This is a genomic window from Sulfitobacter sp. SK012 (genome assembly GCF_003352085.1).
Lineage (GTDB): Bacteria > Pseudomonadota > Alphaproteobacteria > Rhodobacterales > Rhodobacteraceae > Sulfitobacter.
In genome coordinates this window covers 2,290,064-2,402,784 of record NZ_CP025804.1, presented here as the reverse complement: position 1 = coordinate 2,402,784, position 112,721 = coordinate 2,290,064, and the positions used below count along the sequence as shown (strand labels likewise).

Sequence of the window (112,721 nt, the reverse complement as noted above, 5' to 3'; positions counted from 1 at the left end):
AAAACGGCACGCTTGCCGCACTTGAAGCTGAGTGGATGCAGGACACCACCGGTGTTCCCCTGATCAAATAACATGGCAAATCGGGATGTGGCGGGCATGACCCGCCGCGAACGCTACGAGCAGCAGCAGCGGCGACGCGCGTCGCTGATTGCTGCCGCAAGTTCGACAATTGTCGTGGTGGCTTTGGTGGTACTTGTGCCCATGGCACCCGGTTGGGAGAAAGTTCAAAAGAGCTTTTTCAACGGAGCGGTCTTGGCCAAGTCCTTTCCTAAGTTGCTGGACGCGTTTCGGATAAACATTATGATTTTTGCGTGGTCAGCCCCCACCATCGCAGTCCTTGGGTTGTTGATCGCCTTGGCTCGCGATGTGAAATCTCCTGCGTTGTTTCCACTGCGCATCTTCGGGGCCGCATTTACCGACGTGTTTCGCGGTGTTCCGGTGATTTTGACCGTCTACCTGATTGGGTTTGGCATCCCGGGGCTGGGGCTGCCACGTCCGTGGAACTCTCCCTATATCTGGGGCTCGCTGGCTCTGATCCTGACCTATTCGGCGTACGTGGCTGAGATCTTTCGCGCTGGCATTGACAGCGTGCATCACAGTCAACGCTCCGCGGCCTTGTCGCTTGGCCTGTCGGAACGCCAAGCGATGCGAGACGTGATCTTGCCGCAAGCGATCCGCAACGTGGTGCCAAGCCAGATGAACATGCTTATTGCCCTGCAAAAGGACGTATCGCTTCTGAGCTTCATCGGTCCAGTTGAAATCTTCCGACAGGCGGGGGTGTTCAAATCCCTGCTGGCCAATTTCACACCTTACGTGGGGGCCGCAATCATTTTTCTGATCGTCACAATCCCCGCCACTCGCTACGCCGACTATTTGATGGCGCGCCAAACACGAAAGCGGCGCTGATGGCAAAACTAGAATTGCGTTCTGTCGTCAAACGTTTCGGCGATGTCACCGTTTGCAATGGCATCGACTTGGATGTTGAAGAGGGACAGATGGTTTGCCTGATCGGCGCATCGGGTGCCGGAAAATCAACGCTCTTGCGCTGTATCAACCTGCTGGAATCTATCGAGGAAGGTGAGATTTTCCTGGATGGGAGTGACATTGCGATCCCTGGACTTGATCCGCAAACAGTTCGATCGCGGATTGGTATGGTATTTCAGAACTTTAACCTGTTTCCGCACATGACAGCGCTGGAAAATGCAATGCTAGCACCACGGCGCGTACGAGGCTTGTCGCGCGCCCAGATACAGCCAGAGGTTGAGGCCTTGTTCGAACGGTTCGATTTGGCAGACCGTATGCAGAACTACCCCGATCAATTGTCAGGCGGCCAACAGCAACGCGTTGCAATCGTACGTGCGCTGGCGATGCGGCCTGAAGTGATGCTGTTTGACGAAATCACCTCTGCGCTGGATCCACAATTGGTGGGAGAGGTTTTAGATGTTCTCTTGTTATTGAAACAGGAGGGTATGACCATGGTATTGGCAACACATGAGATGGGTTTCGCGCGACAAGCCGCAGACAAAGTGTGCTTTCTTAAGGATGGGCGGGTCATCGAAGAGGGGCCACCGGCTGCGCTATTTGACACGCCCCAGATGGATGCAACCAAGGCGTTCCTGTCACGCGCGTTAAAGTAACATCGGCTGGTGAGCCGTTTAGGTCTCCCTAGCAAAATCTTTGCTTAAGCGGGCAGGGGCATTCACCTTGATTGGCGGCCCGGTACATCAGCTTAGCATCAAACGTGCAAAGTTCGCGTTACCGATCCCATTTCTCAACCTTCAGAGCCTTATCAACAGCGAACCTGAACAGCCTAATTTCCAGCGGCTTTTTTCTGGATATTTTCCAGAACAACCGACGATGCGGGATGGAGCGGTGCACTAAGGCCCTGCGTCGCCATGTTTTTCCAGCTTAGTCCGGAAAGCTGTGATATTTGGGCCTTTAGGCTATCGAGGTTTTCCAATGTGCTCTCGATGACGATCGCAACTTCGGAAGACGCCATATCGGCCCGGGTGACCAACGTTGCATAGACCGCGTAGGTATCAATTTCACCAAGTTGGTTTGTGTATGTATCTGCTGGGATCGTTATTGGGACGAAGCCTTTAGATTCTGAAAATACGCGGGTCAAAACAGGGCCAGATGGCGCAATTATTCTGGCGCCACATTCTGACAGCGCCCGCTCAACAAGTTCTGACGGATGTCCCAAAACAAGGAATGAAGCATCGATTGTGCCGTCGCAAAGTCCTCGAATTGATTGCTCTACTGTCAGCTCGTAAAATCCGCGATAGCCAGCTACATTCATTCCTGCTCGACGCAGTACCTCTTTGGCGGTCGCATGTCGCCCGGAGGATGCCAAGCCAATGTCAATTTTCTTGCCCGGAATGTCCTGCGATCGAAAAATTTCACTGTCTCGACCTGCAAGCATTGTAACGGCCTCTGGATAGAGCGACATCACACTGCGCAAATTCGACATTTTCTCGCCTTCAAACAACCCAGTGCCTTTGTATGCCGCAAGTTGCCAGTCAGACTGGACAAAAGCGAAATCAAGCTCTCGTGCTTGTAGCATCCGCAAATTATAGACGGACCCACTTGTGGGTTCCGGGCTGCACCTGACACTTCCACTGTTTTCGCTGTTTATTGAAGAGCACAATGCTTTGGCCGTTTGATAATAACCACCATCAAGGCTACCTGAACCTATGTTTATGAAGGTCAAATTCTCGGCATTGGCCGAAGTCGCCCATGAAGCCACAACAAGAGCTGATAAGAAGAATTTCATTCCCAATACTAACCTTAGAATTCCAATTCGGACTGGGAGAGGTTAGTTTGGAAATGACACCTCGTCCACGGTCAAAAAACCCCTTTCCGACAAATTGAAATTGTTTCAAACTACCATGGACAAATTAGTGTCAAAGAGTTGCCACAAGGCGGATTGACGGAAACATGCCCGATTTTATATTTGATGTTCCGCTCAAGACACTTGCGATCTGGTGCTCGGTTATAGCTATTTGCGCAATGGTCTTCGGATTGTTGATCGTGAAGCCTCTCTTTCGGCTGTTGATCGGGACGGGGCCTGACTTTAACAACTCCGTTAATCACGCGACCTCAACCTTCAGCCTCTTTTACGGCCTTCTGCTCGGACTTTTGACCGTTGCAGCTTACCAAAACTCCGAACATGTGCGCGAAAGCATCAACAACGAGGCGACGTCTCTTGCTGGCCTTTATGCCCAAATGGGTGCCTATCCAGAGCCAACGCGGTCAGACGTTAAATGGCTCATGCGCGACTACACACTTTTTACAATCCACAAGGAATTTCCCGCGCACCGCAAAGGCGAAGTCCTAAACGGCGGATTCAATAGGGCCGATGCAATCCGGCGTTCATTGTCGCAATTTGAGCCGGGATCAGACGGCCAACGCATTAACCACCAGCAAGCCATGTCCGCTTTTCAGGAATTCGCAACAGAACGCCAAAAGCGGTTAACGGGGGTCACTACAGAAATCCCAGATGTACTTTGGTACGCGGTGCTTGTGGGGGCCGTGATCAATATCCTGCTTTTGGTTCTTTTGAAAATGCGCCAGCTCGCTCATTTTGTACTCGGTACGATAACGGCATCTTTTCTGGGTGTGATCCTTTTTGTCATCGTGACGCTCGACCGACCCTTGCGAGGGGAGGCCGGCCTTGCACCTGTTGCTTATCAACTGGTTTGGGATCGGCTTATGGTCTGGGACGAACCCCTAGTTCAGAGGGGCGAATAATGGCGACATTTCGCATACGAGAAGTCGAAGGCATGCGGCAGGTCTGCATAGACGTCAAAAATGAAACTGTCCGTGCCGCGCATGGCGCTTTGTCCAATATGAACGGAAACATTTCCTTTACACCAAAGCTCCCCAACTTTGGAGATTTGTTCCGCTCTATCTTCACACGAGAGTCCCGTATTCGACCGTATTACAATGGTACGGGTACGATTAACCTTCAGCCGTCGCTGCGCGGTTACCACGTTTTTGATGTGCAGCCTGGTGAACGCTGGATACTTGAGCCGGGCGTTTATTGGGCAAGTGAGGGTGGCGTGAATTTAGGGCTGACAAAGGAACCATTTTGGTCAAGCTTTTGGGCAGGAGACGGCTTGTTTGCTTGGAAAACAACCATGGCTGGACAGGGGCAAACTGCGGTAAACGCGCCGGGGCCAGTGGAAGTTATTGACGTCAAAGATGGTGAGATCAAGGTTCAGGGTCGTCTGGTACTGGGACGCTCAGGCGATTTGGCGTTCAAATCCAAACGAGCTGCGCCTTTTCCACGTAGCATTATTTCAGGGCAGGACCGGCTAAGAATTTATCAAGGCACTGGCAAAGTACTGGTATCGTGGACGCCGTATTGGAACCAACATTTATACCAAAGAATGACCGACGCCGATGACGTGGACGGGTCATTGTTTCAGTAGAACATGTTCAAACGGGTAGCTATCTCGAGCGTGTATTCCATTGAGTTCAGCTTTGTTCTGCAACTCGGCCATAAAAGTCAAAAGCTCTCTCTGGGTGCACCAAGTTCCGTTCAAACGGGTTTGCGCCGACAATGCTCAACGCGGCATTCAGCGGTAGCAGACTAAAGCTAGCGTTCCGAAAGGTAATCGGCGGAGACATAACCCTTGATCGCTGGTGCGTCCGCGAGCGAGACTTCGCACCAGAGCTGACCCTCCTCTGTTACGCAGTTGCGACGATTGAGCCTAGTCCCGTCAGGCAAGCCCAAGACTACGCTATAATCAAGCCCAGGACCGGCCCTCAGTTTCAGCAATTCGTCCGGACCAGTCCGCTCGACCACTGTACGATCAGCAACCAAGTCGCTGCAGCTCGCGACGAGCATAAGCATTAAGATGACGGTAAGCGCGCTGCGGTGCATGATTTGACCTCGTTAATTTTCCTATGAATAGATCGACATCGAGGCAAAGCCTAGACTGCTTTTGCCGACGGTAGCTGTTAGTTGCATCAATTGCAGCAATGTGGACAAAGCCGGTTCCTGCCAATCCGCTATAAATGTCAGAGTTCGAGGCCGCTTTGCTTTCCGGCTACAGTTTCGAACTGCACTGCCACCTTAAACCGAACATTGACAAGACGATCCGTCGTGTCATTGCCGTTTCCGCACTGCTGCAGTTTGTTCATCGTGCTGCATTAGGTCGGATTTTGGCTCAGTCTAGTCGTCACCATTCAGCTCAATACTTGAAATCATTAGATGTCCTTAGGCACCGCCGGGAAAACCGGAACGAAATTTAAGATCCGCAAATTTCATTCACAGCCAGCTGACAAGTCTCGATAGTTTCGGCAGAGAGCTTTTAGATGACTTGCCGCCAAAGGGAAAACTATCATCTTATTACTCTCAAATGGCCTGTGTTCGCTCTACGGTTCAAAGAATCCGCAGTAATGCAAAGAAGGATGTGTTCAAGACCCAAGGTGAAGTAGGTTGCAGCAACCTATAGAAAGCTACGTTAGCACTGAAGGATTGCGGAGCGGTTCTGCGGCATTACACGGCGTGTTTCGGTCCCGCCACGGAGGTAGATGACACTCATCCATACATCGGTTTGAACCCTTTCCAGACCTTCAATACTGATCTGCGCATTCGCCAGCCCACCTGTACAGACGATCTCGTGTCGTTCTTCGCGCCGAATGCTGTCGTGGACCCTGTCAGGAAGCCCAACAGCCTCGCAGGTATCGGGAAACCGGTGTGTATTGAGGCGCAAGCCTATTCGCCCCGCGCAGGCACGCGCCACATTGTCTCAAATCGGTCGGGTGGCTTCTCATGAAGATGCAAGAGGCCGAGCCGTACCTCATGAGCCTCAGCCAATAGCGGCAAAAACACCAGACAAACCAAACCAAAAAATTGCACCCGGGATCCGCCTGATCATTGGGTTGGATCATCAAGCTCAATCACATAGTGCTGCTCTAATCTCTCGACCAAGGCCTCAGTTGCCTTGCGCTGCTGATCATATCGGTAGTTTCGGGTAACCGCGTCGCGCGCCATTTCAAATGTTACCCGCGGTGCATGCTGGATTTCATCCCTAGTTACCAAATGCAGGCCAAAACCCGACGGCACGGGCCCAACCCAACTATTGATGGGAAGGTCCAACAATAGTTGGTCAAAACCGCTGCCGAACAGTCCCTCAATTCCAACCGCCAAGGCCGTTAAAACACGCTGAGGTAGCATCGAGCGTTTGCCGAGGCTTTGCGTGTCTGGTTCCGGCTTGGCGTTCAATGTGGGCAGCAATGCATCGGCATTTCCGGCGGTGGTGGCCCCTTAGACAAGATAAAACGGGCGCCGGGACACACGGTCAGATCAGCTGTTTTGCGTCAGATCATTTTCAAAAACGCCACGAGGTCACCTTCTTCGGGTGGTGTCTGTGCAAGTCAATCCTGAGGAAGAAACTCTATTTCCTGGCGTTTGCGTCGCCGGATCACAACGCCATCCTCTCCAAGGTCGCGTTTTCATGCCTCCCGGTAAGACACCTCTTCAATTAAAAAGTCGTCGATCAACCCTTGTTGTTCAGATGCAGTGGGCGGGCGTTTTCACACCGTCTCAAATCTCTAAACAAGCCTGTCGACCCTTGGCGCATCCACGACAATGCGTTCCTTTTGGGATTCTGTCTGTGGTACAAACCCTGTTTAGATCGCAAACAACAAACCACCCAAAAAGGGGAATTGAGCCAAAGGCTCTTTCCAAAATAGTGCTATTTGACTCCAAATCAGCTAGTTGGGTGAATACCAGATTGGAGAAGTCCAAGCGCGCTCTTGAATCGTCGCGGGAACTTCGGGCAAGAGCGGCAAGCCATTCCTGACAGCATCGTAGGTTGTCCAGCGCGGCGTCGGAATTTCCAACGCTCTGGCGTAGTAAAACGCATGTTGATCAGGGTCGAAATCAGGATCTGACCAGCTTCCGACAAGAGTGGCTGAGCCGATGTCGTTGGTATAGAGCGCCGTTGTCAGATCGACCGTGTTGCCGATCGGTGGGAGCGCACCGTTGTCGTTTCGCGCACGATCACCTGCCCAGACGACATCAATGATCTTTTCTTGTGTTTCACCCGAGGCTGTTACCCAGCCTTTAATGACCTGAATGCGATCAAGGTTCGCGCCATCAGCGTCTTTCTCGGCGTAGAGGGTAAAGGTCGGTGCGTTATCGCTTTTCTCGAGCATGCCGCCCATAGGCACGCCCTTTGAATACCCGTCTTCGACCATCGCCACCGGATCATCTACCGTTGGGTTCAGGTCAGCGCCGCCAAACATACGCACTTTGAGCCGAGGGCCGGACGTTGCAAAAGTCTCGCGCCGTTTCATCGCATCCCAGATCGCCGCGCGGGTATTTTCGGTTGCCCAGACGCCGGCGATTGACCCGATGGAAAGGTCCACCCCATCAATCCAACCACCAACACCAGCTTTGCGGCGACGCTCAACGCTTCCGTCTTCGGGCCCGTGGCCGCCGATGAAGTCATCCTCGGCAACATCAGACGTCAGACCGTTGTGATTGTCTGTTCCACCGATAAAGCCCAACTGAAATGGATTGGTGCCCAGTTCTTGCTCGTAGGCTAGGCCAATCTTCAACCCTTCGCGAACAAAATCACGCTTTGAGAACCAACGGTCGGAGTTTTTCTGAATGGTGTCTCCATTCTCAAAATCGGCAAATTCATCCGCTGTCCAAAAGCTGCGATGAACTTCGGAATTCGCCTTGATCTGCATCATCTCGATCAGCGGTTCCCAGGTATTGCGGGCGGTCGCGTATTCCAGGTCAATCGCGTTCCCGTAGCTGTCTACTTCGGGGAACATCTGTCCCTTTGACGCATTTGAGTTATGAGGGATCGCCAAAAGTGTCGCGCCATCTTCATCAGTGGTTTTTTGCATCCACTGCCAAAGCTCTTCGACTTTGTTAGTGTCGTAGCTGGACAGCGGGAGGGCAGGGACCTTGTTGTCGCGGAAAATGACATTGCGGTGCATATTCCCGCCACCGGGGGCTGCGGACCATTCAAAACCGATCAACGCGGTAAAGGCTCCGGGATCGTTATGTTCCTCGGCGGCATCAATAATGATCTGCCATCCTGACGCAGTGGTTTCAGGGCCCATGTAGAACGGCGGATGGCTTGGGTTATCACCGCGATTGTTGGAAACGACGTATTTGAAAAACCACTGCTGTTTTTCCTCAAGGCTTTGCAGGCCGCGCAGCTTTATGAGGTCATCCTGCTGGTGTCCGGGCGCATCGGGAAAGATCGTTGAATACATCTCGCCGAGATATTCGACGTGATCGGTCACGGCGGCAAAATCCAAAGGCCGGCGCAATTGCTTGTGCTGGCCGTTTACCAGAACCGACTCGCCCTTGGCGAAACGCAGACTGTCGGAAGGCATTAACCGGGCTCCGCCGATATAGGCATCAAGCGACAAGGCTGTGTGCATGTGTGTCTCGCCGAAATATGCATTTCGAAGCGGATTGGATCCTTCCTGCGCGTGGGCGGCAAAGGTGGCCGCCACGAGTGCTGAAGCTGTCAAGAATGCAATTTTCATCATCGTTATCCCCGTCGGTCAGGTTAAAATGTCATTGTGGCGTTGAACCACAAGACGTCGCTCTCAAAACGGCGTTTTACGCCAAACTCTTTGTAGTATTTTAGCTTGAAGGAAACTGGGCGGCCAAACATTTCATCACTGTATGTGATGATTGGGCCCAGCCCAAATGCACGTGAACGCAGGCTGTCGACACCCAATGCTGCGCGGGTATTGTCGGCACCGGTGCCACTGTCGTCTTTCAACTGCTCATACCAATATCCCGAGCCGCCAAAGGCCCACCCTGATGGCAAATGCTGCATCGCTGTGGCTTCGAGGGTAAAAGCCGGTGCTGTCTGGTAGTCGGTCGCTTCATTATTTTCACTGAACAGGAAAGAAGTCGCCCCCGAGAATTCTCGCCCAGTTTTTGGATTGAAATGGGTCATCGATAGAACGGGCTGTATGCTCCAGATGTTTTTGCCGTTGCTGAGCGCATCAATACTCCGCCCTGGTATGTCGACAGACGCCGTGCTGTAGCTTCCGGTTGGGACAAAAATAGACAGCCCGGCGCTGTAGTGCAGCATGCCACTGTGCCACCCCACCATCGGTGTTATCGTGATGTCGCCGATCCCGCTTGTTTCATCGGAAATATCATCGCCTGCCAAAGGACCTGAGATGGCCTGAAAGCCAATGTCGGCGTCCAAAATCGGAATATTGAGGTTAAGCGCTGGCGTACCACCCCAGAGGGTGGATCCAAAAACATGGGTGAAACTCAGTTTGATGAGGTTCACATCGACGTCCGTGTCTGCAGCAATTGGCAAACCACCGAGGGACAACCCAGCAATACTGCCCGAAAAGGTAATAAAATCCATACCCACATAGGTCCCAGCTCCCGGCACAATCCCGGCAAAGCTATCACGCGAGCCAAGCAGATAGGCCGACGTACCACCCTCTAAGGCGTGCGCCTGAGGAGCTGAGATTGAAAGGCATGCTGCCATACAGAATGCGCCCAATTTGTAGTTTGTCGATTGTTGCATCTTAAGCCGCCTACTGAATCTAATAAATAATAATAATACGAATATTACCCGACTGCGCCAGTCATTCAGGTGTGTACCAGATTGGCGAAGTATAGGCCCGTTCTTGACCTTTGAGGGGGATAGTGTCCGGCAGGTCCAAGTTGTATTTGACCCGGTCATACGCCGTCCAACGCGGTGTCGGAATTTCAATCACACGGGCATAATAGAACGCCCGGTGATCAGGATTGAAATCAGGATCAGTCCAAACGCCTCCAAGTTCGGACGCGCCTATGGTGTTCGTCCAAGCCGGAACCGATAGGTCCACGGTATCGCCGACATGGGGCAATTTGCCATCCGCACCGGGCGTTCGCCCATCAGACCACGCCACGTCATAGACCCGTTCACCCGGTGTTCCATCATTATTGACCCAGCCCTTAACAATTTGAACCCGGTCAAGGTTTGCCCCCATCGGATCACGCAACGCATACATCAAAAAACTCGGGGATCCGACATTGCCGGTGTCTGGCATCAAGTCAGCGCCCATTGGCACGCCCTTTGAATACCCAACCAGGGCCAGATCGCGGCGATGCGAATCTGCTGTATCAAATTCCCAACCGCCGAACAGGCGCACGCGCATTCTGGCGCCCGTCGTTGCATAAACTTCGCGCCGCTCCATCGCATCAAAGAGTGCACCGCGTGTGTTTTCAGTCGACCAAACAGCTGTCAGACCGGATGTGATGTACTGATAGGTGTTCAAAGCGACCGTTCCATCCGCGAATTTTCTGCTGATGTGCGTTGCGCGCTCCGGGCTGGGCTCATAGGCGGTAAATTTGTTGAAGAAATTGTCGTTATCGGGCGTCGAAAGACCGGTATGCGTATCTGCAGCGCCCACCAGCCCGAATTTGAACGGGTTAGTCCCCAGCGCTTCTTGCAGCATCAAACCGCGTTGCAGTCCGGAACGCACGTATTCGCCCGGCAGCATGTCAACGGTCTTTCTCTCGCTTGCGTCGAGGTTACCATAGTCCCACGTTTCGAAATCCGCGAATTCATCCTCTGGGGACAACAAAGGATGCGCTTCGCCATCGCCCTTCATTTGGTTGGATTCGTAAAGACGTTCCCACTTTTCTCGGGCCTCCGCATAAGCTGCATCAAAAGGTGCACCGTCTGCAAAATCGTCCTGCAGGGCAAACATCATCCCGTTGGACACATTTCCATTGTGTGGAATGGCCAACACGTCACCCCCGGTTACGTCTTCATAATTCTGCAGCCACGTCCAAAGATCTCGCGGATTTGGTGAACCAATAGGCGGTGTGGTTGTATAGGGAACAATTTGGCCGGCCCGTTCTGGCCCGTCGCGATAGATCACGTTGCGGTGCAAGTTGTTGCCCCTCACCAACGACGTCCATTCGTATGCAATGAATGTCGTGAATTTACCGGGATCGTTAAACTCTTCCGCAGCAGCGACGATATCATCCCAGACGCGTTTGTAGGCGGGGTTGCCCGGTTGGTAATTCAACGCCGGCGATAGGGTGCCTTGACCAAAGAGGCCAACCAGCTCTTGCGCCGCTTTGAGTGCTTCATCTCCGCCCTTGTTGAAAGCTTCATTGAACTTTCTTCCCTGAGGGTCGGCCAGAATGTTAGGCGCGCCGCCGATAATGTCAGTAATCGCTCCCATGCCGTCTGAATGATCAGTGATCATGTAGAAATCAAACGGCCGAGACAGGCGCACTGGCTGGCCGGTATTGGATGTGACTTGCTCGCCTCGTGCAAAGCGGTAAGCGTCGCGCGGCAAAAGACGCGTGCCGCCCCCACCTGCGTCCGCTGAAAGGGCGGTGTGGACGTGGGTATCGCCAAAATAGACATTCGTGGGAAAACTGCGATCAGCATAAGGAGAATATGGCCGTTCCTGAAATGGATTTTTCAGGCCGTCAAGTGAAGGCGTATTCTGTGCAGAAACGCCTGCGCTCGCAAACGAAGCCCATGTGAGGGTACAGGCAAACACATTTAATAGCCGCATGGCTTCATCTCCTTCATTGCAGTTCTGTTTATCGAAGCTGCAACCTGACGGATTGCTTGCGTAATGATTATCAGAAACTCTCACACAATCGGAGATTGGGTCAAGGTAGCGTTGAAAAAACCCGTTTTTGAAACTGCAAGGATCATCAATTCTGTGCGAAATAAATGTAGATGCGATTCAAGAATTTGATATCTAAGCCTGAACCTTGTTCTGGAAGGACCACTCCAAATTGTGAACCATCAACAAGAAACGTTCTTGTCGTGCTCACGATACAAGATCAGGTTCAATTGGGGTGAAGGGTGCCTGCGCTGCGTCGGCACAACGCAATAGTTAACCAATTGAATTGCATACGCCTTGTTAGTCGCTAGCACCCTGAAGGATATGCCCTTGATGAACAGTGTCTATCGTTTTGCCCATCCTGATCCGCCCCTAAGCGGCCAAATGCATTTGATTACCTTTTCGAACAGACAAGTCACGGAGATGGCGCATGCCAGTTTCGAATCCGGTCAGGGCACAATTCTGGAACTTGCTCGCTGCAAAGACCGTAACCGTTCAAACTGGATTTATGGATCAGGTTACGGTAATCTCAAAAAAGACTAGGGAATTAATCCTGCAATTCCATGAAATTGCATCCCCTATCTGTCTTTGTGAAATGGAGCGGGTAACGAGAATCGAACTCGTAACTAAAGCTTGGGAAGCTGCCGTGATACCTTTTCACCATACCCGCGCACTCGGGTTCTGGGGTAGTCGGGGCGCTGGCCAGCGTCAAGTCGATTTGGCAAAAAGGAGCGAGACATGCGCTATAAGCCTGAAGGGTATACCAGCCTCGCACCTTATCTGATCGTGCCAAATGCCGAAGCAGTTTTGAACTTTGTCGAAGCTGTTTTCAACGCCAAGCTATTGCGGATCATTCACCGGCCTGACGGCGGCATCATGCATGCAGAAGCGCGCATCGATGACACCGTTTTGATGGTCGGTGAAATGCCAGACGGCCCTCAAACCCATTTGCATGTGTATGTCTCGGACCCCAAAGCCTGTTTTAGCCGCGCTATTGAGGCTGGTGCCACGGTGGTACAACCCCTCGACGGTCAAACCGAAGATGACCTGCGCGGCGGCTTGCGTGACAGCTTTGGCACCGTGTGGTGGATCGCCAAAGAGGCCGGCTAACGCGCGTCTGCCGTGTAAAAGTGAATCTCAGCCGGAAATCCACTTGCCTCAAAGGGCAGTAACGCCTCTGTCAGGGCCTTTTCCAATTCTGCGCGGGCAGCCGCATCCGCTCCGTGATGCACTAACGCCCGTTCCGCAGGGCCAATCGAGCAATACAGGTGCGCCATGGTCTGCGCATCTCCCGGCATCGGCAAATGCAGCGACTGAGTATCCGTTCGGATATTCGTCAGACTGGCTGCGTGCAAGATGCTCTCAACCCGCTCTGGATCGCGAAACGCAAAGGGGCCGGGGGCGTCGGGGTCTGTCTTGGGCACCGGTCCGAGCACGTCTTTTGCAATTCCTGCGGGCATGGTGAAATATGGATTACCCCAGATTTGCCCCCAGCATCCCATAGAAAGCTGTGCGCCGGGTTTCATCGCCTTTGCAACGTTGGAAAACGCTGCTGAGGAATCGTCAAAAAACATCACGCCGAACCGCGAAATCACGCGGTCGAACTGTCCGGCGTTAAAGTTGTGGGTTGACACATCTGCGGCAATGAAATCGATCTGCGATTTCCCTGCGGCTCGAGTTCGTGCCAATTCCAACATTCTGGGTGAAATATCAGCGCCCAATACATGTCCCGTTTTGCCTACCAGATCAGCGGCCGCAAGGGCGCTGATCCCAGTGCCACAGCCGATATCCAGGACCTGATGGCCCTCTTCTAGGTCCGCGCGGGTCAACACGGCATCCAACACAGGGGCAAGTAAGGTGTCCATCACATCTGCATGCTGCACCCATTCGCGCCCAGCCACATCGCCCCAAAACTCCGCCTGATCTGCGTTATCGTTCAACTGCGCCTCCTCCGACGTCCGCCACCTTTGTCGCCACCGCCAGTATTGAACGTAGCGGTTGGCAAATCAACTAACGCACGCAGGATCGGAAACGGCTCCACCGCATTTGGCATGGCAGAGGCATTCACAAAATGCTCCTGAAAGCGTGGCTCAATTGCGGTCTCAATCTTGTGAATTTCACGCACGGTTTGCTCGATTTCGGCGCGAGACTCAGTGTTCAGCAATGCAATCCGCGCGCCAGTTCCCGCCGCATTGCCCGCTGAAGTAACCTTGTCCAACGGCGCATCAGGGATCATCCCAATGACCATGGCGTGTTTAGGGCTGATATGGGCTCCAAAGGCACCGGCCAGCACGACGCGGTCGACATTATCCACACCAAATTTATCCATCAGCAATCGCGCCCCAGAATACAGGGCCGCCTTTGCCATCTGAATTTCGCGAATGTCGCGGTTGGTTACCGTGATGTCCGGCCCCCCCGACGCGGTGCCATCATAGACCCGGTAGGAGTTGGTACGCCCATCGGCAAAAACTGCTGCCGATCCGGTTTGTTCCGCGGTTCCGATCAATCCCGGCGCGTCGACGATGCCATGAATGCGCATTTCGGCGACCATCTCGATGATCCCAGAGCCGCAAATGCCCGTGACGCCCGTTGTTGCAATGGCGTCGTCAAACCCGTCTTCGTTGGACCACAGATCGCAGCCAATCACCTTAAAGCGCGCGATTTTGGTGACGGCATCAATCTCAACCCGCTCAATCGCACCGGGGGCAGCGCGCTGCCCGGAGGAGATCTGCGCGCCTTCAAAAGCCGGGCCAGTGGGCGAAGAGCACGCCAGCACTTTTTCGCGGTTACCCAGCAATATCTCAGCGTTGGTTCCCACATCGACAACCAAAACGAGATCGTCCGATTTATCTGGCGCTTCAGCCAAGGCAACAGCTGCAGCATCTGCGCCGACGTGCCCTGCAATGCACGGCAAAATGTAGACCCGTGCAGAAGGGTGGATGTTCAAATCCAGATCATCAGCCCGCAGGCGCAGCGCATTCGACGTTGTCAGCGCAAAAGGGGCCTGACCCAGCTCAAACGGATCAATCCCAAGAAACAGATGGTGCATGACCGGATTGCAGACAAACACCGTATCGACGATCAGGTTCTTGTCGATTTGGCCTTCGGTCGCGATCTGGGTGAACAGAGCATTCATCCCTTCGCGTACCGCAACTGTCATCTCTTCGGCGCCACGGGCGTTCATCATCGAATAACTCACCCGGCTCATGAGGTCCTCGCCAAAGCGGATCTGCGGGTTCATCACCCCCGAAGACGCAATCACTTCGCCCGTTTGCAGATCGCACAGATGCGCCGCAATCGTGGTAGAGCCGAGATCAACGGCGAGCCCATAAATGGTCCCGTCATAGAAACCGGGCCAGATGTGCATGATCCGCGGCGAATTTTCGTGGTCGCCCAAGTGCACAGCAACCGTCACCTTCCAGCCGCCCTTGCGCAGGACCGGCTGCATTGTCTGCAGTATGTGCAAATCGGCGACGACGTCATCAAGTTCCCACTGCTCGAGAAGGGCAGCCCGTAGCCGTTCCAAATCGCCCGACGGGTCATGCATGTCCGGCTCGACCACCTCGACGTAATAAAGTTTGGTCGATGGGTTCAAAATAATGTCGCGTGCTTCGGCACGTTTGCGCACGACTTGTTTATGCACCTGGCTTTCGGGCGGCACGTCAATGACTACATCGCGCTGCACCGTTGCTTGGCATCCAAGGCGGCGACCATCAATCAGCCCCCGCTTGTCTTTATAGCGCTGCTCGACGCTGTTCCATTCAGACAGGGCATCGCTGGCAACCGTGACCCCATGCTTGGAAAACTCACCAAATCCTGGTGAAATCTGGCACTTCGAGCAAATCCCCCGACCGCCACATACGGAATCGAGGTCCACACCCAATTGCCGCGCAGCTGTTAGGATTGGCGTGCCAGTGGGGAAATGACCCCGTTTGCCAGACGGCGTGAAGATGACCAGCGGATCGTTACTCATTCAGGACATTCCCTCTCAATTCAAAGGCACCATAGCGATAAGGCCCGCAGGGAAAAGCCGACAAGCGTCAATAAACACATCGCTTGCGTCATTTAGAGCGTCCGCGTTTTCGTTGAGGTCCATGCTGAACCACGGCTGCACCTGAGCGCGACCTTTGATTTGGCCTCATTCCCTCTTTTCTTTCTCACCTTTCCATGAGATAGCAAACCGCCAAATGAACCCCGTAAAAACCCCCAAATATTGAGGTATGTGATGGAGATTCGTGAGGCCCTGACCTTTGATGATGTGCTGTTGGTTCCGGGAGCATCTTCGGTGCTACCGTCGACGGCGGATACCCGCACACGGGTAACGAAAAGCATCGCGCTCAACATTCCACTTCTGAGCTCTGCAATGGACACCGTAACCGAAGGCCGTATGGCCATCGCCATGGCGCAGGCTGGTGGCATGGGCGTTGTGCACCGCAATTTGACCATCGAAGAACAAGCCCGTGAAATCCGCCGCGTCAAACGTTTTGAAAGTGGGATTGTTTACAATCCGATCACTTTGCATGCCAACCAGACACTCGCGGATGCCAAAGCGCTGCAAGAGCGGTACCGGGTTACCGGTTTTCCTGTCGTTGATGAAGCTGGCCGGGTCGTGGGCATCGTCACCAACCGTGACATGCGTTTTGCCACTGACGATTCCACACCTGTACGTGTGATGATGTCGTCAAACGATCTGGCCATCCTGCACGAACCCGCAGACCGCGACGAAGCAATCAGCCTGATGAAGGCGCGCCGGATTGAGAAATTGCTGATTACCGATGGCAAGGGCAAGCTGACGGGGCTTTTGACCCTCAAGGACACAGAACAGGCCGTGTTGAACCCGACCGCTTGCAAAGACGATCTTGGGCGGTTGCGCGTCGCGGCTGCGACGACCGTGGGCGATGCCGGTTTTGAGCGCAGCCAAGCGCTGATAGAGGCCGGGGTTGATATGATCGTGATCGATACCGCGCATGGTCACTCCGAAGGTGTGGCGCGTGCGGTTGAACGTGTCAAAAAACTGAGCAATGAAATTCAAGTTGTCGCTGGCAATGTGGCCACTGGCGAAGCCACGCGTGCGTTGATCGACTCAGGTGCCGACGCGGTCAAAGTCGGCATTGGTCCAGGTTCTATCTGCACAACACGTATGGTTGCCGGCGTAGGCGTCCCACAGCTGACCGCAATTATGGATTGCGCGCAGGCCGGAGGTGACATTCCTGTTATTGCAGATGGCGGCATCAAGTTTTCAGGCGACTTTGCCAAAGCGATCGCGGCCGGGGCGTCATGCGCGATGGTTGGCTCAATGATCGCGGGAACTGACGAGTCCCCCGGTGAAGTCATTCTTTATCAAGGCCGTAGCTTCAAGTCTTACCGCGGCATGGGATCGCTTGGTGCGATGGCGCGTGGCTCTGCAGATCGGTATTTTCAAGCAGACGCTGCCAGCGACAAACTGGTCCCCGAGGGCATCGAAGGGCAGGTCCCATACAAGGGCTCTGCAGGCGCGGTCGTTCACCAGTTGGTCGGCGGTTTGCGCGCCGCGATGGGCTATACCGGATGCGCCACTGTTGAAGAGATGCGAAGCAACTGCAACTTTGTGAAAATCACTGGCGCGGGTTTACGTGAAAGCCACGTCCACGATGTTCAAATCACCCGCGAGTCCCCCAACTATAGGGTTGGTTAAGTTTTTAAAATCAGCGTCTTACGGATAAATATTGAAGTGGAATTTGCACTATGACACCGGCAGCCAGAATTTCCGCCGCCATTGAAATCCTTGACCAGATGAACGACGGACTGGCCGCTGAACAAGCCTTGACTCGGTGGTCTCGCAACAGCCGGTTTGCGGGATCAAAAGACCGTGCCGCGGTGCGGGACCACGTATTTGATGTTCTGAGGCAACGTCGCTCTGTGGCCCATTTTGGCGGAGCGGAAACCGGGCGTGGCTTGATGTTGGGGTTGCTGCGTACCCAAAATGTTGACCCAGATGAGTTCTTCACCGGGATTGCCCACGCACCTGCGCCTTTGGCTGATTATGAACGCGCGTATCTTCCTGAGACTGCAGCGCCCGACGTTGCGTGGGACTTGCAGGATTGGTTGATCCCAGATTTCGAAGCCTCTCTTGGTCCACAGGCCAGAGATACGGCGCTGGCACTTCAGCATCGTGCCCCCATTTGTTTGCGGATAAATACAGCGAAAACAGATTCTTCTGCGGCACAGCTCTCGTTGATCGAAGACGGTGTAGAAACGGTTCCCAACCCAACCGCGCCACATGCTCTTAGTATCACGGGCGGCCCACGCCGCCTGCGCGCCAGCCGCGCATACCTTGCTGGAGAGGTTGAATTACAAGACGCCGCGAGCCAATCAGTTGTGGCCGAACTGCCCCCAGGTGCCCGCGTGCTGGATTATTGCGCAGGAGGTGGCGGCAAATCGCTGGCTTTGGCAATGGCACCAAATCGTACCGTTTTTGCGCATGATATCGATCCGCGCCGGATGTCGGATTTGGATACGCGTGCGGAAAGGGCAGGCGCGAACATCACGCAACTGGCTACGCAGTCCCTTGCAGATCACGCCCCTTTTGATCTGGTGCTGTGTGATGCACCTTGTTCAGGCAGCGGATCATGGCGCCGTGCTGCCGAAGCGAAATGGACGCTAACGCCTGCGCGCTTGACCGAGATACAAGGTATTCAGGACACTATTCTTGAGGCTGCGTCCGCACTTGTGAGCGCTGATGGCATCCTCGCTTACGTGACGTGCTCAGTCTTTCAAGTGGAGAACGAGGCCCGGATCGATGCATTTTTGGCGCGGCATCCGGAATGGGTTTGCACCTACCAACGCCGTTATACCATTGATGAAAATGGCGATGGGTTCTTTGCGGCACACTTGACGCGATCATAAGCTACACAATACACAACCATAACGAGTGCTACTTCCGTGGTTAAGCGGCGGTTAACATTTCGCGCGCATAGTTAGAATTCAGATTCGCGCAATATGGGGGAAAATGTGGTAGAGCTAGCGGTCCGCGAAACAGCAAAACCCCGATTTTCCAAAGACGTCCTATCGCGGTTAAGGGGGGTCGTTCTAGCAGCGGTCGTCTTTGGTGTGTTGGCGTTGGTGGCTCCAAGCGGGACGGCGCAACTGGCGCTATCAGCGGCTTGCGCGACATTGTTGGCGATCTCGGGAACCCTCATTTTGTTGGTCCGGCGCAAGAATGCAGTGGAAAAAAGTGGCTATGCAGCTGTTGCCATTTTTATCGAAAGAGACGGCAGCCCAAGTTTTGTAACATCGTCTGATGGCCACATACACGTCCGTAACCCCGCGGCCGAAAGACAGTTCAAGAACACGCCAAGCGATACGTTGGTCGGCACATTGGCAGACAGTTTTGCGAATCCCGGCGGCATTGTCTTTCGCCTGCAGTCTCGCGCTGAGGTCACAGGGTCTGCACGTGAAGACATCGTCACGCGCACCGGTCATGTCCGACTTTCAGTCCATGACATGTGGCCCAGCGGGTTTGTCTGGCGTGTTGAGCAGGTCGCAGAACGCCCCGCACCAAAAGGCAGCCACGAAGGCGGTAATTTACCAATGGTCATGATCGGGCGCACGGGTGCTATCCTTTTCATGAACGACGCCGCGCGCAGTTTGACCGGCGCGCGGGTCAAAGCATTGGACCATCTGTTTACGCAATTGCCGATTTTGCCAGGCACCGTGATGGATCTGTCCACAACAAATGGCGTGGCCAAGGTTTTGGTGGCCCAGGTCGCTGCAGGTGCTGGGCGTCAAGCGCTCTATTTTCTCCCCGCCCCTGAAGCTCATGGCACTGAACAGCATGGCAAGTCGCAGAAATGGCAGATGTTCCAAGATCTGCCTGTGCCAATGATCAAAGTCGCCCCCTCTGGCGACGTACAATCGTTCAACCGAATGGCAGCTGAACTCTTTGGGGTTTCGCTGAAAGAAGGAGCGCACCTTTCTGCGCTAATGGAGGGGTTAGGTCGGTCCATCAACGATTGGCTGCGCGACACGCTTGCCGGGCGTATGGTGCAAAAATCTGAATTTCTGCGGCTTACACGCGGTGACCGCGAAGTTTTTGTCCAGGTTACGCTTAACCGGGTCACGGAAAACGGAGAACCGGCGCTTATTGCTGTATTGAATGATGCAACTGAGCTCAAATCGCTGGAGGCACAGTTTGTCCAAAGTCAAAAAATGCAGGCGATTGGGCAACTCGCAGGCGGTGTAGCGCATGATTTCAATAATTTGCTCACCGCAATCTCTGGCCACTGCGATCTGCTGCTATTGCGCCATGATCAAGGTGATCCGGATTACAGCGATTTGGTTCAAATTAACCAGAATGCAAACCGCGCGGCAGCCCTTGTTGGGCAGCTTTTGGCGTTTTCGCGCAAACAAACCTTGCGGCCAGAAACCATCGACATGCGCGACACATTAGCGGACCTAACCCATCTGCTGAATCGCCTGGTCGGAGAAAAGATCACTCTCACGCTCAGCCATGATCCGGTTTTGCAGCCGATCCGCGCTGATAAACGGCAACTTGAACAAGTGCTGATGAACCTGGTTGTGAACGCGCGCGATGCAATGCCTGCAGGCGGTGAAATCAGGATTGTGACCGAATGCATGTCATTGGCCGACCCGTTGATGCGCGATCAAGTCACAGTACCTGTAGGCCAATATGTGACGGTCCAGGTCAGTGATGACGGCACCGGTATCCAGCAAGATAAGTTGCAAAAAGTGTTTGAGCCTTTCTTTACAACCAAACGAACTGGCGAAGGAACAGGTCTTGGCCTTTCCACGGCATACGGGATCATCAAGCAGACCGGTGGCTATATTTTTGTCGATAGCACCGTGGGGCAGGGTACCTGCTTTACGCTATATTTCCCGGTTTTAGAAATTCCCATGGAAGCGATACCGAAACCTGCTGTTGCGGCACCACGTCCCGCAGCCAAGCACGGTGACGGTGTGATCCTTTTGGTCGAGGACGAAGCACCAGTGCGTGCTTTTGCCAGCCGCGCCTTGCGCATGCGTGGCTATACAGTACTCGAGGCGGATTCTGCAGAAGCCGCGTTGCGCACACTTGAGGACGGCGATCTGAATATCGACGTCTTTGTTACTGATGTTGTGATGCCCGGCATGGACGGCCCCAGTTGGGTGCGCGAAGCCTTAAAAGAGAGGCCAGGTGTGCGGGTTGTATTTGTCTCGGGCTATGCCGAAGACAGTTTCGGTGAAGCTCAGATGAAAATCCCGAATTCCGTGTTTTTGCCAAAGCCGTTCTCGCTTAGCGATTTGACGGAAACGGTCCACAACCAACTAAATTGATTTTCAGCCAATCGAATCATAAAGTTCGAATTCATCTGCAAACTTACGCTGAAACCGCGTGAGCACATCCTCAGACAGGGGCGTCTCCATTTTGGGTGAAACATTTTCGCGCGCCAAATCCAGTTTAACACCCAACCGGTCGGTCAGAAACTTCTGCAACCGGGGCTGATCTTCATAGCGAAACAGATGCGTAACACCGGTTCCGTTCGGTTGGCTTTCGAGGAATTTGAACTGACTTCCAACGTCCGCAAAGCTTGGACGTTGACCTTTCATATAGGCCAGCACAAATTCATCGAAACTAACGCCGTGGGTGCTGTTGGCCTTGCCCTCAATGAATGGGCGTCGGCGGTAGCGATACCAACTGCTCAGCCAACTGACAGGCTCACGCATGACCGCCATTAACTCAAGCTCGGCATCGCAAACTTTGAGAAACATTGGGCGAATGAAACGATTGTAGCGGTAAACGGGCGCATGCTTGAGCAAGGGCGGATCGGAGATCACCACGTCCGCACGCGGTGCCAAGGCGGCTTCATAAGCGGTCGTTCCTGTTTTTGGAACTGACAGAAATGCAAGACGTTCCTTAAAGAAAACAAGCATCTAGAAGTTATTCCTTCGCAATTTTACACTCTTCCATCCTTCTAAACCACTTTTTAACCAATGGGGATAGAAGATAGGTCCTACAGATTTATATTGAAGTGTTCTCTTTTTGGTCCCATAAGGAACGTTAGCAGAACAAACAACAACAGGTCAGGCCGCGATTGCCGCCGCCCGATCCCTGTGACAGTAAGGGAAGAACCCAAATGGCAACGGCAGATCTTTTGACAATGGACAGCAAAAAACAAGCTAACAAGCAAAAAGCGCTCGATAGTGCTCTGGCTCAGATTGAGCGGCAATTCGGCAAAGGCTCGATCATGAAGTTGGGGGCCGAAGGGGCTATCCAAGACATCAAATCAAGCTCCACCGGCTCACTTGGGCTGGACATTGCGCTAGGTATTGGCGGCTTGCCAATGGGCCGGATCGTAGAGATTTACGGACCTGAAAGCTCGGGCAAGACCACGCTGACGCTGCATTGTGTTGCGGAACAGCAAAAAATGGGTGGGGTCTGCGCCTTTGTCGACGCAGAACATGCGCTTGATCCTCAATATGCAAAGAAGGTTGGCGTTGATATCAACGAGCTGCTGATTTCGCAGCCCGACACTGGCGAACAGGCGCTTGAGATTGTTGATACGCTGGTTCGTTCAGGCGCTGTGAACATGGTTGTGGTCGATTCTGTGGCCGCACTGACGCCGAAATCGGAACTTGAGGGCGAAATGGGCGACAGCTCAGTTGGTGTTCAGGCCCGTTTGATGAGCAAGGCGATGCGCAAGCTCACCGGTTCAATCAGTAAGTCCAACTGCATGGTCATCTTCATCAACCAGATTCGGATGAAAATCGGCGTTATGTTCGGCTCACCCGAAACGACGACGGGCGGTAATGCTCTCAAGTTCTATTCTTCTGTGCGCCTCGACATCCGCCGTATCGGCGCGATCAAGGACCGCGACGAGGTTGTTGGGAACGCCACCAAGGTTAAGGTCGTTAAAAATAAGGTTGCAGCCCCGTTCAAGCAAGTCGAATTCGATATCATGTATGGCGAAGGCATTTCCAAGATGGGTGAAGTCCTCGACCTCGGCGTGAAGGCCGGTGTTGTTGATAAATCTGGTGCATGGTTCAGCTACGGCGATGAACGCATTGGACAGGGACGTGAGAACGCCAAACAGTTCCTGCGCGACAACGAAGCCATGGCGTTGGAGATCGAAGATAAAATTCGTGCAGCGCACGGGCTTGATTTTGATGGGGCTCCGCTTGGATCAGACGATCCAGAGGTTTTTGAAGCCTGATCTACAACCTATTTTGTAAAGAAATGGGGCGCAGCCAGCAGGCCGCGCCCTTTTTCATTGCGGCCTGTGGACAAGACCACCTGACGAGCGGTATTTGAAATGTAACAGATTTCCCGCCCGGAAGGCCGCACCATGCAAACGCTTAATGATATTCGCTCGACCTTTTTGTCCTACTTCGACAAGCAGGGCCATTCGGTTCAGCCGTCTAGCCCGCTGGTACCGCGCAATGACCCCACTTTGATGTTCGCCAATTCGGGCATGGTTCAGTTCAAGAACCTCTTTACCGGCCTTGAGACGCGCCCTTACAGTCGCGCGACAACTGCGCAAAAATGTGTGCGCGCGGGCGGCAAACACAATGACCTCGACAATGTCGGCTATACTGCGCGGCACCATACTTTCTTTGAAATGATGGGTAATTTTAGCTTTGGTGACTACTTCAAGGCCGATGCGATCGCCTTTGCTTGGGAGCTGATCACCAAGGAACTCGGAATTCCCGCTGAGCGTCTATACGTGACGGTTTATCACACAGATGACGAGGCCGCCGAGATCTGGAAAAAGGTCGCAGGGCTGCCCGAAGAACGCATCATTCGTATCGCGACAGATGATAATTTCTGGATGATGGGCGCAACAGGCCCTTGCGGCCCATGTTCCGAGATTTTCTATGACCACGGTGATCACATCTGGGGCGGCCCTCCGGGATCACCGGACGAAGATGGCGACCGTTTTGTGGAGATATGGAACCTCGTATTTATGCAATACGAGCAATTTGAGGACGGTACACGCCGCGAATTGGCTGCGCAGTCGATTGACACCGGTATGGGAATCGAACGTGTGGCCGCGCTTTTGCAAGGCACCAACGATAACTATGCAACCGACCTTATGCGCAACTTGATCGAAGCATCCGCGCATGCCTCAAGCACGGATCCAGACGGGCCGGGCAAGACCCATCACCGGGTGATCGCAGACCACTTGCGCTCGACCTCATTTCTGATTGCCGATGGCGTGATGCCAAGCAATGACGGCCGTGGCTATGTGCTGCGGCGGATCATGCGCCGTGCGATGCGTCACGCGCATTTGCTGGGAGCCAAGGATCCCCTGATGTACCAATTGGTGCCTGCGCTTGTCAGCCAAATGGGCGCTGCTTATCCCGAGTTGGGGCAAGCCCAATCCTTGATCACAGAAACGCTGCATCAAGAAGAAACCCGGTTCAAACAGACGCTGGAACGCGGGCTCAAGCTGCTCGACGACGAAGTTGGCAATTTGAGTGCGGGTGCTAACCTGCCTGGCGAAGCAGCCTTCAAGCTCTATGACACGTTCGGGTTTCCGCTTGATTTGACCCAAGATGCTCTGCGTGAAAAGGGCCTAGCCGTGGATACCGACGGCTTTGACGCCGCGATGGCCGAACAAAAAGCCAAGGCGCGCGCTGCGTGGTCTGGCTCCGGCGAGGCTGCGGATGCTACGATTTGGTTCGACGTGGCCGATAAGCATGGCACCACTGATTTTCTCGGGTACGAAACTGAAACGGCCGAAGGTCAGATTGTTGCCTTGATCGAAGGCGGTGCAATGGTGCCAAGCTCCAAAGACGGCAATGATGTTCAGATCGCCCTCAACCAAAGCCCGTTTTACGCTGAAAGCGGCGGGCAGGTGGGCGATACTGGGATTATCCGCACGGATACCGGCGTGGCCCGCATTTCTGATACGCGCAAGACGGCAGGCGTGTTCATTCACTTCGGCAAAGTGACCGAAGGTGAGATCACCGAAGGGCAGGCTGCTGTGCTGGAGGTGGACCACAACCGACGCACATCTATTCGCGCCAACCACTCCGCCACGCATCTGTTGCACGAGGCTTTGCGCGCCGCGCTTGGTGATCATGTTGCACAGCGTGGTTCGCTGAATGCTGCCGATCGTCTGCGCTTTGACTTTAGCCATGGCAAGGCACTTAGCCCCGAAGAGCTGTCTCAGGTTGAGCGCGAGGTGAACACCTATATCCGTCAGAACGCCGCCGTCGAAACCCGGATCATGACACCTGATGATGCCCGTGCGATTGGTGCACAGGCGCTCTTTGGCGAAAAATACGGCGACGAAGTTCGCGTGGTTTCAATGGGCCATCAAGAAGGCTCGGGCAAAGGCAGCGACAAGACTACTTATTCATTGGAGCTTTGTGGCGGTACGCATGTGCGCCAAACCGGTGACATTGGCGCTTTCGCTTTGCTTGGTGACAGCGCGAGCAGCGCAGGCGTGCGCCGCATCGAAGCTCTCACCGGTGATGAAGCCTTAAGCTGGCTGCGCGGGCAGCAATCTGCACTTGCCGGGGTGGCTGATGTGCTCAAGACGTCGGCGGCCGACGTGCCTGACCGTGTGCGCGCGCTGATGGATGAGCGCCGCAGCCTTGCCAATGAAGTCGCGCAGCTGCGCCGCGATCTTGCCATGTCTGGCGGCGGCGGCGATGCCTCCGAAGCGATCGAGGTCAACGGCATCAAATTTCTCGCTCAGGTTCTGACCGGGATCACAGGCAAAGATCTTCCTGGTTTGGTTGATGAACATAAGTCGCGCCTTGGCTCAGGTGCCGTCCTGCTGATCGCAGACACAGGCGGTAAGGCTGCGATTGCAGCCGGCGTTACTGACGACCTAAAAGGCAAACTCTCCGCTGTAGACATCTTGCGCGCGGCTGTCGCCGAACTTGGCGGCAAGGGCGGAGGTGGCCGACCCGATATGGCGCAGGGCGGTGGACCCAGCGCAGACAATGCAGACGCAGCCATCGCCGCTGCCACAGCTATCTTGAAAGGATAACACATGCCCGCACTTTGGATTGCCCATGTCACCGTCACCGACGAGGACGCGTATAAGAAATATGCAGCAGGTGCGACCGTGGCCATTGCTGATCATGGAGGTGTCTTTATCGCACGTGGTGGCCGCTACGTTCAGCTCGAAGGCACAGATCGCCCCCGTAACGTCGTGGCCCGTTTTCCAGATGTCGAAACGGCAGAAAAATGTTACCATTCAGATACTTATCAGGCGGCGTTGGCATATGCCAAAGGCGCATCTGAGCGTGAATTGCTTATTGTCGAAATAACAGAATAAAGCCCCAGCGCAGTCACTGCACCGGGGCCTCATTAGTTCGAATATTTTGCGGAAAGGCTTGAGGGAATAATCCCCCTCAAGCCAATTTCTTAACTGGCTTTGGACATCCGCTTACGCTCATGCGGGTCCAAGAAGCGCTTGCGCAGCCGGATTGAATTGGGCGTCACTTCAACCAATTCATCATCGTCGATATAGGCAATCGCCTGCTCGAGCGACAACGTGATTGGCGTTGTTAGACGTACCGCTTCGTCCGTACCCGAGGCCCGAACGTTGGTTAGCTGCTTGCCCTTCAAAGGGTTCACTTCGAGATCATTGTCACGGCTGTGCTCACCGATGATCATACCGGTATAGACATCCGTCTGTGCGCCAATAAAGAACTTGCCGCGATCTTCCAGCTTCCACAGTGCATAAGACACAGCAGTGCCGTTTTCCATGGAGATCAAAACACCAGCACGGCGTCCAGGGATCGAACCTTTGTGCGGTGCCCAACCGTGAAACACGCGGTTCAACACGCCTGTGCCGCGGGTGTCTGTCAAGAATTCGCCGTGATACCCAATCAGGCCGCGTGACGGGATATGCGCGATGATGCGGGTTTTACCAGCACCGGCAGGCTTCATCTCGACCAGCTCGCCTTTACGCACGCCGGTGATCTTTTCGATCACGGCACCGGAGTATTCGTCGTCTACGTCAATTGTCGCTTCTTCGATGGGCTCGTGGCGCACACCGTCGATGTCTTGGAACAAAACCTGTGGGCGCGAAATGCTTAGCTCAAAACCTTCGCGGCGCATGTTTTCGATCAAAACACCCATCTGCAATTCGCCACGTCCCGCAACTTCGAAGGCTTCGCCACCGGGCGAATCCGAAATCTTGATCGCAACGTTGCTTTCGGCTTCTTTCATCAAGCGCTCACGGATCACACGAGACTGCACTTTTTTGCCGTCCCGACCTGCAAGAGGTGAATCGTTAATGCCGAATGTCACTGTGATTGTGGGCGGATCGATTGGCTGGGCCGGGATCGCGTCCACAACGGATTGTTCAGCCAACGTATCGGCCACAGTAGCTTTTGACATGCCTGCAATGGACACGATGTCGCCAGCTTCGGCCAGATCAATGCCCGTTTGGTCCAAGCCGCGGTAGGCGAGGATTTTTGTGCAGCGGAAGTTTTCGATCAACGTGCCATCTCGTGACATCGCTTTGATCGTCTGGCCAGCTTTCAATGTCCCGGATTCAACGCGACCTGTCAGCAACCGGCCCAAGAAGGGATCGCCGCCCAAGGTCGTGGCCAGCATGGTGAATGGCTTGTCGATATCGGCAACCTGCTTAGGCGCCGGTACATGCTCAAGGATCAGGTCGAACAACGCATCAAGACCTTTACGTGGGCCATCCAATGAGTGATCCGCCCAACCAGCACGACCAGAGGCGTACATCGCTGGGAAATCCAGCTGATCATCGGTCGCATCAAGGTTGGCAAATAGGTCGAAAACTTCGTCCAGCGCACGATCAGGTTCGCCGTCAGTCTTGTCGACTTTGTTGATCACAACGATAGGGCGCAGACCAAGCTTCAGCGCCTTAGACGTCACAAACTTGGTTTGCGGCATTGGGCCTTCTGCGGCATCAACCAGCAGAACAACGCCATCAACCATGGACAAGATCCGCTCAACTTCGCCACCGAAATCTGCGTGGCCCGGCGTGTCAACGATGTTGAGCCGCGTGCCTTTCCATTCGACTGACGTGGGCTTGGCAAAAATCGTGATGCCGCGCTCGCGTTCCAGATCGTTGCTGTCCATCGCGCGTTCAGTCGTAGCCTGATTTTCGCGGTAGGTGCCAGATTGCTTCAGTAGTTCGTCCACGAGCGTCGTTTTGCCGTGGTCAACGTGTGCGATGATTGCGATATTGCGCAGTTCCATGGGGTCAGCCTTTGTCAGGGAGTTGCCGCGCCATACCGTCGTGCGCGCCCAAAGGCCAGCAGAAAACGGACCTAACCTGCTGACGTGGCGTTTTCAGGCCCAAACTGGGCATGTTTCAACGGTTCGATGGTGGCCACCAAGCCCCAAAGGGCCAAGGTTTTGATTGGCCGTGAAACTATTTGCGCATTTGCAAAGTAGTTGACCGCGTGCCTGGCACCCTAATATGCCTAGATTTCACTACGCGCTAACATGACCTAAACTCATCAATGCGGAGTGGCGGACGAGAAAAGGTGGATCACTGCGATGCCCGAAATGATCAAGCCAAGACCAAGAACGGCAGGTAGGTCCAATTTTTGATTGAAGACCACGAACCCGATACCCGCGATCAAGATAATCCCCAAGCCGGACCAGAGTGCATAAACCACACCAACGGGCATAGCTTTGAGGGTTATGGACAACAGATAGAACGATACCGCGTAGGCCACGACCACCAAAACCGACGGCCAAGGTTTGGTAAACTGCTGGCTGGCTTGCAGCGCTGTGGTGCCAATGGTTTCGGCCAGCACGGCCAAGGCAAGGATCAGGTAAACGGGCATGGGCAGTCCTTTCATCGTACGCGCGTAGATTATCGATAGGCACATTCAAACACGTTGTCACGAAAGACCAAGCTAAAGGGGCAGGGCGGTCGTTTCTTTAATTTCTTCCATCACAAAGCTCGCAGAGACATCCGACAATTCCACCTTGCGGATCAGGCGTTGATAGAGCGCATCATATCCAGCCATATCAGCAACCCGCGCCCGAATGAGGTAATCCAAATCGCCAGTCATGCGGTAAACGCCCATGATTTCGGGCATATTCTTGGTCGCCTTTGAGAAATTTTGCAGCCAATCAGGTGCATGGGCATTGGTTCGCACCATCATAAATACGGTCAGGTTCAAGCCCAACTTAGTCGCGTCCAGTAGTGTGACCCGTTTTTTGATCACACCAGCCGTCTCAAGCGCGCGAATTCGACGCCAGCAAGCATTGCGCGAAAGGCCAACCTGTTCGCCCATTGATTCGAGTGATTGTGATGCGTCACGTTGCAAAGCACTCAGTATTCGTCTATCTAATTCATCAAATGTCACCATAAATATGATATTGCCGTGCATCCATCCCAAAATCAAGCGTAACTTCGGTGAATTTGGGAAGTGATCCCGTCGTGGTGCTGGTATCTTGATTAAGACTTAGAACAGGAGCAGTCCCCATGATCTCGCGCATCTTTCTTGACCACCCCGCACAAGTTGAAGAAACTTTTCTGGAGCATATGGCCTTTGCGCTGAAATTTGCAGGCCTGCTGTTTGCAGCCGCATTCGCAGCACTGATCCATGCTGTGATCCCGTGCCTGTTTGAGAAAACCGCCAGTGGCATCATCGCACGGCTCTATGAGCGCACCCATAACCGTGGCCACTGACCTATGTGCCGCTGGGCCGCGTGGCATGGTAAGCCGCTGTTTTTGAGCCAAATACTGACTGATCCTGCGCATTCTTTGATCCACCAGTCTCGCGAAGCATCCAAGTGCAAAACGGCCATCAACGCCGACGGCTTTGGGCTGGCATGGTACGACCAAAAGCCTGAGCCGGGGCAATACCGCGATGTGCATCCTGCGTGGTCAGACCCGAATTTACAGGCGCTGGCCGACCAGGTGAGCGCAGGTTTGTTCTTGGCGCATGTGCGCGCCTCCACCGGGACAGCGACCAGCCGCAACAACTGCCATCCGTTTGTACAAGGGCGTTGGTCTTTCATGCATAACGGGCAGATTGGCGGCTTTGATCAGATCAGGCGCAAGGCCGAAGCGTTGATTTCCGACGCGCTTTATCCACATCGAAAAGGTGCCACAGACAGCGAGGTCTTGTTTTTGATCGCAGCTGGGTTGGGGTTGGATGACGACCCACAAAGCGCAATGACCGCCGCCGTGGCTGCGCTTGAAACGCTGTCGCGCGAGAACGGCACCGGACCGCATATGCGCATCGCAGCGGCCTTTACCCGGGGCGAAACGCTCTATGCTGTACGTTATGCCTCCGATGCCCTCGCGCCGTCGTTGTTTTATCAGTGGAACGAGGATTGGCAGGGATGGGCGGTGGTGTCTGAGCCCTACGACACAGCACTTGGAAATTGGACCGAAGTGCCGAAGGGGAGCTTTTGCACGTTTACCAAAGACACCTGCCGGGTGGAGCCGTTTCTGCCCATGCAATCAAAACTAGCCGCCTAAGGGTGCATCCTATTGGCTAATTTAAGTTTAGCCGGCAACGCGGTGCGTTACTAACGCGCCGCACATAAAAAAGGCCGCCTCATGGGGCGGCCTTTCGTTTGTCTGTTGCAACGGGATCAGCCCTTGAGCGCATTGCCAAGGTTCTGGTCGACCTTTTCGAGGAAACCCATCGTGGTCAGCCATTTTTGATCGGGGCCTACCAACAGTGCTAGATCCTTGGTCATGTCGCCGGCTTCAACCGTATCAACAACAACCTTCTCCAAGGTTTCAGCAAAGTTGATCAACGCCGTGTTGTCATCGAGCTTGCCACGGTGCTTAAGACCACCGGTCCACGCATAGATCGATGCGATGGAGTTCGTCGATGTTTCTTCGCCCTTTTGGTGCTGGCGGTAGTGACGCGTCACTGTGCCGTGCGCCGCTTCGGCTTCAACTGTTTGCCCATCAGGCGTCATCAGAACGGATGTCATCAGGCCAAGCGACCCAAAGCCCTGCGCAACGGTATCGGACTGCACATCGCCATCGTAGTTCTTACAAGCCCAAACGTACCCGCCGTTCCATTTCATCGCACAAGCGACCATGTCGTCGATCAGGCGGTGCTCATATGTAATACCAGCTTCTTTGAATTTGTCTGCAAATTCAGTCTCGTAGATGTGCTGGAATAGTTCAAGGAAACGGCCGTCATATTGCTTGAGGATCGTGTTCTTGGTCGACAGATATACCGGCCAACCTTTGTTAAGGCCATAGTTCATGGACGCGCGTGCAAAATCGATGATCGATTTGTCGAGGTTGTACATGGCCATAACCACACCGGAATCAGGCGCGTCAAACACTTCATGTTCGATCTCGGTGCCGTCTTCACCAACAAATTTGATCGTCAACTTGCCCGCACCGGGGAATTTGAAATCGGTGGCGCGGTATTGGTCGCCAAAAGCGTGACGTCCCACAACAATTGGCTTGGTCCAGCCAGGCACAAGGCGCGGTACGTTCTTACAAATGATCGGTTGGCGGAAGATAACGCCGCCCAGAATGTTGCGGATTGTCCCGTTGGGGGACCGCCACATTTTCTTGAGGCCAAATTCTTCAACGCGTGCTTCATCAGGTGTGATGGTCGCGCATTTGACACCAACGCCGTATTTCTTGATGGCATGCGCGGAATCAATGGTGATTTGGTCATCCGTGTCATCACGCGCTTGAATGCCCAGATCGTAGTACTTCAAATCGACGTCGAGATACGGCAGGATCAGCTTTTTCTTGATGAACTCCCAGATGATGCGGGTCATTTCATCACCGTCGAGCTCGACGATGGGGTTTTCTACCTTAATCTTTGACATGAGGCATTCCTTTGCGTGGATTGGCATTGCGAGCGCATTTACCCCATTCGAACACAAAGGGAAAGACGGTATACAATAGCATACCGTTCATTTTCATTTCTTTGGTTTTGGGGGCACAGAGAGGCTGGCGTGAACGCAAATTTATTTCATTGCTCTCGCCGTTCGGTCTGAAATTGAACCCTGCGTGTCCAAGGGAAACAAATTTTCAACGCTGCGTTTTAGGTTTTCGCCCGCGCTTCAAAGAACGCGGTAATCTTGCCTTTGGCGTAGTCCCAAAGGGTTGGTGCGCCGATGGCGATCTTGCTGCCCACACGGTCCGCGATCATCTTTTCTGTGACGTCATAGTCGACCCAACTGCCGCCCCCTGATTGCAGGTTCTGCATTGGCGGTTGAAAACGGTCGAGCGATTTTGCGAACTGGGCAGTGGGGGTCGCGGCCGCCTCAAACTCTTCCCAAATTACACGAAGATCGTCTCGCAAGTCGTTGGGGAGAATTCCAAAAATTCGATCTGCGGCAACTTTCTCTTGGGCTTGCACCGCGGCCACATCAACGTCGCCAAAGATTGGATTATCACCGGCGTCGATCTCGACCAGATCATGCAAGATCAGCATTTTGATTACGCGGTCAATCTCAACACCAGGACCGGCCTGATCAGCAAGCACCAACGCATAAAGCGTTAAGTGCCAGCTGTGTTCAGCGGAATTTTCATACCGGGAGTTATCGCAAAGCTCCGTAGCACGGGTGACAGATTTTAGCTTGTCGGCCTCGTTTAGAAACGCGATCTGACGGTCAAGCCGTTCTCTCATACGCCCTTGGTCGCGCGGTGCGCCTTGAGCTTTTGGGACAAAAACGCACGGCCTTTTAGCTCAGCCATACGTGTCCGGATCGCTGTCAGGAATGCTTCTTCGAGGGTCTGGGACGACGTGCCAAGCACATCGCCCACTTCCATAAACAAGCGGTCTTCGCCAGTTTCCGCTTGCACGGCTAAGCATTCCTCGGCCAGCTTGTTGGCCATTGAAATGACTGCATCATCAGCCATTAGCGCGTTGTCTCGGTCAGGCGGCGCTTCACATAGTCGGTGGTGGAACCGATCAGCGTATCCATGTGCGGCCCTTCAAAGAAGTGACCGGCACCTTCGACCTCTTGGTGGGTGATCGTAATACCCTTTTGCTCGTGCAATTTATTCACCAACGACACGGTGTCTGCAGGTGGTGCAACACGGTCAGCAGTCCCGTTGATCATCAAACCCGACGCAGGGCAGGGTGCGAGGAACGAAAAGTCATACATATTCGCGGGCGGTGATACGGAGATAAAGCCCGTGATCTCTGGCCGGCGCATCAAAAGTTGCATGCCAATCCAAGCACCAAAGGAAAAACCAGCAACCCAGCAATGCTTGGAATTGTTGTTCATCGACTGCAAATAATCCAGCGCGGAGGCTGCATCTGACAGCTCACCAATGCCTTGATCATATTCGCCTTGGCTGCGCCCCACGCCGCGGAAGTTAAACCGCAGCACAGTAAAGCCCATATTATAAAAGGCGTAGTGCATGTTGTAGACGACCTTGTGGTTCATCGTTCCGCCGAACTGAGGGTGCGGATGTAGGATGATCGCAATGGGTGCGTCACGTTCTTTTTGAGGGTGGTAGCGGCCTTCGAGGCGGCCTTCGGGTCCAGGAAAAATGACCTCGGGCATGGGCGTCCCTTACTGTGGGCTCTTAAGGGCCGGGCTATTCTTGACGAATTAGCTCAGTCACTTTAGAACGGTTCTAATTAATGGAGTCGCGGCTGTGCCACGACAGTCAGGCTCCGCACTTAGGCATTTCATGCGCTCACGTCAATCGTATGCGGGCATCTGACAGGCTGTAATAGGGGATAAGCACAATGAAGCTATCGACAAAAGGACGCTATGCGATGGTTGCCTTGGCCGATATTGCGCTGCAACCGAAAGGTAATCTTGTCTCGCTTGGTGAAATAGCCGAGCGTCAATCGATCTCCTTGCCGTATCTCGAGCAACTTTTTGTCAAACTACGCCGCGCTGAATTGGTGTCGTCCGTACGTGGCCCCGGCGGCGGTTACCGGTTGGCGCGCACAACCTCTCAGATCCGCGTCGTTGATATTTTGGCGGCCGTCGATGAAACCGTAGATGCGATGCACAAAGGGGCAGGGGTCTCTGGCGGGCAATCGGGTAGTCGTGCCCAGTCTTTGACCAACCGTCTTTGGGAAGGCTTGAGTGCAAACGTTTACGTATTTTTGCACCAAACCCGACTGTCTGACGTCATCGACAATGAGTTGGTGCCATGTCCCGCTGTGCCGCATCTTTTTGATTTGGTGGACGAATGAGCCGCATCTATTTGGATCATAATGCGACCACACCGCTGCGTGCCGAAGCCCGCGCGGCGATGGTGTCGGCGATGGATGTCGCGGGCAACCCGTCAAGCGTCCATGCAGAGGGCCGCGCGGCCAAGGCGTTGGTGGAACGTGCGCGGATGCAAGTGGCGGAGCTTGTTGGGTGCGATCCGGGTGACGTAGTGTTTACGTCCGGTGCAACCGAAGCAGCCAGCCTAGCAATCCCTGAGTTTGCCACTGTGTCTTCAGCTGGCATTGAACATGACGCGGTCTTGTCTTGGGTCCAGAAAAAAGGCGTTGATCTGACACGGCTGTTGGATGTTGACGGCAATGGTGTGCTGACGGGAACCGCGCACGGTGCTGATTTCGCTGACGGAATTTTCGATGACGTCGTCGCGATCCAAGCTGCCAACAGCGAAACGGGTGTGATGCAAGACACGATGAAGCATGCCCAAGCCCTTTGGGCGCTCAAACGGTCGGTCTTGATCTTGGTCGATGCGGTGCAGGCGCTTGGGAAAACGCAATTTTCTATGGCCAAGTCTGGCGCTGATTTCATTCTGTCCTCTGCGCATAAGTTGGGCGGGCCCAAGGGCATTGGGGCGCTGATCGTCAAAGGCGGCACCGACGTAAAGCCGCGCTTGCTGGGCGGCGGGCAGGAAATGGGCCGCCGATCTGGGACTGAAAACATCGTCGGGATCGCCGGTTTTGGCGCAGCCGCTGAGGCAGCGGCGCGTGACGTTGCGAATGGCCGTTGGGAAGAGGTTGCACGCCTGCGTGATTTACTGGAAGAGGTCCTTGAGGATGCAGCAAAGACGACTATTTTGGTAGGGAAAGATGCGGACCGCCTGCCCAACACCAGTTGCCTGATGACACCAGGCTGGAAGGGCGAGACGCAAGTGATGCAGATGGATCTTGCCGGAATTGCGATTTCCGCGGGGTCGGCCTGTTCGTCGGGCAAACTGCGGGCGAGTTCGGTACTGACTGCCATGGGATATGACGCGAATGAGGCCGCAAGTGCGATCCGCGTTTCATTGGGACTTGAGACGACGCCTGAGGATGTGATGCGCTTTACCGAGACTTGGACCGCGCAACTGAAGAAACACGAGAAGAGAGCGGCCTGATGGGCGTTCCGGGAGAAGGACAATGAGCTTGGACAACACGATTGTAAAAGACGGCGTCGACCAGGAAACCGTGGATGCTGTGCGCGAAGTCGGCGGTGCCTACAAGCATGGTTGGTCCACCGATATCGAGATGGAATATGCGCCCAAGGGCCTGACCCCTGATATCGTGCGCCTGATCTCTGAGAAAAACGAAGAACCGCAGTGGATGACCGACTGGCGGCTTGAGGCGTATGACCGCTGGTTGACCAAGAAAGAGCCAGATTGGGCCATGGTTGACTACCCTGAGATCGATTTTCAGGACCAGTATTACTATGCGCGCCCCAAAAGCATGGCCATCAAGCCGAAATCACTGGATGAGGTCGATCCCAAGCTGCTGGCCACCTATGCCAAACTGGGTATCCCTTTGAAAGAGCAGGCCATTTTGGCTGGCGTCGAAGGTGCTGAAGAGATGAGCGATGCGCCGCGCAAAGTGGCTGTAGATGCTGTCTTTGACAGTGTGTCCTTGGGCACGACGTTCCAAAAAGAGCTTTTGGCCGCTGGCGTGATTTTTTGCTCGATCTCTGAGGCGATCCGCGAACATCCTGAATTGGTCCGCAAATACCTGGGCTCAGTCGTGCCTGTGTCGGATAATTTTTATGCAACGTTGAACTCGGCTGTCTTTTCGGACGGATCATTTGTTTACGTGCCGCCAGGCGTGCGTTGCCCGATGGAATTGTCGACGTATTTTCGCATTAACGCGGAGAATACCGGCCAGTTCGAGCGCACATTGATCATCGCCGACAAAGGCAGCTACGTGAGCTACCTTGAGGGCTGTACAGCCCCTCAGCGTGATGAAAGCCAGCTGCACGCCGCCGTGGTCGAAATCATCATCGAAGAAGACGCGGAAGTGAAATACTCCACCGTACAAAACTGGTATCCGGGCGATGAAAACGGCAAGGGTGGCATCTATAACTTCGTCACCAAACGCGCCGATTGCCGCGGTGACCGGGCCAAAGTGATGTGGACCCAAGTTGAAACGGGCTCGGCTGTTACGTGGAAATACCCAAGCTGCATCCTGCGCGGCGACGACAGCCAAGGCGAATTTTACTCCATCGCTATCGCCAACAACATGCAGCAGGCCGACACCGGCACCAAAATGATCCATCTGGGAAAGCGTACCAAGTCGCGCATCGTCTCAAAGGGTATTTCGGCGGGCAAGGCTCAGAACACCTACCGCGGCCTTGTGTCTATGCACCCTAAGGCCAAGGAATCGCGCAACTATACGCAATGCGACAGTCTGTTGATCGGCGATAAATGCGGGGCGCACACGGTGCCCTATATCGAGGTTAAAAATAACTCGAGCCGGGTTGAGCATGAAGCGACCACATCCAAGGTCGACGATGATCAGCTGTTCTATTGCCGGTCGCGCGGCATGGACGAAGAAGAGGCCGTTGCCCTTGTTGTAAACGGGTTCTGCAAGGACGTGCTGCAAGCACTGCCGATGGAATTCGCGATGGAGGCACAGGCTTTGGTGGCGATCTCGCTCGAAGGATCTGTGGGCTAATGTTGAAACTGGCAAAGGAAGTCGCAATAGCCACCACGGTCTACGGCATCCTGAGCTATGTCTTCCGCTTTTCATTGGAAGAGGGCGACGGGATACCCGAAGTGATCATGGGGTCCCTCGTTTTCGGCGCGATCTATCTGGTCGTGGGCTTGCTGTTCAAATTGATACGAAGGAAATCGGAATGACCCGGCCTGTTGCCTTTGCGGTCACCTCTCGCACCTGCTCGAGCGTTCAAATCGGAGCGGTGTTGGGCTGATGGCTGATACGGCACCTCTGCGCCTCCATTGGTGGAAGGCTGTCCCGAATTTCGGGGACGCGATCAATCCGTTGATCGTGAGCCATATGTCTGGCCGTGCCGTAAAGCACGCCGGCCCCAAGCGCGCAGAGCTGTTTGCCATCGGGTCGCTCTTGCAAGTTGTCCGACGTGCCTTTGTGGAGCCACGTGAGGGTGCGCGCCTGTCTGTTTGGGGTACTGGTTTGTTGCATGCCGTGAATTCTCGCGGATTTCTGGATCACATCGATATCGCACTTGTGCGCGGTCCGATTACAGCCGCGCTCTTGGGGTTGGAACACACGCAATTCGGCGACGCGGGGCTGTTGATCGACCAAGCATTGCCCTTTGACGGAACCCGCACGGATCGCATCGGCATTGTGCCGCATCATACGCTGGTGGATGATCCAGAACTGCTGGCATTCGTCGCCTCTGATCCAGCTTATGCGCTGATCGACCCTCAAGGAGACGCCGCATCGGTCTGTCAACAGATCGCGGGCTGTGCGCATGTCTTTGCGTCTTCGTTGCATGGTCTGATCGTTGCGGATGCCTACGGCGTGGCGAACACCTGGATTACACCAAAGGGCCAGTCTCGGCTCAAATATCATGACTACGCTGCATCCGTTGGGCGCAGTGATATGGCGGCACCTATGGGGCTGCCTGACGTCCCCAAGGCCCCGAAATCATCCGCCATCACCTATGCCGACGGGATCGCCCGTTGCCGCGCAGCTCTTTGCGCAAGTTTCCCATCTCATCTGAGGGCCGCATGACCAAATGTATCCCTCTGTTCATCCAACTTAAATTCTGCCACTGCGGCGCAACCGTCAAATCCAGGAGCATTCCATGCTGAGCATCAAAGGCCTAAAGGTCCAACTTGAAGAAGAAGACAAGCAGATCCTCAAAGGTGTCGACCTGGAGATCAAAGCTGGCAGCGTTCACGCGATTATGGGGCCAAACGGCTCTGGTAAATCGACATTGTCCTACGTCCTTTCGGGTAAGGGCGGCTATGAGGTTACGGACGGATCCGCAACTCTCGAAGGCGTCGACTTGCTTGATATGGATCCAGAAGAACGCGCCGCTTCGGGCCTGTTTTTGGCATTTCAGTATCCTGTTGAAATCCCCGGTGTGGGCAACATGACATTCTTGCGCACCGCCGTGAACGCCCAACGCAAAGCGCGCGGCGAAGATGAGATGTCGGCGGCAGAATTTCTCAAAATCGTGCGCGCTCGTGCCAAAGAGCTCAAGATTGACGCGGATATGTTGAAACGCCCTGTCAACGTTGGCTTCTCGGGTGGTGAGAAAAAGCGCAATGAAATCCTGCAAATGGCAATGCTTGAGCCAAAAATGTGCATTTTGGACGAGACGGATTCCGGCCTTGATGTTGATGCGATGAAACTGGTGGCCGAAGGCGTGAACGCGCTGCGTAACGAAGGCCGCGGGTTTTTGGTGATCACGCATTACCAGCGTTTGCTCGATCACATCAAACCGGATGTGGTTCACATCATGGCAGACGGTCGGATTATCAAAACCGGCGGACCTGAGCTGGCGCTTGAAGTCGAAAACAACGGCTATGCCGATATTCTGGCAGAGGTGGCGTAATGGCCGACGCTGTACTTGAAAAAACGGCAGAGGGCTGGATCGCCTCGCTCAGCTTGCCTGACGCGACGTGGGACCAACCCGCACGCGAAGAAGCATTGTCACGCCTGCACACGATGGGCCTGCCAACACGGCGCGATGAGTATTGGAAATTCACCCGCCCTGATACACTGACCCAAGAAACCGCGCCCAAAGCTGCTGTGTACCCTACAGACGAAGCGCCAATTTTTGGCGAATTCGACAGCATTAAGCTGGTGTTTGTAGACGGTGAATTTGACGTTGATGCCTCTGATGACTTGGCCCTGGAGGGCATTCGCATTGAAAGGCTCGCTCAGGCGCGCAGTGATTTGCATTGGGCGACAGCGCTTTACGGAGTGCTCGAAACGCGCGGCCAAACGCCTGTTCCGCGCCCGCTTGCCGCACTCAACACCGCGATGGCAGCCGACGGTATTCTGATCCATGTCACAGGCAAGCCAAGCAAACCTGTGAACTTAATTTATAAACATAAATCAGATAGTTCTGATGCGATCTTACACCATTGCATTAAGTTGGATGCCAAAGCTTCCATGACGTTGCTAGAAAACGGCCCCGGCGCTGCGCGTCTAAATACTGTCATGGAAGTAGAAGTGGCTGATGGTGCTTCTTTTCATCATGTCCGTGCCCAAGGGCGCGACCCAGAACGCCGCGCTGCAACCCATGTCTTTGCCCGCATTGGTGCCGAGGCTAATTTCAAATCCTTCACCGTCACGGTCAACGGCATGCTGACGCGCAATGAATGCGTGATTGAGATGGTCGGCGACGATTCCCACGCAACTGTCGCTGGGGCATGCGTTGGCGATGGTGATTTTGTGCATGACGACACCGTTTTCGTGACCCACGATTCACTGAATTGTCAAAGCCGGCAGGTTTTCAAGAAGGTCCTGCGCAACGGTGCCACAGGTGTTTTCCAGGGTAAGATTTTGGTTAAGGCCGGCGCGCAAAAAACCGATGGTTATCAGATCAGCCAGTCGCTGCTGTTGGACGAGGATAGTCAGTTTCTCGCCAAGCCAGAGCTTGAAATCTACGCAGATGATGTTGCCTGTTCGCACGGATCAACTTCAGGTGCGATTGATGAGGATGCGATGTTCTACATGCGTTCGCGTGGGGTTCCAGCAACTGAAGCCACAAATCTGCTGACCCTCGCGTTCCTCGCTGAGGCCGTCGAGGAAATCGAGGCCGAAGACCTGCGTGATCAGATCAATGCACGCCTGGCAGGCTGGCTGGAACGGCACAAAAGCTGATGGCGCTCACAAGCGACATTCTGGCGACGTACCGTGGCCCGGGCCGCGTCATGGCGCGTTTTATTTCGCAAGGGCGCAACGAGGTCCGCGCCTTAATTTTCCTGCTATTGGCTGGATTGTTGATCTTTATCGCCTCTGCGCCATATCAAGCCCGTGAGGCACAGCTGGACCCCGAAGGTCCACTTGCCGTGCGTCTGTATTGGAGTGCGTTCTTGTGGATTTTTTTGATGCCGTTGATACTTTATGCCTTCGCAGCGATGATCTGGGCGTTGTCAAAAATCGCACGCCGCCAGATCACCGGGTATGAAATCCGCATGACATTGTTCTGGTCGCTTTTGGCATCGACGCCGGTGCTCTTACTCCTTGGTATTGTTGCCGGATTTATTGGTCCAAGCATTCAACTGCAAGCCGTTGGTATTGTATGGCTTTGCGTTTTTGGTTGGTTCTGGGCAAGTGGCCTTTTGGCCGCAGAGGGTAACGTATGAGCCTCAAACAATCTCTCATGGACCTTGCTGTCCTGACCTTGCGCGACCCGCAAGCTGCGGCGCGTCATATCATCTCGTTCGGGTTTGACCGCAATACGCTGTGGTCGGGCCTGGCGCTGGTTGCTGTGGCGAACACATTCATCTTCACGATACAGCTCAGAGTCGCTGGTGATACCGCTGAAATTCCTCAACTTTTCCTGAATCCCTTGGCATTCTTCGTCATCCTTTCTGGTGTGTTAGTGCTAAGTGTCCATGCGTTTTATTGGACCGGGCTCGCGATTGGCGGAAAAGGCGACTTGGGAGATTTGTTGGTCCTGATGGTCTGGCTGCAGGCGCTGCGTGCCGCCGCACAGATCGTTTTGTTGGTCTTACTCCCGTTGTCGCCGCTGTTGGGTTTGGCGTTCTCGGTCCTAGTTGGGTTTTTAGGCCTTTGGATACTGATCAATTTCATCGCCACGGCGTTGCAACTTTCTTCGATGCTGCAAGGGGTTGTTGTGTTGGTCTTAGCCGCAATTGGCATGGTGATCGGTTTGTTGATTTTGGCGATGGTGGTCGGACTGACCGCAATGGGAGTGCCTACAAATGTTTGATGTAACAGCAGTGCGCCGCGACTTTCCAATTCTCGCGCGGGAGGTAAACGGCAAGCCGTTGGTCTATCTCGATAACGGGGCTTCGGCGCAAAAACCGCAGGTGGTTATCGATGCCATCACGCAAGCCTATTCGATGGAATATGCCAATGTTCACAGAGGCTTGCACTACCTTTCTAATCTTGCAACTGACAAGTATGAGGCCGTACGTGGCACGATTGCGCGTTTCTTGGGCGCACCCTCCGAGGATGAGATCGTCATCAATTCCGGAACAACCGAAGGGATCAATCTGGTCGCTTATGGGTGGGCAATGCCGCGCATGGAAGCCGGGGATGAGATCATCCTCAGTGTGATGGAGCATCATGCCAACATCGTACCTTGGAACTTTTTACGCGAACGCCAAGGTGTTGTCCTTAAGTGGGTCGATGTGGATGCGACGGGTGCTCTTGATCCGCAAGCGGTGATCGATGCGATAACGCCACGAACGAAGCTGATCGCAATTACGCATCTTTCCAATGTCTTAGGAACGCTTGTTGATGTGAAATCCATCACAACTGCTGCACATGCGCATGGCGTTCCGGTGTTGGTTGATGGCTCACAAGCGGCAGTGCATTTGCCCGTCGATGTCGCCGACATCGGGTGCGATTTTTATGCCGTGACAGGCCACAAGCTTTACGGTCCTTCGGGATCTGGCGCGACCTATATCAAACGCGTACGGATGGATGAGATGCGCCCGTTTATTGGCGGCGGTGATATGATCCGCGAAGTGACCAAAGAAGGTGTCACATACAACGATCCCCCCATGAAATTTGAAGCAGGCACGCCCGGTATCGTCCAGACCATCGGATTGGGCGTGGCGCTTGAGTATATGATGGGGCTCGGCATGGACAACATCGCCGCCCACGAAGCAAAGCTACGCGATTACGCGACCGCAAAGCTTGGGGGGCTGAATTGGCTACAGGTTCAAGGCACGACGCCGGATAAGGCTGCAATTTTTAGCTTTACGCTAGATGGTGCCGCACATGCCCATGACATCTCCACGATCCTCGACAAAAAGGGCGTTGCTGTGCGTGCAGGGCAACATTGCGCAGGACCTTTGATGGCGCATTTGGGCCTCAGCGCTACCTGCCGGGCGTCCTTTGGCCTTTATAATACTGAAAGCGAAGTCGACACGCTGATCGACGCCCTTGAGTTGGCACATGACCTTTTTGCCTAATCGCTGAACCGATTTTCCAATTGCAGGGGCCTAGGAGGCTGGCTATACCAAGCGGTGTTGGACCCATAGCTCAGCTGGATAGAGTGTCGCCCTCCGAAGGCGAAGGTCGTAGGTTCGAATCCTACTGGGTTCACCATTTTTCCTTACAAGCCATGGCCTTATCTGCCGCAGTGGATGTGACTCAAAGAGGGTCCATGATCGCTTACTGCTGGGGCTTGCCCTGTTTTCCAGCTTTTCCATCCTGGTATCATTGGGGTTACGGCCAAAGAGATTCGTCTTGAATGATCTTGGCAACTCTTGGGCAGGCGCAGCATCTAACTGTTTCGCTAGATACCGTCGGGTTCCATGTAGGCCGTGGCGAGCTGTTTCGTTGTGCTGATGAAGCGCGCGTTTCGTCCGGACGTCCCATCCTCAGTCATCCTCGTGATGTTCCATCCGACATAGGTGGCGGATCTGAGTAAGATAAACAGGTCGAGCACTGCGAGGTCGATCGGCCGCACAGAGGTATAGCCCTCGATCAGGCCCGTTCGCAGAGTTGAAAAATCGGGCGCGTCGAGGTGTTTCAACAAGGCGGTGGCGATGTCAAAGAGCCTGAAACCAAATCCACCATCGTCAAAGTCGATAAGCTGTATCTGATCGCCGTCGACCATGACATTCGCGCTGACCAAATCTGCATGGATCAGTCCATAATCTAGTTTAGCTTCCAGTTTGGCCAACTCGGCATACGCCTTGTCGCGCATCGCTAGAAAGAGGTCGCGGTCATGAGACGTGAGGGCAGGGTTGTCCCAAAACCGACCCCAAAGCGGTGCCTCGCCGAGCAGCCCATCGCGGTCCCATGCACAGCGTGCAAACCGGGCTGGCTGTTCCCATGCATCTGATACGTCATGCAGGCATGCCATTTCCTGCCCGACGCGGTAAAATAATACCGCGCGCGCAGTGGGTAGCAGCCCCTCAAGGGCTGCGTCCAATGTCACGCCGGAAAGCCAAGTCAAAACATCGACCTGAACATCATCGAGCACATGCAACATGTCGCCAGACAAAGATGGAAGGGGGGCCGGCACCCGAATTCCGCCCGATGCAGCGGCTTCCATCCATTGTAATTCAGACTGCAACTCGATGTCTGTACGGTAGCCTTGACGGTGCAGCCTAAGGGCAAACATGTGGTGCTCGGTGGTGATTTTGTAGACCGCGTTTTCGCGAGTGGCGACAAGGATATATTCAGCCCCCTCCAACCCCCACAATACCAGTGCTTGCTCTACAATGGCGTTCATTTGATCATCGGAGTTTGCCCAAGAACGTCGTCCAATGTGTCGAACAACAGGTCCGCATTCTCAATTGAAAACGGCATCGGTGGGCGGATCTTGAGGGTGTTTTTGTGCCGACCTAGCTTGGAATGGATGATCCCACGGTGGCGCATGGCATTGATGATGCGGTCGGTGAAATCGCTAGCGGGGGATTTAGTGTCGGGATCTGTCACCAGTTCGGCCCCAAAAACAAGGCCTGAGCCACGCACATCACCGATCACGTCGTATTTCTGGGCGAGGGCATTCAGACGCTTGCGGGCATGTTCGCCCACGGTCTTGGCGTTTGCCATCAAGTTCTGGTCTTCCATCTCTTCCAGCACAGCCATCGCAGCAGCGCAGGATACTGGATTACCACCGAAAGTATTGAAATAGCGATAGCCAGACCTGAAAGCTTTGACGATATCGCGGTTGGCGACCACGCCGCCAACAGGATGCCCATTGGCCATAGGTTTACCCAACACAACGACATCGGGGACCACGCCCATCTTCTCGTGGGCCCAAAGGTGAGTACCAGTGCGCCCAAAGCCTGATTGCACTTCGTCGCAAATCAGCACTCCACCAGCCTTGCGCACCACTTCAGCAGTAGGTTTCAGCCAGCCAGCAGGATTGTCGGGAAAGCCTTCATTCAGAAAATACGGACACACGACCAAGGCCGCAAAGCCAGTACCATCTTCCTCAAGTGCTGCGATTTGGTCAGCGACAGAGGCCGCGAACATCAAGCCATCAGGGTCGTGGTTTCGGTAGCTGTCTGGCGCATCGACGAAACGGAAATACTGATCTAGCCCAAAGCCCACCTTGGGGACGTTGGATTTGCTCAGCTGGCTGACCAGCGCTGTGTTGCCGTGATAGGTCGCGTCGGTTGCAATGATGCCGCGCTTGCCGGTCACCGCTTTGGCCATGCGCAGGGCGATGTCGTTGGCCTCTGAACCCGTGCAGGTCAGGATCGCGGTGTCCAACGTTGCATCCATCGTCGAGGTCAGCTTTTCGATGTAATCTAGGATGCCGTCATGCAGATAGCGCGTGTGTATGTTCAGCGTACTGGCTTGCCGGCAGATCGCATCGACAACACGCGGGTTACAGTGCCCGACGTGAGGCACGTTGTTATAACAATCGAGGTATTTACGGCCCTCCGCATCCCATAACCACACACCTTGAGCTTTCACGAAATGGACCGGATCGTCATAGAACGTCGACACATTCGGCCCCAGAAGTCGCGCGCGGTCTGCCAGTAATTGTGCTGTGGTGCGTGTCATTTAAATTAGCCCCGCCAGCGTCTTAGCCAGCGCAGACTTTTCTAATTTGGGCCTAATAAAGATACCGTGGTTGTCAGTCATGTCGGTGCCTCATGCTGCTGTGAAACCCGCATCGAGCGCCGATAAAATCGTCGCAACATCCGTTTCGGTCAACACCAACGGCGGTGACAAGATGATGTTGGGACCAGAGACGCGGATCATCGCACCCGATTTATAAGTGACATTTTGCACTGTTGTGGCCCTGACTGCGTCGATCGGTTTTTTTGTTGCGCAGTCGCTGACCATTTCGATGGCAGTCATCAAGCCTTGCCCGCCACGGACGTCGCCAATGATATCGTGCTTTTCCATCAGTGCTTTGCAGCCCGCGAACAGCTGATCGCCCCGCGCGGCTGCGTTTTCCACGACGTTCAATCGTTTGGTTTCCGCCAGGCATGCCAGTGCAGCGGCAGCGCCCACAGGGTGCCCAGAGTATGTGTAGCCATGACCAATTTTGGCATTGGGGTTGTTTTCGAACGCCTCGATCATCTTGTCACCCAGCATCACGGCCCCAAATGGGAAATACCCGTTGGTGATGGCTTTGGCGGTGCACATCATATCAGGCTTAATGCCCCAAAGCCGGGCACCGGACCACGCACCGGTGCGGCCATACGCGGTCACAACTTCATCCGTGATCAACAAAATACCATTTCGTTCACAAATATCGCGGACCATTGGCGCAAAGGACTTATGCGGCACGATCACGCCACCAGCACCCAAGATCGGCTCGATGATCATCGCGGCAATGGTGTTGGCACCTTGGAAGGCAATTTCATCCTCCAACGCTGCGGCGCATAGTTGCGCCAGCTTTTCGGGGTCAGTTTCATTGAAAGGGTTGCGGTACGTATAGGGCGCAGGGATGTGATAGCAGCCCGGCAGCAGCGGTTCATACGCATTGCGGAAATTCGCATTTCCGTTGACGCTCGCGCCGCCAATATGGGTGCCATGGTAACCCTTTTTAAGGCTAAGGAATTTGACCCTTCCCGCATCGCCGCGCAGCTTGTGGTATTGCCGCGCAAGACGCAGCGCCGTTTCCACAGAATCTGAGCCGCCCGAAGTAAAGAACGCGCGGCTAAGGCCGTCAGGCGCAAAAAACTCACTCAATTCGTACGACAACTCAATCGCGGCTTCGTTCGAAGTGCCTCGGAAGGTCGAATAATACGGGAGTTTTTCAAGCTGAGCTGCCATTGCGTCTTTTACAGGTTGGCAAGAATATCCAAGGTTAACGTTCCACATGCCACCGACGGCATCCACGACCGTGTGCCCGTCAATGTCGGTAATGTTAACGCCGCTGGCTTCGGAAATGATGGTCGGCGGATGATCAATGGTGTCTTGGGGCGACGTCATTGGGTGCCACATCAGTCGACCGTTGTGTTCTTTCAGGAAGTTTGAGTCTTTCATGATGCGGTTTCCGATGCGTGCGATGGTGAAAGGGATTTGGCCCAGGCGGCCTCGATGTCGGCAGGGGGCGTTCCACCCCAATTGTGGGAAATTTCACGACTGGCGCTAACCAGATTACTCTTAATAATGCGCTCAAGATCCTGCGAAAACCGCGTGGCGACGCTCGCAACAGATACAGCACCTGCAAAGAGGCCGGTTTGATCGAAAACCGGAACAGATAAGCTGTGGATTTCATTTTCATAACTGCGATCAGAACGCCCAAAGCCGGTGTCGCGCGCAGATTGGACAGCTTGTTCGAGGTCTGCAGCGGTTTGTACGGTCTTTGCTGTGTAGGCTTGAAGGTTTTCGGTAGCCACATCCATCAATTTGGAAGGACCAAATGCCAGCGCGCACAGGCCTGATGCTGTCGCATGCAAAGGGAAGGTCTGAATGTCGATGATCGCCCGCGTGCCGTGTTTCGGCGATTCGCAAGATGCGAGTGGATAGACAGTCGTGCCTGATAATACTGATACATGAGACGTCTCACCGGTAGCGTCAGCCAAGCGTGACAACGCAGCTTCGGCTCCTGCTTTTCGCGGGACGGTTTCCTCACGGGTCTGCGCGAGCTGCAGCACAATTGGGCCTAGGCGGTAGTGTTTGGTTGCCGGATTTTGCTCCACAAACCCCGCATCCTCAAGGGCTTGGAGGTGGCGGTAGGTGGTTGCCTTGTCACGGCGCGCCAGACGGCACAACGTCGATAACCCAATCTCGGGCCGGGCCGACGAAAAATGCGCCAATAACTCAAGGGTTTTTGCGGCTGATGACATGCAGGCTTCGCTTTCCATCCAATTCAGAAAAAGTTTGACACATGCAATTTAACAAGGCAACCTTTTTTACATAACAGCGGTTCAGTATATGAACCAACACCAGGGAGAGAGAAATGACTAAATTTATGACGTCAGTGACAGCCATGGCACTTGCCATGGCAGCCGTCACAGGGGCCGCACAAGCGGAATACCCAGAAAAGCCAGTTGAGTTTGTTGTGCCTTGGCCTCCGGGTGACCTTGAAGACGTGCTGACACGCATGATTGCAGAAGATTTCTCCGAGGCCTACGGCGTCGCGACGGCTGTTGTTAACAAGCCTGGTGGGGGCGGTGGCCCGTTCCCGGGTGCCATCGAAGTGGCGAATGCGCCTGCTGATGGTTACACTGTCGGTTCGTTTATCATCGCCATTCCCGTTGTTGGCCCGCAGATCGGCATTCCTGAGCTGAACCCCGATCCCTTCGTGCCGCTTGGGAACTTCCTGACATATCCGTTCGTCATCGCGACCAGCGGCGATGCACCTTATGACGACATGGCGGGCTTGGCTGAATATGCGGGCAGCAACGATGTTGTTCTGGGTCACTTCGGTGCGCCACTCGTGCCAACACAAGTCACCTTCGGTCTTGCCAAAGAGATGGGCTTTGCCTTCGCATCTGACGCGGCATTTGATGCGCTGGATTGCAACACGCTAGCCTCTGGCGACGTCGACGTCATCAACACGACGCTGCAGCAAATCTTCCCTTGCTTGGATGATGTCAAAGTTCTCGCCTCCATTGGATCCGAGCGCATTCCATTGACGCCTGACACCCCGACAGTAGCCGAGCTTGCGCCCAATCTGGACGTCGCTTTGTGGAACGGTCTGTTTGTTCATGCCGACACACCACAAGATGTTCAGGACAAGATCATCGCCGTCGCGCAAAAGACGATGATGTCTGAGCGTGCACTCAAACTGGCCGCTGACACGGGCGCGCTAGTGTACTGGCAGACCGCAGATGAGGTCAAAGCCCAGATCATTACGGACATTGAGACGATGGCCCGTATTGAAGGCATGCTAGCTCAGTAATCACGACAAAAAATTGGTCGGGCAATATCTTTGCCCGGCCATTTCTGCACCGAGAATACCGGGGGCTACACCATGTCGCGCGTCAAAACGCTTCAATCTTTGTTCAGGCGGTACCGCCGACCCGGTGATATTGTTTTTGCGTGGATTGTTCTGATCTTTTCGGTCTTTTTGCTCACTCAACTGATCGATCAAACGGCATATAAGAACGGATCAAAGCTGTTTGCTCAGCCAAGGTTTTGGCCAGCAGTATCTCTTGTGGGCATGACCTTCTTTGCCGTGCTGCACTTGTTGGGTTCTTTGTTTTCCGAACGTATTGAGGGCCGCTGGCGCGAAGTGTTGATGTGGTTTTCCGCCTTTGAATACGCAGGCTGGTTCATCGCCTACGCCGCCGCTGTGCCCTATACCGGATACCTTCCGACGACCGTTATCTTTGCTGTGGCCCTTGCGTTGCGCGTCGGGTACCGCAGCGCCCGCGTCTTGGGTGCCGCGGCGATAAGCGCTCTGATCATCGTCCTGTTGTTTAAGACCTTGCTGAAGGTCAACTTGCCTTCAGGCCTTATCTACGAAGTGCTTCCAGACGGGTTGCGCCAAATCATGCTGAATTATTTCTGATTGGACCAAACCATGGAGAACCTGATTGCTGGGGCCGAAATGTTGGCCCGTTGGGATGTTATGCTGGCGCTTTTGGTGGGGTCCATCGGGGGCGTTATCATCGGGGCGATCCCCGGCGTTGGCCCGGCGGTCGCCATTGCGATTTTGCTGCCCGCGACCTTTTCACTCGATCCTATTGTCGGCCTAACGATGCTGCTTGGTATCTATGGCTCGTCGATGTACGGCGGAGCGATCCCGGCGGTGTTGATCAACACACCAGGGACGGCGGTGAATGCTCTGACGTCCTATGACGGCTATCCAATGACAGAACGAGGTGAGGCGCACAGGGCCGTATCGCTCGCCTATAGTGCGTCGTTTTGGGGTGGCATTTTTGGCATCGTTTGTCTGATATTACTATCGCCGGTGCTGGCTCTCATTGCGCCAATGTTCGGATCGCGAGAGATCTTTCTTGCCGCATTGCTGGGTATTATACTGGTTATTCTCGCCCATCGAGGGCAGATTTTTGCTGCTGGATTGCTGGCGATGTTTGGGATTTTCCTCCAGACGATCGGCTTGGACGCGGTCACCTACACGCAACGCTACACATTCGGCTATTCGTTCCTAAGCTCGGGCATTAACCTGATTGTCGTGGTGCTGGGATTGTTTGCGCTTAGCCAAGCGTTCTTCTTGCTTACCGCGCCAGATTCCAGCCCAGATGCAAAACCCGTATCGGGCAAAATGACAGCGGGCATCAAAGAGCTCATGAAGCACAAGCGGGTGGCTACGGTCGCTGCGAGCTTTGGTGTGGTCCTTGGTATGATCCCCGGAACAGGCGAATTCACAGCCCAATTCATGAGCTATACCTACGCACAAAAGACATCCAAGAACCCTGAGCTTTTTGGTAAAGGATCCCCTGAGGGCCTGATCGCATCCGAGGCCGCCAACAATGCCGTGCCTGCCGCCGCAATGATTCCGCTTTTGGCGCTTGGTATCCCGGGCGAAGCGCTAACTGCGATGATGTTGTCGGTGTTTTATGTGCACAACGTCATCCCCGGTCCGCAGCTTTTCCAGAACAACATTGATCTGGTCTATGGGCTCTATTTCGCGCTGATCTTGCTCAATGTGATCGTGATGATCTTCTTGCTATTCTCTACAAATCTACTGACGAAGATCATTCGTGTGCCGACGCGGTTCTTGGGGGTGATGATCCTTATCCTGTCATTTGTTGGGGTTTATTCACTACGCAATTCGCTGACCGATTGCATGATCTCTGCTGGGTTCGGGGTGTTAGGCCTTGTTCTGAAGCGGCTTAACTTGCCAATCGTGCCGATCATTCTTGGCATGGTTTTAGGCGGGATCATGGAGGTCAAACTGCGCTCTGCGTTGCCACGCCTCAAAACGCCATTCGACATGATTGATCGTCCGATTTCGTTCATTCTCTTTGCGATCATCCTTATGGTTTTGGCGCTGCATATCCGCACCTTGATCAAGGAATATCGCGCGCATCAACCAGAAGAAGACCACGACTTGCACGACAGTCAGACACGGTAGGACCCATGGACCAAAGCAAAATTGAAGCGCTTCGGGCGCAACCAGTAGCTGCCTTTTCGCATCTGATTGAGGGCAAACATGTGCCTGCATCTGATGGCGGCATGATGGATATTCTATCCCCGATAGACGGGCAGGTTCTGACCCAGGTCGCAAAGGGCACGGCCGCGGATATGAACGCTGCGATTGCTTCAGCGCGCGCGGCATTTGAGGATAAACGTTGGGCCGGTCAATCGCCCGCTGCGCGCAAGAAAGTCTTGTTGAAATGGGCGGATTTGATCGACGCCAACGCCTTGGAATTGGCCGTTTTGGGGGTGCGCGATAACGGCACTGAGATCGGCATGGCGATCAAAGCTGAACCGGGATCCGCGGCTGGAACAATCCGCTATTACGCAGAAGCACTTGATAAGATCTACGGAGAGATCGCGCCCACGTCTTCTGATATTTTGGGCATGATCCACAAAGAACCTGTGGGCGTTGTCGGCGCGATCATACCTTGGAATTTTCCATTGATGATTGGGGCGTGGAAATTGGGCCCCGCGCTGGCGATGGGAAATTCGGTGGTGTTGAAGCCGTCTGAAACGGCATCTTTGTCATTGATGCGCATGGCGGACCTTGCACTTGAGGCTGGATTGCCGCCTGGCGTTTTGAACGCCGTCACCGGCCAAGGGGCCGTTGTGGGCGAGGCGCTGGGGCTGTCGATGGACGTGGATGTTCTGGCCTTTACAGGATCAGGCAGCACAGGCCGGCGGCTGATGGAATATGCGGCGCGGTCGAACATGAAACGCGTATATCTGGAATTGGGCGGTAAATCCCCAAACATCATCTTTGCGGATGCGCCCGATCTGGATGAGGCCGCCAAAGTCGCGGCGGGAGGCATCTTTCGCAATTCAGGACAGGTGTGCGTTGCCGGGTCACGGTTGCTAGTCGAAGCCTCCATTCACGACAGCTTTGTGGACGCGGTCACAAAAGCCGCTGAAAACATGCGTGTCGGTGATCCGTTGGACATGACTACAGCGATAGGTGCTGTAAATTCTGAGGCGCAGCTAAAGCAGAACCTCGGGTTTGTAGGCACTGCGGTCAAAGAAGGCGGCAAGATCGTCACTGGCGGCGCGCGTATATTGGAAAACACCGGCGGCTATTACATGGAACCTACGATTGTTACGGGCGTGACCGAGGATGCGACATTGGCGCAAAGGGAAGTTTTTGGCCCTGTGTTGGGTGTGACCCCGTTTGAAGACGACGACGGCGCCGTGCACATCGCAAACTCAACCGTTTATGGGCTGGCAGGTGCAGTTTGGACATCAAACCTTAGCCGCGCGCACCGCATGGTTCGAGATGTACGGACGGGCGTGATGCATGTGAACACCTATGGAGGCGCGGACGGGACGGTGCCTTTGGGCGGCGTGGGGCAATCGGGCAATGGGTCTGACAAGTCGCTGCATGCAATTGAGAAATATATCAATCTAAAGACAGCGTGGATCAAGCTGTAGCAGGGGGGCATGCGATGACAGATAAAACCATATTGGTGATCGGCACATACGACACCAAGGACGACGAGCTGGGTTTTCTGGCAGGTGTGATCCGCGACCAGGGCGGCCGCGTCATCACGATGGATGTGTCCGTTTTGGGCGATCCATCCCAGCCCACAGATTACTCCAAACATGATGTGGCAGAGGAGGGTGGCAGCTCAATCGCTGCGGCCGTTGCCTCGGGTGAAGAAAACGTTGCGATGCAGATCATGGCGAAGGGGGCCGCGCTTTTGACGGCGCGGCTCTACCTCGAAGGAAAATTCGACGGAATGATCGTGCTGGGCGGCACAATGGGGACTGATCTTGCGCTGGATGTGACGGCAGCTTTGCCACTTGGTGTGCCTAAATACATTGTGTCGACCGTTGCCTATTCGCCGTTGGTGCCAGGGGCACGGATGGCCGCAGACGTTCAAATGATCCTTTGGGCCGGGGGCCTTTATGGAATGAATTCAGTCTGCAAGGCGACGCTTAGTCAAGCGGCGGGGGCTGTCTTGGGAGCCGCGCGGGCGGTGATCAAACCTGAATTCAACAAGCCCCTTATCGGGATGACGTCACTGGGCACATCAGCGTTGAAATACATGATCACGCTAAAGCCAGCACTTGAGGCGCGCGGCTATGAGGTGGTCGTTTTCCATGCCACGGGCATGGGCGGGCGCGCGTTTGAAAACCTGGCTGCGCAGGGCATGTTTGCCTGCGTGTTCGACTTTTGCACCCAAGAACTGGGCAATCATATCAACGGATCAAGCGTTTCTGCAGGGCCTGACCGGCTGACCAATGCGGGCCTAAGTGGCACGCCGCAGATTGTGGCTCCGGGATGCTATGATCTTGTCGATCTTGTGGGTTGGGAACCCGTGCCGGAAAAGTGGCATAATCACCCTCAAAGACCGCATAACCGACTGCTGTTGAATGTTATTTTAAACCAAGACGAGCGCAAGATGGTAGCGCACGCCCATGCAAAACAACTGGCTACGGCCAAAGGTCCGACAGTGCTTTTGTTGCCAGAACACGGCCTTGGTGAATGGGACCGCGAAGGTGCTGATCTGCATGACCCAGAGGCATTGGCGCAGTTTTTGACGGACCTTGAGGCCGCGCTACCGCAAAATGTGCAGGCGCACCGTATCGGGTGCCACATCAACGATGCTACGTTTGTTGAAAAGGCGTTGGAGGTGTTTGATGGCTGGCGTGCGGATGGCTTAGTCGGGTGATCCCGGATCAAGAAGCGCCAAAAGATCGAGCAATGTTTCGTAGTTTTCCGCGCCCAGCGTGGCCTGAAAACCAACAACAATCTGCGCGGTCTGCGCGGCACGGTCGTCGATGATCTTTTGCCCGGCAGCGGTGATTTCAATTAACTGACGCCGCTTGTCGACTTCATCGCGGGTTTGCGTGATCAACCCGTTGTTGCGCATCGATTGAGCCATTCGTGTAAGGCTCGGAAAGAGGAGGCTGGCCCGATCTGCAAGAGTAGACGCATCTTGCGGTCCGTGCTCAGATAACACCCTCAAAACGCGCCACTGTTGCTCTGATATACCTGTCCCAGCAAGCATGTCGCGGATGGGGAGCATCACACCTTCACGGGCGCGGATCAATGCAATGGGCAAGGATCGCGCCGTAGGAGGCATCGCATTTTTCTTTTGGGTCACCATGTAATGTCCGATCAACGAAGTCAGTCCGTGTTGGCGAATATCGCTTGACATCGCAAGTAATATTTACTTAACAAGGTAAGTAATAATGCCGTAAGGAATGTCCCATGCCACATTTTCAAATCGACTACTCTGGCAACCTAGAGGCTATCGTCGACCTGTCGGGTCTGTGCGAGAGAATCCGCGCCACGGCAGCTGACCTTGAGACCTTTCCAATGCCGGGCATACGCGTGCGGGCCGTTCGGGTGGACCACTATGCAATTGCGGATGGCGATCCCAAGCACGGCTTTATCGACATATCGATCCGCCTTCGGGCAGGCCGCGCAGCCGACGTCAAAGCGGACGCTACGGCCAAGATTTTCGAGGCGGCCAAGGACTATCTTGCCCCGATAATGCAGACCCATTCCATCGCGCTTTCACTTGAGATGCGGGATATCGACCCTGGTTTATCTCTTAAAACCGGGACCATTCGCGACCATCTGGAGGCGCATTCATGAGCACGTTGGACCAAAACCTTGCCAAGCTATCGGGCTATCTAGAACGCTTTCGCGAAACAGGCATTCCCAACCGCATCGGCGGAAAGGACGTCATGGGGCAGGGTGGTGTGTTTGATACGATCTCGCCTGTCGATAAATCCAAGATTTGTGAAGTGGCTCACGGCACCGCAGAAGACATCGACGCGGCTGCCATGGCTGCGGCGGCTTCTTTCCCAGCGTGGCGCGACATGCCCGCAATCGAGCGGCGCAAAATCTTGATCGATGTTGCCGAAGCCATTGAGGCGCGGGCGGAAGAAATCGCTTTGTGTGAATGTTGGGACACCGGCCAGACGATCCGCTTTATGTCAAAGGCCGCATTGCGCGGCGCTGAGAACTTTCGCTATTTCGCTGATCAGGTTGTGCAGGCTCGAGATGGACAGCATATCAAATCGCCCACTCTCATGAACATCACAACACGCTTGCCCATTGGCCCTGTGGGGGTGATCACGCCTTGGAACACGCCTTTCATGCTCTCGACGTGGAAGATCGCGCCAGCGCTCGCCTCTGGATGTACTGTTGTGCACAAACCTGCCGAAGCATCACCGCTGAGCGCCCGTTTGCTGGTCGAGATCGCCGAAGAAGCTGGATTGCCGCCCGGCGTGCTGAACACAGTCAACGGCTTTGGTGAAGGCGCGGGCAAAGCGCTGACCGAGCATAAGGCCATCAAGGCCATCGCGTTTGTTGGAGAAAGCCGCACAGGCTCTACCATCACCAAACAGGGTGCCGACACCCTCAAGCGCATGCATCTGGAGTTGGGTGGTAAAAACCCAGTTATTGTCTTTGACGACAGCGATCTGGACCGTGCGCTGGATGCAGCGATCTTTATGATTTACTCGATCAACGGCGAACGTTGCACGTCCTCCTCGCGTCTGTTGGTCCAAGACACCATCCGCGCAGAGTTCGAGGAGAAGCTGATTGCACGGGTTAACAACATCAAGGTCGGACATCCGCTTGATCCGGCTACAGAAATCGGCCCACTGATCAGCCAAGAACATTACGATAAGGTCGCGAGCTATTTTGACATCGCTAAACAAGACGGTGCCACGGTTGCCGCTGGTGGCGTGACTGTCGGCGACGCTGGTTTCTTTGTCCGCCCAACATTGTTTACAGATGCAAACAATCAGATGCGCATTGCCCAAGAAGAGATCTTTGGCCCGGTGCTGACCTCGATCCCTTTTAGCACCGAAGAAGAAGCGCTCGAGATCGCAAATGACATCGACTACGGCCTGACTGCCTATGTCTGGACCAATGATCTGACCCGCGCGTTGCGTTTTACTGACAAGCTTGAAGCCGGGATGATTTGGGTCAACTCTGAGAACGTACGTCACCTGCCGACGCCCTTTGGTGGGGTCAAATCCAGCGGCATTGGCCGTGACGGCGGCGACTGGTCCTTTGAGTTCTACATGGAACAAAAACACATCGGCTTTGCCACCGGTCAGCACAAGATCATGCAGCTGGGAAAATAGCCTCACGTTCAAGTACAGGAGAGACCGATGCCAATTCCAACACCAAATAAATACCCTGATTTCAATACCATCCGGTTAAGCCATGTTTGCCTGAACGTGTCGGACCTGAACGCCTCGCGTCAGTTTTATGTCGACACGCTTGGCATGCAAGTCACCGATGAAAGCGTCAGTCACATCTATTTGCGCGCCATGGAGGAACGTGGGCATCACTGTGTGATCTTGCAACAATCTGATCAGCCCGGCACCGTCGAAGTCATGGGTTTCAAAACTTTCGATGATGCCGATCTGGACCGTGCTGAGACCTATTTTCAGGGCAAAGGGCGCCCAACGTCATGGGTCGAGCGGCCTTATCAAGGTCGTACACTGCTGACGTCCGACAACATGGGTATCCCGCTGGAATTTTATCATAAAATGGACCGACTTGAACCGATCCATCAGAAATATGCGCTTTACCGTGGGGTTAAACCTCTGCGGATCGACCACTTTAATGTGTTTTCAAATGACGTGGATGCGTCGGTGGAATTCTACAGTGACTTTGGGTTCCGCGTCACCGAATACACCGAAGACGAGGATAGCAAAAAACTCTGGGCGGCATGGATGCACCGCAAAGGTGGCGTGCATGATATGGCCTTTACCAACGGCACTGGCCCGCGCATGCACCATTTGGCATTTTGGGTGCCGACCCCGTTGAATATAATTGATTTGTTGGACCTCATGGCGACCACGGGCTATGTCAAAAACATCGAACGCGGCCCCGGACGGCACGGTATTTCCAACGCTTTCTTTTTGTATATTCTTGACCCTGATGGTCACCGAATTGAGATTTACTGCTCAGACTACCAAACACTCGATCCTGACCATGAGGCGATCAAGTGGGATCTTCAGGACCCGCAACGCCAGACCCTTTGGGGAGCTGCTGCACCGCGCAGTTGGTTTGAACATGGGACCGAATTCGTGGGCGTTAAGCCTAAAAAAAGCCAGATCGCCGCAAGTCCGATCATCGCGCCATAGCATAGAAAGACCGTAACAGATGGATTGGGATGAATTCGCCCATTGGGGCAAGCATATCTCGGATTGGGCCGCTGATTATCACCGGACCTTGCGGGATCGCCCTGTGCGCGCGCAAACTCGTCCTGGTGATATTGCAGCGCAACTTGATCAGGTCCCCCCCGAGGGTCCCGAAGCGATGGAAACGATCCTTTCTGATTTTGAGCGGATCGTGATGCCGGGCATTACCCATTGGCAGCACCCGCGCTTTTTTGCGTATTTCCCGGCCAACGCGGCACCACCTTCGATCTTGGCAGAGATGTTGGTGTCCACGATCGCGGCACAATGCATGCTTTGGCAAACGTCTCCGGCAGCGACCGAGATGGAAACCGTCATGCTTGACTGGTTGCGGCAAGCCATTGGTCTTCCCACACATTTTTCGGGTGTGATACAGGATTCCGCGTCATCCGCCACATTGGCTGCTGTGCTAACGATGCGAGAGCGCGCGTTGAATTGGAAGGGCAATCGCGAAGGCCTGTCTGGTCAACCGCGCCTGCGAATTTACTGCAGCACCGAGGTTCATACCAGTATCGACCGCGCCATTTGGGTTTCGGGCATTGGCGAAGATAACTTGGTGCGAATTCCGGTAAAGGGGCCGTTGCGTGGCATGGATCCCGCTGCCTTGCGCGCGGCCATTCAAGCCGATCGGTCCGCGGGGCATCTGCCTGCAGGGATCATTGCGTGCACCGGGGGCACCTCAACGGGGTCTTGCGACGATATTGCTGCCGTGGTCGCCATAGCCAAAGACGAAGACCTTTATACCCATGTTGATGCTGCATGGGCGGGGGCTGGGATGTTGGTGCCGGAATTCCGCGATCTGTGGAAGGGCGTCGAGGGCGCAGATAGCGTCGTCTTTAATCCGCATAAATGGCTGGGCGCGCAGTTTGATTGCTCGGCGCATTTCATTGCTGATCCCGAAAGCCTTGTCAGAACGCTGGCGATCCAGCCTGAATACCTCAAAACCCACGGCACAGATGGGATTATCAACTACTCTGAGTGGACCGTTCCGCTTGGTCGCCGTTTTAGGGCGCTCAAGCTGTGGTTCCTGATGCGCAGTTACGGCCTTGAAGGGTTGCGGACGCGGTTGCGCAATCACGTAGAATGGGCCGGAGAACTTGCGCAGAAGTTGGATCAAAGTGACGCTTTTGAGCTAGTGACTGATCCGGTATTGTCGCTGTTCTCCTTCCGTCTGTGTGGACATGATGACGCCGCACAAATCGCATTTGTGAACCGCCTTAACGACGATGGCCGCATCTATGTGACCCAGACGCGGGTCGCTGGCGACATCGCCATTCGCTTTTCCATCGGCCAATTTGACGTCACAAAAGCCGACATTGATTTCGCTTATGATGTGTTGATCGACGTCGCCAAGGAGTTCTAGATGTTTTCCACCTATACCACCCCCGAGGGTACCTTTTATGGCGCGGCCACAGACGGCGGTATGATTGCCCTTAGCCCGCATTTCCCGCAATGGCCGACGCTTTTGGACGTGATCCGGGCAGGTGGTTTGAGTGACCTGGAACAGGCCGCAGAGGGCAAAGACATAACCCACCGCGATGTCACCTTTGAGGTGCCGTTGCCTAATGCGCCGCGTATTCTATGCGTTGGCGTGAATTTTCCAGACCGCAATGCGGAGTACAAAGACGGCACAGATCAACCCAAACACATGTCTCTTTTTCCGCGCTTTATCAGTGGGTTCACGGGCCATGCTCAACCACTTGTTCGCCCCCCAGAAAACCACACATTGGATTATGAAGGTGAAGTAGCGATTGTCATCGGCAAGACAGGCCGGCGCATTGCGCAAGACGACGCGTATGATCATATCGCCGCACTCACCATCTGTAACGAAGGCACGATCCGCGATTGGGTCCGCCACGCCAAGTTCAACGTGACCCAAGGCAAGAACTGGGACAACTCAGGTTCCATGGGCCCGTGGCTGGTGCCGTTCAAGGACGCAGCACAGCTCGACGATGCCCGGATCATCACCCGGGTGAATGGTGAGGTCCGTCAAGATGATACATTGGACCGCATGATGTTCCCCATTCGCGAGGAAATCGCCTATATCTCGACGTTCATGACGTTGCAGCCGGGCGATATTATTGTGACGGGCACACCAACCGGAGCTGGCGCGCGGTTCGATCCGCCGCGCTATCTGAAACCCGGTGATGTGGTCGAAGTTGAAGTTGGCGGCATCGGCACCCTGCGCAACGGGGTGAAGGACGAGGCATGACACCTGACGAGCACGCACGCGCCGCCGGCGAATTACTGAACGCCGAAGCAACAAACCGTCAGATTGGTCTGTTGTCGTCGAAGTATCCAGACATCACGATGGATGACGCCTATGCCGTGCAAAAATCGATCTGTGCGCAAAAATTGGATCAGGGCCGCAAGATCATCGGCTGGAAGATCGGCCTTACCTCAAAAGCGATGCAATATGCGTTGAACATCGACATTCCCGATAGCGGCATTTTGTTTGACAACATGCTGTTTGAAACAGGGGCGACCATTCCTAAGGGTCGATTTATTCAGCCCCGCATTGAAGCCGAAATCGCGTTTGTTATGAAATCTGATATCGGGGGCGCGGATGTAACACGCCAAGCTGTACTGGCTGCGACTGACTATGTGGTCCCGTCGATCGAAATTCTGGATACGCGCATTTTGCGGGCTGACGCTCAGACCGGCAAAACCCGCAACGTCTTCGATACCATCAGCGACAACGCCGCCAATGCTGGCGTGGTTCTGGGATCAGCTCATCATGCGGTAGATACACATGATTTACGGTGGGTCGGTGCCATCGCAAGCCGTAACGGTGAGGTTGAAGAAACCGGTTTGGGTGCCGGAGTTCTGAATGATCCTGTGGAAAGCGTGGTCTGGCTTGCGCGGAGGATGGCGCAATACGGGCAAAGCATCGCTGCAGGTCAAATTATCCTGTCAGGCAGCTTTATCCGACCGGTTGAATGCCCCAGCGGTACCGATATCTCCGTCGATTTCGCCAGCTTCGGTGAAGTTCAAATTAGATTTGACTAAAATTTGCGCGTGAAAAAAGCGCCCAAAGGCGCTTTCGTCGACAGACAGACAAGGGCAGGGTGATTATCTGCCCCAGGTACGTACGACGCCACAATCCATGTGCACGAAGTTGGAACCTGAATAACGCCCGACACCACCACCGCGACACGCAGCTGCAGCTTTGTAGATTTGGCCAACCGACCGCGTCCCTAAGCGCAGATCAGCGGCTTGTCCGCGCATATGCAGGGAGTTTTTCGCAACTCCGCGAGAGCGTGAGCGCAACATCGCGTTGGTTTTAGGGCTGCGGTATCCCGAAAGGAGCATGTAGGGTTCGCTCGCGTTCAAAAGATTATGTGAGGCGGCCATGATATCGACCGTGCGCAGATCAATGGATTTAACCCCATCTGTCCGCCAGTCGCGCATGAAATAGTTCACTTCCTTGACGGCGTCTTTGATGTACTGACCTTCGATCCAGTAGATCATGTCGATCCGCTCACCCGTGCGGCCCGAATACATGCGGATGCGGCGGATATCGCCTGCGCCGCGCAAAAAGCCTGCTGCATTGGAGAATGTCGGAGCTGCCGTGAGAGTTGTTGCCGCAAATGCGCCCAAAAGCGCGCGTCGGGTAAAACCCGAGCCATTGTTTTCTGCCATGTTCTGTCCCGTCGTCTGCCTATCGTACCCGTGATGTTACACGGGCACTTCATCTCATCCCCAGATGCAACTTAGGTATTGCATAGCCCGAATCCTTAACCAAGAACTGAATTTCGCAGCAGCTATTTACCACCACTTTTAGGCGAATTGTTGCGCAAGTTGTGAGAATACGCTGTGCAATTTTTATGCAGCCGGTGCCATTTGCGCACCACCATCACCTCGTCTTTTTGAGATTGCGCAATTGTGAATGGACACGTCCCCGCGCAACCCTGCAGAAACGTTGTATATTCGCTCCTAGCTTAATGAAGGACTTCATTGATGATGACCCGGCGCCGCCTGATACCGATGTTGCTTGTTGTTGGGCTGACCATCTCAACGCTGAGTGCGCCGTCGCAAGGGCGCGCGCAAGTAACAGCGTTTAAGCAAGCCGTTGCTGAAGCAGCATCTCAAGACGCGGATATTGCAGCATTCTACCGCGGCCAAGGGTTTACCGGAATTTGGACGGAAGATAGCGAAGAGCATCGCACCCGCCGGGCTGCTTTGATAACGGCCTTGCGTGGTGCTGCAAGCCACGGTTTGCCAACTGCGCGCTACGATCACCTCACGCTTCAAGCCAAGCTGGCAAATGCCCGCACGGCCCGCGATCAGGGGTTGGTTGAAGTCGAAATGACGCGCGTGTTTTTGAAATATGCCCGCGACGTACAAACGGGCGCGCTGATCCCGTCTCAAATCGACAGCGGCATTGTGCGCGAAGTTCCGTCCCGCAACCGCACCGAAACGCTGTCAGGTTTTGTTCAGGCTCAGCCTGCCAGTTATCTGCGCGGCCTTGCGCCGCGGACGATGGAATATAACGCGCTGATGAAGCAAAAACTGGCGCTTGAAGCGCTTGCGCGGAACGGGGGCTGGGGTCCTGTGGTGAAATCCAGCAAACTCGAGCCGGGCCAAACAGGCAATGCAGTTGTTCAGCTGCGCAATCGCTTGATGAAAATGGGATATCTGCGCCGCTCTAACGCGCAGGCTTTTGATGTCACCATGCGCGCAGCAGTCCAGCAGTTTCAGACAGATCACGGGCTTGAGGCTGACGGTGTCGCAGGACCTGGAACCTTGAAAGAAATCAACAAAGGCATTGCCAAGCGTCTGCAATCGGTTGTTGTTGCCATGGAACGTGAGCGGTGGTTCAACACAGATCGCGGTGACCGCCACATCTTGGTCAACCTACCGGATTTTACCGCCAAGGTCATTGATGATGGGCGCATAACGTTTCAGACCCGTTCTGTGATCGGCGCGGGCAGTTCAGATCGCAAAACGCCCGAGTTTTCCGATGTAATGGAGTTTATGGTCATTAACCCAAGCTGGTACGTCCCACGCTCGATTGTGACCAAGGAATATCTACCCGCAATGCAGCGCAATGCAGGTGCTGCCAGCCATCTGATTATTACGGACCGCAACGGCCGTCAGATTAACCGCGGTTCGGTCAATTTTAACAACTACAATGCGCGGAATTTCCCATATTCCATGCGCCAGCCTCCGAGCCGTGGCAACGCGTTGGGTTTGGTGAAATTCATGTTTCCAAACAAATACAACATTTACCTGCATGACACCCCAGCCAAGAAGCTGTTTTCGCGTGAAGTTAGGGCATTCAGCCATGGGTGCGTACGCCTGAATGATCCATTCGACTTTGCTTATACGCTGCTGGCAAAACAAACTGACGACCCCGAAGGTCTGTTCCAGTCCAAGCTACGCGGTGGCAAAGAGGTGCGCGTAATCCTTGAGCAGCCAGTGCCTGTGCACATTATCTACCGCACGGCCTTTACCGATGCGCGTGGCGAGGTAAATTACCGCCGCGACATCTATGGCCGTGACGCATTGATCTGGGGTGCGCTCCAAAAGGCAGGGGTAGCGTTGAGCGGCGTTCAAGGTTAGGTCTGACCCGACCTTTTTTCGGGAGCCTCGTCATGCATCACACGATCAAAGATATCTCATCGGCTTTGGGTGCCACTGCGGTTGGTGACACTGGTATCGTTGTGCGCGGCGCTGCAGAACCAGCCCATGCAACGCCCGATGATCTGGCTCTTGCGATGAACCCAAAATATGCTGATGCGCTGTCAAAGGGCAGTGCCGTTGCTGCGATGCTTTGGGAAGGTGCCGATTGGCAGGCCTTGGGCCTCAAGGCCGCAATCATAGCCCCACGGCCTCGCTTTGCAATGGCCGGGCTCACAGCATTGATGGATCGCGGGCAGGGGTATGAATCGGGCATTCACCCCACAGCTTTTGTCGACCCCCAAGCCGTGCTGGGCGAAGGCGTATCAGTCGGACCGCTCGCCGTAATCAGCAAGGGTGCGCATATCGGCGCAGGCTCCGTGATCGGGCCGCAGTGTTTTGTCGGCTGGGATGCGACTGTGGGCGAGGGGGCGTATTTGCGCGAGCATGTCAGCATCGGTGCGCGTGTTGTCATTGGTGCGCGTTTTGTTGCGCAACCGGGTGCCCGCATTGGCGGAGATGGGTTTTCCTTTACCACGGCAGAGCCATCGGGTGTTGAAGAGGCACGCAAAACGCTGGGGGATCAGGGGGATGCTAAAGCGCAACCTTGGACGCGTATCCATTCGCTTGGCGCGGTGACAATCGGCGATGATGTCGAAGTTGCCATGAACGTTACCATCGATTGTGGAACGATCCGCAACACCGCCATCGGCGATAATACCAAGATCGATAACCTTGTGCACTTGGGTCATAATGTTGTCATCGGGCGCAATTGTCTGATCTGTGGGCAAGTTGGCATCGCGGGCTCAGCTGTGATTGGTGACAACGTTGTGCTGGGTGGGCAATGCGGCGTTAGCGACAACATATTTGTTGGTGATGGCGTGATTGCGGGAGGCGGCACCAAGCTCATGACCAATGTCCCCGCAGGCCGTACCATGCTTGGCTATCCTGCAACGCAAATGGATAAACAGGTTGAAATGTACAAGTCCATCCGCCGCCTGCCGCGGCTCCTGCGCGACATTACAGCGCTGCAGAAGGTGGTTTTCAAATCTGACAAGGATGATTAGGTGATCTACAACTGCTGCCATGAGGTGAGGATTTAACGCCATGAGCATCAAAGATCAGGTCATCTCCATCATCGCCGAACAGGCCGTGTTGGAGCCTACGGATGTCCAACTGGACAGTACGCTTGAAAGCTTGGGCATCGACAGTCTTGGGCTGGTGGAAAGCATCTTTGCAATTGAAGAGGCCTTCGACATTACAGTGCCGTTCAACGCAAACGCACCACAGGAATCGGATTTTGATATCACCTCTGTTGCGACAATCATCGCGGGCATTGAGCGCCTGAAGTCCGAGCAGAGCTAGGTTGATGAAGCGCGTTGTGATCACTGGCGCAGGCACGATCAACGCGCTGGGGCATTCCGTCGCGGATACCATGGCTGCGATGAAGAATGGCGTTTGCGGCATTGGCCAGCTTGAATTTCGCGATGTTGATCGCTTGTCGATCCAAATTGGGGGGCAGGTCCGCGGATTTGAGGCTGAGGGGCGGTACAACCGCCAGCAAATCTCGCTGTATGACCGCTATACTCAGTTTACGCTCGCTGCTGCTAAGGAAGCGATTGAGCAATCTGGCATTGTGTTTTCGGGCGAGGTTTCTGCACGCTCCGGCGTGGTGCTGGGCACTGCGGGCGGCGGCGTCAGCACGTGGGATGACAACTACCGCGCTGTCTATGAAGAAGGCAAAAACCGGGTGCATCCTTTTGTGGTGCCCAAACTGATGAACAATGCCGCCGCCAGTCACGTGAGTATGGAATGGAACCTCAAGGGCCCATCCTTTACCGTGTCGACGGCCTGCGCGTCGTCCAATCATGCTATGGCGCAGGCGTTCTCAATGGTGCGCTCTGGCATGGCCCCCGCGATGGTCACGGGCGGATCTGAATCGATGCTGTGCTTTGGCGGTGTCAAAGCCTGGGAAGGGTTGCGCGTGATGAGCCGTGATGCGTGCCGTCCGTTTTCAGCCAACCGCAACGGTATGGTTCAGGGCGAGGGGGCTGGCGTATTTGTCTTTGAGGAATATGAGCACGCCTGTGCACGCGGTGCCGATATCTTGTGCGAGGTCGCGGGTTTTGCGATGTCCTCGGATGCCTCCGACATCGTGATGCCGTCGAAATCTGGCGCCGCGCGGGCCATGTCGGGCGCGCTGACGGATGCTGGTATCAATCGCGACGAGGTTGGCTATATCAATGCTCACGGGACCGGAACTGCGGCCAATGACAAGACCGAATGTGCTGCTGTGGCGGATGTCTTTGGGCCCCATGCGGACCGGCTGATGATCAGTTCGACCAAATCAATGCACGGCCATTTGATTGGTGGCACCGGGGCGGTGGAGCTCTTGGCATGTATCATGGCGCTTCGCGATGGGGTGGTCGCCCCCACCATTGGCTATCAGGAACCTGACCCAGAATGTGCGTTGGATGTCGTTCCAAATGAGGCGCGCGAGGCCAAGGTCGATGTGGCGCTCAGCAATGCGTTTGCGTTTGGCGGTATGAATGCGGTGATTGCCCTGCGCAACGTTTGATGGCCACAAAAAAGCCGCCACCCAAGAAAGGGTCGCGGCCTGATTACACAACCAAATGCGCTTTATTGTACGATCGTCGAGACCTTGTCGTAGCCTGCAGTAAATCCGTCCAACGACAACTTAAGCTCCACCGTCTGATCAGGTGCCAACGCCGGCACAATCGACATGATTGCGCCATTGCCGCGTTTGAAGGCGGCGACATCTTCGGCGGTCAGACCCATGCGGACATAGCAGCCCACTGGATTGCAAAATGCGAACGGGTAGCGCCGCGCCTTGGCACCATCGATGATGATGGTCAGTTGCTTTGCCAGCGCCGTCTCAAGCGGCACGATTACGGTAGCGCCAGCAATGGCACGGCTGCCTTCGGGCAAACGGAATATCGAAATCTCGGCAACAGGTACACCTTCGTCATCACTGAGCAACTGGTACATCTGGCAGGGGTCTTCCGCATCTGGGTTCTTGATGCAGCGCATCTCCCAGCCGCCAATGACCTCTTTGGTGTAAGGCTTTCCGACTTCAGATTCTGTATCGTCAGCAATGCTTAGCAAATCATCGACGGTAGGCTCTGCTGGAGCATCCGTTTCTGCGGTGGTTGTCTCTTGGGCAAAGGCCACAGGAGCAGCAAGGGCAAGGGCCGCACAAAGCGGTAGAGCGGACATAAGTTTGAACATGATCAATCCAGTATAAATGCGTCGATTACTTTTAACATGCACGTCCGGGGATGTCAGGGGGCATGCAGCGATCAAACGCAAAAATTTGAGATGCTGCCGAGGGCGTTCCCATGAAAAAAGAGGGCGCAATGCACCCTCTTTTATTTAGATTACTTCTCCCCGTCGAACTGTGCCGACTTATTGGCCGTAAGGTAGTAAAGCCTCGCGCACGGGTCAACTAAAATTATGTGTCAGCAAAAAACTGCAAAATAAACATTTAAAAATAGAGGGTTACGAAAAAAGACCGCGCCCGAAGGCGCGGCCAGTCGGACAGGGAGGAAGCGTTCAGGGCCAAATGGACACTGCGGCCCGGAACAATTTGACTATGGCGTAGAAAAGTTAAGTTTGTATGCTCCAACTGCACTCTGCTCCGCGACTTGCGCAGCCAGCGCGCATCAGCGAAGGAGCACTAAGTGACATCGGATATTTTTATTGGCGGCGGTGGCAAAGCCTACGGCGAACAGCAGTTTCTCAGCCTCAAATACGCAAACCGGCACGGGATGATCGCCGGCGCGACTGGCACGGGCAAAACCGTCACGCTGCAAATCTTGGCTGAAGGGTTCTCGGATGCTGGGGTCCCGGTGTTTTTGTCAGACGTCAAAGGTGACCTGTCGGGACTGGCTGTTGCAGGCAGCGCAGATCACAAACTGCACGGTGCTTTCACCAAACGCTCTGAGACCATCGGGTTTGAAGATTTCAGCTACAATGCCTTTCCCGTCGCGTTTTGGGATATGTTCGGCAAGAAGGGCCACCCAGTCCGCACAACGGTTTCAGAAATGGGGCCGCTGCTGTTGGCCCGCTTATTGGACCTGACCGATGCTCAGGAAGGTATCTTGAACATCGCTTTCCGCCTCGCTGATGAAGACGGGTTGCCACTGTTGGATCTAAAGGATCTGCAGTCGCTGCTGGTCTGGATTGGCGAACACGCCAGCGACCTATCGCTGCGCTACGGCAATGTTTCGTCTGCTTCTATTGGTGCCATTCAGCGGCGTCTTTTGGTGCTCGAAAACCAAGGGGCGACACAGCTATTTGGCGAACCTGCATTGGCGCTCACCGACTTGATGCGCACGGATGAAGACGGGCGCGGGATGATCAATATACTCGCGTCAGATCAGCTGATGGGCGCGCCAAAACTTTATGCTACGTTCTTGTTGTGGCTGCTGAGCGAGCTTTTTGAGGAGCTCCCCGAAGTGGGCGATCCTGAAAAACCCAAGCTGGTCTTTTTCTTTGACGAAGCGCATTTGTTGTTTGACGACGCCCCCAAGGCGCTTGTTGACAAGGTGGAGCAAGTTGCCCGCCTAATCCGCTCAAAGGGCGTAGGCGTTTATTTCATCTCGCAGAATCCAGCGGATGTCCCAGAAGATATCTTGGGCCAGCTTGGCAACCGCATCCAGCATGCTTTGCGGGCATTTACCGCCAAGGACCAAAAAGAGCTGCGGATGGCGTCGCAAACCTACCGCTCCAACCCCAACTTCAGCACCGAAGAAGCGATCCGCGAAGTCGGTGTCGGCGAGGCGGTGACGTCGATGCTCCAACCCAAAGGTGTGCCAGGCGTGGTGGAACGGACCCTGATCCGGCCTCCGTCCTCACAACTTGGGCCCATCGATGAGGCCATGCGCAAATCGTTGATGGCGCGCTCGCCGATGGCAGGTAAATACGACACACCGCTTGACCGAGAGAGCGCATTTGAAATGTTGCGCGATCGCGCGGCGGCAGCAGCACAAGAAGCGCAAGAGGCCGAAGACGCCATTGCAAAAGCCGAGGCCGCGGCGGAAGCAGAGAAAAACGCTCCTTCTTTGCGCGACTTCAAGAATGCACGGCGATACAGCCCAAAAGAAGAAACCACCTCGACACGTAAACGCAAGACATCGACGCGCCAAAGCAACGATACTGGCATCGGCGGCGCAATTGCGCAGGTCGTGATCAAAGAACTCAAAGGCACCACGGGCCGCCGCATTGTGCGCGGCATCTTGGGGGGGCTTTTCAAAGGGCGCTGAACGGATATTTGAGCCGCTCAAACTTCCTGTCTAAACCATTAGGGCCTCATCCGAAATTCTGGATGAGGCCCTTTTTCTGGCTTACTTTTCCGGGATCAATCCGCGCGGGCTAAACCTGAGTACTAAGATCATGATCAACCCCATTGTCATCAGCCGCATATGAGCTGCGGACCCGATGAGATGCGTTTTTAGTGCAGATCCGTCTTCCATCCCGGAGGTGATCACGTTCATTATGAACAACCCAATCGGCTCTACTTCGACCCACAAGAACCAGATCAGAAAGCCGCCCAAGATCGCGCCAAAATTATTGCCCGAACCACCAACAATCACCATCACCCAGATCAGAAACGTAAAGCGCAGCGGCTGGTAAGTACCGGGCGTCATTTGGCCATCAAGGGTTGTCATCATCGCGCCGGCAATTCCGCAGACAGCCGATCCAAGAATGAAAACCTGTAAATGGCGGCGCGTGACGTCTTTGCCCATGGCCTCGGCGGCGACTTCGTTATCACGGATGGCCCGAAGCATGCGGCCCCAAGGTGAATTGAGCGCCCGCTGGCTGAGCCAGATCAAAATCAACAAGACAGCCGCGAACAGCAGCCCATAAAGGAACTTGACCCAAAGGGTTGAGCCTTCAACAGGGTCGAGCCCAAAACTTGCCGCGCGCTCAACAAAGGCAGCCGAGCTTTGCAAATCGATTTCATATGGAACCGGGCGCGGCACACCCACAACGTTCTTAACCCCACGGGTCAACCAATCCTCGTTTTTGAGGATCGAAATAATGATCTCCGCAATGCCAAGGGTCGCAATCGCCAGATAGTCCGACCGCAAACCAAGTGCGGCTTTGCCAATCAACCAAGCTGCACCAGCGGCAAATAGCCCGCCCACGGGCCATGCCAAAACGATAGGCAGACCAAGACCCCCAAGGTAGCCCGTCTGTGCAGGGTTCACTGCTTCGATGGCCTGGACTTGTGGATCAAAGAGGGAGCGAAACACGAAGAATCCGCCGACCAACAGAAATAACAGCGCCAGATTACGTATCCGGCCCGCTGGCATCCGGCTCCGCACCATCGCCGCGGCAAAGATCGTCGCAGCGCCCAGCAGCAGCGACACCAATACACCACCGCCGCCATCAGACCACGCTTGGGTTGTGGGGGGCATAGACACCAGTACCGCGGCAAGGCCGCCAAGTGCGACAAACCCCATCACACCAACATTAAACAAGCCGGCAAACCCCCATTGCAGGTTCACGCCCAACGCCATGATCGCTGAAATCAGCCCCATGTTGAAAATTAACATCGCGTTGTTCCAGCCCTGCACAAGACCGGCCCCGATGATCAACGCGAACATCCCCACAAACATCAGCGTATTTCTGGCTGTAGAGCTCATGTTGACTGCCCCTTGAATAGCCCGGTGGGTTTGAACAACAACACGATCAGCAAGATCACAAAACTGACGGCGAATTTATAATCCGTGGACATCAACTGCACGAGGCCCGACGGATCAAGGCTATCGGGCATCATATAGACCAGCACTTTTTTCCAAGCGTAGGTGATTGTGACCTCGGAGAATGCGATCACAAAACCACCCGCAATAGCACCCAAAGGGCTGCCGATACCGCCAACAACAGCACTTGCAAAAATCGGAAGCAACAGCTGGAAATAAGTGAATGGCTTAAAGGATTTATCCAACCCATACAGCACGCCCGCAATCGTCGCGAGGGCGGCCACGATCATCCATGTGATCATCACCACGCGCTCAGGGTTGATGCCCGACAGCAGCGCCAGATCCTCGTTGTCAGAGTAGGCGCGCATCGATTTTCCTGACCGCGTTTTATTCAAAAACCAGAACAAAACGGCCACAACAACAACGGCCGTTACAACGGTGATCACTTGCGTTGTACGAATGGAAAGGCCTTCATCAAGGCCCGTTAGCGTCTTGAAATCGCGCGCAGAAATGATGAAGCGTTCGCCATCAGCAAAGTTTTGATCATCCGGTCCGATGATAAACCGCACGATGCCGTTCATGATAAACATCACGCCCATGGACACGATCACCAAAATGACCGGCTTGGCCTTTTGTTCGCGGTAGAACCGGTAAACCAACCTATCCGTGATCAACAGCAAAGCAATCGCACCAAGGATGCCAAAGGGCAGGGCCAAAAGTGCTGTCGGCAGGGGCCCCAAACTGATGCCGATGGACTGCATCCACCACGTCAGCAGCACCACGATCATCGTGCCAAATGCCATGGTGTCGCCGTGGGCAAAATTCGAGAACCGCAGGATGCCGTAAACCAGCGTGACCCCAAGGGCACCAAGGGCCAACTGCGCGCCATAGGCGATACCGGGGATCAGGACGTAATTCGCAAGGGCGACGATTGCGTTGAGAAAATCCATTAGCTAACAGCCCTTTCGCATACGCCCCAAACCAATAGTCCGACGGCTTTCTCTTTGCCCCCGACTTCGACTTGAACCGCACTTGTCAAAATAAATTCCATGTTTTGAAATAGGACAAAACTCTGGGCACCTACTGCATCCTTTGCTCCACCCAATCCGATGTATTTGGTGATGCCGGAATTAGGTTGCATCTCATAGCTTGCACAAGTGTCGCGTGGGTACGTCGCACTTCCAAAAGATAGTAAATTAAGGTTGGCCTCGATAGACAAAATGCTGTGAACGACATGAGGTTTACAATTTGTTTCGGTCTGACAGCTTTCAGTTGACGGGCAGAGGTAGTCTTGTGATGCCTGTGTTTGGGTCGCAACGACCAAGAGAAGCAAAGCAAGGGTGAAATTCATACCCTCAGCCCCCCAAAAACGATTTGCGGACTTCAGGGTCAGCCAGCAATTCCTTGCCCGTCCCAGTAAACGCATTCGCTCCTTGCACCAAGACATAGCCCTTATCGGCGATTTCAAGTGCTTGGCGGGCGTTCTGTTCTACCATCAGGATGGGGATACCGGTGCGCGCAACCTCGATGATGCGGTCAAATAGTTCATCCATCACGATGGGGCTGACGCCTGCGGTCGGCTCATCCAGCATCAGGACTTTGGGTTGGGTCATTAGCGCTCGACCCACGGCAACTTGCTGGCGTTGACCGCCCGAAAGCTCTCCTGCCGCTTGGTTTCGCTTGTCCTTGAGGATCGGGAACAGGTCGTACACTTGCGCCATCGTATCGCGAAAATCATCGCGACGGATGAACGCGCCCATCTCGAGGTTTTCTTCAACGGTCAGGGACGTAAAGATGTTTGACGTCTGCGGCACAAAGCCCATACCCCGCGCGACACGGTCTTGGGGGGACAGTTCGGTGATGTCCTCTCCGTCCAGCTTTATATGGCCGGAACGCACATCGAGCATTCCAAAAACGGCTTTCATCGCTGTGGATTTACCCGCGCCGTTCGGGCCAACGATCACAGCGATCTCGCCTTTATCGACAGCAATCGTACAGTCATGCAGGATGTCAGGGCCCTTGCCATAACCGCCGGTCATCGCTTCACCGATCAAGAATGGGCCGCCGGGGGCAGGGCTGGTTTCACCAGAGGCGTGCGGCAACAGGCTGCCCATCCCCTTGGGGTTCGCGATACTGCGATCTTTGTTGCCACGGTCGCTGTATGCATCGCTCATGCGTCAACTTTATCCTTATTTTTCAGACCAGTACCAAGGTATGCTTCGATGACCTGCTCGTTCGCTTTGATCTCGGCCAATGTGCCTTGAGCCAACACGCGGCCTTCCGCCATGCAAATCACCGGGTCACAGAGACGCCCGATAAAATCCATGTCGTGCTCAATCACCACAAAGGTATATCCACGTTCTTGGTTCAGTCGGATGATCGCGTCGCCAATTGTATTCAGAAGGGTCCGGTTCACACCTGCGCCAACCTCGTCAAGAAATACGATCTTGGCATCGACCATCATCGTGCGACCCAGCTCCAGCAGCTTTTTTTGCCCGCCCGAGATTTGGCCCGCCTTGTTATCCGCTAAATGTTCAACTGTCAGAAATTCCAGCACTTCATCGGCCTTTGAACGCAGCGCGCGTTCTTCGTCTGCGATGCGTTTGCGGCCAAACCATGTGTTCCACAGTTTTTCGCCTGATTGCCCACCCGGTACCATCATCAGGTTCTCGCGGCAGGTCATTGAGTGGAATTCATGCGCGATCTGAAACGTCCGCAGCAGGCCTTTGTGAAAGAGATCATGAGGCGGCAGGCCAGTAATATCCTCGCCGTCCATGTACACACGACCCTGTGTCGGTTGAAGAACGCCCGCGATCACATTGAAAAGGGTGGTTTTTCCCGCGCCATTAGGACCAATAAGACCCGTAATCGAGCCCTTTTCGATCGACATACTTGCGCCGTCGACGGCATGAAAACCACCGAAGTGTTTGTGTAAATCGTCAACGACGATCATATATCCCATCCCCGTGAGCGCTTTAGGTGCGCCTTATAATGTATTGAAACAGCCCGGAAAAACCGGGCTGCTCCTGTCGTTTCTATGGCTTATTTGAAACCGATGGTTTCAAGCTTGCCGTCTTTAATCTCGATCATGCGGTATGTACCGGCAGATTCGCCCGGTCCAATCAGCTCAACCGCTGAGGCGCCAACATAGTCGACGTCTGTACCGGCCTTGATCAGCTCAAGCGCCTTGGCCAACTCACCTGGATAGATCTTTTCACCCGGAGCGTTTGCAACTTCAGTGATCTTGGGGCCGTATTCCGCTGGATCCATGGAGCCTGCCGCCTGCATCGCCAGCAAGAAGAGCGCTGCAGCGTCATAAGATTCAGGCGTAAACGGCGACGTGCCATCAAAACCTGCTGCTTCGGCCATTGCAATAAACGTGTCGATGCCAGTACCTTCCGATCCTGCAATCTGACCATAAGAACCGTTCAGGTCCGGGCCGATTGTTGCGGGCAGGTTTTCACCGATCATGCCGCCTGGCAGACCGAACACATCCCATGCACCAGCGTCAAGCGCACCTTTAATGATGCCAGCACCACCTTGGTCAAGGTAGCCGGCAACAACCAGCAGATCACCACCAGCAGATGCCAGCGCACCAACTTCAGCAGAGTAGTCCGCTTTGCCGTCTTCATGCGCTGCAACGATTGTTACTACGCCACCAGCAGCTTCGAACGATGTTTGGATCGCATCTGCCAAACCTTTGCCGTAGTCGTTGTTGGTATAGGTCAGAGCGATAGATTTAACGCCGCGCTCTTGCAGGATTTCTGCCATAACCTGACCTTCACGCGCGTCCGAAGGGGATGTGCGGAAAAACAAGCCTTTGTCATCCATCGTGGACAGACCAGGCGACGTGGCGGATGGCGAAATCATCACCATGCCATTTGGGATCGCAACGTTCTGCAAAACAGCGCCGGTCACACCAGAGCAATCCGCACCGATCAGGCCGTTAATGCCTTCAGCAATCAGACGTTCTGCGTTCGACACGGCCAGACCGTTATCAATACAGCCTGAATCCGCACGGATTGACGTGACGGTCGCACCATCCAGCAGCAAGCCGCTGTCGGTGACTTCTTTCATCGCCATTTCCGCGCCCGCAGACATTGGACCTGTCAGCGATTCAATTGGACCAGTGTAGCCGAATTCGACGCCCAGTTTCACTTCTTTAGCGTGACCATCCGCAAAGGCGGGTGTGGTCATCAGCGCTGCAGCCGTTGTGGCCATAAGCAACTTTTTCATGTGTATCTCCCTTGTTGGAACAACCTGTTCGACGCAGAGCCTACGAGGGTGATCGGGAAAAGAAAAGTTATTTTGCCGTCAGTGCTATGGCTTACCGGAAACGATGATACCCCAACGCGGATCGATCCTGATCTGGTGACCTAGATCGACAACCGGGTCGCGTGACTGCCGCGTTCGCGGTAGGGCGTCGTGTCGTAATGTGCCCGGTAGCATTTGGAAAAATGGGACGGCGAGGCAAATCCGCAGGCCAACGCGACGTTGATCACGCTCATATCAGTTTGCATGAGCAGGTTGCGGGCTTTTTGGAGGCGCAGCTCCATATAATAACGCTTAGGGCTTCGGTTCAGATAACGCCGAAACAGCCGTTCTAGCTGGCGGGTCGACATGCCGACATCACGCGCCAAGATCGACGGGCTTATCGTTTCTTCGATGTTGCTTTCCATCATCTGGATGACTTGGCTTAATTTGGGATGGCGCACCCCAATACGGGTCGGCACACTCAGCCGCTGAGTGTCCTGATCGGTGCGGATCGAGGAATAGATCAACTGATCCGCAACCGAATTGGCCAGGTCTTCGCCCAAATCATCTGCAATCAGTTTGAGCATCAGATCAATGGAGGATGTGCCGCCGGCCGTCGTAACCCGGTTGTTATCAACCACAAAGACCGATTTGGTGAGGTTCACATCTTCGAATTCCTCTGCAAAACTGTCCTGATTTTCCCAGTGGATCGTCGCTCTGCGCCCATCAAGTAACCCGGCTTTAGCCAGCGTGTAAGCGGCTGTGCATAATCCGCCAACCATCAAACCTTTGCGCGACTCGCGGCGCAGCCAACCCAACAGCTTTTTGGTGGTCGAGGCCTGAATGTCGATACCGCCGCATACCAGCAAACGGTCATCACGCCCCATGTCGACCAAATCGCTATCGAGCTGAAAACTGGTGCCGGCCGAACAACTGATTGATGCGCCACCTTCGCCGATAATTGTCCAGCTATAGACAGTGCGGCCCGCCATGCGGTTCGCCACTCGTAGGCTTTCCAGTGCAGTTGAGAAGGCCAGCAGGCTGAAATTATCCAACAGGACAAATACAAAACGACAGGGTTTGTCGGTGTCCTGAGGTAAACGGGTGGCGGTCAGCGGGGTATGCATCGCGGCAGGTCCAGTATTTGGAAGGCAAATTATTCATGCCAATTGTGGCACATCGTCATGGAAACCTTGCTCACGACGTCTCGTGCAGGTCAAGAGGGTCAAATTGGGATATGGCCACTCCCGCGGTCGTTTTGTATAGAGAAATTCTTATGTGAGCGCTGACATACCGCCTTAGGACTGCTTAGGGCTGTATGATGCCAAGGACCGGAGACCGTAACATGACAGAATGGACCAAATCGAGCTGGCGCGCAAAAGAGCGCATCCAGATGCCAGACTACCCAGATCAAGACGCGCTGGCCCGTGTCGAGGCCCAGTTGTCGCGTTATCCGCTGCTTGTTTTTGCAGGAGAAGCACGGCGTTTGAAAAAGCACCTGGGTGCTGCAGGCCGCGGCGAGGCTTTCTTGCTTCAGGGCGGTGATTGCGCCGAGAGCTTTGAGCAATTCAGCAGCGATCTGATCCGCGACACCTTCAAGGTGATGTTGCAGATGGCGATTGTGCTGACCCACGGTGCCAAAGTGCCGGTGATCAAATTGGGCCGTATGGCTGGGCAATTCGCCAAGCCACGCAGTGCAAACATGGAATCGATCAACGGTGTTGAGCTGCCAAGTTACCGCGGCGACATCATCAACGAGCTTGATTTCACGCCGGAAGCCCGCATCCCGGATCCGGAAAAAATGCTGCGCGCTTACACGCAAGCGGCGGCGACATTGAACCTGATCCGCGCCTTTTCAACAGGCGGTTACGCGGATGTGCATCAAGTGCATGGTTGGACGCTTGGATTTACCGATGGTGAAAAAGCCGCGAAATACCGCGAAATTGCGAACCGTATCTCAGATACACTCGATTTCATGGCTGCAGCCGGTGTTACATCGGAAACCGCGCATACACTGCAGTCGGTCGAATTCTACACCAGCCACGAATCGTTGCTGTTGGAGTACGAAGAAGCGCTGACCCGGCTCGATTCGACATCCGGGCAATGGTTGGCGGGCTCGGGTCACATGATCTGGATCGGCGACCGCACGCGACAGCCTGATGGTGCGCATGTCGAATTCGCCCGTGGTGTGCAAAACCCGATTGGCCTGAAATGCGGACCCACAATGGAGCCCGATGACCTCAAGCGTCTGATGGCCACATTGAACCCTGAAAACGAAGAGGGGCGTTTGACCCTGATCGCGCGTTTCGGTGCCGGATCAGTAGGCGATCATTTGCCACGTCTGATCAAGACCGTGCGCGAAGAAGGGGCCAATGTCGTTTGGACCTGTGACGCGATGCACGGCAACACGATCAAATCCTCGACTGGGTATAAAACGCGGCCCTTCGATTCCGTTCTGCGCGAAGTGCGCGAATTCTTTGGGGTACACGCCGCAGAAGGGACCATTCCCGCCGGTGTGCATTTTGAGATGACCGGTGCCGATGTGACCGAATGCACAGGCGGCGTACGCGCCGTGAGCGAAGAGGATTTGTCAGACCGTTACCACACGGCCTGCGATCCGCGCCTTAACGCAAGCCAATCGCTTGAGCTGGCATTCCTTGTGGCCGAAGAGCTGTCAGCGCGCCGCGAAAACGTCGCGGCCAAGGCGGCGAGCTAGACTACAAACAAAAAACGCCGCCCGGGTTCTCCTGGGCGGCAGTTAAGCTTGTCGAGACGTCTGTGGAACTTGTCGTAAACCGAAGGCTTTAGTCGTCGGATTTCACCAACCGCAGGTAAGGCGGACGACGGTTTCCAATTGCTTTTCCTTCAAAACCCGCAGGCGCTTCGGCCATACCATGTAGCATTGGTTGCGGCACGGGCTGTTTCTTGGACGGTTGTGGCGCAGGCATGACCCCTTCGCCGTTCCCAGCTGTGATCGTGCGCAGATCGCTTGTGGTAATGTCAAACCGCCGTGGTGTAGTGCCCAAATCGCCTTGGGCGACCAGACAGCCCAATATCCGGCTTACATCACCCAGATCGCTTTTGAGGGGGAGCAACAGCATGCGCGCCTCAAGGGGTGGACGGCCATGTTCAAGCTCCGACGTCAGCTTGAGTGTAGATTGGGCGGGGGTTTCAAACACTTCTTCTAGCATATCGCTGACGCGGCGTCGGGCGGACGGCGCAAAAAACGACGTTAGCGGCATGCCGCGTACTTCCATTCCCATAATATCACTCAAATGGCTTCCCGCGACACGTAGACGTGCAATGCCGGGCGCGATCCGTTCAACGATGAAGGCGTATTCGAGGACCTGTTCGATGCCGCGTGGATCAATTTCCGCACGTCTGGGCATCAAACGGGTACCGCGAAGTGCTTCCCAATAGGCTTCTACCTGCGCAAGTGCGGCAAAGCCGGTATCTGTTTGAAAACTACCCATCGAGATTACATTCTGCGCCTTTTGGCCTAAATTGTCCACTGAGACACCTACTCTTTCCAGTTCATTTCCACACCACTTCTCTAACTCTCAGCAAGCGGTGGCTGGCTCTGCATCAGAAGGTCTTCAACAATGCCATCAACATTAACAAAGCCTTAATACGACAAAATTTAGCGAAGTGTTACGGAGTTTGTGCAACTGGTTAACGCCTATGCTAGCATCACTTGGGCGCATTGGGGCTTGCGGTTTGCAGCCCTTTGGCCTTAAGCCACCGCAGTCTGCGGAGGGCGGACGCAACCGAGAGACACATGCATATGATCAGGTCCATGACAGGCTTTTCGGCTCTGAACGGTGCTTTGCCACCCCACAGTTGGGGGTGGGAGTTGCGCGCCGTAAACGGCAAGGGTCTAGACCTGCGCCTGCGGGTGCCTGACTGGATTGACGGGCTTGAGGCGACATTACGCAAAGGCCTGAGCGCAGGCGTGGCGCGCGGCAATGTCACGCTTAATCTGCGTATCAACCGCGAAGAAGGGGCAGGGGCGCTTGCCGTGAATACCGCCCAGCTTGATGTCGTTTTGAACGCTCTGCAAGATATTGAAACCCGCGCCATGGATGCAGGGATCTCGCTCGCGCCGTCCAAGGCCACCGATATCGTGACGATGCGTGGCGTGTTGGAACAGGCACCGGTCACAGATGATAACGAGGCACTTAGTGCAGCTGTATTGGCGCAGTTTGAAGATGTGCTGGCGGATTTTAACGCCATGCGAACCACAGAAGGGGCCGCTCTAGAGGCGGTCCTGCGCAGCCAGCTTGAAGAAATTACAAACCTCACAGCCCAAGCAGCGGTGCGTGCCGAGGCCCGTAGCATTGAAAGCGCGGTCACCCTCCAGCGCAATCTTGCACGGGTGCTTGATAACGCCGATGGGGCCGACGCGGACCGAGTTGCCCAAGAACTTGCGCTGCTGGCAGTCAAGGCCGACGTCACTGAGGAAATCGACCGCCTGCACGGCCATGTTGCTGCTGCGCGCGATCTGATCGAACAGGGCGGCGCGGTGGGCCGCAAGCTTGATTTTCTGATGCAAGAATTCAACCGTGAGGCCAATACCTTGTGTGCCAAGGCCCAAGACAGTGCCCTGACCCGTATCGGTCTGGCGCTAAAGGCTGTGATCGACCAGATGCGTGAGCAGGTCCAGAATGTGGAGTAAGACATGAGCGAACGCCTTGGACTTCTGATAATCCTCAGTTCGCCGTCGGGTGCCGGTAAATCGACCCTGGCTGGCAAATTACGTGACTGGGATACGTCTCTAAAATTTTCGGTCTCGGCCACCACGCGTCCGCCGCGGGCAAAAGAGGTTGAGGCGGAGGACTACTTCTTTGTGTCCCAGGAAACATTCCGCACCATGGTCAACCAAGGCGAGATGCTGGAACACGCGCGGGTGTTTGAAAACTACTACGGCTCTCCGCGCGATCCTGTGACGGCTGCGATTGATAATGGCCGCGATGTGCTCTTTGATGTGGATTGGCAGGGTGCCCAGCAAATCAGCAATTCGACGCTAAAGCAGCATGTCTTATCGATCTTTATCTTGCCGCCCTCCATTGCCGAGTTGCGCCGCAGGTTGGTGTCACGCGGGCAAGACAGCGCCGAGACGATTGCGCTGCGCATGTCAGAAAGTTGGGACGAAATCAGCCACTGGGATGGCTATGATTACGTGCTGATCAACGATGATTTAGTCGAAACCGAAGCGCGGTTAAAATCCATCATCTCAGCGGAACGGTTTCGGAGGTCCCAGCAACCCGGCCTGCTAGAGCACGTGCGCAAATTGCAAACCGAGTTCGAGGAATTGTCATGACGCTCTACAGCCTTGATGGCATCAGCCCGACGATTGATCCCAACGCTTGGGTTGCCCCTGATGCGAATATTATCGGCAATGTGGTGCTGGAAGCCGGCAGCTCTGTCTGGTTCGGAGCAAGCTTGCGGGGCGACAATGAAGTCATTCACCTCGGCGAAGGCAGTAACATTCAAGAATCCTGTGTTCTACATACGGACATAGGTTTTCCACTGGTCATAGGACGCAATTGCACGATTGGGCATAAGGTCATGCTGCATGGATGCACGATTGGCGACAATACCCTGATTGGGATGGGAGCTACCATCCTGAACGGTGCCAAAATCGGACGCGATTGCCTGATTGGGGCCGGTGCTTTGATCACAGAGAACAAGACTATCCCCGACGGCAGCCTCGTTATGGGCGCACCGGGCAAGGTTGTTCGGATGCTGGATGACAATGCCATCGAAGCGCTGGAATTAAGCGCGCTGAGTTACCGGGCAAACGCGCGGCGTTTTCGTGATGGGCTAAAGGCGCTCTAGGCTATGACCCAGACGACGGTGCTTGCGCAGATCATTGCCACGCTGCCCTTGCCGACGCTGGTGATTGACCAGACGGAGCGGATTATTGCGATCAATGCATCTGGCCAAACATTGCTGGCGACCCCGGCATTGGGGCGTAATTTTGTTACTATTCTGCGCCAACCCGCCATCGTCGAAGCGGTAGAAGCATGCATTGCAGACGGCACTGCCCGCACGACCAATTACCTGAGCCAAGAAACCAAAAGTGAGACCGTCTACGAAGTTTCTGTGGCGAAGATCGCAAATGCGCAAACCGTTGTACTGAGCTTTCGGGATGTCACGGATGTGACCCAAGCCGGGCAGATGCGCCGCGATTTTGTTGCCAATGTCAGCCACGAGTTGCGCACGCCACTCACGGCCCTGATGGGGTTCATCGAAACCCTGCGCGGCCCTGCACGCGATGATGCTGCCGCACGGGATCGTTTTTTGGGCATCATGGCGGATGAGGCAGAGCGCATGAACCGATTAGTGGGCGATCTCTTGTCGCTCAGCAGGGTCGAGGCCGAAGAACGCGTCCGCCCGACAACATCGGTTGATTTGCTTGATGTGCTCGGCACCACATTGCGGAACCTCAACCCACTGGCCACGGAAGCGAAAGTCGCCTTGCGCCCAGATCTGGGGGCCGTCTCGCTGATGATGACTGCCGATGCGGATCAATTGCAGCAAGTGTTTACGAACCTGATCGAGAACGCGATCAAATACGGCGGGCAGGGGCGTTCGGTCTGGATCACCGCCACCGTGTCAGAGCGTGATCAGGCTCTGCGCAGTCGCGGCGTGCGGATCAGCATTCGCGACGAAGGTCCCGGCATCGATCCCGTGCATTTGCCGCGTCTGACTGAGCGGTTTTACCGCGCGGACAGCCACCGCAGCCGCAGTCTGGGCGGTACAGGGTTGGGTTTGGCGATTGTAAAACATATCCTCAACCGGCACCGCGGGCGGTTGAGAATCACCTCAGAGCTGGGAAATGGCGCGGAATTTTTGGTAATCTTACCGCTGGAATAGACGTCAGCGTGCCTTGAGACGTTTCCAAATCCGATTCAGCTTTGCGAAGACTGCAACAACCACGTTTGATCGCCATCAGGTCAGCCCAGTACAACCCGCATCACATCTTGGCAGTCTTTGATCTAAGCTTAGTCGGCAACAAACCCGCGAAACCCATAACCCTCGTAGATGACATTCGCAGTTTGTCGCAAATTTTGGGCCGAGTCAGGGCGCTGTCATAAAACTGTAATGTAGGTGTCACAAAAGTCTCGTACAGCGTCCCTAAACGGGCACTACGATCACCATGGGGGTGGTTGGAAAACGACTGCTGATAGGAGACACTCATGTCACCCACAAAACTCACAACATCCGTGCTTGCCATCGTTGCCGTATCTGCAACCGCCGCGGCGGCACGCGATCAGGTTCAGATCGCCGGTTCATCGACCGTGTTGCCCTACGCGTCCATTGTTGCCGAAGCGTTTGGCGAAAACTTTGATTTCCCGACACCGGTTGTGGAATCGGGCGGCTCTTCTGCCGGCCTCAAGCGTTTTTGCGAAGGGGTGGGCGAAAACACCATCGACATCGCGAATGCGTCGCGCCAGATCAAGAGCGCCGAAATGAAGGTGTGTGCGGCCAACGGCGTAACTGAGATCATCGAAGTACGCGTCGGTTATGATGGCATCGTTTTTGCTTCCGACATCGCGGGCAATTCCTTTGAATTCACCGCCAGTGACTGGTTCTTGGCACTGAGCGACAAGGTGGTTGTCGAGGGCGCGTTGGTCGAGAACCCCTTCACCATGTGGAACGAGGTGAATGCCGATTTCCCCGCCCAACCGATCCAAGCGTTCATTCCGGGAACTAAGCACGGCACACGCGAAGTGTTTGAGGATAAAGTGATCCTTGCTGGTTGCGAAGAGACCGGAGCCATGGAGATGCTTTTAGCGGTCAATGCCGGTGACAAAAAAGCCGCGGAAAAGGGCTGCATTTCACTGCGTTCTGATGGCAAATCCGTGGACATCGACGGGGATTACACCGAAACACTGGCCCGCATTGAAAGTAACAAGAACGGGATCGGCGTGTTCGGATTGGCGTTTTATGAAAACAACACGGACAAGCTGCAGGTCGCGACCATGTCTGGCGTCACGCCTTCCACCGAGAGCATTTCGAGCGGCGAATACCCAGTGTCACGCCCGCTGTTTTTCTACATCAAAAAAGCCCACATCGGCGTGATCCCCGGCCTGAAAGATTTTGCTGAGTTTTTCGTACTGGATGAGATCGCTGGCCCCGACGGCCCGTTGGCTGAATACGGTCTGGTGTCGGATCCAGAGCTGGCTGCAACCCAAGCAGCGGTCGCCGATGAGGCCATAATCGCTGGCGGATCCTGATCGATCCGCGAATAAAATCAAGGGGCTGCCAAAGGGCGGCTCCTTTCTTGTGTTGACGTTATAATTTTCAAAGACCGGGCGGAGTCCGACGCATGGCATCCTTTCTCAGCAGCCCCCTAATACTTGCCGCAACTGTGCTCGCGCTCAGCATGACCGGCTATTGGCTTGCTCGGGGCCGGGCAATGAGCCGCGCGGGCGGCGATGCGCGCCGCTTGCACAGCTTGCCCAATTACTACGGCATGACCGCCGCGATGTTCACAGCCGTTCCCGCCTTGGGTGTGCTGGTGATCTGGTTGCTGGTCCAACCGGTCCTCATCCAAGGTGCCGTCCTGCCGCTTTTGCCTGCTGAACTGGCGGGCGACACAGGCACCGCCAACCTGATGCTAAGCGATGTGCGCCGCGTGGCCGACGGTTTGGACGTTGCCATGGCTCAAGGCGTGCTAAGCGCCGATGACATTGCGGCCCTTGTTGGCGATCCATCAACCCTGCGCAGCACGCTTGCGGGCGTTGGCGTGGCGCTTGGATCCGAAGTGAGTGTCGATGTGTTTGCCGCCGCGCAAAAATCCCGCACCCTGAATGTTCAGCTTAACCTGAGCCGGGCGGCTATTATTGTGACCCTAGCGCTAATTGGCATGTTCGTCGCTGTCCGGGCCGCGGGGCCTGCGTTCCGCGCCCGCAATGTTGTTGAACGCGGTGTGCTCGCGCTGTTGATTGTCGCCGCGTCACTGGCAATTTTGACGACCGTTGGCATCGTGTTTTCGATGCTGTTTGAATCAATCAATTTTTTCAGCCAGCACCCATGGCAGGACTTTTTCCTTGGCGGCAGCTGGGCCCCTAATTTTCGCGGCAACAGCGATCTGTCGATCTTACCGCTGTTGTGGGGGACGCTATATATCTCGGTGATTGCGTTGCTTGTGGCGGTACCGGTTGGTCTGTTCGCAGCCATTTATCTGAGCGAGTATGCCGGACCCAAACTGCGCGCGATTGCCAAACCGCTGTTGGAAATCCTCGCTGGCATTCCCACAATCGTTTATGGCCTGTTCGCCCTGCTGACGGTGGGACCTGCGCTGGTCAGGCTATTTGGCCGCGGCGATGAAGGCATCCTTGGCGTCGAATGGATGACCGGGGCCACGTCAGTGCTGACCGCAGGCCTTGTGATGGGCATCATGCTGATCCCTTTCGTGTCGTCGTTGTCAGATGACATTATCAACGCTGTCCCACAATCTTTGCGCGATGGGTCCTACGGTCTGGGTGCCACCCCGTCCGAGACGATCCGCACCGTGGTTTTGCCAGCAGCGCTTCCTGGCATAGTCGGGGCGATTTTGTTGGCTGCAAGCCGTGCCATTGGCGAGACGATGATTGTGGTGTTGGGGGCAGGGGCCATCGCCCGGTTCTCTGGCAATCCGCTTGAAGCGATGACGACCATCACCACCCGCATCGTCAGCCAACTAACTGGGGATACTGATTTTGCGTCACCCGAGACCCTGGTGGCCTTTGCCCTTGGCCTGACGTTGTTTGTGCTGACCTTGGGACTAAATGTGGTGGCGCTCTATATCGTGCGCAAATACCGGGAGCAGTACGAATGACCGACATGCCCAACCCCAACGCTCCGCGTAAGGGATCGCTGCTTATCCAAGATGCCCGCACCAAGCGGCGCAACCGGGCTGAGACGCGGTTCAAGATCTACGGATTGACCGCCATAGCCATCGGTATGCTGATGCTGCTGATCTTGCTAAGCACGATCATATCGCGCGGCACGGGCGCGTTTCAACAGACCTTTCTGACGCTGCCGGTTGTCTTGCTCGAAGATAAACTGGACAAGGCTGGCGACCGCGACATTGAAAAGATCAAAAAGGTTTCAACCTTTGGCTACGCGCCGCTCTTGGCCGCCGCCCTTGAGGCGAAAGTGGCTGATGCTGGCATCACCACCGATCTTAAACCAAAGGCGCAAGCCGCCATTTTGTCTAAGGATGCCCCCGCGAAGCTGCGTAACTTTGTGTTGGAAAACCCTGAACTAATCGGCACGACGGTCGAATTCGACTTTCTGACCAACAGTCGGGTGGATGGCTATCTTAAGGGGCGCGTGACCCGCCAAAGCATCGCCAATGACAAGAGCATCAACGCCGAAAAACTTGATCTTGTTGATGATTTGATTGCAGGCGGTGGTTTGCGCAAAAAGTTTAACCTCAACTTCATCACCGGGGCGGACGCCTCTGATGCGCGGCCCGAAGCCGCTGGCATGGGGGTATCGATGATCGGATCGCTGTTTATGATGCTGGTGGTGCTCTCGCTGGCGTTGCCCATCGGGGTGGCGGCGTCGATATACCTAGAAGAATTCGCGCCAAAAAACTGGATTACGGACATCATCGAAGTCAACATATCGAACCTCGCGGCGGTTCCGTCGATAGTATTTGGTATCCTTGGTTTAGCCGTGTTCATCAACTACATGCATCTGCCCAACTCAGCGCCGCTGGTGGGTGGCTTGGTGCTTACGCTCATGACGCTGCCGACGATTGTTATCTCAACCCGCGCGTCGCTTAAATCTGTGCCGCCGTCCATTCGCGATGCAGCCCTTGGCGTCGGGGCCAGCAAGATGCAGTCTGTATTCCATCATGTTTTGCCACTGGCGGCGCCGGGTATATTGACCGGTACGATCATTGGTTTGGCACAGGCGCTTGGGGAAACAGCGCCGCTGTTGCTGATCGGTATGGTGGGTTTTATTGCGTCTAATCCTCCCGACGGCCTGGCCGAAGGGTTGCTTTCGCCAAATTCGGCGATGCCTGCGCAGATTTACGAATGGGCAAAACGCGCAGACCCAGCGTTTTATGAACGTGCCTGGGGAGGGATCATCATCTTGTTGGTGTTCTTGATTACGATGAACGCGGTCGCCGTGATGTTGCGTCGCCGCTTTGAGCGGCGCTGGTAGGAGAATGAAATCGATGAAAGACAATCTAGTTTCGGAGAATGCAGTGGCGACCAATCCCCTCAAGATCGCGGCCCGAAATGTGCAGGTTCACTACGGTGATACCCATGCCATCAAGGATGTAAGCGTTGATATCGAGGACAAGACCGTCACCGCCTTCATCGGTCCCTCAGGCTGTGGCAAATCAACGTTTCTGCGCTGTATCAACCGGATGAACGACACCATCGACATCTGCCGTGTGACCGGTGACATCCGCATTGACGGTGAGGATATTTACGACCCGGCCGTCGACCCAGTACAGTTGCGCGCCAAGGTTGGCATGGTGTTTCAAAAACCAAACCCGTTCCCAAAGTCGATCTATGACAATGTGGCATACGGCCCTCGCATCCACGGATTGGCCCGCAATAAGGCCGAACTTGATGAGATCGTCGAGCGTGCCTTGCGCCGCGGTGCCATCTGGGACGAGGTCAAGGACCGCTTGCAAGCGCCCGGCACTGGTCTTTCAGGTGGCCAGCAGCAACGTCTTTGTATTGCACGCGCAGTTGCCACCGAGCCCGAAGTGCTTCTAATGGATGAGCCATGCTCTGCCCTTGATCCCATTGCGACGGCTCAGGTCGAGGAGTTGATCGATGAGCTGCGCCAGAACTATTCGGTCGTGATCGTTACACACTCTATGCAACAGGCTGCTCGCGTTAGTCAGAAAACGGCGTTTTTCCACCTTGGTAATCTGGTAGAATATGGCGATACCGATAAGATATTTACCACGCCAGAAGACCCCCGTACTGAAAGCTATATCACTGGCCGGATTGGATAATACTATGGAAAATCAACATATTGCTTCGGCCTTTGACCGTGATCTTGAGGGGGTAGAAGCCCAGATCATGAAAATGGGCGGCCTCGTTGAAAACGCGATCCGCCAGGGCGCGCTTAGCCTTGAGACACGCGATAAAGTACTGGCCCAAGAGGTCCGCGCCGCCGACAAGGCCATCGACGCGCTTGAAGAGCAGATCAACGAACAAGCAGCCCGCATCATTGCATTGCGCGCACCAACAGCCAAGGATCTGCGCTTGATCCTGAGCGTCATCAAGATCAGTGCAAATCTTGAGCGCATTGGCGATTATTCCAAAAACATGGCCAAGCGCACGGGGGTTTTAGCCACCATGCTACCCGTTAATGATGGGGCAGGTGCGATCCGGCGCATGGCACGCACGGTTGAAGGGATGCTCAAAGACGCGCTTGATTGCTACATTCAGCGTGATACGGAATTGGCCATGGACGTGATTGCCCGCGACGAAGACGTTGACCAAATGTACAACGCGCTGTTCCGCGAATTCCTGACCTTTATGATGGAAGACCCTCGCAATATTACGGCCTGTATTCACATGCATTTCATTGCCAAGAACGTTGAACGGATGGGTGATCACGTAACTGCCATCGCCGAGCAGGTCGTCTATTTGGTCACTGGGGACCTTCCTGACGAAGCGCGCGCCAAAGCAGACACCACGTCGGTTGCGAAAGAAGGGTAAGTCACATGCCCGTCACACAATTGCAGGTGCTGCTGGTCGAAGATGAACCTGCACAGCGCGAAGTACTAGCCTATAATCTAGAAGCGGAAGGCTATGCTGTGCGCCGTGCCGAGAACGGCGAAGAGGCGATGCTCATGATTGCAGAGGCACCGCCCGATTTGATCATTCTGGATTGGATGATGCCGTTGATGAGCGGCATTGAGGTGTGCCGTCAAGTCAAATCCCGGAGTGAAACACGGGGCATTCCGGTGATTATGCTGTCAGCGCGCTCAGAAGAGGTCGATGCGGTGCGCGGTCTTGATACAGGTGCCGATGATTATGTGATCAAGCCTTACAATCTGCGCGAATTGATGGCGCGCGTGCGCACACAATTGCGCCGGGCGCATCCCAGTGCATCTGGCGAGGTATTGAAATTTGGCGATATTTCCCTTGATGCTCAGAGCCACCGGGTGACGCGGGCAGGGGCGGAATTGAAACTGGGACCAACCGAATACCGTCTGCTGGTCACATTGCTGGAAAAACCGGGCCGTGTGTTCAGCCGCGACCAACTTCTGGATCATGTCTGGGGCCGTGATATATATGTAGATACTCGGACAGTAGACGTGCATATCGCTCGGCTGCGTAAAGTTCTAACCGCGCAGGGTGGTGATGACCCGATCCGTACTGTCCGAGGGACTGGCTATGCCTTGGGGTAACTTAATACCCCTAATTAATTAATAAAATCCTCCAAGCCGTTGTTTAACAATACTTTATAATATTACTATCTGCAACCAAGATATTGTCATCAATTGGCAACTTGGAGGCTTTTGCAAGCGCGATCATAATATTAGTGTTTTTGACGGGGGCGCTTGCCAAAACTTTTTTACCTGTCCTTCACATGGCGCGGATGTTGCGATCAAGCTGTCATAACGGGCATTGCGGGCGCAAAAAATTTTATTAAAATTGCAGGTGCAATCGACCCATCGGGCAGGGGCCCTGGCACCAGATCATATGCTTTGACGCCCCACTCGTAATTGCCATTCACGACCGCTGCGCGATCAATGGCCTGCCTCAGCAGCGTTGTCTTAAGTCTTAAGTCGTAAATTTCATCAATCTGTTGAGTAGGTCAAAGCCGTTCTGATCATGGTTAAGGGGCTAGTTTTCCATACGCTTTCGCATCCACCACTTAGGTTTTTGGACGTGACACCTTTGTTCTTGTCGCTTAGCAATGAGTGCAGCGGCAGGAGAACTGCCCCAAATTACTAGGGAGAGAGAAATGAATTCACGCTTTTTAACAGCGCTAGCAACAGGCGCGTTCCTGACATTCGGTGCGGGCACCGTGTCAGCGGCAGAGTGCATTGCACCAGCAAACCCCGGCGGCGGTTGGGATTTCACATGCCGTCAAATCGGCAAGATCATGTTTGACATTGGCGCGGTTGATAAGCCGGTTCAGGTTACAAACATGGCGGGTGCCGGCGGCGGCTTGGCGTTCAGCCATATCGTAAACGAGCGCAATGACGACGCCGATGTGATGATTGCTGCTTCCTCGGCCACATCCACACGTCTGGCCCAAAACGCCTATGCAGGTGCGACCGCCGATCAAGTGCGCTTCGTGGGTGCTATCGGTGCCGACCCAGGCATTATCGCAGTCGCTGCGGATTCACCGTTTCAGTCGCTGGGTGATCTGGTTGACGCCGTAAAGGCCGATCCCGGTTCAGTTGCATTTGCGGGCGGTTCTGCCGTTGGCGGGTTTGACCACCTTAAGCCTCTGATGATCCTGCAGCGCGCAGGCTTTACCGACATTCGCAAAGTTAAATACATAGGTGTTGACGGTGGTGCAGATGCGATCACTCAGACAGTTGGTGGTTTTACCCAAGCGATGACGGGCGACATGTCCGAAGTTGTTGGTTTTCTTAAAAACGGCGATATCCGCGTGATTGCGGTGCTCACCGAAGAGCGCGTACCAGGCTTTGAGGACATTCCAACCGCGAAAGAGCAAGGCTTTGACGTGGTTGCGGTGAACTGGCGTGGTCTTTATGTACCAAAAGGTATCTCGGACGAGCGCTTCGCCGAATGGGCAGGCATGTTGCAGCAGGTTGCTGACAGCGCCGAGTGGAAAGAGGCAATGGCCGCCAACGGTCTAGCGCCATTCACCAAAGTTGGTGATGATTTCCAAGGTTACGTTGATAACCTTGTGATTGAAATCAACACACTGTCCAAGGACATCGGGGTTATCCAGTAATGGCATCAGACCGTATATTCGGTCTGGTAACTCTGTTTGTGGCGCTCGCCTATATTGCGAGCGCCACGCAAATCCAGACAAGTTTTCTAGCCGATCCAGTCGGCTCAAAATCATTCCCCATCCTGATTGGTGTGGTCGCAGCGCTGTCAGCCATCGTGCTGATCATCAAGCCTGACCCCGATCCGGCTTGGCCGCAGGTTCGCACTTGGGCTGCGCTCTTGGTCGCTGTCGTTGTGCTCGTCGCATACGCTTATGCATTAAAACCGCTCGGTTTTGTGATCCCCACAGCCATCGCCGCGGGCATCCTGAGCTACCAGATTTCTGGCCGTGCAGCCCCAAGTGCCATTGCAGGCGCTGGTCTTGCTGTTGGGCTATTTGTTCTGTTCCGTTTCGCTTTGGGGCTGAGCCTCGTGGCACTGCCAAAGGGGTGGATCTGACGTGGAAATTATTGACAATCTGATCCTCGGCTTTGGGGTGGCGCTGTCGCCCTATACGCTGATGTTGGCCGTTGTTGGCTGCTTTCTGGGCACCATCATTGGTGCGCTGCCGGGCCTTGGTCCAAGCAACGGTGTGGCCATTCTCATTCCGCTGGCCTTTACCTTGGGCCTTGATGCGACTTCGGCATTGGTCTTGATGACGTCGGTTTATTACGGCGCGATGTATGGCGGGCGCATCAGCTCAATCTTGTTAAACATTCCGGGCGATGAACCTGCGCTTATGACCACGCTAGACGGCTACCCGATGGCCAAAGCAGGCCGTGCTGGCGACGCGCTTGTGCTGTCGGGCGTTGCTTCTTTTGTCGGGGCATTTCTGGCGACCATCGGGTTGATGCTGCTGGCTCCGTTGCTGGCACGGGTCGCATTCTTGTTTGGTCCCGCAGAATATTTCGCGCTCTATCTTTTGGCGTTTTGTACGCTGGGCGGTATGGCCTCGAACAACCAAGCAAAATCAGCCATTGCCTCGTGTATCGGCCTTGGGATTGCTATGATCGGGGTGGACAACAACTCCGGTTTGCCGCGTTTGACCGGAGGCAATCTGCACCTTATGGACGGCATCGACTTCTTGGTCGCGATCGTTGGATTATTTGCCATTGCAGAAGTGTTTTTCTTTATCGAAAGCCACGGCAAAGGGTCATCCATTGGCGTAAAACTCGAAAAAGTAACCATTCCTTGGCGTGATATTAAAGAAAGCACGCCAACAATGCTGCGCGCGTCCGGCGTGGGTTTCATCGCTGGTATCTTGCCAGGGGCAGGGGCCTCGCTTGGGTCGTTCTTAGCCTATATGACCGAGAAATCTATCGCTGGTCCCAAGGGTGGATTTGGCACCGGTGTTCCGCGCGGTGTCGCGGCGCCTGAGGCAGGTAACAACGCCGCGGCCGGTGGTGCACTGATCCCAATGCTGACGCTTGGCGTTCCGGGGTCTGGAACCACGGCTGTGCTCTTGGCGCTTCTGATGACGCTCAATATCACACCGGGTCCGACGCTGTTTACAGACCAGCCAGAAGTCGTCTGGGGCCTGATCGCGTCCTTGCTGATTGCCAATGTGGTGCTGCTGTTGATGAACGTGCCGATGGTTAAGATCTTTGTTAAGATCCTGATGGTGCCGCCATGGGTGCTGCTGCCGGGCGTTACCATGATCAGCTTTGTGGGCATCTATTCGCTTTCAGGCAGCTACTTTGATTTGCTCTTGATGGTCGGTTTTGGGGTTCTGGGCTACATTCTACGCAAGTTGGATATTCCGACAGTGCCTGTCATTCTGGGCATCTTGTTGGGCGGTAACATGGAAAATGCGCTGCGCCGTGCGATGGTGTTGTCAGATGGCGATGCGACGTTCCTGTTTTCATCCCCAATTTCGATTGGGCTTTGGGTTGCTGCCATTGCCGGGTTTGTAGCCCCAATGTTCCTGCGCAGGTTCCTAACAAAACCGCGGGCTGTTCCGGATTAAACGTATATTTTTCGGTATCTTATCGATTGATACTAATGTTCCTCGCATCCTTTGTGATTCCGGGAATGTCGCGAGCTTTCCCATACGATACAAAGTACCCGTGGTCAGCGGTGCCGATGCGCCTGAGATCGTCGGGACAGGAAAAGCCTCTGCCGTTGCCCAAGCACAAGCGCCGTGCGCACAATACGGGGCGACCAGTTATGCGATACCTGATGGCACAACACGCATTATGCCTGCCAGAGTGCATATAATCGGATGCAGTTATTTAACATAATGAAGATTATAAGTCTTTTGTATGCCTCCTAGGGACATGCTAACCAGACTTCCTCCCCAATATGAAACGCCATTGTTCAATCGCGTGCTGGACAAGCCCTGCCTGTCGCTCAATAGTCTTTACGTAACGATACGCTTAAGGATGCCCATGACCTCTGTAATGATCCTCAACGGTCCAAACCTAAATCTGCTGGGTACCCGGCAGCCTGAAGTTTATGGGAAAACTACGCTCGCGGATATTGAAGCGTCCTGCGCTGCTCACGCCAAGGCGCTTGGCATCAGCGTTACCTGTGCGCAGTCCAACGATGAAGGAACGCTCATTGATCATATTCATGCGGCCCGCGGTTCCCACGATGCGATCATCCTGAATGCTGGTGCCTATACGCACACCTCTATTGCGTTGATGGACGCCATATCCTCGGTTGAGTTGCCAACGATTGAACTGCACCTCAGCAACATTCATGCGCGTGAAACTTACCGGCACAAATCCTTCATAGCGCCCGTTGCTATTGGGCAAATTTGCGGCTTTGGACCGCACGGTTACATTCTGGCACTTGATGCGCTCGCTGCACGGTTGAGCGCCAAATGAGCAAGGGCCTGCGCCCTTATCTCAAGTTTCTGGCGAATTGTCAGTCGATGGAGATCCTGTGGGACGCGCATTGCCAGAAAATGGCGACATATGGCTTTGATCGTCTGCTCTACGGCTTTACCCGTTACCGCACCTTGACCTCGTTGGGCGATCCCGAAGATTTCGTAATCTTGACCAATCACAGCCGCGCCTACACGGATGTATTTCTGGGAGAAGGCCTTTATTTTCATGCGCCTATGGTGCATTGGGCCCTCGAAAACGAAGGTGCCGGCAGTTGGCGTGCTCTGCTTGACATGGACAAATCCAAAACGCTCAGCCCTGCTGAAAGACGCGTGTTTGCGTTCAACATCTCGATGGGTGTCACGGCAGGATATACAGTGAGTTTCAAAGCAATTTCTGCGCGATCCAAGGGCGCGATTGCACTGACCGCACGCGTCGGGATGGAACAAGAAGAAGTCGATGCCGTTTGGGCAGAGCACGGCGATGATATCACGTTGATGAACAACATCGCGCATCTCAAAATCCTCACCCTGCCCTATACTGCGCCCAACCGCTCGCTGACGTCGCGCCAACGCGAGGCACTTGAATGGGTTGGTGACGGCAAGACCATGCAGGATATCGCGCTGCTGATGGGTCTCACGTCGGCCACTGTCGAGAAACATTTGCGGTTGGCGCGCGAAGCATTATCGGTTGAGACAACAGCGCAAGCTGTGTTGAAGGCAGCGTTTGCCAATCAAATGTTCGTCCTAGACGCCTGAACCGGTAAATGTTTACGTAAGGTAAGGAATCCCTGACTTTCTTAATTTGACGTTAACGCGCACAATTTCCCCGTGACCACATCAAACGGCCTAGGCTGGTGGTAACAACGGCTCGTAACTCTTTGTAATTTCAAAGCTCTGGCGGGTTGCCGGTTTGGCAAGGTGCATTGATACGCCTTGCTGAGCCGGAGCGAAGATGCGCGTGTGCTCCTCCCCGAGCGGCTTGTCAATACGCGCGTATCGAGCGGGATCCCTTGCACACGTGGGGTCCCGTTTACGGCACCTTAATTCACGCCCCCTGCCCGAATTCAAGCCAACGTCGCGTGTCTTTTTTGAGCGCGCTATCCATCGCGGCATCATATGCCGCAATCTCGGCTTGGCTCAGCACCCCTTCCCATTTGCCGCTGGCGCCACTTTCGAAAAACGCACTGTCAGATTTGAAGAAACCTTTGCCACCTGATGGGGCAAACCGGTCAGCGTGCGCTTTCATATTGTCGAACGTTGCGGCTTTGACCAATCTTGCCATCAGATCAGCTGAATGTGAGATCCCCAGCAGGTCAGCGACGCGCGCCATGGTGCCCGCCAAATCCGCTGACATATCAGCGTAGTGAAACAGCGAAACGTTGGGCTGATCCTTCAATGCAAGGGCCGCCTCATAGTGGCGTAGAATATGGGCCAGCGGCATCGCATCCATATCAAAGCCTTCGGCACCACCGTCCAGAAAGCGGCGAAAGGCGATGCCCGTGGTGTCATCTTCGGGATAGAACAATTCAAACCCGCCAACGGGAACATTGCGCACATGTTTGCGAAAGGAAAAATGCGCATCAAGCGGATGACGGAACACACAGATAAATTGTCCGTCCTTGCGGTATGGTAGTCCGTCCAGCGGCGTATGACTTTTAACGGCACGCCGGTGTGTCATCGCCTCAAGCCGCCCAACAACGTCCTCCATTTCGCGGATACGAATGTCGATCCACGGCATTTTAATGGAAAGCTCTGGCTCAACCTCCGGATCACCCGATAGCAACAGGGCGACGATCGTCTGCATCCACGTTGTTCCGCATTTAGGCGGGGTCACGACATAAATGTCATCGGCACGTGCGCTGAACTTATCCCAGCGGCGGTTATCGGTGAGAGGTCCTAGGTATAGTTTGCGAGGCATGAATAAATTCCTTGAAGCTTAAATGCTGTCATGTGACGCCCTTCGGAAATTTCAGGCAAGAAAAAACGCCATTTAGGCAGGAGCTTGGCCTGACATCCCTACAGCAGAACATGTTTGGTCGCCGCTGCATTGACCTCAACTTGCGTCAGCAAAACAGTGCGCGAGCCAGTCGCGGAGCTTGCGGTGGGTTGCGTTGCCGCCGCTGCCGCGCGGCCAAACCATGTAAAAGCCTGACCCTGCCGTGGCTGGGAACCGGCGTAGGACCCTAAGATCAACATCCGCGCTGTCTAAGTTCAGATAGGCCTCAGGGACCAACGCAACACCCTGCCCGCTGCGGGCTGCATCAAGTGCTAGCGCTGTCTGATTTACCTTTAGAAGCCGCCCCTCGGGAACAACCTCACCTGCGTCGATTAACCGGGCCCAAGGGCGGTGGCTGTCTTCGATCAATGGAAATGTTCCCAGCGGCGCGCCGTCTGGGTATCGTGCAATCAGGTCCTTTGAGGCCACCGCAACGAGGTCCTGCAGGGCCAATAACACGGCCTCCAACGCGGTATCATCGGGTGCCGGTCCCTGACGGATGGCCAAATCCACACCGTCGCCTCGAAAATTTGCGACGGTCTGGTCCGCCGTGATCTGTAGGTCAATTTCGGGGTGCAAATCTTGGAATGACGGCAGCCGGGGCAACAACCATTTGGCCGCAAAGGATGGTGTGACGGACAGCGACAGGCTGAGCCTATCGACGCGGGCCTGCCGCAGCCCTTCCTCAATTTGAGTCAGACCTGCCCCGACAGGAATGGCAAGCGCCCTGCCCGCCTCTGTCAGCGCCAACCCACGCGCCTTGCGATGAAAAAGCGGCACGCCTAACTCCTGCTCCAGCCTGCGCACCTGCTGCGCGACGGCTCCTTGGGTCAGGTTCAGCTCTTGCGCAGCATGCCTGAAATTAAGGTGACGGGATGCGGCATGAAACATCCGAAGAGCGTTCAGGTTGGGATGGGACTGCATAAGCCAAATCTCCAAGGCAGTAGAGTTTCTACAGGCTTGCGCGTCAAAGCATGATTAGTCAACCATCCTGCCCCATGGCAAATCCAACTCAGCAGAAATGGAGGTGCACTCATGATAAACACGCAACCCAAAACGCTCGACAAGGTTTTTGTCCTGAAATGGACCGCCTCGATCATTCAGATCATGGGCTACACTGCCACGGCCTACGGGTTTACCCCCTGGAACATCTGTTTGTTCCTCTTTGGCCTTGTGGGTTGGTTTCTTGTGGGGGTTTTCTGGAAGGACCGTGCGATCATGTTGATCCACGTCGTGGCCTTGGCCGCGATGACAATGGGCCTTTTGACCAAGTGATTTGGCATAAAAAAAGGACGGCCTGCTTACACGGGCCGTCCTTTTCGAAAGTTTAGGCTAGCTTAGCCTTTGGCGGCTTTTGCCACTTCGGCTGCAAAGTCTTCTTTGATGACTTCGATGCCTTCGCCAACTTCAAGACGCACAAAGCCAGTGATGGTTGCGCCGGCTTCTACGGCGGCCTTGGCCACTGTCAGATCAGGGTTCACCACGAAAGTCTGGTTCAGCAATGTCACTTCGGACATGTACTTCTGCATCCGTCCAACGATCATCTTTTCGATAACCGCGTCTGGTTTGCCGCTTTCACGGGCGATATCCATCTGGACTTGCTTTTCTTTCTCGACAACAGCTGGGTCAAGGTCAGCCTCGGACAAAGACGCTGGATTCACAGCAGCGATATGCATCGCTACCTGTTTGCCAAATGCTTCGTCGCCACCGGTCATGCCGACCAGCACACCAATGTTGCCCATGCCGGGGGCCGCCGCGTTGTGCACGTAAGATACAACGATGTCACCGTCGATGGATGCCATGCGGCGGACCGACATGTTTTCACCGATAATGGCAACCGCATCTGTCACGGCCTGCTCGACGGATTTTCCGCCCATGTCAGCCGCTTTCAGCGCGTCGATGTCGGACTGGCTAACCGCCACATCAGCGATACCAGATACCATTTTTTGAAAGTCAGCGTTTTTGCCAACAAAATCGGTTTCCGAGTTCACTTCGACTGCCACGCCGTGACCGCCATTCACCTTAACAGCGACAAGACCCTCAGCCGCAGTACGGCCGGATTTCTTGGCCGCTTTGGCTAGGCCCTTGGTCCGCAGCCAATCAGTGGCCGCTTCCATGTCACCATCAGTTTCAGTCAACGCCTTTTTGGCGTCCATCATGCCGGCACCAGTTGTGTCACGCAGTTCTTTGACCATGGATGCTGTAATCGCCATCTCAGGTACTCCTATGTCAGATATGTCTTTTGCGAGTGGTTCGGGGCAGGAGATCCCTGCCCCGCGTTACAGGCGTGTGACAGCGCCGCATGAAAGCGGCGCGTGTCAGATTAGGATTTGGCTGCTTCAGCTTCTGCGGCGACCGCATCGCTAGACACAACCTCTTCAACCGCAACGGCTTCAACAACAACTTCAGCAACCGCTTCTTCTACAGGTGCTTCTTCCATTGCGCCGATATCAACGCCTGCCGCGCCCAATTGGGCTGACATGCCGTCAAGTGCTGCACGCGCAGCAAGATCGGTGTATAGTGCAATTGCACGTGCCGCATCGTCGTTGCCTGGGATGATATAGTCGATCCCGTCTGGCGAACAGTTGGTGTCGACCACAGCCACAACTGGAATACCCAGCTTGTTGGCTTCTGCGATGGCCAGCGCCTCTTTGCGCACGTCGATCACGAAGATCAGGTCAGGACGGCCGCCCATTTCGCGGATACCACCCAAAGAAGCCTGAAGCTTGCCTTGGTCACGTTCCATGCCAAGACGCTCTTTCTTGGTCATGCCCTCAAAACCAATCTCAGCCTGCTCATCGATGCTCTTGAGACGGCCGATTGACTTGGACACGGTCTGCCAGTTGGTCAGCGTGCCGCCAAGCCAGCGGTGGTTCATGTAATACTGTGCGCATTTCTCTGCGGCATCGGCAACGGGCTGTGCAGCCTGACGCTTTGTACCAACAAAAAGGATGCTGCCGCCTTTGGCGACGGTGTCACGGATGACCTGCAAGGCCAGGTCCAGCATTGGAACTGTTTGTGTCAGGTCCATGATGTGGATGCCGTTGCGCGCGCCATAGATATAAGGACCCATACGTGGGTTCCAACGCTGCGTCTGGTGGCCAAAGTGTACGCCTGCTTCAAGCAGTTGGCGCATGGTGAACTCAGGAAGAGCCATGTCTTTATTACCTTTCCGGTTTTGCCTCATCGGGGGTTCGACCAACATGTGCTGACCAACCGGCGGACCTTTGAGGATGTCTCCCCCAAAAAGCCCAATCCCCGACTGCGGGATTAAGTGACGCGCGTATAGGAGAGCCTCGCGATATGTGCAAGGAACAAATGAGCTAAGTTATTGCAACTCTGCGCCGGGGCTGTACGTTACGTCGCAGAATGCCCTGAAATAAGTAGGGCAAGTACTTAGGGAGTTACCATGAAATTCACATCGACGCTGATTGCGCTTGCTTTTGCAGTACCGGCTTGGGCTGAGCCACTGACTTTAACGCCAGCGGACCCACAACCTGACGCTGGCGACCTAACCCCGGGGCTGGCCGTCGCATATGCCTATCCCAAAAGCCCAAAAACGTTAGAAGACGCAGCTGATGCGCTGAAAAAATCTCGCCCAGGCCCCGCGATCAAGGGCATGTCATATGACACCCCTGAAGGCGAACTGGTCATGACCTCGCGCAAGGGGACGAAAGTCGCCGCTTCGATCACCGGCTTCCTGCGCTTTGACGCGGCAGGGACATTTACAGTCGATGTGATCAGCAATGACGGCGTGCAGACATTCCTTGGTGGGCAAGAGATCGCCTTTTACGATGGTGTTCATGCGTGCGAACCTGCGGGCGAACAAGAAGTCATCGTCCCGGAAGCGGGCTGGTATGCGATCGAAACCACCTATTTCCAGCGCAAAGGCTCTGCTTGCTTGATGATGGATTGGAACGTTTCAGGAGAGATGGGCTTGGTTCCTGACGAGGCGTTTGCCCACACCGAATAACGCCGTTCGAAGTCAAAATAAGATTCTGTGGAACCCCCCCTAAAAAAGGGGGTTTCTGCGAAAAGGTTAACAAATGTTAACTAAATGTTAACTCATTTTCTGGCATGTTTATGGCTAGTACAGTTGCGAGAAAGGCGGAAGTTTGAACCGCCGCCACGCCTGACAACACCAACGCTCAATTTTGGAATGTGCGCTTAATGAACAAACAGCTGCAAACTGTCTTCCCAGCGCAAGAAAAAGTTTCTGAAGCTTGCGACTTGGTGGCTCTGGCAGATTTCGTATCAAGTATATTCGCGCAACCTGGACAGCCGATAGATCGCCGTTTCCGCGCTCTTTTGGATCGCGCCTGCGAGACATTTTCGATGGATTATGGCTATATTACCATGACCCAACATCGAGACAGCCCAATACGTTTCTCAAGCAGGTCCCTGCCCTCACTGAGGGAAGCACCAAGACTAGACCGCAAAGCAACCTTGAGCCGCCAAGTCATCAAACGGCGCGACGTTCTCGCGATTGAGGACAACAGCATGGGAACTTTCAGCACAATGACCGATCAAACCAATCGGCAGCCCAAACGGTATCTAGGTGCCCCAATTGAGTTTGATGGGCGTGTCTGGGGCACTCTAGAATTTTCCAGCAATGCCTTGTCAAACAAAGCACCGACCCCCGCTGAATGCTCCATGATCCGACTACTATGCCTGATCACCTCAGGACCATTGGTCCTATTGGGTGAGGACACATTTGCCTAAGCGTGATGGCCGATGCGAACCGCCGCCTCACACGCCGCCGCAAGTGCTTTGCGATCCGTGAAATCAGCCACTTTTAGCGGCGTGCCGTAGCGCACCTCTACAGATCCTTGGCGCGCCGGGGCGAGCGTGCTGAGCAAATGCGCCCCAAACGACATATCCCCCCACCAGCCATAAAACCGCATATCCAAGCCATGCGGCGCTTTATAGATGACTGAAACAGGTTGCACCCAGATCGCATCACGCAGCTTTGGCGCAAATAATGCTTGGAACAGCGTGGTTTTGAAGGGCAAAACCTGCAATCCGTCGGTGCTGGTTCCTTCGGGGAAAAACAACAGCTTGTGACCCGCAAGCAACCGCGCCTCAAAGAGATCGGTCTGGCTGCGTGCACGCGCGGGGTTCCGTTCAATAAATACCGTTCCGGTGGCGCGGGCCAACCATCCGATGCCCGGCCACCCCGCCACTTCGGATTTTGATACGAAATAGATCCGCTTGCGCGCGTTAAGTGCAAAGATATCCAGCCAGCTTGTATGGTTCGCCACCACTGCGCCACGCTGCGTCATGGGTTCTCCGGTTTGTATCAAAGGTAAACCCAATATCCGAAACGCGCCCCGGCACACAAATTGCGTGATATGAGGCGTTACCGGGCGGTGAAGCCCCCAAATGGGTCGCTCAAACAAGCGCACAAGCAACAAAACGACCAAGCCACCAAAAACCAGCACCGCAAGGGTTAGCCCCCGCAGGACAACTCGAAGCCAGCCCAATGGCGTAATCGGTGGCAAATCAGGTGCTTCGTTGCTGTCCCAAGTGATGCTCATGAAACCTGCGTCGCGCTGCGATAAATTTTGGCTTTCTGAGCATTCATCTTGGCGGTGTCCATAATCAGGCAGACGTCCGTCGTGTTAAATGCATGATCCACAAAAGCGCCTTCGCCAACGCAACCTCCGAGGCGCAGATAGGCCTTTATCAGGCTGGGTACCTGTAGCATCGCGCTCTTTCGATCCAGATTAGCTTCATCTACCAACTCCATGGTTTGGAATGATTTATCTAACGCACGCACCCGGAGTTGATCTGGCGCAAGATGTCGGTGGTGCAATAAGGACAAAGGCTGCGCAAGCGCCGCTATCTCCGTCCCATGAAAGCTGGCCACACCAAAGAGTATCTCGATGTTGTGATCCGCAATATATTGCGCCAGACCGCTCCACAGATAATGCAGTGCAGTGCCGCCACGGTAGTCTGCATGCACACACGACCTGCCCAACTCCAATACCCGCCGGCCAGAGGATTTGAGCACGCTCAGATCATATTCACCCTCGGAGTAAAACCCGCCCGCCGCCTCAGCACGGTCCCAGCGTAGCAACCGATACACGCCTACTACGTCACCGGACGCTCGTTCGCTTAGGATCATATGGTCGAAAAACGGGTCAAAGCGGTCTCGCTCTAACCGTGCGGCATGATCGACCATCTCACCACTGCCACCGAGTTCTTCTACAAACACGTCGTAGCGAAGCCGTTGAGCAAGGCGCAGTTCAGCCTGAGTTTCGGCAAGTTTTACGCTGAACTCTGCCGCACCCTGCTGTGTCATTTTGCCTCCGGTCCCTGCCTCGGGCTTAATATGCTCACGGCGCCACAAAAGCAACTTGACTCAAATTTGCTCTTTACACTTTTAAGTTGAATTCTCACGGTGTGGTTAACCCTTTGACAACTATACTCAGGCATCAAAGACCGGAATTAACCCAATTCGAAAGCCGTCAATGACAACCTTGCCCGCATCCCGAAAATTGACCGTTACTTTGCCACCAATGTTGCTTTGCACCTGTCCTATGCCCCAATCGGGTTGGTCCGGGTGGCGTATCAACATTCCGGGAGCCAAAATCGCGTTCAGATCCTCCATGTTGTCTCCTTTGCATCAAGGGGCCCGCAATGGGGCTTAGTCAAGTGAACCTCGCGGCCCTCATCGGAAGCCGTATCTGTCATGATTTGATATCGCCCATTGGTGCGATCGACAACGGGATTGAACTGTTGGGGATGTCTGGTGTCGCCCCTGGGCCCGAAATGGACCTGATTAGTGAAAGCGTTGGCAGCGCCAGCGCACGCATTCGGTTCTTTCGTGTGGCGTTTGGCGCTGCGGGTGAGCAAATGATGGGCCGTGCCGAAATCGTTTCGATCCTAGACGGCCTGCATGATGGTGGGCGGATTGATTTGGCTTGGGGCCGCTTGAGGCGCAACCACGCTCTGCAGTACGCATGTGTTTCCTTGCAATTCAATGCCTTGAGACTGCAATGCCCTATGGCGGGCGTGTTGAGGTCTCGCAAAATTCCGGGCGTTGGGAGCTTACGGGACGTGCGGATAAACTCAACATTGATCCTGCACTTTGGGCATTGCTAGCCGGTGGAGAGCCCACAGAAATTCTGCAGCCTGCGCAAGTGCAGTTTGCCTTGCTGCCAACAATCGCCGCTGATGATGGCCGTAAAGTGGTAGCGCAAAGTGATGAAACGACGGTAAGTCTTCGTTTTTAGGGCAAATCAGGGCCGTACAGTTCCATCGCCGGTTACCAAATACTTAAAACTAGTCAGCTGCGTTGCCCCCACCGGGCCGCGCGCATGCATTTTGCCTGTGGCAATCCCAATCTCTGCGCCCATCCCGAATTCAGCACCATCGGCAAATTGTGTTGACGCATTGTGGATCAAGATCGCGCTGTCGAGCCGAGTCATAAACCGCTCAACCGCGGCCGTATCTTCGGTCAGAATGCAATCCGTGTGGTTGGAGCCATAGGTCCGGATATGCGCAATTGCTGCGTCAATGTCAGGCACAACACGCGCGGCAATATCCATATCAAGGTATTCCTTACCCCAGTCGTCCTCTTGCGCCGCAATCACACCGACCAACGTCTGAAATTCAACGTCAGCATGCACGCGCACGCCGGCATCGACCAAAGCGCGGATGGTGTCTTTGCCAATGGTGTCGGCCACATCCTTGTGGATCAGCAAGCATTCTGCGGCCCCGCAAATACCAGTCCGCCGCGTTTTGGCGTTGATCACCACTTTCAGGACTTTTTCAGGGTCGGCATCTTTGTCGACATAAATATGCACAATGCCTTCAAGATGGGCAAACACGGGCACCCGTGCCTCGCGTTGTACCAGCCCTACCAGACCTTTACCGCCACGCGGGACGATCACATCAATGGTATCGGTCATGGTAAGCATTGCACTGACGGCAGCCCGGTCGCGGGTTGGCACCAGTTGAATGGCATCTTCAGGCAGGTTCGCGTCGCGCAGCCCCTGTTGCAGGCAGGCATGCAAAGCACTTGATGAATGAAAGCTCTCTGAGCCGCCGCGCAGTATCACTGCATTTCCCGCTTTGAGGCACAGTGCACCTGCATCGGCAGTCACATTAGGTCGGGATTCGTAGATCACCCCAATAACCCCAAGCGGCGTCCGGACGCGCTTGATATGCAAGCCTGAAGGCCGGTCCCACTCCTCCATGACTTCGCCAACAGGATCGCGTTGTTCTGCAACGCTGCGCAACCCGCTAACAATGCTGCGCACACGGTCTTCATCCAGCATCAACCGGTCCATCATCGCTGGGCTTAGGCCTTTCTCACGGCCATATGCTAGGTCTTTGACATTAGCCTCCAGAATAGTTCCGCGCGAAGCCCAAACGTTTTCTGCGGCACCGATCAAGGCGGCATACTTGCGCTCTGCCGTGGCGAAACCCAGCTCAGCGGCTGCAGCTTTTGCGCGCGTGCCAATATCGGCCATCATCTGTGTAATATTGTTTTCTGTCATAGCCTTACACCTCGATATTCATGTGAGTAACTCTAGATCGCCATATCATCACGGTGAATCATCGCCGCACGCCCCGGATAGCCAAGGATCACCGATATCTCAGCGCTTTGATGGCCTTTGATTTGCACGGCCTCCGTTGAAGAATAACGGGCAAGCCCAAAGCCGACGCTATGCCCGTCGGGGCCCAGTAAAGCGACAGCATCGCCGCGCTCAAACGGGCCGGCCACATCCGTAATTCCCGCTGGAAGAAGCGATTTTCCCCGGTCCAACGCGGCAACAGCCCCCGCATCCAGTGTGACAGACCCGCGAGGCTTCATCGCCGCAATCCAGCGTTTACGCGCGGCTTGTGGATCCGTCTGAGCGGGGAACCACGTGGCGTTCGCGCCACTCTCTAATGTTTGCAAGGGGTTCACGGCCGATCCTTCGCATATGGCCATTGCGCAACCGGCGGCCGTGGCCGTGCGCGCTGCCATAAGTTTGGTTTTCATGCCACCTTTGCTGAGACCTGATCCGGCATCACCCGCCATCGCTTCGATCTGCGGCGTGATGGCTTCAATCACGGCAAAACGCGTGGCGCCCGCATCTTCAGCGGGATTGGCTGTGTAAAACCCATCCACGTCCGACAACAAAACCAACGTGTCCGCGCCAACTGTCACCGCAATCTGAGCGGCCAGTCGGTCATTGTCGCCAAAGCGGATTTCGTCGGTCGCAACCGTGTCGTTTTCATTCACAATCGGCACAACCCCAAGGCCCAGAAGCGTCTCGAGCGTGGCGCGGCTGTTGAGATAACGGCGGCGATCTGAACTGTCTTCCAGCGTGACCAAAACCTGTGCTGTGGTAATTCCATGCGGAGCCAGTGCTTCTTCATAGGCACGCGCGAGGCGGATCTGACCGACGGCGGCCGCGGCCTGTGATTGTTCAAGCGGTAGCGTCGTTGCGGGCATCCCCAAAACTCCGCGTCCCAACGCAATAGAACCCGAGGACACCAGAACAACATCCTTGCCCAACCCTTTAAGCCACGCGACATCCTGCGCTAAAGAAACCAACCAATCACCACGCAAAGCACCCGTAGACCGGTCTACCAGCAGCGCCGAGCCTATTTTGATGACAATACGTTTGGCCGCCGTTAGGGACGCCACGGCGCTTCCTCCTGCACGGGAAGCATGCGCAAGCGATCATCATCAATCTGACCACGCAACATCCGCAGCACATCTGTAACGCCGGTTTGTGCGACACCTGACATCTGCATCACGGGTCCGCGGCTGGCTTTTTCCAAATCTTTTAAGGCAGTTGCCTGCTCTTCTTCATCCAGCGCGTCGATCTTATTTAGCACGGTTATGCGCGGCTTTTGTGCCAGCTCACCACCGTAGGCTTCGAGTTCCGTGATGATCGTTTGGTAATCCTCCGCGACGGTCTCAGAAGTACCATCGACCAGATGCAACAAGACAGCGCAACGCTCTACATGGCCTAAGAACCGGTCACCAATGCCGCGGCCTTCATGGGCACCTTGAATGAGGCCGGGGATGTCGGCGACCACGAATTCGGTATTATCGACGCCAACAACTCCCAAATTCGGATGCAAGGTGGTAAACGGGTAATCCGCAATCTTGGGCCGCGCGTTTGACGTGGCTGCCAAAAACGTCGATTTGCCTGCATTGGGCATGCCCAACAGGCCAACATCGGCGATCAGCTTAAGCCGCAGCCACAGCGTGCGTTCTACGCCGTCCTGACCGGCGTTGGCGCGGCGTGGCGCTTGGTTGGTGGCTGATTTGAAATGCAGGTTCCCGAAACCGCCATTACCACCGCGCGCCAGCTCGACCCGTTGGCCAAGCTCGGTCATGTCAGCGATCACTGTCTCTTGGTCTTCATCCAGCACTTCGGTGCCGACTGGCACCAGCAGAATGATATCTTCACCATCTTTGCCGGTACGCTGCTTGCCCATGCCGGGCTGACCGTTGCGAGCAAAAAAGTGCTGCTGGTAGCGGAAATCAATGAGCGTGTTTAAGCCATCAACCGCTTCGGCCCAAACAGAGCCGCCGCCGCCGCCATCACCGCCATCAGGTCCGCCATATTCGATGTATTTTTCACGCCGAAACGACACGCAGCCGCCGCCGCCAGCGCCAGAACGAATGTAGACTTTGCACAGGTCGAGAAACTTCATGTCGATGGTCCTTGGCTCTTGCGCCACAGAGGGGGTCGGGAGGTGCCCCGCAGGGCTCGAATATGACGAATACGCCTGTGTTTCAAGGCGCAAGAAAAAGGACTGACACTGCTATCACCAAGTAAGGCATTTGCGTAAGTTCAACTTCAATTTAGGTTCTGAGCCGTTTTTCAGGCATCCTCATTTAGAATGCTACCTATGGGGGATTTTGCCGATGGCGATCAAAGCAACTTTCGAGGGGTTCGATATCATGGAAATGCACCATTTTACACTAAGCGTACGGAACGATGCGCGCTCCTCCCCTACAGATTACAGGCTTCGGCTATACGTCCACGTCGGCACTGCTGTGTTGCGGGCGATGCAAAATGTCTCGGCGTCGCCAAGGTATTGAAAACCTGCGTTGGTCAGAACTTTGGCGGATGCGGGGTTATCATGAAACACCGACGCGAACATTGCTGCATTTGCCAACGGGTTTGACGCAACCAAGGTGCTGACCGCTTCGGATGCCAGATGAGTGTTCCAAAATGCTGGAGCAATCCAATACCCGACTTCGGACTGGTTGCGGTCCAACCGGCTGAGTGAAATCACACCCATCACCTCAGTCCCACCAGAGCGGCTGCCGTCGATGGCCCAAACATCCTCGTCGCGCGGCTCCGACGTGGCGCGGACGATAAACGCTTCCATCATGCCTGGCGGCAAAGGATGCGGGATTGTGGTGGTGGTGTTGGCCACGCGCGCATCGCTTGCGTACATCTCGATCAGGCCAAGGTCAGAGCGCCGCAAGGGTCGCATGTCAAAGCGCGGGGTCTCAATCACCAGCTGGGTGTCAAGTTTCTGCATTTCCATACTCAAGTTCCTCTTCCGAATAGTACGAACAGGACGGAGGCAACCGTAAGAGCTCCCAACGTCCACATTAGATAGGTTTCCCAAACTGTTCCTGCAACACTCCGCGCAATTGCAGTGCCCGCGATGATCCATAGTGGGTGCAGCAAAAGCTGACACACCAGCAATACAGCGGCAATTGTGGCAGTAGCATGAAGCGAAGACGTATCGGGGCCGACAAAACTGGTGAAACCGCCAATAATCATAGCCCAAGCCTTGGGGTTCAGCGGGTGCACGATCAGGCCTGCAGCAAAACCAGGGGCCTTGCCGGTCTCACGCCTCTGCCCCAGCCGCATGTGTGCAATCTTCCAAGAGAGCCAGATGATATAGGCAGCCGATATGTATTTGAGCGCGACAAACACGCCTGGTGCGGCCTCTGACAGCTCCATCAGGCCAAAACCCATGGGCCAGATGATCAGCTGTTTGCCCAAAACAACGCCCGCCACGAACGGCAAAGCCGCGCGCAGACCAAACCGCGCACCAGTGGCCATAAGTGCCATATTAGCAGGCCCCGGCGTACCGATCTGAGACGCCGCAAAGATGGCGAATGAGGCGACCGCAACACTCATCTGCGGGCCTGCCGATCTGTGTGGTTGGATTGGACGTAACGTCCCATCACAGGCTCTCTCCAAAATACGAAAAAGGGACCGACGATAACGCCGGCCCCTCTAATTTTCAACGCTAAGAGTGCGGCTTATTCAGCGGCCTCTGCAACTGGGAGAACCGAGATGAATGTACGGTTTTTCAGGCCTTTGTGGAATTGGATGTTGCCATCCACCACGGCAAAAATCGTGTGATCTTTGCCCATGCCTACGCCTTCGCCTGGCCAAAACTTCGTGCCGCGTTGGCGGACGATGATGTTGCCTGGAATGACGTTTTCGCCGCCGTATTTCTTGACGCCAAGGCGACGTCCAGCGGAGTCGCGACCGTTACGGGATGAACCGCCTGCTTTTTTATGTGCCATTTGGTTTCTTCCTTAGCCTTTTGCCAGTTCTTTGGCCTGTGCAATCCAGTCTTCACGACCAACACGACCTTTGAACGACAGTTTCTCTTCGATCGCTTCAACGTCTGCTTCAGACCATTTAGCGATTTGTGCGAATGTTGTCACGCCTTCACCATGAAGCTTCTTCACGATTACGGGACCAACGCCGGAAATCTCGGACAGGTCATCGCCATCTGTGGACGCTTTGGCTTTCTTAGGCGCGGCCTTCTTCGGCTCTGCCTTTGCTTCTGCTGCTTTTGGCGCTTCAGCTGTCTTGGCTGGGGCGGCTTTCTTTGCAGCTTTCGCTTTGGCTGGTTTGCCTGCAGCACCCTCAACAACTTTGCCAGTGATCGCAGCAACGGCTGCGGCACTTACGGAGCCTGTGCCGATCGCGGCCTGAACTTTGGACTTACCAGCGCCCGAGGTAAGGATCTCAGTGATCTTTACCAGTGTCAGCTTTTGACGGTGACCCTTGGTGCGCTTGGAAGAGTGCTTCCGGCGACGCTTGACGAAGTTGATAACCTTATCGCCTTTGATCTGATCAACAACTTCGGCCTGAACGCCAGCGTCCTCGATCATCGGGGAGCCAACAACGGGGCTATCGCCACCGAGCATCAGAACTTCATTGAATTGTACTGTTTCGCCAGCATTCGCCGCAATACGTTCAACCCGTAGCATATCGCCAGATTGAACTTTGTATTGCTTGCCGCCTGTTTTCAGGACCGCAAACATAGATCTTCCTTCACTCATCTTTCGCGTTCTGTGGTCCCCGGTATCGGGCGTTTTGGGCGAATGCCCACCTCGAACTGCGCGCCCTTAGGCGTCATTGAAATAAATCCCGCATACAGGCTGACCTGTCGGGATGGCGGCTTATGTGCCGATTGCCCCCTCAAGTCAAGCGCCCCTGCCCTCAAATCAAGCGCTAATTTGCTCGGTTTGGGGTCAAAGCTCTTGGGCCGTCATATTTAGCGCCACGGCGCGGCCCAGAGCATAGGCTATGTCCTCATAAAGAGGATCAAATCCAGCAAAGAAACCGGCGTTCAAGGCCAACCCGGCGTCTGTCTCAGAAAAGGCGACATAGGCCTCGAGTTCCGCGTCACTTAGCGGGCTATAAGCCAAAAGTAGAAACGCGCCCAGCCAGCTTTCTGTATCGGCGGTGATTTCTTCTCGGTCTGCGCCAACTTCGGTTAATATCTCGTCGTCGGTCATATCATACGCATCGCCATCAACCATGCCGCGCAAAAACTGGTAGTTGGAGTTCAGCGCTGATGTGACATTCCGCGTCACCAGATCACCCGTCTGGGTCATCCGCGTCAAAAGTGCCAAGCGCGCATCATCTGTGTCCTCGAGGGCCGCAAACCGGTCGCGCGCCGCGGCCTCGACCTCCCCATCCGCCATCGCAACGCGGGCGGAATTTTCCAGCCCAATGATCTTTTGACCAAGGTCTGAGGCGAAAAAAGTGATGCTTTCTTCCAAATGATCGCTGTTTACATGGCCCTCAAGCCCTTTGCGAATGCCCTCAGACAGCCGGTAAGGGTCATAGATTGCTTCGGCCTGTATTTGCCAACCGGCACCACCCGTGCCCATCAGCATGTCAGCGTTCAAATCCTCGGCGTATTCCAGGCCCTCTTCGTGCAATATCTGCGTAAGCTGCGCTATTTGCAGAACATCCATCAACACCGTGTGCCGCGCGTCGGCCCATAACGGAGACGCACCGAGCCATAGGGCTAGGCTTAGGATCAGTGGGCGCATCTCATAGCTCCTGACTGGGTTGCATCGATTTTAGCCGTATGGCCACTGCCTCATAGCGGTTTGCCATGATTTCAAACTGTACGGCGTTCATCAACGCATAGACTTCTTTCATCCGAGGGTCTTCTAAGGCCTCAGCGTATTGCGCCACTTCGGCATCCGAGAACGCCTGATAGGTATAAGCTGCCCCCGACATCGCCGATGCCCGGATCGACGCACGCATGCTGCCTTCTCGGCTGCGCAACATTTCGCGCAGGTCGGCCTCTTCCATCTGCAATTCGATCACACCGGCACTTGCTGCGGCCATCAAAAAGCGCACCTGCACTTCTTGGATTGCCCGGACGGAGCTGTCCTCGGATCCGCTGGCTTCATTTAGCCGCTGCAACAATGCCACTCGCGATGATCCGATGCTTTCTAAGCCTTCAAGGATCTGTGCGCCCGTCTCGTCCTTGCCAGCGCCATCTTCCAGCATGTGAGATTGATTTTCTGCCGCAACCAGCCGTTTCCCCAAATCGTCAGCATAGAACGAGGCACCATGGTTGAGTAATTCATCGCTCAGCGTTTCGCCCAAGATTTCCAACGCCATCTCATGCATTATTTCAGAGGCAAAAACGTCACCTACTAGTCGGGACCATTCCGACCCGAAATCCTCAGGCCGCATCCCCAGCATCTGCGGCGCAGAATCCGCGGACAAACGAATACTCTCGAGGGCGACGTCAAAGCCCGTTACTTCTAGAAACGCCTCCAGCCGCGCGCGGTCCGCCGCCTGTGCTGGCACCGCCAAAGCCAAGCTGAATAGCACCGCAATCGCAGCTTGCGTGATCCGCCAAAATGACCGCGACGTTACGTGCAAGAAAGACATGTAGGGGCATCCTTATAAACTCTGGTTGTATCAAACTTAGGCCATCTGGCCGCCACCGCAACGAAAAACCCCGTGAGGTTCCCAGGCCTCTTGCCAGCTTAGTCAAACCGAACTACACGGGCGCTCCTAGATCCCCGCGGAGAGGTGCCGGAGTGGTCGAACGGGGCGGTCTCGAAAACCGTTGAGCGTGCAAGCGTTCCCAGGGTTCGAATCCCTGTCTCTCCGCCAATTACTTAGCCTAAATATTTGATTGCATGGGTAAATTATGGGAATTCGACAAGTTAAGACCACATAAGAGCCCACAACGCTCTTCATCGAGAGAAGGGACGAGCTTGCTTTATCATACGATTCTAACGGGGTAGGCATTCCTTGCTTTGGGGGGGGGTGGGGGTAAATTCTGCTCGGCTGATCTGATAGTCGTCTCACACGCTCGCGGCACTTCTCCACAATTTTTCAAATTATCATTCTAGACGTATTTGGGGATAGTCAGTTTAGAAGAACCGCAGCGGAAAACGATCTCAGTCTCGCCGATGCTGATATCGACCATATCGTCGGCTCCATCGTAACTGCTCAGCACTTTGAGAACTGGTTCCATCTTCGCGGCAACAAACACGACTTCTCTTTCCAAGCGACCTTCTTCAAGGTCGACAAGTGAAGACCCGCCTGGCATTTCCACTCGGAAGCCAACGAGTTCCGGAACAAACGCGCCCTCTTTCAATCTAGAACTTCGTGCTCCAGCAGGAGCGCGTTTCATTTTCGTTGTGCGTTTGAGCGCCTCAACCATCTGCGTGCGTTTAACTTTTAGGATTTCGATCTTCGTGTCAGTGAGATCCGCCGTACCGGGTTCAGAATCCCCGGCGCGGGCTGACTTTGATTTGCTAAGGTTTTTTTGTTCAGGGCTCTTGGTCAGTTTTTTCTGCTCATCCGGCAGACTTTCGGTTGGCCTCTCCGTATGGGGTGCCCATTTGGCAGGTGAAGGGATCGTCTGCCTCTGTGGTTCTCTATCCGCGATTAGGGGTTTGGCCTTCTGTATCGACAGTTCCAGCGCCAGTTGTCTGTCCAGTTCGCATTGGGATGCTTGTAAAGACTGCTCCAACTCCAGTTGCCTGTCCAAGGGTAAGTTCGAGGCAGCCAGCGCGGCCTGAATTTTCCTGACTAACTTTTCTGCTTCAACAATCTGTTCGCTCAATGTGCGGGAATTCGAAGTGGCATAAAGAGGATCTGATAACGGTCGAGGCGGCGGCTGTACCGCTGCCGGCGGAGGCTGAACGAAGGCAGGGTTAACCTCGCGGGGGCCTTTTTCTTTCGGGCCCTTAGCCGGTTTTTTTTGCTCTTCTTGTAGGCCTTCTGCAGCCTTCGCCATAAGTGATGCCGCGTTAGTATACCCAAGGAAAACTGCGGCGGTCACAAGATCCAGTGGGACGGTTAGCGGGTTTTCACCCCTCGAAACTGCGGAGCTCAACAATTCGAAAAGAGGCTTTGAGACGGTCCAAGTGTGGAGCGCTAGGACACAAAACGCGGTTAGATCAATCCAAAGCCACCAATGGTAGTCGAATTGTACCGGAAAAATGGGCTGGTACAGAAGCAGCAGCAGCGCAAGTACTACCGTCCAACCCTTTGAACCAACAAAACCGAGACTCGCATAAGGGACGGCGTCAACTTAGGTTTGAGAACGATTAAATCACAAATATGTCTTCACCCGTTCCTCCCCCGTCATCAAAGGCAATGACTTCAACATCCAAGGTCGCTGTTGATCCGCCTTCGATTCCATAGGTGAACTGGGTGTTGGCTGTTTCCATGCCCATAAGAGTATCGAACTCGCCATTCGCGGAGAAATCGACTGTTCCGTCGGAGTTCACCATTAACAGCCCTCCGTTTGAGCCCAAATAGCTTGTGCCTGCGTCCAACGCATCGCCGTTTACTGTGACAACGTCGCCTATATAGGGTTGTGAATCACCTGTGCTGTCGTTTTCCAACAAGCTAAATACAAAAAAACCATCAAGCGGATCCGGCATGTCATCTTCGCTAAAGGTCTCAGTGTTCGAAACCGTCATGGTATTGTCCACGGCGAGGTTTGTGGGTTCAGGTGGCTCAGTGATTATTGGATCGGATGTGCCGCTGATCTTGACAGAGTCGGCACGATCGCCGTCCATCTCGCCAACGGATGTTAGTCGAACAGCGAAGTCTTGGCTCAAAACATCTGCCAGTGACAGGGTTGATCCATCAGAGGTTGCAAGGGTAAAAGACGTAGACTGGATGTCATCTGCACCGATCCCTGCAGTACCAAACTGCACCCCAACGTCGAATTTTCCATCCTCTTTGACGACATCGCCATTGATATTGTTGTAGCCATCAACCTTGGACACTGAATTGGCGTCAATATTTTGTCCCGTCAAATCAGTACCCGATAAAATCAGGTTGTCTGTGATGGAATCGTCAGCCAGATCAAAGAACAATCCGTTGAGATCGCCAATTGTGCCGGTATCGTCCAACACATCCAAGTCGAAAAGTAGCGATCCGTCCGCTTGTTCCGTAATCGAGATACCTACTTTTACATCGCCGTCAGTAATCTCAAAATATATCGTGTTCATGGCAGGTCCTTTGTTGAATTGAGGCGACTCATTTCGTAAAAGTGTAATGGGGCAGAATAGCGATTTCATGAAGTCAGATTTATGGCACCCGTCTGTTCTGCCTCTCTAGCCGCGCTCGCTTATAAGGAATAATGGCCATAGGCCGCAGCTTGGCGCAGGGATGCATCATTGTCATAATCGTGGCGAGGAGCACCAACTGGGCCCAATGCCTCCTACCCACTCATGCCTACAAAAGCCTGCGGAAGCAGAATTGGTCACATTGGGATCAGTGCGGAATTGAGGCGGCCCCGCGGGGTAAACTTGGACCCGACTCAGGAAAATGCCATTTTCGAAACGTCGATGCACAAGCTATTTCAGTGGCTTGAGCCCCCAGTTGGATAGTCAACTTAGTGAGGCTACTATCGGACGAGCAGCAATTGAATGGCCCCCATTTGGGTCTGACCTAAATTTCGACATAGTTATGAATGAGTGTTTCGGCGCGACAGAAGAATTGTACGCGCGCCCCTGATCTTAATGCGAAGGTAATTTTTGCTATGCTGAACTTTCTCCGAATAAGCGTCTCTGCTCTAGCCCTGTCTGCATTTGTTGTAGCCCCCATCGCGTCTGTTCTCAGCGCAGATTACGCCTATGCAGGTAACGGAAACGGTGGAGGCAACGGCGGCGGGAATGGTGGTGGCAAAGGCGGCGGGAATGGAAGCGGTGGCGGCAAAGGTGGCGGTAACAGCGCTGGCAACGGAGGTGATAACAGCAAAGCCAACGGTGGCGACAAGGGCAACAAAACCAAGTCTTCCAAGGCCGGCAAGGGTGGAAAATCTAACAAGGGCAAAGGCCGCGCGATTAAAGACGATTTCAAAGCTTTTAGCCGCAATCTGAAGAAGAATGGCCTCGGCGGCTTGTTCAAAGGTCAGAAGTCGCAACGCACTGCTACAAAATCAGGCACCGTTACAAAATCAACTAGCAAAAAAACATCGAATGTGACCGTTACACAGTCCAAACGACCACCTGTTAAACCTGCAAGCTTCAAGTTGGATCCATTGCATCCAAGTAATCTCGGCAAGTTGAACGGCGCGATAAATTCAAGCCCCAACGCCAAGGCGGCACACATCGCCAACGGCCAGTACGCGAGTGGGAAAGGGCCGGTTAGCTTGGCGGCAGCACTCGCAGTGGCGGACTACAATTACGAGGGCGCTCTGGACCAATATGAGACGGAACTCGCGTCGGCACAGGAAACATTAGATCTTGTCGAAGCACTCAATGAGGCCAACGCCGTCGTAGACCTTGCGGAAGAAAAAGTTCAAGAACTTGCCGATGCGCAAGCTGTTCTCGCTGACCCGGATGCGTTTACACCTGAAGAGGTAAAAGAAGCTCAAACTAAGGTAGATACTGCATCCGAAGCAACACAAGAGCTTTCTGATGCGCAAGCTGTTCTCGCTGACCCGGATGCCTTCACACCTGAAGAAGTCAGCGAAGCACAAGCAAAGGTAGATGCCGTTGAAGACACAGTTCAAAGGGTTGTAGACGCGGCAAACCTCATTGATGAGAACGGCGCACCGACTCAGGAAGAAATCGACGAAGCGAACAACATCGTCGAGGAAGGACCGCCTTCCAACGAGGCGGTCCTCGACGCAGAAGATGCGCTTTTGGCCCAATACAAAAGCGATTTACCAGGATCAGAGGATCCAGGGATGCGTCTTTCTGAAGAAGAGCAAGAGGTCGTTGACGCCATACGCGATGCCAACCCCTCAGACGAAGTTATCGAAGAGGCACTTGAGGTTCAGGTGGACGAGTACGAAGACGATGTAACAATAGATACCGCGATAGAAGGTGCGATTTCAAACGACGGGTTGGAGAACGACGAAATTGCGAGCAAAGGCTGATCTTGGTGTTTTCAGGCTGTCTTAGATAGTTGCCGCAAATCATTCGTGCCAGCTCATTCAAAAACGACGAATAGCTTTTTCGTCCCGCAACTGAGACATAAGACATCTGTGCTGCGAGCGTCCAGTTTGGGGACTTGCGCTGCGCTGCCTCAGAACTTGTGAGTCTAGGCCACGTGCCAACTTCATAATCTACGCTGCATCTGCAACAGGAAGCTTTGTCCTGCAACTCGGACCTTCGCGGCCATTTTCTGACAGCCTGCTTTCGACGGAAGCCGTCGTTCTAGGAATGCAGAGCAGGAACCCGACCCAGAACCCCTATGACTCGCGAAGTATTCCCGCGTGCGCTCATTTGGATGCGCATAGCTGCAATCTCTCATTGCTTGATCCATGATCGGTCACTTGACCAGGATCAAAGTATCCGTTTTGCGTAAGCGTTAACTGTAACGCACAGTTTCAGAAAGACCTCCCTTATGAAGCATTGGCCTCTTTTGGTTCCGTTAGTTTTGATGGGAACCACCATAGAAACCACAAATGCCGGCAAAACACTCTACATGCAAAATTGCGTTTCTTGTCATGGTGTTGATGGGAAGGGCGATGGGCCTGCAGCCGCGCGTTTGAGCGCAGCGCCAGCGGACTTGACTAAGATTGCAGCCCGGCGCGACGGTATTTGGCCCGCGCTTGAGATTATGGAGATACTGAGTGGGTATTCACGCAATACTCAACCCCGGGAAGATATGCCCGTTATTGTCGACATTTTGGAC

General features: G+C 54.6%; 112 protein-coding genes, 3 tRNA genes and 1 pseudogene (2 of these 116 running past the window's edge). 65 read left to right on the top strand and 51 right to left on the bottom strand.

Features of this window, described 5'->3' with window-relative positions; all coding sequences use genetic code 11:
• The 3 genes in view from C1J03_RS11770 to C1J03_RS11760 are tightly spaced (at most 25 nt apart) and all read left to right on the top strand, a layout consistent with a single transcriptional unit that may run on beyond the window.
• Positions 1-71: the final stretch of an ABC transporter substrate-binding protein gene (locus C1J03_RS11770; RefSeq protein ID WP_114886696.1), read on the top strand. It extends 745 nt beyond the left edge of the window; only the last 71 of its 816 coding nucleotides appear in the window; its start codon lies beyond the left edge, outside the window; it ends in the stop codon at positions 69-71.
• Between the two features lie 25 nt (positions 72-96).
• Positions 97-906, top strand: coding sequence for an amino acid ABC transporter permease (locus tag C1J03_RS11765; RefSeq protein WP_114888975.1), 810 nt, complete (start codon positions 97-99; stop codon positions 904-906).
• Complete coding sequence (locus C1J03_RS11760) at positions 906-1,637, top strand: amino acid ABC transporter ATP-binding protein (protein ID WP_114886694.1); 732 nt, start codon at positions 906-908, stop codon at positions 1,635-1,637. Before C1J03_RS11765 ends, C1J03_RS11760 begins: the two co-directional genes overlap by 1 nt.
• A 173-nt stretch (positions 1,638-1,810) precedes the next feature.
• Here the strand turns inward: C1J03_RS11760 and C1J03_RS11755 are convergent, their stop codons facing one another.
• A complete protein-coding gene (locus C1J03_RS11755; RefSeq protein ID WP_114886692.1) occupies positions 1,811-2,773 on the bottom strand; it encodes a TAXI family TRAP transporter solute-binding subunit in 963 nt (320 codons plus the stop codon).
• Between the two features lie 164 nt (positions 2,774-2,937).
• On the opposite strand from C1J03_RS11755, the gene C1J03_RS11750 reads away from it, so the two are divergent.
• Together C1J03_RS11750 and C1J03_RS11745 are read left to right on the top strand one after the other, a co-directional pair.
• Positions 2,938-3,750 (top strand): bestrophin-like domain, encoded by an 813-nt coding sequence (locus C1J03_RS11750; protein WP_114886690.1) that lies wholly within the window; start codon positions 2,938-2,940, stop codon positions 3,748-3,750.
• Positions 3,750-4,433 carry an AIM24 family protein gene (locus tag C1J03_RS11745; protein WP_114886688.1) on the top strand — a complete coding sequence of 228 codons (684 nt, stop codon included), beginning with the start codon at positions 3,750-3,752 and terminating at the stop codon, positions 4,431-4,433. Before C1J03_RS11750 ends, C1J03_RS11745 begins: the two co-directional genes overlap by 1 nt.
• Positions 4,434-4,600: 167 nt before the next feature.
• On the opposite strand, the gene C1J03_RS11740 is transcribed toward C1J03_RS11745, so the two are convergent.
• The 6 genes from C1J03_RS11740 to C1J03_RS11720 form a co-directional block, all read right to left on the bottom strand.
• Entirely contained in the window at positions 4,601-4,858 is a 258-nt protein-coding gene (locus C1J03_RS11740) for an SH3 domain-containing protein (protein ID WP_441351115.1), read from the bottom strand.
• Positions 4,859-5,471: 613 nt separating this feature from the next.
• Entirely contained in the window at positions 5,472-5,723 is a 252-nt protein-coding gene (locus tag C1J03_RS25330; protein WP_162798520.1) for a hypothetical protein, read from the bottom strand.
• A gap of 161 nt (positions 5,724-5,884) precedes the next feature.
• On the bottom strand, positions 5,885-6,247 hold the full coding sequence (locus tag C1J03_RS11735) for a peptidylprolyl isomerase (protein WP_114886684.1): 363 nt from the start codon (positions 6,245-6,247) through the stop codon (positions 5,885-5,887).
• A gap of 479 nt (positions 6,248-6,726) precedes the next feature.
• Positions 6,727-8,529, bottom strand: a complete 1,803-nt coding sequence (locus C1J03_RS11730) for a DUF3604 domain-containing protein (protein ID WP_114886682.1) — start codon at positions 8,527-8,529, stop codon at positions 6,727-6,729.
• Positions 8,530-8,549: 20 nt separating this feature from the next.
• A complete protein-coding gene (locus C1J03_RS11725; protein WP_162798519.1) occupies positions 8,550-9,539 on the bottom strand; it encodes a SphA family protein in 990 nt (329 codons plus the stop codon).
• Between the two features lie 61 nt (positions 9,540-9,600).
• Complete coding sequence (locus C1J03_RS11720) at positions 9,601-11,535, bottom strand: DUF3604 domain-containing protein (RefSeq protein WP_114886678.1); 1,935 nt, start codon at positions 11,533-11,535, stop codon at positions 9,601-9,603.
• 390 nt (positions 11,536-11,925) lie between these two features.
• Between C1J03_RS11720 and C1J03_RS11715 the strand changes: the two genes are divergently transcribed.
• Positions 11,926-12,135 carry a hypothetical protein gene (locus tag C1J03_RS11715; RefSeq protein WP_114886676.1) on the top strand — a complete coding sequence of 70 codons (210 nt, stop codon included), beginning with the start codon at positions 11,926-11,928 and terminating at the stop codon, positions 12,133-12,135.
• A 53-nt stretch (positions 12,136-12,188) separates the two neighbouring features.
• Here the strand turns inward: C1J03_RS11715 and C1J03_RS11710 are convergent.
• Positions 12,189-12,262 (bottom strand) — tRNA-Gly (locus C1J03_RS11710).
• 68 nt (positions 12,263-12,330) lie between these two features.
• Here C1J03_RS11710 and C1J03_RS11705 point away from each other — a divergent pair.
• Positions 12,331-12,702 (top strand): VOC family protein, encoded by a 372-nt coding sequence (locus tag C1J03_RS11705; RefSeq protein WP_114886674.1) that lies wholly within the window; start codon positions 12,331-12,333, stop codon positions 12,700-12,702.
• Here the strand turns inward: C1J03_RS11705 and C1J03_RS11700 are convergent.
• Both C1J03_RS11700 and C1J03_RS11695 read right to left on the bottom strand, forming a co-directional pair.
• Entirely contained in the window at positions 12,699-13,532 is an 834-nt protein-coding gene (locus C1J03_RS11700) for a class I SAM-dependent methyltransferase (protein ID WP_114886672.1), read from the bottom strand. The two genes, C1J03_RS11705 and C1J03_RS11700, sit on opposite strands and share 4 nt — an antisense overlap.
• Complete coding sequence (locus tag C1J03_RS11695) at positions 13,529-15,565, bottom strand: ASKHA domain-containing protein (RefSeq protein ID WP_114886670.1); 2,037 nt, start codon at positions 15,563-15,565, stop codon at positions 13,529-13,531. Before C1J03_RS11695 ends, C1J03_RS11700 begins: the two co-directional genes overlap by 4 nt.
• Positions 15,566-15,817: 252 nt before the next feature.
• Between C1J03_RS11695 and guaB the strand changes: the two genes are divergently transcribed.
• The 3 genes from guaB (at position 15,818) to C1J03_RS11680 (ending at position 20,904) form a co-directional block, all read left to right on the top strand.
• The gene (gene guaB, locus C1J03_RS11690) at positions 15,818-17,266 is read left to right on the top strand and encodes an IMP dehydrogenase (protein ID WP_114886668.1); all 1,449 of its coding nucleotides are present in this window, start codon (positions 15,818-15,820) and stop codon (positions 17,264-17,266) included.
• Positions 17,267-17,316: 50 nt separating this feature from the next.
• Positions 17,317-18,477, top strand: a complete 1,161-nt coding sequence (locus C1J03_RS11685) for an RsmB/NOP family class I SAM-dependent RNA methyltransferase (protein ID WP_114886666.1) — start codon at positions 17,317-17,319, stop codon at positions 18,475-18,477.
• Between the two features lie 93 nt (positions 18,478-18,570).
• The gene (locus C1J03_RS11680) at positions 18,571-20,904 is read left to right on the top strand and encodes an ATP-binding protein (RefSeq protein ID WP_114886664.1); all 2,334 of its coding nucleotides are present in this window, start codon (positions 18,571-18,573) and stop codon (positions 20,902-20,904) included.
• 3 nt (positions 20,905-20,907) lie between these two features.
• Here the strand turns inward: C1J03_RS11680 and C1J03_RS11675 are convergent, their stop codons facing one another.
• A complete protein-coding gene (locus C1J03_RS11675) occupies positions 20,908-21,501 on the bottom strand; it encodes a gamma-glutamyl kinase (RefSeq protein ID WP_114886662.1) in 594 nt (197 codons plus the stop codon).
• 203 nt (positions 21,502-21,704) lie between these two features.
• Here C1J03_RS11675 and recA point away from each other — a divergent pair, with 203 nt between their 5' ends.
• The 3 genes from recA (at position 21,705) to C1J03_RS11660 (ending at position 25,862) form a co-directional block, all read left to right on the top strand.
• Positions 21,705-22,781, top strand: coding sequence for a recombinase RecA (recA, locus tag C1J03_RS11670; RefSeq protein WP_114886660.1), 1,077 nt, complete (start codon positions 21,705-21,707; stop codon positions 22,779-22,781).
• Positions 22,782-22,913: 132 nt separating this feature from the next.
• On the top strand, positions 22,914-25,571 hold the full coding sequence (gene alaS / locus C1J03_RS11665; RefSeq protein WP_114886658.1) for an alanine--tRNA ligase: 2,658 nt from the start codon (positions 22,914-22,916) through the stop codon (positions 25,569-25,571).
• Between the two features lie 3 nt (positions 25,572-25,574).
• The gene (locus tag C1J03_RS11660) at positions 25,575-25,862 is read left to right on the top strand and encodes a DUF1330 domain-containing protein (RefSeq protein ID WP_114886656.1); all 288 of its coding nucleotides are present in this window, start codon (positions 25,575-25,577) and stop codon (positions 25,860-25,862) included.
• A gap of 89 nt (positions 25,863-25,951) precedes the next feature.
• Here the strand turns inward: C1J03_RS11660 and typA are convergent, their stop codons facing one another.
• The 3 genes from typA to C1J03_RS11645 all read right to left on the bottom strand — a co-directional run bounded on the left by typA (position 25,952) and on the right by C1J03_RS11645 (position 28,896).
• The gene (typA, locus tag C1J03_RS11655; RefSeq protein ID WP_114886654.1) at positions 25,952-27,769 is read right to left on the bottom strand and encodes a translational GTPase TypA; all 1,818 of its coding nucleotides are present in this window, start codon (positions 27,767-27,769) and stop codon (positions 25,952-25,954) included.
• A 263-nt stretch (positions 27,770-28,032) separates the two neighbouring features.
• Complete coding sequence (locus C1J03_RS11650) at positions 28,033-28,365, bottom strand: DMT family transporter (protein WP_114886652.1); 333 nt, start codon at positions 28,363-28,365, stop codon at positions 28,033-28,035.
• 72 nt (positions 28,366-28,437) lie between these two features.
• On the bottom strand, positions 28,438-28,896 hold the full coding sequence (locus C1J03_RS11645) for an Lrp/AsnC family transcriptional regulator (protein ID WP_114886650.1): 459 nt from the start codon (positions 28,894-28,896) through the stop codon (positions 28,438-28,440).
• A gap of 116 nt (positions 28,897-29,012) precedes the next feature.
• On the opposite strand from C1J03_RS11645, the gene C1J03_RS11640 reads away from it, so the two are divergent.
• The gene (locus tag C1J03_RS11640; RefSeq protein ID WP_114886649.1) at positions 29,013-29,219 is read left to right on the top strand and encodes a DUF6356 family protein; all 207 of its coding nucleotides are present in this window, start codon (positions 29,013-29,015) and stop codon (positions 29,217-29,219) included.
• Positions 29,220-29,222: 3 nt separating this feature from the next.
• Positions 29,223-30,017 carry a class II glutamine amidotransferase gene (locus C1J03_RS11635; protein WP_114886647.1) on the top strand — a complete coding sequence of 265 codons (795 nt, stop codon included), beginning with the start codon at positions 29,223-29,225 and terminating at the stop codon, positions 30,015-30,017.
• A gap of 116 nt (positions 30,018-30,133) precedes the next feature.
• On the opposite strand, the gene C1J03_RS11630 is transcribed toward C1J03_RS11635, so the two are convergent.
• The 4 genes from C1J03_RS11630 to C1J03_RS11615 all read right to left on the bottom strand — a co-directional run bounded on the left by C1J03_RS11630 (position 30,134) and on the right by C1J03_RS11615 (position 33,040).
• The gene (locus tag C1J03_RS11630; protein WP_114886645.1) at positions 30,134-31,348 is read right to left on the bottom strand and encodes an NADP-dependent isocitrate dehydrogenase; all 1,215 of its coding nucleotides are present in this window, start codon (positions 31,346-31,348) and stop codon (positions 30,134-30,136) included.
• Between the two features lie 218 nt (positions 31,349-31,566).
• Positions 31,567-32,154, bottom strand: a complete 588-nt coding sequence (locus C1J03_RS11625) for an HD domain-containing protein (protein ID WP_114886643.1) — start codon at positions 32,152-32,154, stop codon at positions 31,567-31,569.
• Complete coding sequence (locus tag C1J03_RS11620; RefSeq protein ID WP_114886641.1) at positions 32,151-32,387, bottom strand: hypothetical protein; 237 nt, start codon at positions 32,385-32,387, stop codon at positions 32,151-32,153. The genes C1J03_RS11625 and C1J03_RS11620 overlap by 4 nt, the downstream gene beginning before the upstream one ends.
• Positions 32,387-33,040: an alpha/beta hydrolase gene (locus C1J03_RS11615; protein WP_114886639.1), complete on the bottom strand. Its 654-nt coding sequence runs from the start codon at positions 33,038-33,040 to the stop codon at positions 32,387-32,389. Before C1J03_RS11615 ends, C1J03_RS11620 begins: the two co-directional genes overlap by 1 nt.
• Positions 33,041-33,228: 188 nt before the next feature.
• Here C1J03_RS11615 and C1J03_RS11610 point away from each other — a divergent pair, with 188 nt between their 5' ends.
• The 11 genes from C1J03_RS11610 to C1J03_RS11560 all read left to right on the top strand — a co-directional run bounded on the left by C1J03_RS11610 (position 33,229) and on the right by C1J03_RS11560 (position 41,928).
• The gene (locus C1J03_RS11610) at positions 33,229-33,687 is read left to right on the top strand and encodes an Rrf2 family transcriptional regulator (RefSeq protein WP_114886637.1); all 459 of its coding nucleotides are present in this window, start codon (positions 33,229-33,231) and stop codon (positions 33,685-33,687) included.
• The gene (locus C1J03_RS11605; protein ID WP_114886635.1) at positions 33,684-34,814 is read left to right on the top strand and encodes a cysteine desulfurase family protein; all 1,131 of its coding nucleotides are present in this window, start codon (positions 33,684-33,686) and stop codon (positions 34,812-34,814) included. Before C1J03_RS11610 ends, C1J03_RS11605 begins: the two co-directional genes overlap by 4 nt.
• Before the next feature lie 22 nt (positions 34,815-34,836).
• Positions 34,837-36,357, top strand: coding sequence for a Fe-S cluster assembly protein SufB (gene sufB / locus C1J03_RS11600; RefSeq protein WP_114886633.1), 1,521 nt, complete (start codon positions 34,837-34,839; stop codon positions 36,355-36,357).
• A complete protein-coding gene (locus tag C1J03_RS11595) occupies positions 36,357-36,542 on the top strand; it encodes a hypothetical protein (protein WP_114886631.1) in 186 nt (61 codons plus the stop codon). The genes sufB and C1J03_RS11595 overlap by 1 nt, the downstream gene beginning before the upstream one ends.
• A gap of 70 nt (positions 36,543-36,612) precedes the next feature.
• Positions 36,613-37,398, top strand: coding sequence for a polysaccharide pyruvyl transferase family protein (locus C1J03_RS11590; protein WP_114886629.1), 786 nt, complete (start codon positions 36,613-36,615; stop codon positions 37,396-37,398).
• Between the two features lie 73 nt (positions 37,399-37,471).
• Entirely contained in the window at positions 37,472-38,227 is a 756-nt protein-coding gene (sufC, locus tag C1J03_RS11585) for a Fe-S cluster assembly ATPase SufC (RefSeq protein ID WP_114886627.1), read from the top strand.
• Positions 38,227-39,504 carry a SufB/SufD family protein gene (locus C1J03_RS11580; protein ID WP_114886625.1) on the top strand — a complete coding sequence of 426 codons (1,278 nt, stop codon included), beginning with the start codon at positions 38,227-38,229 and terminating at the stop codon, positions 39,502-39,504. The genes sufC and C1J03_RS11580 overlap by 1 nt, the downstream gene beginning before the upstream one ends.
• Complete coding sequence (locus tag C1J03_RS11575) at positions 39,504-39,989, top strand: YIP1 family protein (RefSeq protein ID WP_114886623.1); 486 nt, start codon at positions 39,504-39,506, stop codon at positions 39,987-39,989. Before C1J03_RS11580 ends, C1J03_RS11575 begins: the two co-directional genes overlap by 1 nt.
• Positions 39,986-40,579, top strand: coding sequence for a YIP1 family protein (locus C1J03_RS11570; RefSeq protein WP_114886621.1), 594 nt, complete (start codon positions 39,986-39,988; stop codon positions 40,577-40,579). Before C1J03_RS11575 ends, C1J03_RS11570 begins: the two co-directional genes overlap by 4 nt.
• A complete protein-coding gene (locus tag C1J03_RS11565; protein WP_114886619.1) occupies positions 40,572-41,792 on the top strand; it encodes a cysteine desulfurase in 1,221 nt (406 codons plus the stop codon). The genes C1J03_RS11570 and C1J03_RS11565 overlap by 8 nt, the downstream gene beginning before the upstream one ends.
• Before the next feature lie 59 nt (positions 41,793-41,851).
• Positions 41,852-41,928, top strand: a tRNA-Arg gene (locus C1J03_RS11560).
• A 190-nt stretch (positions 41,929-42,118) separates the two neighbouring features.
• Here the strand turns inward: C1J03_RS11560 and C1J03_RS11555 are convergent.
• The 4 genes from C1J03_RS11555 to C1J03_RS11540 form a co-directional block, all read right to left on the bottom strand.
• Entirely contained in the window at positions 42,119-43,063 is a 945-nt protein-coding gene (locus C1J03_RS11555; RefSeq protein ID WP_114886617.1) for a phosphotransferase enzyme family protein, read from the bottom strand.
• Positions 43,060-44,349 carry an aspartate aminotransferase family protein gene (locus C1J03_RS11550; protein WP_114886615.1) on the bottom strand — a complete coding sequence of 430 codons (1,290 nt, stop codon included), beginning with the start codon at positions 44,347-44,349 and terminating at the stop codon, positions 43,060-43,062. The genes C1J03_RS11555 and C1J03_RS11550 overlap by 4 nt, the downstream gene beginning before the upstream one ends.
• Before the next feature lie 90 nt (positions 44,350-44,439).
• Positions 44,440-45,786 (bottom strand): aminotransferase class III-fold pyridoxal phosphate-dependent enzyme, encoded by a 1,347-nt coding sequence (locus C1J03_RS11545; protein WP_114886613.1) that lies wholly within the window; start codon positions 45,784-45,786, stop codon positions 44,440-44,442.
• Entirely contained in the window at positions 45,783-46,592 is an 810-nt protein-coding gene (locus C1J03_RS11540; protein ID WP_114886611.1) for an IclR family transcriptional regulator, read from the bottom strand. Before C1J03_RS11540 ends, C1J03_RS11545 begins: the two co-directional genes overlap by 4 nt.
• A 113-nt stretch (positions 46,593-46,705) precedes the next feature.
• Here C1J03_RS11540 and C1J03_RS11535 point away from each other — a divergent pair, with 113 nt between their 5' ends.
• The 5 genes from C1J03_RS11535 to C1J03_RS11515 all read left to right on the top strand — a co-directional run bounded on the left by C1J03_RS11535 (position 46,706) and on the right by C1J03_RS11515 (position 52,526).
• Positions 46,706-47,650, top strand: coding sequence for a tripartite tricarboxylate transporter substrate-binding protein (locus C1J03_RS11535; protein ID WP_114886609.1), 945 nt, complete (start codon positions 46,706-46,708; stop codon positions 47,648-47,650).
• A gap of 72 nt (positions 47,651-47,722) precedes the next feature.
• A complete protein-coding gene (locus tag C1J03_RS11530; RefSeq protein WP_114886607.1) occupies positions 47,723-48,262 on the top strand; it encodes a tripartite tricarboxylate transporter TctB family protein in 540 nt (179 codons plus the stop codon).
• Between the two features lie 12 nt (positions 48,263-48,274).
• On the top strand, positions 48,275-49,792 hold the full coding sequence (locus C1J03_RS11525) for a tripartite tricarboxylate transporter permease (protein ID WP_114886605.1): 1,518 nt from the start codon (positions 48,275-48,277) through the stop codon (positions 49,790-49,792).
• A gap of 5 nt (positions 49,793-49,797) precedes the next feature.
• Positions 49,798-51,282 carry an aldehyde dehydrogenase gene (locus C1J03_RS11520; RefSeq protein ID WP_114886603.1) on the top strand — a complete coding sequence of 495 codons (1,485 nt, stop codon included), beginning with the start codon at positions 49,798-49,800 and terminating at the stop codon, positions 51,280-51,282.
• A gap of 14 nt (positions 51,283-51,296) precedes the next feature.
• Complete coding sequence (locus C1J03_RS11515; protein ID WP_114886601.1) at positions 51,297-52,526, top strand: Tm-1-like ATP-binding domain-containing protein; 1,230 nt, start codon at positions 51,297-51,299, stop codon at positions 52,524-52,526.
• Here C1J03_RS11515 and C1J03_RS11510 read toward each other — a convergent pair.
• On the bottom strand, positions 52,515-53,015 hold the full coding sequence (locus C1J03_RS11510; RefSeq protein ID WP_368073929.1) for a MarR family transcriptional regulator: 501 nt from the start codon (positions 53,013-53,015) through the stop codon (positions 52,515-52,517). The two genes, C1J03_RS11515 and C1J03_RS11510, sit on opposite strands and share 12 nt — an antisense overlap.
• 53 nt (positions 53,016-53,068) lie before the next feature.
• On the opposite strand from C1J03_RS11510, the gene C1J03_RS11505 reads away from it, so the two are divergent.
• Genes C1J03_RS11505 through hpaH form a run of 6 tightly spaced genes read left to right on the top strand, consistent with a single transcriptional unit; the run spans position 53,069 to position 59,037 of the window.
• Positions 53,069-53,458 carry a 5-carboxymethyl-2-hydroxymuconate Delta-isomerase gene (locus C1J03_RS11505; protein ID WP_114886600.1) on the top strand — a complete coding sequence of 130 codons (390 nt, stop codon included), beginning with the start codon at positions 53,069-53,071 and terminating at the stop codon, positions 53,456-53,458.
• Positions 53,455-54,963, top strand: a complete 1,509-nt coding sequence (gene hpaE, locus C1J03_RS11500) for a 5-carboxymethyl-2-hydroxymuconate semialdehyde dehydrogenase (RefSeq protein WP_114886598.1) — start codon at positions 53,455-53,457, stop codon at positions 54,961-54,963. The genes C1J03_RS11505 and hpaE overlap by 4 nt, the downstream gene beginning before the upstream one ends.
• Positions 54,964-54,990: 27 nt before the next feature.
• Positions 54,991-55,974, top strand: coding sequence for a 3,4-dihydroxyphenylacetate 2,3-dioxygenase (gene hpaD / locus C1J03_RS11495; protein ID WP_114886596.1), 984 nt, complete (start codon positions 54,991-54,993; stop codon positions 55,972-55,974).
• Between the two features lie 19 nt (positions 55,975-55,993).
• Positions 55,994-57,391 carry a pyridoxal phosphate-dependent decarboxylase family protein gene (locus C1J03_RS11490; protein ID WP_114886594.1) on the top strand — a complete coding sequence of 466 codons (1,398 nt, stop codon included), beginning with the start codon at positions 55,994-55,996 and terminating at the stop codon, positions 57,389-57,391.
• Positions 57,392-58,240, top strand: coding sequence for a fumarylacetoacetate hydrolase family protein (locus tag C1J03_RS11485; protein WP_114886592.1), 849 nt, complete (start codon positions 57,392-57,394; stop codon positions 58,238-58,240).
• Positions 58,237-59,037 carry a 2-oxo-hept-4-ene-1,7-dioate hydratase gene (hpaH, locus tag C1J03_RS11480; protein WP_114886590.1) on the top strand — a complete coding sequence of 267 codons (801 nt, stop codon included), beginning with the start codon at positions 58,237-58,239 and terminating at the stop codon, positions 59,035-59,037. The genes C1J03_RS11485 and hpaH overlap by 4 nt, the downstream gene beginning before the upstream one ends.
• Positions 59,038-59,100: 63 nt before the next feature.
• Here the strand turns inward: hpaH and C1J03_RS11475 are convergent, their stop codons facing one another.
• The gene (locus C1J03_RS11475; protein ID WP_114886588.1) at positions 59,101-59,670 is read right to left on the bottom strand and encodes a YcbK family protein; all 570 of its coding nucleotides are present in this window, start codon (positions 59,668-59,670) and stop codon (positions 59,101-59,103) included.
• Between the two features lie 321 nt (positions 59,671-59,991).
• Here C1J03_RS11475 and C1J03_RS11470 point away from each other — a divergent pair, with 321 nt between their 5' ends.
• Genes C1J03_RS11470 through C1J03_RS11455 form a run of 4 tightly spaced genes read left to right on the top strand, consistent with a single transcriptional unit; the run spans position 59,992 to position 64,228 of the window.
• Positions 59,992-61,593, top strand: coding sequence for a L,D-transpeptidase family protein (locus C1J03_RS11470; RefSeq protein WP_441351137.1), 1,602 nt, complete (start codon positions 59,992-59,994; stop codon positions 61,591-61,593).
• Positions 61,594-61,625: 32 nt separating this feature from the next.
• Positions 61,626-62,717, top strand: coding sequence for a UDP-3-O-(3-hydroxymyristoyl)glucosamine N-acyltransferase (lpxD, locus tag C1J03_RS11465; protein ID WP_114886586.1), 1,092 nt, complete (start codon positions 61,626-61,628; stop codon positions 62,715-62,717).
• Positions 62,718-62,757: 40 nt separating this feature from the next.
• Positions 62,758-63,015 carry an acyl carrier protein gene (locus C1J03_RS11460; protein WP_114886584.1) on the top strand — a complete coding sequence of 86 codons (258 nt, stop codon included), beginning with the start codon at positions 62,758-62,760 and terminating at the stop codon, positions 63,013-63,015.
• Between the two features lie 4 nt (positions 63,016-63,019).
• Complete coding sequence (locus C1J03_RS11455; protein ID WP_114886582.1) at positions 63,020-64,228, top strand: beta-ketoacyl-[acyl-carrier-protein] synthase family protein; 1,209 nt, start codon at positions 63,020-63,022, stop codon at positions 64,226-64,228.
• 62 nt (positions 64,229-64,290) lie between these two features.
• On the opposite strand, the gene C1J03_RS11450 is transcribed toward C1J03_RS11455, so the two are convergent.
• Positions 64,291-64,899, bottom strand: coding sequence for an invasion associated locus B family protein (locus C1J03_RS11450; RefSeq protein WP_114888972.1), 609 nt, complete (start codon positions 64,897-64,899; stop codon positions 64,291-64,293).
• Positions 64,900-65,351: 452 nt separating this feature from the next.
• Between C1J03_RS11450 and C1J03_RS11445 the strand changes: the two genes are divergently transcribed.
• A complete protein-coding gene (locus C1J03_RS11445; RefSeq protein WP_114886580.1) occupies positions 65,352-66,935 on the top strand; it encodes a helicase HerA-like domain-containing protein in 1,584 nt (527 codons plus the stop codon).
• 81 nt (positions 66,936-67,016) lie between these two features.
• On the opposite strand, the gene C1J03_RS11440 is transcribed toward C1J03_RS11445, so the two are convergent.
• The 7 genes from C1J03_RS11440 to C1J03_RS11410 all read right to left on the bottom strand — a co-directional run bounded on the left by C1J03_RS11440 (position 67,017) and on the right by C1J03_RS11410 (position 73,759).
• Complete coding sequence (locus C1J03_RS11440) at positions 67,017-68,321, bottom strand: branched-chain amino acid ABC transporter permease (RefSeq protein WP_114886579.1); 1,305 nt, start codon at positions 68,319-68,321, stop codon at positions 67,017-67,019.
• Complete coding sequence (locus C1J03_RS11435; protein ID WP_114886578.1) at positions 68,318-69,328, bottom strand: branched-chain amino acid ABC transporter permease; 1,011 nt, start codon at positions 69,326-69,328, stop codon at positions 68,318-68,320. The genes C1J03_RS11440 and C1J03_RS11435 overlap by 4 nt, the downstream gene beginning before the upstream one ends.
• Positions 69,328-69,729: a hypothetical protein gene (locus C1J03_RS11430; protein WP_114886576.1), complete on the bottom strand. Its 402-nt coding sequence runs from the start codon at positions 69,727-69,729 to the stop codon at positions 69,328-69,330. The genes C1J03_RS11435 and C1J03_RS11430 overlap by 1 nt, the downstream gene beginning before the upstream one ends.
• Positions 69,730-69,733: 4 nt before the next feature.
• A complete protein-coding gene (locus C1J03_RS11425) occupies positions 69,734-70,552 on the bottom strand; it encodes an ABC transporter ATP-binding protein (RefSeq protein WP_114886574.1) in 819 nt (272 codons plus the stop codon).
• Entirely contained in the window at positions 70,549-71,331 is a 783-nt protein-coding gene (locus C1J03_RS11420; protein WP_114888971.1) for an ABC transporter ATP-binding protein, read from the bottom strand. The genes C1J03_RS11425 and C1J03_RS11420 overlap by 4 nt, the downstream gene beginning before the upstream one ends.
• 89 nt (positions 71,332-71,420) lie before the next feature.
• A complete protein-coding gene (locus C1J03_RS11415) occupies positions 71,421-72,614 on the bottom strand; it encodes an ABC transporter substrate-binding protein (RefSeq protein WP_114886572.1) in 1,194 nt (397 codons plus the stop codon).
• Between the two features lie 140 nt (positions 72,615-72,754).
• The gene (locus C1J03_RS11410) at positions 72,755-73,759 is read right to left on the bottom strand and encodes a GlxA family transcriptional regulator (RefSeq protein ID WP_114886570.1); all 1,005 of its coding nucleotides are present in this window, start codon (positions 73,757-73,759) and stop codon (positions 72,755-72,757) included.
• Between the two features lie 218 nt (positions 73,760-73,977).
• Between C1J03_RS11410 and C1J03_RS11405 the strand changes: the two genes are divergently transcribed.
• The gene (locus tag C1J03_RS11405; protein ID WP_114886568.1) at positions 73,978-75,348 is read left to right on the top strand and encodes a class II 3-deoxy-7-phosphoheptulonate synthase; all 1,371 of its coding nucleotides are present in this window, start codon (positions 73,978-73,980) and stop codon (positions 75,346-75,348) included.
• A gap of 88 nt (positions 75,349-75,436) precedes the next feature.
• Here the strand turns inward: C1J03_RS11405 and C1J03_RS11400 are convergent, their stop codons facing one another.
• On the bottom strand, positions 75,437-76,144 hold the full coding sequence (locus C1J03_RS11400; RefSeq protein WP_114886566.1) for a PAS domain-containing protein: 708 nt from the start codon (positions 76,142-76,144) through the stop codon (positions 75,437-75,439).
• A gap of 284 nt (positions 76,145-76,428) precedes the next feature.
• On the opposite strand from C1J03_RS11400, the gene C1J03_RS11395 reads away from it, so the two are divergent.
• From C1J03_RS11395 to C1J03_RS11325, 15 genes are all read left to right on the top strand, one after another.
• Positions 76,429-77,307 carry a YicC/YloC family endoribonuclease gene (locus tag C1J03_RS11395; protein WP_254694254.1) on the top strand — a complete coding sequence of 293 codons (879 nt, stop codon included), beginning with the start codon at positions 76,429-76,431 and terminating at the stop codon, positions 77,305-77,307.
• Positions 77,308-77,310: 3 nt separating this feature from the next.
• Entirely contained in the window at positions 77,311-77,952 is a 642-nt protein-coding gene (gene gmk / locus C1J03_RS11390; protein ID WP_114886564.1) for a guanylate kinase, read from the top strand.
• Positions 77,949-78,470, top strand: coding sequence for a gamma carbonic anhydrase family protein (locus C1J03_RS11385; RefSeq protein WP_114886562.1), 522 nt, complete (start codon positions 77,949-77,951; stop codon positions 78,468-78,470). Before gmk ends, C1J03_RS11385 begins: the two co-directional genes overlap by 4 nt.
• Before the next feature lie 3 nt (positions 78,471-78,473).
• Positions 78,474-79,511 carry an ATP-binding protein gene (locus tag C1J03_RS11380; protein WP_114886560.1) on the top strand — a complete coding sequence of 346 codons (1,038 nt, stop codon included), beginning with the start codon at positions 78,474-78,476 and terminating at the stop codon, positions 79,509-79,511.
• Between the two features lie 323 nt (positions 79,512-79,834).
• A complete protein-coding gene (locus C1J03_RS11375) occupies positions 79,835-80,875 on the top strand; it encodes a substrate-binding domain-containing protein (protein WP_114886558.1) in 1,041 nt (346 codons plus the stop codon).
• Between the two features lie 92 nt (positions 80,876-80,967).
• Complete coding sequence (gene pstC, locus C1J03_RS11370) at positions 80,968-82,461, top strand: phosphate ABC transporter permease subunit PstC (protein ID WP_114886556.1); 1,494 nt, start codon at positions 80,968-80,970, stop codon at positions 82,459-82,461.
• Positions 82,458-83,801 (top strand): phosphate ABC transporter permease PstA, encoded by a 1,344-nt coding sequence (gene pstA, locus C1J03_RS11365; RefSeq protein ID WP_114886554.1) that lies wholly within the window; start codon positions 82,458-82,460, stop codon positions 83,799-83,801. The genes pstC and pstA overlap by 4 nt, the downstream gene beginning before the upstream one ends.
• A 13-nt stretch (positions 83,802-83,814) precedes the next feature.
• Positions 83,815-84,612, top strand: a complete 798-nt coding sequence (pstB, locus tag C1J03_RS11360; RefSeq protein WP_114886552.1) for a phosphate ABC transporter ATP-binding protein PstB — start codon at positions 83,815-83,817, stop codon at positions 84,610-84,612.
• Between the two features lie 4 nt (positions 84,613-84,616).
• Positions 84,617-85,324: a phosphate signaling complex protein PhoU gene (phoU, locus tag C1J03_RS11355; protein WP_114886551.1), complete on the top strand. Its 708-nt coding sequence runs from the start codon at positions 84,617-84,619 to the stop codon at positions 85,322-85,324.
• A 5-nt stretch (positions 85,325-85,329) separates the two neighbouring features.
• The gene (gene phoB, locus C1J03_RS11350) at positions 85,330-86,019 is read left to right on the top strand and encodes a phosphate regulon transcriptional regulator PhoB (protein ID WP_114886549.1); all 690 of its coding nucleotides are present in this window, start codon (positions 85,330-85,332) and stop codon (positions 86,017-86,019) included.
• Positions 86,020-86,579: 560 nt separating this feature from the next.
• A complete protein-coding gene (locus C1J03_RS11345) occupies positions 86,580-87,545 on the top strand; it encodes a Bug family tripartite tricarboxylate transporter substrate binding protein (RefSeq protein WP_114886547.1) in 966 nt (321 codons plus the stop codon).
• Complete coding sequence (locus C1J03_RS11340) at positions 87,545-87,982, top strand: tripartite tricarboxylate transporter TctB family protein (protein ID WP_114886545.1); 438 nt, start codon at positions 87,545-87,547, stop codon at positions 87,980-87,982. The genes C1J03_RS11345 and C1J03_RS11340 overlap by 1 nt, the downstream gene beginning before the upstream one ends.
• A gap of 1 nt (position 87,983) precedes the next feature.
• On the top strand, positions 87,984-89,489 hold the full coding sequence (locus tag C1J03_RS11335; RefSeq protein WP_114886543.1) for a tripartite tricarboxylate transporter permease: 1,506 nt from the start codon (positions 87,984-87,986) through the stop codon (positions 89,487-89,489).
• Positions 89,490-89,910: 421 nt separating this feature from the next.
• Positions 89,911-90,351, top strand: a complete 441-nt coding sequence (aroQ, locus tag C1J03_RS11330) for a type II 3-dehydroquinate dehydratase (protein WP_114886541.1) — start codon at positions 89,911-89,913, stop codon at positions 90,349-90,351.
• A complete protein-coding gene (locus C1J03_RS11325; RefSeq protein WP_114886539.1) occupies positions 90,348-91,109 on the top strand; it encodes a LuxR family transcriptional regulator in 762 nt (253 codons plus the stop codon). The genes aroQ and C1J03_RS11325 overlap by 4 nt, the downstream gene beginning before the upstream one ends.
• A 289-nt stretch (positions 91,110-91,398) precedes the next feature.
• Here the strand turns inward: C1J03_RS11325 and C1J03_RS11320 are convergent, their stop codons facing one another.
• Both C1J03_RS11320 and C1J03_RS11315 read right to left on the bottom strand, forming a co-directional pair.
• A complete protein-coding gene (locus C1J03_RS11320; protein WP_114886537.1) occupies positions 91,399-92,271 on the bottom strand; it encodes a sulfotransferase domain-containing protein in 873 nt (290 codons plus the stop codon).
• Between the two features lie 135 nt (positions 92,272-92,406).
• Complete coding sequence (locus C1J03_RS11315) at positions 92,407-93,273, bottom strand: LysR substrate-binding domain-containing protein (protein WP_114886535.1); 867 nt, start codon at positions 93,271-93,273, stop codon at positions 92,407-92,409.
• Positions 93,274-93,384: 111 nt separating this feature from the next.
• On the opposite strand from C1J03_RS11315, the gene C1J03_RS11310 reads away from it, so the two are divergent.
• Positions 93,385-93,624, top strand: coding sequence for a DUF6552 family protein (locus C1J03_RS11310; protein ID WP_114886533.1), 240 nt, complete (start codon positions 93,385-93,387; stop codon positions 93,622-93,624).
• A 62-nt stretch (positions 93,625-93,686) separates the two neighbouring features.
• Here the strand turns inward: C1J03_RS11310 and tsf are convergent, their stop codons facing one another.
• Both tsf and rpsB read right to left on the bottom strand, forming a co-directional pair.
• Positions 93,687-94,562 (bottom strand): translation elongation factor Ts, encoded by an 876-nt coding sequence (gene tsf / locus C1J03_RS11305; RefSeq protein WP_114886531.1) that lies wholly within the window; start codon positions 94,560-94,562, stop codon positions 93,687-93,689.
• 110 nt (positions 94,563-94,672) lie between these two features.
• On the bottom strand, positions 94,673-95,506 hold the full coding sequence (gene rpsB / locus C1J03_RS11300; RefSeq protein WP_114886529.1) for a 30S ribosomal protein S2: 834 nt from the start codon (positions 95,504-95,506) through the stop codon (positions 94,673-94,675).
• 252 nt (positions 95,507-95,758) lie between these two features.
• Here rpsB and C1J03_RS11295 point away from each other — a divergent pair, with 252 nt between their 5' ends.
• Positions 95,759-96,322: a PA14 domain-containing protein gene (locus C1J03_RS11295; RefSeq protein ID WP_114886528.1), complete on the top strand. Its 564-nt coding sequence runs from the start codon at positions 95,759-95,761 to the stop codon at positions 96,320-96,322.
• 197 nt (positions 96,323-96,519) lie between these two features.
• Positions 96,520-97,071, top strand: coding sequence for a GAF domain-containing protein (locus C1J03_RS26070; RefSeq protein ID WP_114886526.1), 552 nt, complete (start codon positions 96,520-96,522; stop codon positions 97,069-97,071).
• Here C1J03_RS26070 and C1J03_RS11285 read toward each other — a convergent pair.
• The 3 genes from C1J03_RS11285 to C1J03_RS11275 form a co-directional block, all read right to left on the bottom strand.
• Complete coding sequence (locus C1J03_RS11285; RefSeq protein WP_114886524.1) at positions 97,068-97,886, bottom strand: lysophospholipid acyltransferase family protein; 819 nt, start codon at positions 97,884-97,886, stop codon at positions 97,068-97,070. The genes C1J03_RS26070 and C1J03_RS11285 overlap by 4 nt on opposite strands.
• Positions 97,883-98,653 (bottom strand): GNAT family N-acetyltransferase, encoded by a 771-nt coding sequence (locus C1J03_RS11280; RefSeq protein ID WP_114888969.1) that lies wholly within the window; start codon positions 98,651-98,653, stop codon positions 97,883-97,885. The genes C1J03_RS11285 and C1J03_RS11280 overlap by 4 nt, the downstream gene beginning before the upstream one ends.
• A 126-nt stretch (positions 98,654-98,779) precedes the next feature.
• Entirely contained in the window at positions 98,780-98,962 is a 183-nt protein-coding gene (locus tag C1J03_RS11275; protein ID WP_114886522.1) for a DUF3553 domain-containing protein, read from the bottom strand.
• A 29-nt stretch (positions 98,963-98,991) separates the two neighbouring features.
• On the opposite strand from C1J03_RS11275, the pseudogene C1J03_RS11270 reads away from it, so the two are divergent.
• Positions 98,992-99,587 (top strand): annotated as a pseudogene (locus C1J03_RS11270) (histidine phosphotransferase family protein).
• A gap of 6 nt (positions 99,588-99,593) precedes the next feature.
• On the opposite strand, the gene C1J03_RS11265 reads toward C1J03_RS11270, so the two are convergent.
• The 9 genes from C1J03_RS11265 to C1J03_RS11225 all read right to left on the bottom strand — a co-directional run bounded on the left by C1J03_RS11265 (position 99,594) and on the right by C1J03_RS11225 (position 107,492).
• Positions 99,594-100,856: a glutamate-5-semialdehyde dehydrogenase gene (locus tag C1J03_RS11265; RefSeq protein ID WP_114886520.1), complete on the bottom strand. Its 1,263-nt coding sequence runs from the start codon at positions 100,854-100,856 to the stop codon at positions 99,594-99,596.
• 32 nt (positions 100,857-100,888) lie between these two features.
• Positions 100,889-101,995, bottom strand: a complete 1,107-nt coding sequence (gene proB / locus C1J03_RS11260) for a glutamate 5-kinase (protein ID WP_114886518.1) — start codon at positions 101,993-101,995, stop codon at positions 100,889-100,891.
• Entirely contained in the window at positions 101,983-103,017 is a 1,035-nt protein-coding gene (gene obgE / locus C1J03_RS11255) for a GTPase ObgE (RefSeq protein ID WP_114886516.1), read from the bottom strand. Before obgE ends, proB begins: the two co-directional genes overlap by 13 nt.
• A 309-nt stretch (positions 103,018-103,326) precedes the next feature.
• Entirely contained in the window at positions 103,327-103,863 is a 537-nt protein-coding gene (locus tag C1J03_RS11250) for a GNAT family N-acetyltransferase (protein WP_114886514.1), read from the bottom strand.
• Positions 103,864-103,865: 2 nt separating this feature from the next.
• Positions 103,866-104,468 (bottom strand): LysE family translocator, encoded by a 603-nt coding sequence (locus tag C1J03_RS11245; RefSeq protein ID WP_114886512.1) that lies wholly within the window; start codon positions 104,466-104,468, stop codon positions 103,866-103,868.
• A gap of 125 nt (positions 104,469-104,593) precedes the next feature.
• Complete coding sequence (gene rpmA / locus C1J03_RS11240) at positions 104,594-104,863, bottom strand: 50S ribosomal protein L27 (RefSeq protein WP_114886510.1); 270 nt, start codon at positions 104,861-104,863, stop codon at positions 104,594-104,596.
• 12 nt (positions 104,864-104,875) lie between these two features.
• Complete coding sequence (locus C1J03_RS11235) at positions 104,876-105,613, bottom strand: 50S ribosomal protein L21 (protein ID WP_114886508.1); 738 nt, start codon at positions 105,611-105,613, stop codon at positions 104,876-104,878.
• Between the two features lie 210 nt (positions 105,614-105,823).
• The gene (locus tag C1J03_RS11230) at positions 105,824-106,633 is read right to left on the bottom strand and encodes a DUF2059 domain-containing protein (RefSeq protein ID WP_114886506.1); all 810 of its coding nucleotides are present in this window, start codon (positions 106,631-106,633) and stop codon (positions 105,824-105,826) included.
• 1 nt (position 106,634) lies between these two features.
• Entirely contained in the window at positions 106,635-107,492 is an 858-nt protein-coding gene (locus C1J03_RS11225; RefSeq protein WP_114886504.1) for a DUF2059 domain-containing protein, read from the bottom strand.
• A gap of 138 nt (positions 107,493-107,630) precedes the next feature.
• On the opposite strand from C1J03_RS11225, the gene C1J03_RS11220 reads away from it, so the two are divergent.
• A tRNA-Ser gene (locus C1J03_RS11220) sits at positions 107,631-107,720 on the top strand.
• Between the two features lie 238 nt (positions 107,721-107,958).
• On the opposite strand, the gene C1J03_RS11215 is transcribed toward C1J03_RS11220, so the two are convergent.
• On the bottom strand, positions 107,959-108,855 hold the full coding sequence (locus tag C1J03_RS11215; protein ID WP_114886502.1) for a hypothetical protein: 897 nt from the start codon (positions 108,853-108,855) through the stop codon (positions 107,959-107,961).
• A gap of 313 nt (positions 108,856-109,168) precedes the next feature.
• Entirely contained in the window at positions 109,169-110,083 is a 915-nt protein-coding gene (locus tag C1J03_RS11210; RefSeq protein ID WP_114886500.1) for a hypothetical protein, read from the bottom strand.
• 533 nt (positions 110,084-110,616) lie between these two features.
• Here C1J03_RS11210 and C1J03_RS11200 point away from each other — a divergent pair.
• Together C1J03_RS11200 and C1J03_RS11195 are read left to right on the top strand one after the other, a co-directional pair.
• Complete coding sequence (locus tag C1J03_RS11200; protein WP_162798518.1) at positions 110,617-111,960, top strand: hypothetical protein; 1,344 nt, start codon at positions 110,617-110,619, stop codon at positions 111,958-111,960.
• Between the two features lie 470 nt (positions 111,961-112,430).
• Positions 112,431-112,721, top strand: the 5' portion of a protein-coding gene (locus C1J03_RS11195; RefSeq protein ID WP_114886496.1) for a c-type cytochrome. It continues 123 nt past the right edge of the window; the window shows 291 of its 414 coding nt (coding positions 1-291); its start codon is at positions 112,431-112,433; the stop codon falls past the right edge of the window.

What these genes read in the sequence shown, in the direction of transcription:
- C1J03_RS11765 (WP_114888975.1), top strand. Translation starts at nt 97, where the DNA reads ATGACCCGCCGCGAACGCTACGAGCAGCAGCAGCGGCGACGCGCGTCG.
- C1J03_RS11760 (WP_114886694.1), top strand. Translation starts at nt 906, where the DNA reads ATGGCAAAACTAGAATTGCGTTCTGTCGTCAAACGTTTCGGCGATGTC.
- C1J03_RS11755 (WP_114886692.1), bottom strand. Translation starts at nt 2,773, where the DNA reads ATGAAATTCTTCTTATCAGCTCTTGTTGTGGCTTCATGGGCGACTTCG.
- C1J03_RS11750 (WP_114886690.1), top strand. Translation starts at nt 2,938, where the DNA reads ATGCCCGATTTTATATTTGATGTTCCGCTCAAGACACTTGCGATCTGG.
- C1J03_RS11745 (WP_114886688.1), top strand. Translation starts at nt 3,750, where the DNA reads ATGGCGACATTTCGCATACGAGAAGTCGAAGGCATGCGGCAGGTCTGC.
- C1J03_RS11740 (WP_441351115.1), bottom strand. Translation starts at nt 4,858, where the DNA reads ATGCTTATGCTCGTCGCGAGCTGCAGCGACTTGGTTGCTGATCGTACA.
- C1J03_RS11730 (WP_114886682.1), bottom strand. Translation starts at nt 8,529, where the DNA reads ATGATGAAAATTGCATTCTTGACAGCTTCAGCACTCGTGGCGGCCACC.
- C1J03_RS11725 (WP_162798519.1), bottom strand. Translation starts at nt 9,539, where the DNA reads ATGCAACAATCGACAAACTACAAATTGGGCGCATTCTGTATGGCAGCA.
- C1J03_RS11720 (WP_114886678.1), bottom strand. Translation starts at nt 11,535, where the DNA reads ATGCGGCTATTAAATGTGTTTGCCTGTACCCTCACATGGGCTTCGTTT.
- C1J03_RS11715 (WP_114886676.1), top strand. Translation starts at nt 11,926, where the DNA reads ATGAACAGTGTCTATCGTTTTGCCCATCCTGATCCGCCCCTAAGCGGC.
- C1J03_RS11705 (WP_114886674.1), top strand. Translation starts at nt 12,331, where the DNA reads ATGCGCTATAAGCCTGAAGGGTATACCAGCCTCGCACCTTATCTGATC.
- C1J03_RS11695 (WP_114886670.1), bottom strand. Translation starts at nt 15,565, where the DNA reads ATGAGTAACGATCCGCTGGTCATCTTCACGCCGTCTGGCAAACGGGGT.
- guaB (WP_114886668.1), top strand. Translation starts at nt 15,818, where the DNA reads ATGGAGATTCGTGAGGCCCTGACCTTTGATGATGTGCTGTTGGTTCCG.
- C1J03_RS11685 (WP_114886666.1), top strand. Translation starts at nt 17,317, where the DNA reads ATGACACCGGCAGCCAGAATTTCCGCCGCCATTGAAATCCTTGACCAG.
- C1J03_RS11680 (WP_114886664.1), top strand. Translation starts at nt 18,571, where the DNA reads ATGGGGGAAAATGTGGTAGAGCTAGCGGTCCGCGAAACAGCAAAACCC.
- C1J03_RS11675 (WP_114886662.1), bottom strand. Translation starts at nt 21,501, where the DNA reads ATGCTTGTTTTCTTTAAGGAACGTCTTGCATTTCTGTCAGTTCCAAAA.
- recA (WP_114886660.1), top strand. Translation starts at nt 21,705, where the DNA reads ATGGCAACGGCAGATCTTTTGACAATGGACAGCAAAAAACAAGCTAAC.
- alaS (WP_114886658.1), top strand. Translation starts at nt 22,914, where the DNA reads ATGCAAACGCTTAATGATATTCGCTCGACCTTTTTGTCCTACTTCGAC.
- C1J03_RS11660 (WP_114886656.1), top strand. Translation starts at nt 25,575, where the DNA reads ATGCCCGCACTTTGGATTGCCCATGTCACCGTCACCGACGAGGACGCG.
- typA (WP_114886654.1), bottom strand. Translation starts at nt 27,769, where the DNA reads ATGGAACTGCGCAATATCGCAATCATCGCACACGTTGACCACGGCAAA.
- C1J03_RS11650 (WP_114886652.1), bottom strand. Translation starts at nt 28,365, where the DNA reads ATGCCCGTTTACCTGATCCTTGCCTTGGCCGTGCTGGCCGAAACCATT.
- C1J03_RS11645 (WP_114886650.1), bottom strand. Translation starts at nt 28,896, where the DNA reads ATGGTGACATTTGATGAATTAGATAGACGAATACTGAGTGCTTTGCAA.
- C1J03_RS11640 (WP_114886649.1), top strand. Translation starts at nt 29,013, where the DNA reads ATGATCTCGCGCATCTTTCTTGACCACCCCGCACAAGTTGAAGAAACT.
- C1J03_RS11635 (WP_114886647.1), top strand. Translation starts at nt 29,223, where the DNA reads ATGTGCCGCTGGGCCGCGTGGCATGGTAAGCCGCTGTTTTTGAGCCAA.
- C1J03_RS11630 (WP_114886645.1), bottom strand. Translation starts at nt 31,348, where the DNA reads ATGTCAAAGATTAAGGTAGAAAACCCCATCGTCGAGCTCGACGGTGAT.
- C1J03_RS11625 (WP_114886643.1), bottom strand. Translation starts at nt 32,154, where the DNA reads ATGAGAGAACGGCTTGACCGTCAGATCGCGTTTCTAAACGAGGCCGAC.
- C1J03_RS11620 (WP_114886641.1), bottom strand. Translation starts at nt 32,387, where the DNA reads ATGGCTGATGATGCAGTCATTTCAATGGCCAACAAGCTGGCCGAGGAA.
- C1J03_RS11615 (WP_114886639.1), bottom strand. Translation starts at nt 33,040, where the DNA reads ATGCCCGAGGTCATTTTTCCTGGACCCGAAGGCCGCCTCGAAGGCCGC.
- C1J03_RS11610 (WP_114886637.1), top strand. Translation starts at nt 33,229, where the DNA reads ATGAAGCTATCGACAAAAGGACGCTATGCGATGGTTGCCTTGGCCGAT.
- C1J03_RS11605 (WP_114886635.1), top strand. Translation starts at nt 33,684, where the DNA reads ATGAGCCGCATCTATTTGGATCATAATGCGACCACACCGCTGCGTGCC.
- sufB (WP_114886633.1), top strand. Translation starts at nt 34,837, where the DNA reads ATGAGCTTGGACAACACGATTGTAAAAGACGGCGTCGACCAGGAAACC.
- C1J03_RS11595 (WP_114886631.1), top strand. Translation starts at nt 36,357, where the DNA reads ATGTTGAAACTGGCAAAGGAAGTCGCAATAGCCACCACGGTCTACGGC.
- C1J03_RS11590 (WP_114886629.1), top strand. Translation starts at nt 36,613, where the DNA reads ATGGCTGATACGGCACCTCTGCGCCTCCATTGGTGGAAGGCTGTCCCG.
- sufC (WP_114886627.1), top strand. Translation starts at nt 37,472, where the DNA reads ATGCTGAGCATCAAAGGCCTAAAGGTCCAACTTGAAGAAGAAGACAAG.
- C1J03_RS11580 (WP_114886625.1), top strand. Translation starts at nt 38,227, where the DNA reads ATGGCCGACGCTGTACTTGAAAAAACGGCAGAGGGCTGGATCGCCTCG.
- C1J03_RS11575 (WP_114886623.1), top strand. Translation starts at nt 39,504, where the DNA reads ATGGCGCTCACAAGCGACATTCTGGCGACGTACCGTGGCCCGGGCCGC.
- C1J03_RS11570 (WP_114886621.1), top strand. Translation starts at nt 39,986, where the DNA reads ATGAGCCTCAAACAATCTCTCATGGACCTTGCTGTCCTGACCTTGCGC.
- C1J03_RS11565 (WP_114886619.1), top strand. Translation starts at nt 40,572, where the DNA reads ATGTTTGATGTAACAGCAGTGCGCCGCGACTTTCCAATTCTCGCGCGG.
- C1J03_RS11555 (WP_114886617.1), bottom strand. Translation starts at nt 43,063, where the DNA reads ATGAACGCCATTGTAGAGCAAGCACTGGTATTGTGGGGGTTGGAGGGG.
- C1J03_RS11550 (WP_114886615.1), bottom strand. Translation starts at nt 44,349, where the DNA reads ATGACACGCACCACAGCACAATTACTGGCAGACCGCGCGCGACTTCTG.
- C1J03_RS11545 (WP_114886613.1), bottom strand. Translation starts at nt 45,786, where the DNA reads ATGAAAGACTCAAACTTCCTGAAAGAACACAACGGTCGACTGATGTGG.
- C1J03_RS11540 (WP_114886611.1), bottom strand. Translation starts at nt 46,592, where the DNA reads ATGTCATCAGCCGCAAAAACCCTTGAGTTATTGGCGCATTTTTCGTCG.
- C1J03_RS11535 (WP_114886609.1), top strand. Translation starts at nt 46,706, where the DNA reads ATGACTAAATTTATGACGTCAGTGACAGCCATGGCACTTGCCATGGCA.
- C1J03_RS11530 (WP_114886607.1), top strand. Translation starts at nt 47,723, where the DNA reads ATGTCGCGCGTCAAAACGCTTCAATCTTTGTTCAGGCGGTACCGCCGA.
- C1J03_RS11525 (WP_114886605.1), top strand. Translation starts at nt 48,275, where the DNA reads ATGGAGAACCTGATTGCTGGGGCCGAAATGTTGGCCCGTTGGGATGTT.
- C1J03_RS11520 (WP_114886603.1), top strand. Translation starts at nt 49,798, where the DNA reads ATGGACCAAAGCAAAATTGAAGCGCTTCGGGCGCAACCAGTAGCTGCC.
- C1J03_RS11515 (WP_114886601.1), top strand. Translation starts at nt 51,297, where the DNA reads ATGACAGATAAAACCATATTGGTGATCGGCACATACGACACCAAGGAC.
- C1J03_RS11510 (WP_368073929.1), bottom strand. Translation starts at nt 53,015, where the DNA reads ATGTCAAGCGATATTCGCCAACACGGACTGACTTCGTTGATCGGACAT.
- C1J03_RS11505 (WP_114886600.1), top strand. Translation starts at nt 53,069, where the DNA reads ATGCCACATTTTCAAATCGACTACTCTGGCAACCTAGAGGCTATCGTC.
- hpaE (WP_114886598.1), top strand. Translation starts at nt 53,455, where the DNA reads ATGAGCACGTTGGACCAAAACCTTGCCAAGCTATCGGGCTATCTAGAA.
- hpaD (WP_114886596.1), top strand. Translation starts at nt 54,991, where the DNA reads ATGCCAATTCCAACACCAAATAAATACCCTGATTTCAATACCATCCGG.
- C1J03_RS11490 (WP_114886594.1), top strand. Translation starts at nt 55,994, where the DNA reads ATGGATTGGGATGAATTCGCCCATTGGGGCAAGCATATCTCGGATTGG.
- C1J03_RS11485 (WP_114886592.1), top strand. Translation starts at nt 57,392, where the DNA reads ATGTTTTCCACCTATACCACCCCCGAGGGTACCTTTTATGGCGCGGCC.
- hpaH (WP_114886590.1), top strand. Translation starts at nt 58,237, where the DNA reads ATGACACCTGACGAGCACGCACGCGCCGCCGGCGAATTACTGAACGCC.
- C1J03_RS11475 (WP_114886588.1), bottom strand. Translation starts at nt 59,670, where the DNA reads ATGGCAGAAAACAATGGCTCGGGTTTTACCCGACGCGCGCTTTTGGGC.
- C1J03_RS11470 (WP_441351137.1), top strand. Translation starts at nt 59,992, where the DNA reads ATGACCCGGCGCCGCCTGATACCGATGTTGCTTGTTGTTGGGCTGACC.
- lpxD (WP_114886586.1), top strand. Translation starts at nt 61,626, where the DNA reads ATGCATCACACGATCAAAGATATCTCATCGGCTTTGGGTGCCACTGCG.
- C1J03_RS11460 (WP_114886584.1), top strand. Translation starts at nt 62,758, where the DNA reads ATGAGCATCAAAGATCAGGTCATCTCCATCATCGCCGAACAGGCCGTG.
- C1J03_RS11455 (WP_114886582.1), top strand. Translation starts at nt 63,020, where the DNA reads ATGAAGCGCGTTGTGATCACTGGCGCAGGCACGATCAACGCGCTGGGG.
- C1J03_RS11450 (WP_114888972.1), bottom strand. Translation starts at nt 64,899, where the DNA reads ATGTTCAAACTTATGTCCGCTCTACCGCTTTGTGCGGCCCTTGCCCTT.
- C1J03_RS11440 (WP_114886579.1), bottom strand. Translation starts at nt 68,321, where the DNA reads ATGAGCTCTACAGCCAGAAATACGCTGATGTTTGTGGGGATGTTCGCG.
- C1J03_RS11435 (WP_114886578.1), bottom strand. Translation starts at nt 69,328, where the DNA reads ATGGATTTTCTCAACGCAATCGTCGCCCTTGCGAATTACGTCCTGATC.
- C1J03_RS11430 (WP_114886576.1), bottom strand. Translation starts at nt 69,729, where the DNA reads ATGAATTTCACCCTTGCTTTGCTTCTCTTGGTCGTTGCGACCCAAACA.
- C1J03_RS11425 (WP_114886574.1), bottom strand. Translation starts at nt 70,552, where the DNA reads ATGAGCGATGCATACAGCGACCGTGGCAACAAAGATCGCAGTATCGCG.
- C1J03_RS11420 (WP_114888971.1), bottom strand. Translation starts at nt 71,331, where the DNA reads ATGATCGTCGTTGACGATTTACACAAACACTTCGGTGGTTTTCATGCC.
- C1J03_RS11415 (WP_114886572.1), bottom strand. Translation starts at nt 72,614, where the DNA reads ATGAAAAAGTTGCTTATGGCCACAACGGCTGCAGCGCTGATGACCACA.
- C1J03_RS11410 (WP_114886570.1), bottom strand. Translation starts at nt 73,759, where the DNA reads ATGCATACCCCGCTGACCGCCACCCGTTTACCTCAGGACACCGACAAA.
- C1J03_RS11405 (WP_114886568.1), top strand. Translation starts at nt 73,978, where the DNA reads ATGACAGAATGGACCAAATCGAGCTGGCGCGCAAAAGAGCGCATCCAG.
- C1J03_RS11395 (WP_254694254.1), top strand. Translation starts at nt 76,429, where the DNA reads ATGACAGGCTTTTCGGCTCTGAACGGTGCTTTGCCACCCCACAGTTGG.
- gmk (WP_114886564.1), top strand. Translation starts at nt 77,311, where the DNA reads ATGAGCGAACGCCTTGGACTTCTGATAATCCTCAGTTCGCCGTCGGGT.
- C1J03_RS11385 (WP_114886562.1), top strand. Translation starts at nt 77,949, where the DNA reads ATGACGCTCTACAGCCTTGATGGCATCAGCCCGACGATTGATCCCAAC.
- C1J03_RS11380 (WP_114886560.1), top strand. Translation starts at nt 78,474, where the DNA reads ATGACCCAGACGACGGTGCTTGCGCAGATCATTGCCACGCTGCCCTTG.
- C1J03_RS11375 (WP_114886558.1), top strand. Translation starts at nt 79,835, where the DNA reads ATGTCACCCACAAAACTCACAACATCCGTGCTTGCCATCGTTGCCGTA.
- pstC (WP_114886556.1), top strand. Translation starts at nt 80,968, where the DNA reads ATGGCATCCTTTCTCAGCAGCCCCCTAATACTTGCCGCAACTGTGCTC.
- pstA (WP_114886554.1), top strand. Translation starts at nt 82,458, where the DNA reads ATGACCGACATGCCCAACCCCAACGCTCCGCGTAAGGGATCGCTGCTT.
- pstB (WP_114886552.1), top strand. Translation starts at nt 83,815, where the DNA reads ATGAAAGACAATCTAGTTTCGGAGAATGCAGTGGCGACCAATCCCCTC.
- phoU (WP_114886551.1), top strand. Translation starts at nt 84,617, where the DNA reads ATGGAAAATCAACATATTGCTTCGGCCTTTGACCGTGATCTTGAGGGG.
- phoB (WP_114886549.1), top strand. Translation starts at nt 85,330, where the DNA reads ATGCCCGTCACACAATTGCAGGTGCTGCTGGTCGAAGATGAACCTGCA.
- C1J03_RS11345 (WP_114886547.1), top strand. Translation starts at nt 86,580, where the DNA reads ATGAATTCACGCTTTTTAACAGCGCTAGCAACAGGCGCGTTCCTGACA.
- C1J03_RS11340 (WP_114886545.1), top strand. Translation starts at nt 87,545, where the DNA reads ATGGCATCAGACCGTATATTCGGTCTGGTAACTCTGTTTGTGGCGCTC.
- aroQ (WP_114886541.1), top strand. Translation starts at nt 89,911, where the DNA reads ATGACCTCTGTAATGATCCTCAACGGTCCAAACCTAAATCTGCTGGGT.
- C1J03_RS11325 (WP_114886539.1), top strand. Translation starts at nt 90,348, where the DNA reads ATGAGCAAGGGCCTGCGCCCTTATCTCAAGTTTCTGGCGAATTGTCAG.
- C1J03_RS11320 (WP_114886537.1), bottom strand. Translation starts at nt 92,271, where the DNA reads ATGCCTCGCAAACTATACCTAGGACCTCTCACCGATAACCGCCGCTGG.
- C1J03_RS11315 (WP_114886535.1), bottom strand. Translation starts at nt 93,273, where the DNA reads ATGCAGTCCCATCCCAACCTGAACGCTCTTCGGATGTTTCATGCCGCA.
- C1J03_RS11310 (WP_114886533.1), top strand. Translation starts at nt 93,385, where the DNA reads ATGATAAACACGCAACCCAAAACGCTCGACAAGGTTTTTGTCCTGAAA.
- tsf (WP_114886531.1), bottom strand. Translation starts at nt 94,562, where the DNA reads ATGGCGATTACAGCATCCATGGTCAAAGAACTGCGTGACACAACTGGT.
- rpsB (WP_114886529.1), bottom strand. Translation starts at nt 95,506, where the DNA reads ATGGCTCTTCCTGAGTTCACCATGCGCCAACTGCTTGAAGCAGGCGTA.
- C1J03_RS11295 (WP_114886528.1), top strand. Translation starts at nt 95,759, where the DNA reads ATGAAATTCACATCGACGCTGATTGCGCTTGCTTTTGCAGTACCGGCT.
- C1J03_RS26070 (WP_114886526.1), top strand. Translation starts at nt 96,520, where the DNA reads ATGAACAAACAGCTGCAAACTGTCTTCCCAGCGCAAGAAAAAGTTTCT.
- C1J03_RS11285 (WP_114886524.1), bottom strand. Translation starts at nt 97,886, where the DNA reads ATGAGCATCACTTGGGACAGCAACGAAGCACCTGATTTGCCACCGATT.
- C1J03_RS11280 (WP_114888969.1), bottom strand. Translation starts at nt 98,653, where the DNA reads ATGACACAGCAGGGTGCGGCAGAGTTCAGCGTAAAACTTGCCGAAACT.
- C1J03_RS11275 (WP_114886522.1), bottom strand. Translation starts at nt 98,962, where the DNA reads ATGGAGGATCTGAACGCGATTTTGGCTCCCGGAATGTTGATACGCCAC.
- C1J03_RS11265 (WP_114886520.1), bottom strand. Translation starts at nt 100,856, where the DNA reads ATGACAGAAAACAATATTACACAGATGATGGCCGATATTGGCACGCGC.
- obgE (WP_114886516.1), bottom strand. Translation starts at nt 103,017, where the DNA reads ATGAAGTTTCTCGACCTGTGCAAAGTCTACATTCGTTCTGGCGCTGGC.
- C1J03_RS11250 (WP_114886514.1), bottom strand. Translation starts at nt 103,863, where the DNA reads ATGGAAATGCAGAAACTTGACACCCAGCTGGTGATTGAGACCCCGCGC.
- C1J03_RS11245 (WP_114886512.1), bottom strand. Translation starts at nt 104,468, where the DNA reads ATGAGTGTTGCGGTCGCCTCATTCGCCATCTTTGCGGCGTCTCAGATC.
- rpmA (WP_114886510.1), bottom strand. Translation starts at nt 104,863, where the DNA reads ATGGCACATAAAAAAGCAGGCGGTTCATCCCGTAACGGTCGCGACTCC.
- C1J03_RS11235 (WP_114886508.1), bottom strand. Translation starts at nt 105,613, where the DNA reads ATGTTTGCGGTCCTGAAAACAGGCGGCAAGCAATACAAAGTTCAATCT.
- C1J03_RS11230 (WP_114886506.1), bottom strand. Translation starts at nt 106,633, where the DNA reads ATGCGCCCACTGATCCTAAGCCTAGCCCTATGGCTCGGTGCGTCTCCG.
- C1J03_RS11225 (WP_114886504.1), bottom strand. Translation starts at nt 107,492, where the DNA reads ATGTCTTTCTTGCACGTAACGTCGCGGTCATTTTGGCGGATCACGCAA.
- C1J03_RS11215 (WP_114886502.1), bottom strand. Translation starts at nt 108,855, where the DNA reads ATGGCGAAGGCTGCAGAAGGCCTACAAGAAGAGCAAAAAAAACCGGCT.
- C1J03_RS11210 (WP_114886500.1), bottom strand. Translation starts at nt 110,083, where the DNA reads ATGAACACGATATATTTTGAGATTACTGACGGCGATGTAAAAGTAGGT.
- C1J03_RS11200 (WP_162798518.1), top strand. Translation starts at nt 110,617, where the DNA reads ATGCTGAACTTTCTCCGAATAAGCGTCTCTGCTCTAGCCCTGTCTGCA.